This window comes from Geodermatophilus sabuli, from assembly GCF_900215145.1.
Classification (GTDB): Bacteria; Actinomycetota; Actinomycetes; order Mycobacteriales; family Geodermatophilaceae; genus Geodermatophilus; species Geodermatophilus sabuli.
Window position 1 is genome coordinate 1 of the sequence record NZ_OBDO01000013.1, and the last position, 113612, is coordinate 113612.

Consider the following 113612-nt stretch of genomic DNA (forward strand, 5'->3'; position numbering starts at 1 on the left):
TGTGGTCCCTGGGAGTGGGGGGCCGGAGGCCCTCCCGAGCGGGGGCGGGGGTCTGGGGCTCTCCTCAGCGGGGGGACGGCACCTGGCCGCGGTGTGGTCCCTGGGAGTGGGGGGCCGGAGGCCCTCCCGAGCGGGGGCGGGTGTCTGGGGCTCTCCTCAGCGGGGGGACGGCACCTGGCCGCGGTGTCGGCCGGTAGGCCGACAGTGTCGCCGTGTCACAGCGGGGAGTCGTCCGCTCCGCCGGGCGGGACCACCCGCAGCACCCGGTCGTCCTCCTCGACCGGGGTGCCGATGCCGTCGCGGTTGGACGTGGTGATCCACAGCGCGCCGTCGGCGTCGATGACGACGGTGCGCAGCCGGCCGTAGCGCTCGGCGAGGAAGTCGGTCGGCTCGTCCACGGGGGCGCCGCCGCCGTCGAGCTGGACCGCGTGCACGCGCTTCCCGTCGAGGGCGCCGAGGAAGACCGAGCGCCCGGAGACCGCGCAGCCGCCCAGCCCGCCCTCGGGAGCCGGCACCTCGACCACCGGCGCCTGGCTGGCGGGGCCCGGCTGGGGCCAGCCGGCGTCGCTGCCCTCGACGACGCGGTCGAGGGCGTCGGGTCCCTCCACCGCGTCGTCGGTCGCGAACAGCGTCCCGGGGCCGCCGGTGCACAGCGCGGTGACGTTGCCGTGCCCGCTGCTGTACACCGGACCGGCGCCGACCGGCTGGCCGAAGACGTCGACGTGCAGGACCTTGCCGCCCAGCGACGCCGGGTCCTGGGCGAGTGCCGCGTTGCCGGTGTCGCCGGTGCCGACGAAGAGGGTGCCGTCGGCGCCGAACAGCAGCCCGCCGCCGTTGCGGGTCTCGCCGCGGGGCAGGCCGGTGAGCACCGGGTTCGGCGTCCCCCCGAGCGGGAAGCGGACCACCCGGTTGTCGGTGGCGGTGGAGACGTAGGCGTAGAGCAGGCCGTCCTCGCCGAACGTGGGTGACAGCGCCAGGCCCAGCAGGCCGCCGTCCCCCGCCGGGTCGACGCCGGCGACGGTCATCAGCTCCTTCGCGGGGGAGCGGTCGGGGAAGACCTGGAACAGCCGGCCGCTGTCCCGCTCGCCGACGACCGCCGAGCCGTCGGGGAGCACGACGAGCCCCGTCGGCACGGTGAGGCCGGAGGCGACGACGTTCGGGTCGCCGTCTCGCTCGCCGGAGCCCGGATCGGCCGGGTCACCCGGAGCCGGCGGCGTGGACTCCGTGGGCGGTCCGACCTGCGGCGGCGGGTCCTCCGGCAGCGGGCGGAACGGGCCCGCCGGCTCGTAGCCGTCGCCGCCGCACCCGGCCAGGACGACGGTCAGCAACAGGGCCCCGGCCAGCCCCGGCCCCCGTCTCCCGCGCCACCGGCTCACGTTCGCCACAGTACGTGCGCCGAGCGGCCTCGTCGGGGTCCCGTCCCGGGCCCGCGAGGGTGGGCGGGACGGGGTCCTCCTAGTGTCGGTGCACGTGGCTCCCCAGATCACCGGTTCTGCCGTCGTCGGCCCGGACGAGACCCTGCACGTGGTCGTCCCCTCCCGGGCGCTGGCCGCTGCCGTCGAGGCGGTGTCGCCGCGCGTGCGCGCCCACCGGCTGGACCCGGGTGACGTGCCCGCCGGGGAGGCCGCTCAGGCCCAGGTGTGGGTGCCACGCGGAGGCGGGGGAGCGGACCTGGGGCTGGCCGCGGCCCTGCCCCGGCTGCGGCTGGTGCAGTTGCTCAGCGCGGGAGCGGAGAAGTTCGCCGGCCGGCTGCCGGAGGGGGTCGTGCTGTGCAACGCCCGCGGTGCGCACACGCCGTCGACGGCCGAGTGGGTCGTGGCCGCGGTCCTCGCCGCCCAGCGCGGGCTCCCGTACTTCGTCCGCGAGCAGGACGCCGGCCGTTGGTCGCCGGCGGCGTTCGCGTCCCTGGCGGGCTCCCGCGTGCTCGTGGTCGGCGCCGGCGACATCGGTCGGGCCGTGGGGCGGATGCTCGCCGGGTTCGACGTCGAGCTGACCTGTGTGGCCCGCACCGCCCGGGACGGCGTCCACGGCACCGACGAGCTGCCCCGCCTCCTGCCGCAGGCGGACGTCGTGGTGGTGATCGTGCCGGTCACCCCCGAGACCACCGGGCTGGTCGACGCGGGGTTCCTCGCCGCGATGGCCGACGGCGCGCTGCTGGTCAACGCCGCCCGCGGGGTCGTCGTCGACACCGACGCGCTGCTCGCCGAGCTGCGGTCGGGCCGGCTGCGGGCGGCGCTCGACGTCACCGAGCCCGAGCCGCTGCCGGAGGGCCACCCGCTGTGGTCGGCCCCCGGGCTGCTGCTCACCCCGCACGTCGCGGGCAACGTGCCGGAGACCAACGAGCGGGCGGCGGCCGCGGTGGTCGACCAGCTCACCCGCGTGCTCGCCGGGGAACCGCTGGTCAACGTCGTCGGCGCCTACTGAGGCTCAGTCCGCCGGGCCGGGGGAGGGGATCCGGCCACCGGAGACGGCGGCCAGCCGGGGGAGGTCGCGGACCCGCAGCACGGGCAGCCGCACCTCCGTGGCCTCGGTGGTGACCAGCCAGAGGTCGCCGCGCGGGGCGACCCGGATGCCGGCGAGGTGGGACCAGGGCACCCGGCGCCGGCCGATGAGGGAGCGCACGGTGATGGCGTCGTCGTCGACGTCCACGCCGACCGTGAGCACCCAGGCCGCGACGAGCACGGGCACGAGCAGGACGACGAGCGCCCAGGTCGCGGCGGAGGCCAGGGGGATGGCGCAGAGGAGGAGCAGGGCGACCGGGAGCAACGCCGTCCGGCTCATCCGCATGCGGACGGGAGCAGCCACGTCTGCCGAGTCTCCCAGACCGGGTCAGCCGGTCAGCCGCGCCAGCTTGTCTGCCGCGTCACTGCCCTCGGCCGCCGTGTAGACGACCAGCTGCAGCCCGGGGGCGTCGGCGGGGGTGAGCTGGTGGTGCTCCAGCAGCAGCGTCCCGACCTCCGGGTGCTCGAAGCGCCGCTCGCCGGAGCTGAACCGGTCGACGTCGTGGCTGGCCCACCCGGCCCGGAAGTGCGGGCTGGCCGCCTCCAGCCGCGACACCAGGTCGACGACGTCGGGGTCGGCGAGGCGGGGGCCCATCTCGGCACGGAACTGGGTGAGGAAGCGCCGGCTGTCGGTGCTCCAGTCGCCGAGCAGCGCGCGGACCGCGGGGTCGGTGAACACCAGCCACAGGAGGTTCCGGTCGACCGCCGGCGCGGCGGCCACGCCCGGGTAGAGCCGCTCGTAGGCGGCGTTCCAGCCGACGATCGACCAGCTCGCGGTGATGACGTAGGCAGGGGAGGAGCCGAGCGCGTCCACCAGCCGCTGCACGTGGGCGGGCATGCCGTGCGCCGCTGCCTCCGGCGTCGTCCCGGCGTGCCCGGCCAGCCGGAGCACGTACTCGCGCTCGGCCGGCGACATCCGCAGCGTGCGGGCCAGCGCCTCGACCACCTGGCGGGACGGCCGGATCTCGCGGCCCTGCTCCAGCCACGTGTACCAGGTGTGGCTGACCCCGGACAGCAGCGCGACCTCCTCGCGGCGCAGCCCCGGAGTGCGACGGGCGCCCCCGGTGGGCAGCCCGGCCTGGCGGGGGTCGACCTGGCGACGGCGTGAGCGGAGGAACTCGGCCAGCTCACGGCGCGCGGACGGTGGCACGGGCCCTCCGGGACGGTGGTGGTGTCGGTACCAGTATCGACGCTCTCCTTGTCGGTCCGGGCCACCGGCCTACCCTCGGCGGACGTGACCACCGTGGAGGAACCCCGTACGACCACCGCAGACGTCAAGCCCCGCAGCCGTGAGGTGACCGACGGGATCACCAAGGCCCCCGCCCGCGCCATGCTGCGCGCGGTCGGCATGGGTGACGACGACTGGGACAAGCCGCAGATCGGCGTCGCGTCGTCGTGGAACGAGATCACCCCCTGCAACCTCTCCCTGGACCGGCTGGCCAAGCGGGCCAAGGAGGGCGTGCACGCCGCCGGTGGCTACCCGCTGGAGTTCGGCACGATCTCGGTCTCCGACGGCATCTCCATGGGGCACGAGGGCATGCGTGCCTCGCTGGTCTCCCGCGAGGTCATCGCCGACTCGGTGGAGACGGTCATGTTCGCCGAGCGGCTCGACGGCTCGGTCCTGCTGGCCGGCTGCGACAAGTCCCTGCCCGGCATGCTCATGGCCGCCGCCCGGCTCGACCTGGCCAGCGTCTTCCTCTACTCGGGCTCGACGTTGCCCGGGAAGCTCGGCGACCGCGACGACCTCACGATCATCGACGTCTTCGAGGGGGTCGGTGCCTGCGCTCGCGGGCTGATCACCCGCGAGGACCTCGACGCCATCGAGAAGGCCGCCTGCCCCGGCATGGGCTCCTGCGGCGGCATGTACACGGCCAACACCATGGCCAGCGTGGCCGAGGCGTTGGGCATGGCCCTGCCGGGCAGCGCCGCCCCGCCGGCCCCCGACAGCCGCCGCGACGCCTTCGCCGTCGCCTCCGGCGAGGCCGTGGTCAACCTGCTGCGCCATGGCATCACCGCCCGCCAGATCATGACCAGGAAGGCGTTCGAGAACGCCATCACCGTGGTCATGGCGCTCGGCGGCTCGACCAACGCCGTCCTGCACCTGCTCGCCATCGCGCACGAGGCGCAGGTCGAGCTCACCCTCGACGACTTCAACCGGATCGGTGACCGCACGCCGCACCTGGCCGACGTCAAGCCGTTCGGTCGCTTCGTGATGACCGACATCGACCGCGTCGGCGGCGTCCCGGTCGTGTTGCGCGCGCTGCTCGACGCCGGGCTCCTGCACGGCGACGTCCTCACGGTCACCGGTAGGACCATGGCCGAGAACCTCGCGGAGATCGCCCCGCCGGACCTGGACGGCACGATCGTCCACGCGATGGACAACCCGATCCACCGGACCGGCGGGCTGACCATCCTCCGCGGCTCGCTGTCCCCGGAGGGGGCGGTCGTGAAGTCCGCGGGCTTCGACGCCGACGTCTTCGAGGGCACCGCGCGTGTCTTCGACGGTGAGCAGGGCGCGATGGACGCGGTCACCGAGGGCACGCTGAAGGCCGGCGACGTCGTGGTGATCCGCTACGAGGGGCCCAAGGGCGGCCCGGGCATGCGCGAGATGCTCGCCGTCACCGGCGCCATCAAGGGCGCGGGCCTGGGCAAGGACGTCCTGCTGCTGACCGACGGCCGGTTCTCCGGCGGGACGACGGGACTGTGCGTCGGCCACGTCGCGCCCGAGGCCACGGACGGCGGCCCGATCGCCCTCGTCCAGGACGGCGACCCGATCCGGCTGGACCTCGCCGCCCGCACCCTCGACCTGCTGGTGGACGCCGAGGAGCTGGACCGCCGCCGGCAGACGTGGCAGCCGCTGCCCCCGCGCTACACCACCGGCGTCCTCGGGAAGTACGCCAAGCTCGTCGGGTCGGCCGCCCAGGGTGCCATCTGCGGCTGACGGAGGACCCCGTCCTCCTCACCGCTCGCAGGCTCGCGGCGAGCCTCTGGACGGGGCCAGGTGCCATGGGGGACCCCCGCGCAGGACCCCGCCCCTCGCGGGCTCGCGGCGGGGTCCTGCGAGGGGGCCGAGCGGGCCGCGGCGCTCACCCCGAGGGGTGAGCCCCTCCGCGATCCGCTGTGGTGCGCGGCCCGACGTGCCGAGATGCACCGTGTGGACAGGCTGAGGTGGGTGCTCCTGGGGAGTGCCGTGCTCGTGGCGGGCACCTGCGCGGTGTCCGCCGCCACGTCCGGCTCCGGCGTCGCCGGCGACCTCGCGGTCGCCGTGATGGGCGTGGTCGCGGCGGTGGTGATGTGGTGCGCGGGCAGCTCCCGTCAGGGAGGTGCGCGCGGGTGGCGGCTGATCGCGGTCGCCCCGCTGCTGCCGGTCCTCGGCTTCGTCGCGGACGTCGCCCTCGCGCCGGGGGACCCGATGCAGCGGGTGCTGCTGCGCTGGCTCCCGACCGTGCCCGGCTACCTGCTGGTGGCGCTCGGCGCGCTGACCCTGGTCGACCGCGCGCGCCGCCGGCGGGGCCTGCGCTCCGCCGTCGAGGTCGCCCTGTTCGGGACCGCCTGCGTGCTCGTGGTGCAACTGCTCGTGCTCGGCCCGGACCGCAGCTGGCTGGACCTGCGCCCGTCCGAGGCGCTCGTCCTGGTCGCCGCGGTGCTGGTCACCTCCGCCACGGTCACCTCCGCGCTGGTGCTGCTCGGCGTCATCGAGGGCCACCGCCAGCCGATGGCGCTGGCCCTGCTGGCCGGCACGGTCCTGACGACCACCGGCCGGGCGCTGGCCACCTCCGCCCTGCTCTCCGATGCCCCGGCCACCACCGGTCTCAGCCGCTTCCTCGTCGCCGGCGGCCTGGCCCTGTTCGCCGCGGCCGCGCTGGCCGACCCCGGCCCGTGCACCGGGAACGACCGGCCGCTGCCGCGCAGCGGCCGCTCCACGCAGCTCGGGCAGGTGCTGCCGCACCTCGCGATGGTCGTCGCCCTGCTCGGTGCGGCGGGCACCGAGGTGCTCACCGGGCGGATCGACCCGGTCATGGTCACCGGCGTGCTGCTGTGCGCGGTCCTGGCCACCGTGCACCGCTGGGTCACCGCTCGCGACGAGCAGCGCCTCGGGGCCCGGCTGCGCCGCAGCGAGTCCTACTTCCGTTCCCTGGTCGCGTCCAGCGGCGACGCGGTGCTCATCCTCGACGACGACCTGCGGGTCACCTGGGCCTCGCCGACCCTGGGCACGACGCTCGGGGACCCGGCCCGGCCCGTCGTCGGCCGGGACCTGCTCCAGCTGGTGCACCCGGAGGACGCCCTCCCGGTGGCCCGGGCGCTGCACCGGGACGCCGACGGCGCCCGCTCGCGCGAGCCCCTCCCGCTGCGGATGGCGCACGCGGACGGTTCCTGGCGGCACCTGGAGGCCAGCGTCTCCGACATCCGCACCGATGCCGGCGCCGGCGCGGTCGTCCTGCACTGTCGCGACACCACCGAGCGGGTGGAGCGGGAACGCGCCCTGGAGCAGGTCGCGTTCACCGACCCGGTCACCGGGCTGCCCAACCGCGCCGGCTGTGCCCGGGCCGCCGAGGAGGCGCTGGCCCGTGCCGGCACCGCCGGGGCGCCCTTCACCAGCCTGCTGCTGCTCGAGCTCCAGGGCCTCGACGAGGTGCGCGACCACGCCGGAGCCGATGTCCTCAACGCCGTCCTGGTCGAGGTCGGCCGGCGGCTCCGGGCCACCGTCCGCGCCCCCGAGGTCGTGGCCCGGCTAGGCGGCGGCGCCTTCGCCGTCCTCGTGGAGGGGCCGGCGCACGCCGTCGACCAGCTCGCCGACCGCTGCCTGTCGCTGATCGAGCAGCCCGTGGACACCGCGGCGGGCATCTTCGACCTCGCCGCCAGCGTCGGCGTGGTGGAACTGCTCCCCGGAGCGACCGTCCCGGACCTCATGAGCCGGGCCGAGCTGGCCGTCCGCGCCGCGGCCGGGTCCGGCCCGGGGACGGCGGTGCGCTACCGGCCGGCCCTCGGCAACGCCGCGGCCCGGCGGGACCGGCTGCGCGACGACCTGCCCGGCGCCTGGACCCGGGGTGAGTTCGCGGTGCTGTTCCAGCCCGTGGTCTCCCTCGAGGAGCAGCGGGTCACCGGGATCGAGGCGCTCCTGCGCTGGCGCCACCCGGAACTCGGTGAGGTGCCGCCGGCGGAGTTCGTGCCCGTCGCCGAGCGCGCCGGCGTCATGGACGAGCTGCAGCGGTGGGCCCTCGAGCAGGCGGCGCGCGCCGCCGTCACGCTGCCGAGCCCGTGCACGCCGCTGCACCTGGGCGTCAACATCTCCTCCTCCCACGTCGCGGCCCGGACCCTCGTCGGGGACGTCGCCGCCGTGCTGCACGCCACCGGCCTGGCGCCCGAGCGGCTGGTCCTGGAGATCACGGAGGCCACCGTGATGGCCGACGGCGACCACGTGGGCGTCGACATCGAGGCGCTGCGGCTCATGGGCGTGCACGTGGCGCTCGACGACTTCGGGGCCGGCCGCTCCTCGCTGGCCGACCTGACCCGGCTGCCGATCGACGTCCTCAAGCTGGACCGGTCCTTCGTCGCCCGGGTCGACCGCGACCCGAAGAGCCGCGCGCTGTGCGAGTCGGTGGTGACCATCGGGCGGGCCCTCGGCCTCGACGTGGTCGCCGAGGGCGTGGAGACCCCGGCCCAGCTGGGCGCCCTGCGGGGCCTGGGTTGCGGCTTCGCCCAGGGGTTCCTGCTGGCTCGCCCGATGCGCCTGGCCGAGCTCACCGAGCTGCTCTCCGACGGGGCCGGCGTGCTGTGGCCGGGTCTCGTCGGTTCGCGCTGATGGCCGGCGCGCCGGCCGGCCGGCGCGCCTCCGACCGTCGGGGGGGCGGGCGCGCCGCGGGACGCCCCCGCGACCCCTCCGCCGCGCTGGGCCTGCTGGCCGTCCTCGGCGCGGCGCTCGCGGCGGTCGAGACCACGGCGGCGGACGCCGCGCTGTGGGTCGGCCCCGCCCTGCTCGCGGCCGGCTCGTGGGTCACCGCGGTGGTCGTCGCCCGACGCGGAGGCCGGCTGTCCGGGCGCTCCGCCCGCCCGTGGCGGGCGCTGTCCCTGACCGCCGCGCTGCTGGGGCTCGGCCAGGCGGCCAGCGCACTGGCCGGCGTGGGGGTCAACACCAGCGAGGCGGGCTGGCACGACCTGCCCCTGCTCGCCGCCGTGCCCGTGGCGATCGTCGCCGGCGCCCGGCTGCTGCCCGCGGCCGGCGACCGGCTCGTCGGTTCCCGGGCGCTGCTGGACGGCGGGATCGTGCTGGTGGCGGTCAGCCTGCTGGGCGAGGCGCTCCTGGTCGACGTCGCCACCCGCTCCGGCGACGAGGTAGACGCGCTCGTCGCCGTCGGCTACCCGGCCGTGGGTGCGCTGCTGTGCGGCCTCGGGCTGGTCGCGGTGAGCGTGGTGGACGACGCACGGCGCCGGGCGGCCGGCTGGCTGCTGGCGGCCTGCGGAGCGCTCGCCGTCGTGGTGGTCAGTGGCGCCCTCGCGATCAGCGCGCACGACACCGGCCTCGACGTCCTGACCGGCGTGGCGTGGCTGGCGATGCTGGCGGCCGTCATGCGGTCGGTCGACGTCGACCCCGGCCGGGACCGGGAGGACGACGACCCGCCGGCCGGGTTGCCGCTGGCCCCGGTCGTGTTCAGCACCTGCGCGGCCTTCGGCGTCGCGCTGTTCCTCGCGGTCGGGGTCACCGCGGGCCGCACCGTCTCGCCACTGGAGGGCGCGGGCATCACCGTGCTGATGCTGCTGACGTTCGTGCGTTGCCTGCTCTGGGCGGCGGACGGGGAGCGGCTGACCCGCCGCGTCCGCCGCACCGAGGGCTGGCTGCGTGCCCTGCTGGACAGCGGCGAGGCCGTCACCGTCCTGCTCGACCGTGCCGGCCGGGTGGTCTGGGCCACCGGGCCGGTGCGCGACCAGCTGGGCTGGACCCACCGCGACCTCTCCGGCCGCGTGCTGCTCGCCCTCGTGCACGCCGGGGACCGGGAGTTCCTCGCGCGGGTGGCGATCGCCGTGCGCGCGGGGGAGCAGCCGGCCGAGCTGCCCGCGACGGTCCGGCTGGGCACCGCCGACGGCGACTGGCGGACGGTGGAGGTCTCCGGAGCCGCCCGCACCGGCGACGACGGCGGGCTCGTCCTCCACCTGCGGGACGTCACCGCCCGCACCAGCAGCCAGCGCGAGCTCGAGCGCCTGGCCTACACCGACTTCCTCACCGGCCTGCCGAACCGGGCGCGCTTCATCGCCGCGCTGCGCACCGGGCTCGCCGGCCCCGACCCCGGGTGCCTGCTGCTGGTCGACCTCGACGGGTTCAAGGCGGTCAACGACGTCGCGGGGCACGACGCCGGTGACCGGTTGCTGTGCGAGGTCGCCGACCGGCTGCGCGCGGCGGCCCGGGACGGCGACGTCGTGGCGCGGTTGGGCGGTGACGAGTTCGCCGTCCTGGTGCACGGCGGGCGCGAGGAGGCGACGACGCTCGCCGAGCGGCTGGTCGTCCTGCTCGACCGGGACCACCGCCCGCTCACCCCCGCCGGGAGCCCCGACGGCGGCCCGGTGTTCCGGGTGTCGGGCAGCGTGGGCGTCACCGCCCTGCGCCCCGGCGAGGAGCCGGCCGAGGCGGTGCGCCGGGCGGACGTCGCTCTGCGGGCGGCCAAGGCCGCCGGCAAGAACTGCGTCCGCTCCTCGGGTGCGGCCCTGGACCGGGTGGTCGACCGCCGGGCCCGGCTGGCCCGCGACCTGCCGGCGGCGATCGCCGGCGGCCAGCTGTCGGTGGTCTACCAGCCGGTCGTCGGCGTCCCGGAACGTCGCGTGCTGGGCCTGGAAGCCCTCGTCCGGTGGGACCACCCGGAGCTCGGCGCCGTGCCGCCCGAGGAGTTCGTCCCCCTCGCCGAGGACGACGGCCTGGTCGTGCCGTTGCAGCGGTGGGTCCTCGCGGAGGCGACGGCCACGCTGGCCCCGCTGCTGGCCGCCGGCCACGACCTGCAGCTCGGGGTCAACGTCTCGATCCGGCACCTGCAGTCCGGGTGCCTGGCGGCCGACGTGGCGACGGCCCTGGCCGGCTCCGGGGTGCCCCCGCACCGGCTGATGCTCGAGCTCACCGAGTCGGTGCTCATGGGCGCGGGGGAGCGGATGGACGGCGATCTCGCCACGCTGCGGGACCTGGGCTGTGTGCTGTCGCTGGACGACTTCGGCAAGGGCCACTCCAGCCTCGCGCGGCTGGCCCGCCTGCCGGTCCAGGTGCTGAAGATGGACCGGGCGTTCGTGGCCCACATCGAGGCCGACCCGCGCACCGCCGCGCTCGTCGACAGCGTCGTGCAGCTCGGCCGCACGCTGGGCATGGACGTCGTCGCCGAGGGCGTCGAGACCACCGGTCAGCTGGCCGCCCTGCGCAGCCTCGGCTGCCGCTACCTGCAGGGCTTCCTGCTCGGCCGCCCGGTGGCCGCGGGGCAGCTGCCGGCGATGCTGGCCCGGTTCGACCCCGCGGTGCTCGACGCCGTCGAGGTGTCGTCCCACGTCTGAAACCCCGGGATTCCACTGTGTGGGACGGGGTGGTTGACGCGCGGCCACGGCGAGGCGCAGAGTGGGCGGGTGCGCCCAGCCTGCCTGCTCCTCGTAGTCGCCTAGCGCGTCGGTCGCCCGACCGACGCGCTGACCCCTCTGTGCCCGCAGGCACGAGGGGTTTTTCGTTTGCGGGCCCCCTGGACTCCGGACGGTGGCCGGCCCGCGCCGCAGGCACCCGCGGTGCACACCGCACGGCCCCCGAACCGACGCCCCCGACCCGGGGCACTGCCAGGAGACGCCATGAACAGCACCACCCCCGGCGAGTCCGCGACGCGCGAAGCCGCCGCGGCCCTCACCGGCGTCGAGACCACCGCCCGGTCGGTGACAGAGGCCGCCGCCGAGCCGCTCATCGGCTGCACCGGGGCGCAGAGCCTCGTCCGCTCGCTCGAGGCGGTCGGCGTCGAGGTGGTCTTCGGGATCCCCGGCGGGGCGATCCTGCCCGCCTACGACCCGCTGTTCGACTCGCAGGTGCGGCACGTGCTGGTCCGGCACGAGCAGGGTGCGGGCCACGCGGCCACCGGCTACGCGCAGGCCACCGGGCGGGTCGGCGTCTGCATGGCCACCTCCGGGCCCGGCGCGACCAACCTGGTGACGCCGCTGGCCGACGCGTACATGGACTCGGTCCCGATCGTCGCGATCACCGGTCAGGTGCCCAGCAGCGCGATCGGCACCGACGCCTTCCAGGAGGCCGACATCCGCGGCATCACGATGCCGGTCACCAAGCACAACTTCCTGGTCACCGACGCCCGCGAGATCCCGCAGCGGATCGCCGAGGCGTTCCACCTCGCCGCCACCGGCCGACCCGGCCCGGTCCTGGTCGACATCCCCAAGGACGTCCTGCAGGCCACCACCGACTTCTCCTGGCCGCCGCGGCTGGACCTGCCCGGCTACAAGCCGACCACCCGCCCGCACGGCAAGCAGGTGCGCGAGGCTGCCGCGCTCATCGCCGGTGCCCGCCGGCCGGTGCTCTACGTCGGCGGCGGCGTGCTCAAGGCGCAGGCGACCGCCGAGCTGGCCGAGCTGGCCGAGCTCACCGGTGCCCCCGTCGTGACCACCCTGATGGCCCGGGGCGCGTTCCCCGACAGCAACCCGCAGCACCTGGGCATGCCGGGCATGCACGGCACCGTCGCGGCGGTCACCGCGCTGCAGAAGGCCGACGTGCTCGTCGCCCTCGGCGCCCGCTTCGACGACCGGGTCACCGGCCAGCTGTCCTCGTTCGCGCCCGAGGCCCAGGTCGTGCACGCCGACATCGACCCCGCGGAGATCGGCAAGAACCGCCGGGCCGACGTGCCGATCGTCGGCGACGCCCGGGAGACGATCGCCGAGCTGGTCACCGCGCTGCGCGCCGAGCACGAGGCCGGGCGCACCCCGGACCTCGCCGCGTGGTGGACCCAGCTGGACTCGTGGCGGCAGACCTACCCCCTGGGCTACGACTGGCCGGAGGACGGCGCGCTGTCCCCGCAGTACGTGATCGAGCGGCTGGGCGCCATCGCCGGCCCGGACGCGATCTACGCCGCGGGCGTCGGTCAGCACCAGATGTGGGCCGCCCAGTTCATCAAGTACGAGAAGCCCGGCACCTGGCTCAACAGCGGCGGCCTGGGCACGATGGGCTACGCCGTCCCGGCGGCGATGGGCGCCAAGTACGGCCGCCCCGACACCACCGTCTGGGCCATCGACGGCGACGGCTGCTTCCAGATGACCAACCAGGAGCTGGCCACCTGCGCCATCGAGGGCATCCCGATCAAGGTCGCCGTCATCAACAACGGCAACCTCGGCATGGTGCGGCAGTGGCAGACCCTGTTCTACGAGGGCCGCTACTCCAACACGAGGCTGCACGCGCGCAACGCGGACGGCACGCCCAAGCCGGTGCGCATCCCGGACTTCGTCGCGCTGGCCGAGGCGCTTGGTTGCGTGGGCCTGCGCTGCGAGAGCAAGGACGACGTCGACGCGGTGATCGAGAAGGCCATGGCGATCGACGACGCCCCGGTTGTCATCGACTTCGTCGTCGGCTCCGACGCCCAGGTGTGGCCGATGGTGGCCGCGGGTGCCAGCAACGACGACATCATGGCCGCGCGCGGGATCCGCCCGGTCTTCGGCGACGGCCAGGTGTAGCGGCAGGACCCCGTCCCTCTCACCCCTCGCAGGCTCGGGGCGAGCCTCCGGACGGGGCCGCGAACAGCAAGCCCACACGGAGAGGCACCACCCACATGACCCGCCACACCCTGTCGGTCCTGGTCGAGAACAAGTCCGGCGTCCTCGCCCGGGTCTCGGCGCTGTTCAGCCGGCGCGCGTTCAACATCGAGTCGCTGGCCGTCGGGCCGACGGAGAACCCGGACCTGTCCCGGATGACGATCGTGGTCGACGCCGAGACGCAGCCGCTGGAGCAGATCACCAAGCAGCTGAACAAACTCATCGAGGTCATCAAGATCGTCGAGTTGGAGTCGGCCGGCGCCGTCCAGCGGGAGCTGCTGCTGGTCAAGGTCCGCGCCCCCATGGCCGACCGCACCCAGGTGCTGCAGACCGCCGAGCTGTTCCGCGCCCACGTCATCGACGTCAACACCGACACCGTGACCCTGGAGGCCACCGGCACGCCGGAGAAGCTCCAGGCCCTGCTCGCCGTCCTCGCCCCGCTGGGGATCAAGGAGATGGCGCAGTCGGGCACCGTCGCGCTGGGGCGGGGGCCACGGTCGATGTCGGGCGCCGGTACGTTGCGCCCGGTCGAGCGCACCGCCTGAACGAGGGCCCCCTCGCAAGCTCGAGGCGCGCCTCCGGAGAGGGGCCGCCCACGACCTCCGTACCGAACCGAAGGGAACAACCACAGCATGGCCGCCGAGATCTTCTACGACGACGACGCCGACCTGTCGATCATCCAGGGGCGCACCGTCGCCGTCCTGGGCTACGGCAGCCAGGGGCACGCGCACGCGCTGTCGCTGCGCGACTCGGGCGTCGACGTCCGCGTCGGTCTGCCCGAGGGCAGCAAGAGCCGGCCCAAGGCCGAGGCCGAGGGGCTGCGCGTCGTGACGCCGGCCGAGGCCGCCGCCGAGGCCGACCTGATCATGATCCTCGCGCCCGACCACGTGCAGCGGAACCTGTACAAGGAGTCGGTCGAGCCCAACCTGCAGGACGGCGACGCGCTGTTCTTCGGCCACGGCTTCAACATCCGCTTCGGCTACATCAAGCCCCCGGCCGGCGTCGACGTCGCCATGGTCGCCCCCAAGGGTCCGGGTCACCTGGTGCGCCGCGAGTTCGAGAACGGCAAGGGCGTGCCCTGCCTCGTGGCCGTCGAGCAGGACGCCAGCGGCAGCGCCCAGGCCCTGGCGCTGGCCTACGCCAAGGCCATCGGTGGCACCCGCGCCGGCGTCATCAAGACGACCTTCGCCGAGGAGACCGAGACCGACCTGTTCGGCGAGCAGGCCGTGCTCTGCGGCGGCATGTCGGCGCTGGTGGCCGCGGGCTTCGAGACCCTCACCGAGGCCGGCTACCAGCCGGAGATCGCCTACTTCGAGTGCCTGCACGAGCTGAAGCTGATCGTCGACCTCATGTACGAGGGCGGCATCGCCAAGCAGCGCTGGTCGGTCTCCGACACCGCTGAGTACGGCGACTACACCACCGGCCCGAAGATCGTCGACCAGCACGTCAAGGACACGATGAAGGACGTCCTGGCGCGCATCAAGGACGGTTCCTGGGCCGCGGAGTTCATCGCCGACCAGGACGCCGGGGCGCCGGACTTCAAGCGCCGCCGGGCCGAGGCCGAGGCGCACCCGATCGAGGAGACCGGCCGCAGGCTGCGGGGCCTCATGAGCTGGGTGTCGGCGTCCGACGACTACACCGGGACCGCCGCCCGCAACTGACGCGCGACATGACGAGGCCCCCGCTGCCGGTTCGGCAGCGGGGGCCTCTGTCGTCGTCCGTCGGCCGTGCTCACTTCGCGCCGCGGGCGGCGAAGTACTCCCTGGACGATGACTGGAGAAGCAGCAGGACGATCCCGGTGCCGGCGGCGGCGAGCAGGACCGACCAGATGTTGACTGCGCCCTGGGCCAGCGATGTCCCCAGCCCGAGGACGCCCAGGCCACCGGTGAGCGCACCGGCCACGGTGAGCAGTCTGCCGCCGCGACCGGTCACCGCCTTCACTGAACCCCAGACGCAGGCCCCCGCCAGGGCGAGGTAGACGGCCCCGAAAACAGCGCTCACCGGCCCGAGCAGGCGGACGGCGCCCACCAGCACCAAGGCGTTCATCAGCACGAAGAAGCCGACGACGAACCCGACGGCGGCCGCCGCGAGCACCTGGCCCGGGCGCCGCTCCGATGGCACGAACGGCGACGGCCCACCCGCCGCGGCACGGTGCTGGGCGGACTCGGGCTCAGAGCCACTGGGGATGGTCATCGAGGGATCCTCCAGACCGGCTCCGGGGGCTTCCCGCCCCCGGAGCCGCAGGTCAGCGCCCGCGCCGGGCGCGGTGGGCGGCGAAGAAGGACGCCGCCGGCTTCATCGCCAGCAGGACGACGATCGCCAGGGCCGCCAGGAAGAACAGCAGGCTCATGATGATCCCTCCGGCGCCGCTGTTGTCGGCGTCGGCCAGGCTGCTGATGAACGTCAGCGCGGTGAACGCCAGCGCGATGGAGCCGCCCACCAACAGCATCACGCGGCTGCGGCCGGTGAGGGCCCACGCCGCGCCCCAGATCATCACCACGGTCCATGCCAGCGCGGCCAGCCCGAAGACCAGCAGGACGCCACCGATGGCTCCCGCGACCCCCTCGAAGCCGGGGATGTCGTCGAAGTCGTTGGCGCTGCCGCTGGCCGCGGCACCGGCGACGACGGCGAACAGGGTCACGATGACCCCGATCGCGCCGAAGACGAAGCCGAGCACCGCGGCGGTGACGACGCCGCCGGGCTTGGCCGGGACCGCCGACTGCCCGTACTGCCCGTACTGCCCGTACTCGCCGTACTGCTGGGGATGGCCGCCCTGGCCGTACTGCTGCGGGTAGGCCTGGCCCTGGCCGTACGGCGACGGCTGGTACTGCTGGCTCGAGGGCTGACCGTACTGCTGCCCGTAGGGCTGGCCCTGCTGGCCCTGCTGGCCGTAGCCCGGCTGGCCGTACTGCGTGTGCTCCTGCCCGGGCTGCTGGCCCTGCCCGTACTGCGGGGTCTGGCCGTACTGGGGCGAGCCGCCGCTGGTGCCGGGCTCGTTGTCGTGGGTGCTCATGGTCTCCTCCGTCGGCGCCGGCTGTGCCGACTCTGCGCGGTCAGGATGTCGGCGCCTCACACGGTGGGCAAGCACACCCACCCCTCATGCGGGAGGTGTCGCCGTCGCGCGGAGGGGCTGGCCGGGGGAGCGCGGGCCGCCGTCCCTAGGCTGTGGACCCGTGACCACGACCGCGCCCGTCGTCCTGATCGCCGAAGAACTCGCGCCCAGCGTGCTGGATGTGCTCGGGGGGGAGGTCGAGATCCGCCACGTCGACGGCGCCGACCGCGCGGCGCTGCTGCCGGCCCTGGCCGACGCGGCCGCGGTGATGATCCGCAGCGCCACGCAGATCGACGCGGAGGCGCTGGCGGCCGCCCCGGCCCTCAAGGTCGTGGCCCGGGCCGGGATCGGGCTGGACAACGTCGACGTGAACGCGGCCACCGAGCGCGGCGTCATGGTGGTCAACGCCCCGACGTCGAACATCGTCAGCGCCGCGGAGCACGCGGTGGCGCTGCTGCTGGCCGCCGCCCGGCACATCCCGGCCGCGGACGCGTCCCTGCGCGCGGGCACCTGGAAGCGGTCGAGGTTCACCGGCGTCGAGGTCACCGACAAGGTCGTGGGCGTCGTCGGCCTGGGCCGGATCGGCCAGCTGGTCGCCCAGCGGCTGGCCGCGTTCGGCGTCACCCTCATCGCCTACGACCCCTACATCCAGCCGGGCCGGGCGGCGCAGCTCGGCGTCCGGACGGTGTCGCTGGAGGAGCTGCTCCGCGAGGCGGACTTCATCACCATCCACCTCCCGAAGACGCCGGAGACCCTCGGGCTGATCGGGGCCGCGGAGCTGGCCACCACCAAGCGCGGCGTGATCGTCGTCAACGCCGCCCGTGGCGGGCTGGTGGACGAGGCGGCGCTGGCCGACGCGCTGCGCTCGGGTCAGGTCGGCGCGGCGGGGATCGACGTGTACGCCACGGAGCCCTGCACCGACAGCCCGCTGTTCGGGCTGCCCAACACCGTCGTCACCCCGCACCTGGGCGCCTCGACCACCGAGGCGCAGGACAAGGCGGGCACGGCCGTGGCCCACTCGGTGCGGCTGGCCCTGCAGGGCGAGTTCGTGCCCGACGCGGTCAACGTCCAGGCCGGCGGCATCGTCGCCGAGGACGTCCGCCCGGGCCTGCCGCTGGCCGAGAAGCTCGGCCGGGTCTTCACCGCGGTCGCCGGTGGCCTGGCCCAGTCGGTCAACGTCGAGGTCCGCGGCAAGATCGCCGAGTTCGACGTCGCCGTCGTGCAGCTGGCCGTGCTCAGGGGCGTCTTCTCCGACGTCGTCGAGGAGCAGGTCACCTACGTCAACGCCCCGCTGTTCGCCGAGCAGCGCGGCCTGGACGTCGCGATGACCAGCGACGTGGAGAGCCCCGACTACCGCAACCTCATCAGCGTGCGCGGCGCCATGGCCGACGGCACCGAGGTCGCCGTCTCCGGCACCCTGTTCGGCAAGAACCAGGTGCCCAAGCTGGTCGAGGTCGGCGGCTTCGACATGGACCTGGACATGTCGGGCTACCTGCTCTTCTTCGTCTACACCGACCGGCCCGGCGTGGTGGGCGCCGTCGGAGCGGCGCTGGGAGAGGCCGGCATCAACATCGCCGGCGCCCAGGTCAGCCGCACCAACCGCGGCGGCGAGGCGCTGATGGCGGTGATCGTGGACAGCCCGGTGCCCGCGGAGCTGCTCGGCGACATCGCCAGCCGGATCGGTGCACGTGAGGCCCGCTCGGCGGACCTCACCCCGCGCTGACCTAGGGTCTGTTCCCATGCGCCTGGCAGTGATCCCTGGAGACGGCATCGGTCCGGAGGTGGTGGCCGAGGGCCTCAAGGTCCTCCGTGAGGTGGCTCCCGACGTGGAGGGCACCCCCTACGACCTGGGGGCCACCCGGTGGCAGCGGACCGGGGAGCTGCTCCCCGACACGGTGCTCGACGAGCTGCGCCAGCACGACGCGATCCTGCTCGGGGCCGTCGGCGACCCCGGGGTGCCGCCGGGCATCCTCGAGCGCGGCCTGCTGCTGCGGCTGCGCTTCGAGCTCGACCACCACGTGAACCTGCGCCCGGCCAGGCTGTTCGACGGGGTGGCCAGCCCGCTGGCGGCGCCCGGCCCCATCGACATGCTGTGCATCCGCGAGGGCACCGAGGGCCCGTACGTGGGCAACGGCGGGGTCCTGCGCAAGGACACCCCGCAGGAGGTGGCCACCGAGGTCAGCCTCAACACCGCCTTCGGGGTCGAGCGGGTCGTCCGGTACGCCTTCGAGCGCGCTGTCGCGCGACCGCGCAAGCACCTCACCCTCGTCCACAAGACCAACGTGCTCACCCACGCCGGGTCGCTGTGGTCGCGCACGGTGGAGGAGGTCTCCGCGGAGTTCCCGGAGGTCACCGTCGCCTACCAGCACGTCGACGCCGCCTCGATGTTCTTCATCACCGACCCGGGCCGCTACGACGTCATCGTCACCGACAACCTGTTCGGCGACATCGTCACCGACATCGCCGCGGCCGTGACCGGCGGCATCGGGCTGGCCGCGAGCGGCAACCTCGACGCGTCGGGCACCAACCCGAGCATGTTCGAGCCGGTGCACGGCTCGGCGCCGGACATCGCCGGCCAGGGCAAGGCGGACCCGACGGCCACGGTGCTGTCGGTGGGGCTGCTGCTGGAGCACCTGGGCCGCACCGAGCAGGCGAAGAAGGTCAACGCCGCGGTGGCCTTCGACCTGTCCACCCGCGACCCGCAGGCGCAGGTCCGGACCGCGGAGGTCGGCGACCGCCTCGCCGCGCTCGCCAGCGGCTGAACAGGGGCCCCGTCCGCTCCCTCACGCGCCCCGGACCACCGTCGACGGTGGTCCGGGGCGCGTGGCGGTCCGCGGGCCGGGACGCGGACCCGCGTGTGCTTTACTCGACGTGATGCACCGCACCGGCACGATCATCATCGACTAGCGCGCAGTCACCTCCCCGACTGCGCGCAGACCTCCCATACCCGGGAGGTCTTCTTCGTGTTCGGGGTGGTTCACCCTCACCAGGAGCTCCCGTGGCCACCGACTTCCACGTCTTCGACACCACCCTGCGCGACGGCGCCCAGCGCGAGGGCGTCAGCTACTCCGTCGCCGACAAGCTGGCCGTGGCGCGGCTGCTCGACGAGATCGGGGTGGGCTACATCGAGGGCGGGTGGCCCGGCGCCCTCCCCAAGGACACCGAGTTCTTCGCGCGGGCCCGCACCGAGCTCAAGCTGCGCAACGCCGTGCTGGTGGCGTTCGGTGCCACCCGCAAGGCCGGCGTGCGCGTCGAGGACGACCCCCAGGTGCGCGCCCTGCTCGACGCCGAGACGCCGGTCGTCTGCCTGGTCGCGAAGTCCGACGTCCGGCACGTGAGCCAGGCGCTGCGGACGACGCTGGAGGAGAACGTCGCGATGGTGTCCGACACCGTCGCCCACCTCGTCCGGCACGGGCGGCGGGTGTTCCTCGACTGCGAGCACTTCTTCGACGGGTACAAGGCCGACCCGGACTACGGCGTGCGCGTGCTCGAGGCCGCCTTCGCCGCCGGCGCCGAGGTCGGCGTCCTCTGCGACACCAACGGCGGCATGCTGCCCATGGGTGTGGGCCGGGTCGTCGCCGACGTCCGGGCCCGGGTCGGCGGCCGGCTGGGCATCCACTGCCAGGACGACACCGGCTGCGCCGTCGCCAACACCCTCGCCGCGGTCGAGGCCGGCGTCACCCACGTGCAGGGGACGGCGAACGGCTACGGCGAGCGGGCGGGCAACGCCGACACGTTCGCGCTGATCGCCAACCTGGTCACCAAGATGGACCTGCCGGTCGTGCCGCCGGGGTGCCTGGCGGAGCTGCAGCGGGTCAGCCACGCCATCGCGGAGCTGGCCAACATCGCCCCGGACGACCACCAGCCCTTCGTCGGCGCCTCGGCGTTCGCGCACAAGGCCGGGCTGCACGCCAGCGCGATCAAGGTGAGCCCGGAGCTGTACAACCACCTGGAGCCGGCCGTCGTCGGCAACGACATGCGCATCCTGGTCACCGAGATGGCCGGCCGCGCCTCGGTCGAGCTCAAGGGCCGCGAGCTCGGCGTCGACCTCGCGGGTCACGCGGACGCGATCGGCCGGGTCGTCGACCAGGTCAAGGTGCTCGAGGCCGACGGCTGGTCGTTCGAGGCGGCCGACGCCTCCTTCGAACTGCTGCTGCGTGCCCAGCTGCCCGACGCCCCGCCGGCGCTGTTCGAGCTGGAGAGCTACAAGACCTCCGTCGAGCACTGGGGCAACGGTGTCGTGGTCAGCGAGGCTACCGTGAAGGTGCACCTGCCCAACGGCGACGGAACGGCCGAGCGGGTCATCTGCACCGCGGAGGGCAACGGCCCGGTCAACGCGCTGGACAACGCGCTCCGGCAGGCGCTGGTCGGCCGGTACCCGCACCTGGCCGGCGTCTCGCTGGCCGACTACAAGGTGCGCATCCTCGGCTGGAAGGGCGGCACCGGCGCCACCACGCGGGTGCTCATCGACACCACCGACGGCGTGGGGGAGTGGACCACCGTCGGGGTGCACGCCAACATCGTCGAGGCCTCCTGGCACGCGCTGGTCGACGCCCTCACCTACGCCGTCCGCCACCGGTCACCGGTGCCCGCGGCGCACGCCTGATCGTGGCGGAGGCTACGACCGCGGGGAGATCTCACCCATCGGGCCCCAGCCGCTGACGTCGGGCGCGTCGACGTAGATGATCTGCGGCTGCCGGGCGACGAGGTCCGGCGCCTGCTCCACGAACTGCCGGAAGGCGTCGGTGCTCGTGTGCGCGCCGCCGGCCGCGGCGTCCCGGAAGCCCTCGACGCACACCCAGGTGTCGGGCTCCTCGATGCTCCTCGACCACTCGAAGAACAGGCAGCCCTCCTCCGCGTTCACCGCGCGGGCGTACTCGGCGGCCAGCGACGCCCACTCCTCGGCGCGCTCGGGACGGACCGGGAACTTCACGACGATGAGGATCATGTCGGCCTCTCGGGGGTCGGCGGCGGCTCGAGCCGGCGGCGCAGCAGGCAGAACGGGTTGCCCTCGGGATCGGCCAGCACGTGCCAGTTCTCCTCGCCAGTCTGGCCGACGTCGGCGGGGGTCGCCCCGAGGGCCAGCAGCCGATCGAGCTCGGCGTCCTGGTCCCGGTCGCTGGGCGACACGTCGACGTGCAGCCGCGGCTTGCCCGGCGACGGGTCGGCCACCGGGGCGAACACCAGGGTGGGCGCCGGCCCGCCGAAGCCGGTCTCCGGACCGATCTCCACCGCGCCGTCCTCGTCGCGGGACAGCACCCGGTACCCCAGGACCTCCGCCCACCACGCGGCCAGCTCCTCGGGGTCCCGGCAGTCGACGACGAGTTCGCTGAGGCGGCAGGCCATGCGTCGACCGTAGGGGCGAACCGGGGTCGCCGCGGGTCAGTAGCCTCGACCCGTGCGCATCGTCCGCTTCGCCTCGCCCTCGGGCATGTCCTTCGGCGTCCTCGACGGGGACGGCCAGGTCGCCCAGATCGAGGGCCACCCCTTCGGGACCATCTCCTTCACCGGCCAGCGTTTCGCGCAGGCCGACGTCCGGCTGCTGTCGCCGATCCTGCCGAGCAAGGTCGTGTGCGTCGGCAAGAACTACGCCGCGCACGTCCAGGAGATGAAGACGGGGGACGCCCCGGAGGAGCCGCTGCTGTTCCTCAAGCCCTCGACGTCGGTCATCGGCCCCGGTGACGCCATCCGCATCCCGCCGGGCAGCACCAACGTCCACCACGAGGCGGAGCTCGGCGTCGTCATCGGCGCCCGCGGCGCCCGGCACGTCAGCCCGGAGCAGGCGGCGGCCAGCATCTTCGGCTACACGATCGGCAACGACGTCACCGAGCGGGACATGCAGCGCAGCGACGGGCAGTGGACCCGCGCGAAGGGCTTCGACTCCTTCTGCCCGCTGGGCCCGTGGATCGAGACCGACCTGCCCGGCCTGGGCAAGGACCCCGCCGACCTCGAGGTCACCTGCACCGTGGACGGCGAGCTGCGCCAGCAGGGGCGGACCAGCCAGCTGCTGTTCGACGTCCCGACGCTGGTCTCCTACATCTCGCAGGTGATGACCCTGCTGCCCGGCGACGTCGTCCTCACCGGCACGCCGTCGGGTGTGGGGCCGATCCGCCCCGGGCAGCGGGTCGAGGTCACCGTGGAGGGGCTGGGCACGCTGGCCAACACGGTGTCGGGCGCGGACACCGTCTCCACCGCCGGCGGCGCACGGTGACGGCGTCCGGCGGCGTCCGCACCCGGTTCTGCCCGTCGCCGACCGGCACGGTGCACGTCGGTCTGCTGCGGACGGCGCTGTTCAACTGGGCGCACGCCCGGCACACCGGTGGGACGTTCGTCTTCCGCATCGAGGACACCGACGCCGCCCGGGACTCGGAGGAGTCCTACCGGCACCTGCTCGACAGCCTGCGCTGGCTCGGCCTGGACTGGGACGAGGGCCCGGAGGTCGGCGGCCCGCACGGCCCGTACCGGCAGTCGCAGCGCCACGACGTCTACCGGGAGGTCGCCGCGAAGCTGCTGGCGGCCGGGTACGCCTACGAGTCCTTCTCCACCAACGAGGAGGTCGACGCGCGACGCCGGGCTGCCGGGCAGGACCCCAAGCTCGGTTACGACAACGCCGACCGGTTCCTGACCGACGCGCAGAAGGCCGCGTTCCGGGCGGAGGGCCGCGAGCCGGTGCTGCGGCTGAAGATGCCCGACGAGGACCTCGTCTGGACCGACCTGGTGCGCGGCGAGGTGCGCTTCGCCGCCGGGTCGGTCCCGGACTTCGTCATCGTCCGCGGCAACGGCGTGCCGCTCTACCCGTTCGTGAACCCGGTCGACGACGCGCTCATGGGCATCACCGACGTCCTGCGCGGGGAGGACCTGCTGCCCTCCACCCCGCGCCAGCTCGCCCTCTACGCGGCGCTCACCGAGATCGGGGTCGCCTCGGGGACCCCGCGCTTCGGTCACCTCCCGTACGTGACGGGGGAGGGCAGCAAGAAGCTGTCCAAGCGCGACCCGCAGTCCAACGTGGACGTCTACCGGGAGCGCGGCTTCATCCCGGAGGGGTTCGCCAACTACCTGGCGCTGCTGGGCTGGTCCATCGCCGAGGACCGCGACATCTTCTCCATGGCCGAGCTGGTCGAGGCCTTCGACGTGACCCGGGTGAGCGCCAACCCCGCCCGCTTCGACGTGAAGAAGGCCGAGGCGATCAACGCCACGCACCTGCGTGCGCTCCCGGTCGAGGACTTCGTGGGCCGCGTCGTGCCGTTCCTCGCCGGCGCCGGGCTGGTCAGCGACCCGCTGACCGCCGAGCAGGACCGCGTGCTACGGGCGATCGCGCCCATGGCCCAGGAGCGCATGGTCGTGCTCTCCGAGGCGGTCGGCCTGCTGCGGTTCCTGTTCGTCGACGAGGTGGAGCTCGAGCCGGCCGCCGCAGCGAAGCAGCTCGCCGGCCCGGAGGCGGCCGAGGTGCTCGACGCCGCGGCGACCGCGCTGCGGGAGCTGCCCGACTGGACCACGGCCGACATCGAGACCGCGCTGAAGAGTGCCCTCGTGGAGGGACTGGGCCGCAAGCCGCGGCAGGCCTTCGGGCCGGTGCGGGTCGCGGTCAGCGGCCGCACCGTCTCGCCGCCGCTGTACGAGTCGATCGAGCTGCTCGGCCGCGACCGGACCCTGGCCCGCCTCGCGGCGGCCCGAGCCGCCGTCCCCGGCTGATCGTCGCCCCGTGACGGCGTGGGTGCCGCCCGGAGACCCGGGTCCGGTCGACGACGAGCCCTACACCGGGCCGCCGCCGACCGGGCCCTACGGGGCCCCGCCCTACGTGCCGGGTGCGCTGCACGGCGTGCACTCGCTGCCGGCGACGGGTGCGTGGGCCGGTCCGGTGGCCTGGCCGCTGGGCCCGGTGCCGCTGCAGTCCGGGCCGCACTCGGTCCCGCCCCCGGGCGTGCGGCTCGCGCCGCCGCCGGGGACACCGCCGCACGACGTGCCCGTGCCGTTCCTGCACGCCATGCGCGCGCGGGACTGGCGCTGGTGGCGGCCGCTGCTGGGGCTGCTGCTCATCGCCGTCGTCTACACGGTGGCGGCCACGGTGGTGGTCGTCGCCGCGTTCATCACCGGGGCGTTCCCCGACCTGCAGTTGCTCGACCTGGTCGACCCCGGCGTCCTGCTGATCACCAACCTGTCGCTGATCGTCGCGATCCCGATCGTGTGGCTGGCCTGGGTGGCGGCGCACGGCATGGCGAGGGGGTGGTCGTCGTCGGTGCTGGCGCGGCTGCGGTGGCGGCTGTTCCTGCCGTTCACGCTCCTGTCGCTGCCCACCCTCGGCGCCGGGATCCTGCTCACCCTCCTGCTGGGCTTCCTGCTGGAGGACGGCGACGTCACCGGCCCCTCGTCGTCCTACGTGTGGCTGGTCCTGGTGGTGCTGCTCACCACGCCGCTGCAGTCGGCGGCCGAGGAGTACGTGTTCCGGGGCTACCTGAGTCAGGCGATCGCCGGCTGGATCCGCAGCCCGCGGGTCGGTGCGGTCGTCGCCGGGGTGCTCACCGCGGCGTTGTTCTCCGCGGCGCACGCCCCACCGGACGCGTGGACCTTCCTCGACCGGTTCGCGTTCGGCCTCGCCGCCTCCGCGGTCGTCTGGCTGACCGGCGGGCTGGAGGCGGCGATCGTCCTGCACGCGGTCAACAACGTGCTCGTGTTCCTGCTGGTCGGCGGGCTGGGCGACGACGTGACCTCCGACGCGGTGCCGGCCGGCACCGGGGTCCTCGTGGTCGCCGTGGACCTGCTGGCGATGGCGGCCTACGTGGCGCTCGTCGCCCGCTCGCGGGAGCGGCTGCGACCGGAGACGGTCACGGGCGCGGAGGACCTGCGACGACCGTCACCCCGGGGGGTGCCGGAACCGCCCCGGACCATCGGGTATGCTCTTACCCGGCGCCGGGAGGCGCAGCACGGCCCTTGGGGTATGGGGTAATTGGCAGCCCGACGGTTTCTGGTTCCGTTAGTCTAGGTTCGAGTCCTGGTACCCCAGCGAGGAATTCCTGTTCCTCTTGCACCACCGCAGTACCGCACGGCCCCGTCGTCTAGCGGCCCAGGACGCCGCCCTCTCACGGCGGTAGCGAGGGTTCGAATCCCTTCGGGGCTACAGCAGGGGAGAGCCCCCGGCCATCCGGCCGGGGGCTCTCGTCGTTCCTGACCCCGGGTGCGGGGGCCCCTCGTCGGCCCGGATCGGCGGCATGGCAGGATGTCTGCGCGCACACGGCCCCGTCGTCTAGCGGCCCAGGACGCCGCCCTCTCACGGCGGTAGCGAGGGTTCGAATCCCTTCGGGGCTACAGCAGGGGAGAGCCCCCGGCCATCCGGCCGGGGGCTCTCGTCGTCCCGGCACCGGGTGGCCGGCCGATCAGGGGCAGGACTAGCGTCTGGACGCCGCTCACGCACAGTGACGGGCGGCAGGAAGGCGGGAGTGCACGTGATCCGGACGAGTCGTCGGCTGGCCGACGGCCGCGAGGTCCTCTACTTCGACGCGGACGGTACGACGGCCGCGCGGACGGCCGAGGACCCGCGTGACCTCCCACCCGTGAGCACCCGCTCCCAGCTGCGGTGGGACCCGCTGCTCGGTGAGTGGGTGGTGCTCGCCTCGCACCGGCAGACCCGCACCTTCCTGCCGCCGGCCGACCAGTGCCCGCTGTGCCCGACCCGCCCCGGCCGCCCGCCGACGGAGGTGCCCGAGGCCGACTACCAGGTCGTGGTCTTCGAGAACCGCTTCCCGTCGCTGGCGACGGCCGTCGAGCGGGACGTGCCGGCGTCGGCAGCGGGGGCGCCGCTGACCGAGCTGCGGCCGGGTTTCGGCCGCTGCGAGGTGGTCGTCTTCACCAGCGAGCACGACCGCTCGTTCGCGACGCTGGACGCCGCACGGGCCCGGCTGGTCGTCGACGTGTGGGCCGAGCGGACCGCGGAGCTGTCGGGTATCGAGGGCGTGGCGCAGGTCTTCGTCTTCGAGAACTCCGGCGAGGAGATCGGGGTGACGCTGTCCCACCCGCACGGGCAGATCTACGCCTACCCCTTCGTGACGCCACGGGTGGAGAAGGTGCTGGCCTCCGTGGAGCGGCACCGGGTGCAGGCCGGCGGGGGCCTGTTCGCCGACGTCCTGGCCGCCGAGCGCAGCGGACCCCGCGTGGTGGCCGCCAACGAGCACTGGACGGCGTTCGTCCCCGCCGCGGCGCGCTGGCCCTACGAGCTGCAGCTGTTCCCGCACCGGCAGGTCCCCGACCTGCCCGCCCTCGCCGGCGAGGAGCGCGACGCGCTGGCCGAGGTCTACCTCGACGTCCTCGGGCGGTTCGCGCACCGCTTCGACACCCCGATGCCCTACATCGCCTCCTGGAACCAGGCGCCGGTGCACCGCGGCCGCGAGGACTGGTGGCTGCACCTGCAGCTGTTCTCGCTCCGCCGGGCCCCCGGCAAGCTCAAGTACCTCGCCGGCTCGGAGTCGGGGATGGGCGCGTTCATCAGCGACACGACGCCGGAGGACGTGGCCGAGCAGCTGCGGGCCGTGGTCCTCCCGTGAGGCAGGCGGACCGGGCACGCCAGGCCTTCGCGGAGGCGTTCGGCGGGCAGCCCGAGGGGGTGTGGGCCGCCCCGGGCCGGGTCAACGTCATCGGCGAGCACACCGACTACAACGAGGGCTTCGTGCTGCCGGTCGCGCTGCCGCAGACCACCCGCGCCGCCGTCGCCCGGCGCGACGACGGCGTGGTCGCCCTCGTCTCCCTGCAGCACCCGGGGGAGCGGGTCGAGGTCGCCGTCGCCGACCTGGCCCCCGGCCGCCCCGGCGGCTGGGCCGGGTATCCGGCAGGCGTCGTGGACGCGCTGCGCGACCGCGTGCCCGGCGGCCTCAGCGTGCTGGTCGACGGCGACGTCCCGTCCGGCATGGGGCTGTCGTCGTCGGCCGCGCTGTCCTGCTCGGTCGCCCTCGCGCTGCGCGACCTCGCCGCACCGGAGCTGGCCGTCGCCGACCTGGTCGACGTCGCCCGCCGGGCGGAGAACGACTTCGTGGGGGCGCCCACGGGCATCCTCGACCAGTCCGCGTCGCTGCTGTGCACAGCGGGGAACGCGCTGTTCCTCGACACCCGCGACCGCAGCAGCGAGCAGGTCCCGCTGGATCTCACGGCCGCCGGGCTCGAGCTGCTCGTCGTCGACACCGGGACGACGCACGACCACGCCACCGGCGGCTACGGCGACCGGCGCCGCGAGTGCGAGCAGGCCGCCGAGCGGCTCGGGGTGGTGGCGCTGCGCGACGTCCCCGACCTGGCGGGGCTGGCGCCGCTGGACGACGGCACGGCCGAGGGGGCGCTGCTGCTGCGCCGGGCGCGGCACATCGTCACCGAGAACGCGCGGGTGCTCGAGGTGGTGCGCACCCTGCGCGGGGACGACGGGCCGGCGGCGATCGGCCCGGTGCTCACCGCCGGCCACGCCTCGCTGCGTGACGACTTCGAGATCTCCACCGTCGAGCTCGACACCGCCGTCGCCACCGCGCTGGAGGTCGGCGCCGCGGGTGCCCGGATGGTGGGTGGCGGGTTCGGCGGCAGCGCGATCGTGCTGGTGGACGCCGAGCGGACCGCCGCTACGGTGACGGCGATCACCGATCGCTTCGCCGTGGAGGGGTACCGAGCGCCGCGGACCTTCGCCGTCACCCCTGCTCCGGGGGCCCATCGGCTCGGCTGACTGCGAGACCCGGAGGAGGCTCCCCAGCGGGCGGCTACCGGGCGGCGCGGGAGATCGCGCCGGCCGCCTCGAGGACCGCACCGACGATCTCCGGAGCGGGACGCCGGCCCAGCCGCTCCACCGGACCCGAGATGGACACCGCCCCCAGCACCCCGCCGGCGGCGTCACGCACCGGCGCCGACAGCGAGGCCACCCCCGGCTCGCGTTCGGCCACGCTGTGCGCCCACCCCCGCCGGCGGACGTCGAGCAGCGTGCGGGCGGTGAAACTGGACGACGGGAGCAGCGGGGTGACCTCGTCGGCCGGCGCGAAGGCGAGCAGCGCGTGCGCGGCCGAGCCGGCGGTCATCGGCAGCCGCGCCCCGACCGGCACCGTGTCGCGCAGGCCGTGGGCGCGCTCGGCGGCGGCCAGGCACACCCGTGAGGTGCCGTCGCGCACGTAGAACTGGGCGCTCTCCCCGGTGGCGTCGCGCAGCGTCACCAGGTGCCGGCCGGCGACCTCGGCGAGGTCGGCGGTGCCTCGGCCCAGTTCGGCCAGCCCGGGCCCGGGCGCCCACGCCCCGACCGAGGTACGACGCACCAGGCGGTGGCCCTCCAGGGCGACGGCCAGCCGGTGGGCGGTGGCCCGGGGCAGGCCCGTGCGCTCGACCAGCTCGGCGAGGGTCGCGGGCTCCGCCGCGACGGCGCGGAGGATGGCCACTGCTTTGTCGAGCACGGCGACGGGGTTAGGCTGTCCCACAGAGCAATACTTGCATCCCACACCATGAGATGGCCAGCAGGGCGCACCATGGGAGCGAGCCGCGAACCAGGAGGGACCAGCCGTGCCGAAGACCCTGGCGGAGAAGGTCTACGACGCCCACGTCGTGCGCAGTGCCGCGGGCGAGCCGGACCTGCTCTTCATCGACCTGCACCTCGTCCACGAGGTCACCAGCCCTCAGGCCTTCGACGGGCTGCGGGCCGCCGGGCGCACGGTCCGCCGTCCGGACCTCACGATGGCCACCGAGGACCACAACGTCCCGACGCTGGACATCCTCAAGCCGATCGCCGACCCGGTCAGCCGGGCACAGGTGGAGGCGCTGCGCCGCAACGCCGAGGAGTTCGGCATCCGGCTGGCCCCGATGGGCGACCGCGACCAGGGCATCGTGCACGTCATCGGCCCGCAGCTGGGGCTGACCCAGCCCGGCATGACGATCGTCTGCGGCGACAGCCACACCTCCACGCACGGGGCGTTCGGCGCGCTGGCCTTCGGGATCGGCACCAGCGAGGTGGAGCACGTGCTGGCCACCCAGACGCTGCCGCAGTACCGGCCCAAGCAGATGGCGGTCACCGTCGACGGCGAGCTGCCCCCCGGCGTCTCGGCGAAGGACGTCATCCTCGCCGTCATCGCCCAAATCGGCACCGGCGGTGGCCAGGGCCACGTCATCGAGTACCGCGGCAGCGCCATCGAGAAGCTGTCGATGGAGGCCCGGATGACGATCTGCAACATGTCGATCGAGGCCGGCGCCAAGGCTGGTCTGATCGCCCCCGACCAGACCACCTTCGACTTCCTGCGGGGGCGGCCGCACGCCCCGCAGGGTGCCGACTGGGACGCCGCCGTCGAGTACTGGCAGACCCTGCGCACCGACGAGGGCGCCGTCTTCGACCGCGAGGTGCGCATCGACGCGGCGTCGCTGACGCCGTTCGTCACCTGGGGCACCAACCCCGGGCAGGGCCTGCCGATCTCGGCCAGCGTGCCGGACCCGGCCCAGATCGCCGACGAGAACGACCGCCGCGACGCGGAGGGCGCGCTGGCCTACATGGGGCTGACGCCGGGGACGCCGCTGCGCGACATCGAGGTCGACACCGTCTTCCTCGGCTCCTGCACCAACGGCCGGATCGAGGACCTCCGGGTCGCCGCCGAGCTGCTGCGCGGCAAGCACATCGACCCCGACACCCGGATGCTCGTCGTCCCGGGGTCGGTGGGGGTCAAGGCGCAGGCCGAGGCCGAGGGCCTGGACCGGGTGTTCACCGAGGCCGGCGCCGAGTGGCGGGGTGCGGGGTGCTCGATGTGCCTGGGCATGAACCCCGACCAGCTCAAGCCGGGGGAGCGCTCGGCGTCCACCAGCAACCGCAACTTCCAGGGCCGGCAGGGCAAGGGCGGGCGCACCCACCTGGTGAGCCCGGCCGTGGCCGCCGCGACCGCACTGACCGGGAAGTTGACCGCACCCGCCGACCTGGAGCCGGCCGAGCTGACGAGCACTGGAGTCTGACCCCGATGGACGCCTTCACCACCCACACCGGCACCGCCGCCCCGTTGCGGCGGACCAACGTCGACACCGACCAGATCATCCCGGCCGAGTACCTCAAGCGGATCACCCGCACCGGCTTCGAGGACGGCCTGTTCGTCTCCTGGCGCACCAACGAGCCGGACTTCGTGCTCAACCGGCCCGAGTACGCCGACGCGTCGATCCTGGTCGCCGGCCCGGACTTCGGCACCGGCTCCTCCCGGGAGCACGCCGTCTGGGCGCTGATGGACGGCGGCTTCCGGGTGGTCATCAGCTCCCGGTTCGCCGACATCTTCCGCAACAACTCGACCAAGGCCGGGCTGCTCACCGTGCTGCTGCCGCAGGCCGACGTCGAGGCGCTGTGGACGGCGATCGAGGCCGACCCCACCACCGAGGTGACCGTCGACCTGCAGGCCAAGGAGGTCACACACGAGCTCGGCGGCGACGTCGTCAGGATGCCGTTCGACATCGACGACTACACCCGATGGCGGCTGCTGGAGGGCCTCGACGACGTCGGCCTCACCGAGCGGCACCTGGCCGACATCGAGGCCTACGAGGCCACCCGGAAGCCCTGGCTGCCGAAGGCGCTGCCCGCCCTCCCCGCCTGAGCGAGGCACCAGAGGCTCTCCCCACGGTTCCGTCGCTCGATCCGTGGGGAGAGCCTCCTGCGCCTCAGCGGGGGCCGACCGCGCCGCCGTCCTCGGAGTCGGGGTCGAAGTCCCGGTAGTAGTCGGCCGCCAGCTCGCCGGGCCGACCGCCCAGCGCCCACGTGCTGCCCTTCGCCGCCGGCGGGTCCAGCCGCCCGGCGACGCCGGGCCAGCGCACGCCGAGGCTCAGGAGGACCGACGGGATCGCCCCGCCCTGACTGCAGACGACGGTGACGCACGGTTCCCCGCGCGGCGCCAGCAGCCGCTCGACGACCGCCAGCCCGGCCTGCGGATCGGCGGCGAACTCCTCCTCGCCGAGCTCCGGGCAGTCCTCCACCGCGAGGCCCAGGTGCTCGGCCAGCGGCTCCACCGTCTCCCGGCAGCGGGTGCGCCGCGCGCTCAGCACCGCCGTCGGGGCGAACAGCGGCAGCACCTCCGCCAGCCGCCGCGCCTGCCGGCGACCCTTGCTGTCCAACGGCCGCTCGTCGTCGGCCCCGTGCCAGTCGGACTTGTTCCCGGCCCGGCCGTGCCGGACCAGCAGCAGGCTCGGCTCGCGCGGGACGCCGCTGCGGCCGAGGTCGGCCAGGACCGCCCGGTCGGGTTCGTGGCTGACCAGCGCGGCAGCGCCGTCCAGGGACAGCCAGCGCAGTTCGTCGACCTCGTCGTTCGCGCTGAACTCCCCGCCGACCACCCGCATCAGCCAGTAGTCGACCCGCTTGGGGCCCTCGGCGACCTCGTACTCGGTGCGCACGCTGCGCCGTCCGGCGATGACGTCGAGCCCGGTCTCCTCGACCACCTCCCGCACGGCGGCGATCAGCGGGTGTTCCCCGGCGCCCAGCTTGCCCTTGGGCAGCGACCAGTCGTCGTACCGCGGCCGGTGCACCACCGCCGTCTCGATGCCGCCGTCCCCAGCCGTGCGCCACAGCGCGCCGCCCGCGGCGCGGACGACCATCAGGCGTCGCCGTTCGTGTGCGCGACGGTCAGGCGCATGAGCCCGGCCTGGTAGTCCCGGCCCTCCAGCCGGGTCCACGTGGCGTCGGGCGCGAGCTCCCAGCAGCGGACGTCGTCGGCCATCGCCTGGTCGAACACGTTCTCCAGCAGCCGCTGCGCCTGCTCGTCGCACACCTGCAGCAGCACCTCCACGCGGCGGTCGAGGTTGCGGTGCATGAGGTCGGCGCTGCCGATCCACCACTCGCCCTCACCGCCGTTGCGGAAGTTCAAGACCCGCGAGTGCTCGAGGAAGCGGCCGACGATGGAGCGCACCCGGATGTTCTCCGACAGCCCCGGGACGCCCGGGCGCAGCGAGCAGATGCCGCGGATGAACAGCTCCACGGGGACGCCCGCGTCCGAGGCCTCGTAGAGCGCGTCGATGATCCGCTCGTCGACCAGCGAGTTCATCTTGAACCGGATGCCGGCCGGCCGGCCGTCGGCGGCGTTGCGCGCCTCCCGGCGGATCCGTTCGATCAGGCCGTTGCGCACCCCGTGCGGAGCGACCATCAGCCGGCGGTAGGTCGTCTGCCGCGAGTAGCCGGTGAGGGTGTTGAACAGGTCGGTGAGGTCGGCGCCCACCCGTGGGTCGGCGGTCAGGATGCCGAGGTCCTCGTAGGTGCGCGCGGTCTTCGGGTTGTAGTTGCCGGTGCCGATGTGGCAGTACCGGCGGATGACGCCGCCCTCCCGGCGGACGACGAGCGCCGTCTTGCAGTGGGTCTTGAGGCCCACCAGCCCGTAGACGACGTGGCAGCCGGCCCGCTCCAGCGACCGGGCCCAGGTGATGTTGGCCTCCTCGTCGAAACGGGCCTTGACCTCCACCAGGACGACGACCTGCTTGCCGGCCTCGGCGGCCTCGATGAGGGCGGTGACGATGGGGGAGTCGCCGGAGGTGCGGTACAGCGTCTGCTTGATCGCCAGCACGTCCGGGTCCGCGGCGGCCTGCTCGATGAAGCGCTGCACGCTGGTGGCGAACGAGTGGTACGGGTGGTGGACCAGGACGTCGCCCTCGCGCAGCGTGGCGAAGACGCTCTTCGGCGTCTCTCCCTCGGACAGCCGCGGGTGGGTGGCCGGCACGAACGGCTCGTCCTTGAGCTCGGGCCGGTCCAGGTCGTAGAGGGCCCACAGTGCCGCGAGGTCGAGCAGGCCGGGCACCTGGACGACGTCCTCCTTGTCGACCTCCAGCTCGTTGATGAGGACCTGCAGGATCCGCGGGTCCATCGACTCGGCGACCTCCAGGCGCACCGCCGGGCCGAACCGGCGGCGGGCGAGCTCGCGCTCCAGGGCCTGCAGGAGGTCCTCGTCGCGGTCCTCCTCGACCTCGAGGTCGGCGTTGCGGGTGACGCGGAACAGGTGGTGGTCGAGCACGTCGAGGCCCGGGAACAGCTGGGGGAGGTGGGCGGCGATGAGGTCCTCGAGCGGGAGGAAGGTCGCCTCGGCGGCGGTGCCGTGCGCCGCGCCCGTGCCCACCGGCACGAACCGCGGCACGTTGTTGGGCACCTTCAGCCGCGCGAAGCGCGGGGCGCCGGTCTCGGGGTCGCGCACGGAGACGGCGAGGTTGAGCGAGAGACCGCTGATGTAGGGGAACGGGTGGGCCGGGTCGACCGCCAGCGGGGTGAGCACCGGGAAGACCTGGTCGCGGAAGTAGTCGCGCAGGCGGGTGACCTCGGTCTCGGCCAGCTCCCCCCAGTGCACGATCCGGATGCCCGCCTCCTCCAGTCGCGGGGTGATGTCCTTGGTGAAGACGTCGCCGTGCCGGTGGACCAGCTCGCGGGTGCGCGCGGTGACGAGGGCCAGCTGCTCGCGGATGGTCAGCCCGTCGGGCGAGCGGACCGTGAGCCCGGTGCTCTGCCGGCGCTTCAGCCCGGCGATCCGCACCATGTAGAACTCGTCGAGGTTGCCGGCGAAGATCGCCAGGAACTTCACCCGCTCCAGCAGCGGGAGGGAGTCGTCCTCGGCCAGCTCGAGCACCCGGGCGTTGAAGTCCAGCCAGGACAGCTCGCGGTTGAGGAAGCGGTCGGCCGGCAGTGCTGGTCGCGGAGTCGCCACGTGGTCATCGTGCCGCAGTCGGGTGAACAACGGGTGCCGGTCAGCAGGGCAGGAGACCGCCCGCGGCCACCAGCGCCGCGGTGTGTCGGCCGACGCCGAGGGCCACGGCGGCGCGCAGGTCACCGGCCGTGTCGACGTCGCGGGCCAGGCCCGGCCAGGCGCCGGTCAGCCGCACGGCGCCGCCGTCCCGGTGCCGGGCCGCGGACCCGGCGCCGAACGCGGGGGCGAGCTCCACCCCGGCCGCGGTCAGCAGCGTCGTCCCGGTGCCCTGGGCGTCCGGGACGAAGCAGCGCGGCGCCGTCGTCGCGGCGGTGGTCAGCGCGGCGGTGAGCTCCTCGGGCCGCAGCGCCGGCAGGTCGGAGGAGAGCGCGGCGACGGCCACGGCGCCCGTGGCGCGCGCGCCGTGGGCCAGCGCCGGGTTCAGCCCGCGGTCGGGCTCGTCGGGCACGGTGCGGGCGCCCAGGGAGGTGACGACGGCCGCGGCGTCCGGGTCGTCGGTGACCACCAGGACGTCGGAGACCGCGGTCGAGGCGAGCGCGGCCGCGACGGTGTCGGCGAGCAGGGCCAGCACCAGGCGGGCGTGCGCCGTGCCCGGCGGCCCGGCGGGGCCGCCGGTGAGGGGGGTCAGCCGGGTCTTGGCGACGGCCAGCCGCTTCGCCGGGACGACGACCGACCAGGAGGACACGCCCACAATGTGAGCACACCGCGCACGGTGCGGCGGCGGCCCGGCGCGGGCACGGAGGGACCGGCCGCACCCCGGTGGAGCGCGGGAGCGGGTGCAGGCCCGATCATGTACGCGGATCACACCCGTGCGGCAGGAGCGCGGGACCAGCAGGAGGGAGGGCGCGGTGAGCCACGACCGGTTCCCGGAGGCCGGGGTCGCGCGCCGGTCCGGACGAGCGCCGTCCCGGTGGCGGACCCGCAAGCCCCTCCCGCCGGCGTTGTGGTTCTGCGTCGTCGTGGTCTACCCGGTCGCCTCGCTGCTGTTCCGGCTGCGCTACCGGTTCGCCGAGCGCTTCCCGCGGACGGGTCCGGTGATCGTGGTGGCCAACCACATCTCGATCCTCGACCCCCTCGCCTGCGCGCGGCTGGTCTGGGACTGCGGCCGGGTGCCGCACTTCCTGGCGAAGGCGTCGGTGTTCAAGGGGACCGCCGGGCGGATCCTGCGCGCCGCCGGCCAGATCCCGGTGGCGCGCGGCTCGGCGGAGGCGCGCTCGTCGCTGGCGGCGGCGGAGGCCGACCTCGCCGCGGGCAACGTCGTCGTCATCTACCCGGAGGGCTCGGTCACGCGCGATCCGGACTGGTGGCCGATGGAGGCCCGTACCGGGGTCGCCCGGCTGGCGCTGACCACCGACGCCGTCGTGCTCCCGGTCGCGCAGTGGGGCGCGCACCGGCTGCACGACTACCACGCCAAGAAGCTGCACCTGCGGCTGCGGGTGCCGACCGAGTACCTCGTCGGTGAGCCCGTCGACCTCGCCGCGCTGCGGGCGGAGCTGCGCGCCGGCCGTCCGATGACGGCCGAGCTGCTGCGCGAGGTCACCGACCGGATGATGGGCGCCGTGCGCGACCAGCTCGCCGAGGTGCGCGGGGAGCCGGCACCCGCGGTGTTCGCGCCGCACCCCCTGCGCACCCTGCCCGGCGACCTGCCGGGGAGCGCCGCGTGACCGGGTCCGTGCCGGGGCAGCACGGCCCCCGCGCCGCGGTCCTGGGTGCCGGCTCGTGGGGGACCACGTTCGCCAAGGTGCTGGCCGACGCCGGCTGCGCGGTGACGCTGCACGCCCGGCGCCCCGAGCTGGCCCGAGCGATCGGCGAGACCCGGGAGAACCCCGACTACCTGCCCGGCATCGCGCTCCCCGACCGGCTGCGGGCCACGACCGACCCGGCGGAGGCGCTGCGGGACGCGGAGATCGTCGTCCTCGCCGTCCCCTCCCAGTCGCTGCGCGACAACCTCGTCGAGTGGGCGCCGCTGCTGCCGGCCGACGCGGTGCTGCTGTCGCTGATGAAGGGGATCGAGCTCGGCAGCACCAAGCGGATGAGCCAGGTGATCTGCGAGATCACCGGTGCCGGCGCCGAGCGGGTGGCGGCGCTGTCCGGCCCGAACCTGGCGCGGGAGATCGCCGAGGAGCAGCCCGCGGCCACCGTCATCGCCTGCACGGACCAGGACCGGGCGGCGCAGGTGCAGGCCGCCTGCCACACCTCCTACTTCCGGCCCTACACCAACCGCGACCTCGTCGGCTGCGAGCTCGGCGGTGCGGTGAAGAACGTCATCGCGCTGGCCTGTGGCATCACCGAGGGCATGGGGTTCGGGGACAACACCAGGGCCTCGCTGATCACCCGCGGTCTGGCCGAGACCGCCCGGCTCGGCATGGCCCTCGGCGCGGAGCTGACCACCTTCGCCGGGCTGGCCGGCCTGGGCGACCTGGTGGCGACCTGCAGCTCGCCGCTGTCACGCAACCGCACCTTCGGGGAGAAGCTGGGCCGCGGCATGACGCTGGAGGAGGTCCAGCAGACCACCCGGCAGGTCGCCGAGGGCGTCAAGAGCTGCCGGCCGGTGCTCGACCTCGCCAGCGCGCACGGGGTGGACATGCCGCTCACCGAGGCCGTCGTCCGGGTCTGCCACGAGGGCGTCCCGGCGGCGCAGATGGTCAAGGAGATCATGTCCCGAGAGGCCAAGCCCGAGTGAGCGACTCCTCCTGGGGGGACGGCACCCGGTCCGTGCGCGCGGGGGAGCCGGTCCCCGTGCCCGGTGCCCCGCTGCGGCCCTCCCCGGTCTTCGCCGCGCCGTACCACCTGGGCGACCAGCCGCCCCGCGCCGGCGGTGCCGACGCCTACGCCCGCACCGAGCAGCCGACGTTCCGGGTGTTCGAGACGGCGGTCGGCGAGCTGGACGGCGGACGGTGCCTGTCCTTCGCCACCGGCATGGCCGCGATCGGCGCCGCGGTGCTCGCCGTGGCCCGCGCCGGCGACCGCGTCGTGCTGCCCTCGGACGGCTACTACGCGACCCGCATGCTGGCCCGCGAGGAGCTGGAGCGCTTCGGCGTCCGGGTGGAGTACGTGGCCACGCCGGAGATCGAGGGGGTCGCCGCCCGGGGCGACCTCGACGGCGCCCGGCTGGTGCTGCTGGAGACCCCCAGCAACCCGCAGCTGGACGTCTGCGACATCGCCGCCGTCGCCCGCGCCACCCGGGCGGCCGGCGCGGTGCTCGCCGTCGACAACACCACCGCGACGCCGCTGGGGCAGCGGCCCCTGGCGCTCGGCGCCGACCTCACCGTGGGCAGCGACACCAAGGCGCTGACCGGCCACAGCGACCTGCTGCTCGGGCACGTCAGCACCACCGACGACGAGCTGTACGCCCGCATCAAGGCCTTCCGCGACCACACCGGCGGCGTCCCCGGCCCGTTCGAGGCGTGGCTCGGGCACCGCTCGATGAGCACCCTCGACCTGCGCCTGGACCGCCAGGCCCAGACCGCCGCCGCGGTCGCCGACCTCCTCGCGGACGCGCCCGCGGTGTCCGGCGTCCGCTGGCCGTGGCGGCCCGGCGACCCGTCGTACGAGCTCGCCGCCCGGCAGATGCTGCGCCCCAACGGCGTGGTCTCCGCCGAGCTCGCCGACGAGGCCGCCGTCGGCCGGCTGCTGGCGGCCACGCGGCTGTGGACGGCGGCGACCAGCTTCGGCGGGGTGCACAGCACGATCGACCGGCGGGCGCAGTGGGGCGGCGACGCGGTGCCGGCGGGCTTCGTCCGGTTCTCCTGCGGCATCGAGGACACCGACGACCTCGTCGCCGACCTCGCCGCGGCCCTCGACGCGCTGTGACGCCGCGTTCGGCCCGCCGGTGCGCTGGGCACCCGGAGAGCATGTCCGCACCCCTGCCCGTCCCTGCATGAGCCGCACGACCCTCGAGCGCGTCCTCGGCGCGGGCCCGGTGCTGCGGCGCGGCCGGGACACCGACTACCTCGGCCTGGCCTGGCACCCGGGTGAACCCCACCAGGTCCGGCGTGAGCTCGTCGACCGCACCTGGGAGCGCCCGCGGACCGGCGTCCGGCCGGTGGCGTGCCTGGCCCACGTCACCGACATGCAGCTGGCCGACGTCTGCTCCCCGGCCCGGTTCGAGTTCTTCAACGGCCACTTCACCGACCCGCGGATGCGCGCCCTGGTGCCGATGCACCGGCCGCAGGAGGCGATCACCGCGCACGCGATCGACGCGCTGGTCCGCACGCTCAACGGGGTCGCCGGCGGGCCCCGCACGGGGCACCCGGTGCAGGTCGTGGTCACCACAGGCGACGCCATCGACAACGCGCAGTGGAACGAGCTCGAACTGCTGCTGGACATCATGAACGGCGGCGTGGTGTCCCCGGGCGCGGGGCTGACCGCCTACGACGGGGTGCAGGCCTCGGGCTGGCCGCACGACCTGTTCTGGCGGCCCGAGTGCGACGGCGGGGGAGAGCCGGACCTCTACCGGTCCCGGCACGGCTTCCCCGACCGCCCCGGGCTGCTCGCCGCGGCGTTCGCGGCCTTCCGGGCGGAGGGGCTCCGGCTGCCGTGGCTGGCCTGTCACGGCAACCACGAGGCGCTGATCCAGGGCGTCGGGGTGCCCACCCCGGCGCTGCAGGGCCTCCTGCTCGCCGACCGGAAGCCCGTCGAGTTCTCCTCGGACGTGCCGCTGGACGACGCGCTGCGGCTGTTCACCCACTCCTCGGAGGTCTTCACCACCGCCGGCGCCCGCACCGTCACACCGCTGGCCGCCCGGCGGTTCATCGACCGGGCGGACTTCGTCGCCGCCCACCTCGCCGACGGCGGCGAGCCGGCCGGGCACGGGTTCACCGAGGCCAACCTGCGGGACGGAACGGCGTACTACGCCTGGGACGGGCTGCCCGGGATCCGCGTCGTCTGCCTGGACACCACCCGGGTCACCGGCGGTGGCGACGGCTCGATCGACGCCGTCCAGGGCCGCTGGCTGGCCGAGCGGCTGCGCGAGGTCTCCTCCGTCGTCGTCGAGCCCGACGGCACGCGGGTGACGACCGGGAACGACGACCGGCTGGTCGTCGTCATCTCCCACCACGGCTTCTCGACGCTGATGCGCGAGGACCCGCTGCACCCTCGGCGGGGCACGGGGGCGGACGTCCTCGGGGGGTCGGAGCTGGTGGCCCTGCTGCACCGGTTCCCGAACGTGGTGCTGTGGCTCAACGGGCACACCCACGTCAGCGAGGTGCGGCCGTGGGCGCACCCGGAGGAGGCCGGCCGCGGGTTCTGGGAGGTCACCACCTGCGCCGTCGTCGACTGGCCCGGCCAGGCCCGGCTGGTGGAGTTCGTCGACAACGGGGACGGCACGCTGTCGATGGTCTGCACCATGGTCGACCACGACAGCCCCGCCCGGCCGCCGGACCCCCGGGACCCGGCGGCGCGGGAGCCGGCGGCGCTGGCCTCGCTGCACCGGGAGCTGTCGGCCAACGTGCCGTGGGCGGGCCTGTCCGCCGGGCTCGCCGGGCGGCCGCAGGACCGCAACGTGGAACTGGTGCTGCGCTCGCCACTGCGGCGCTGACGCGGGCCGTCAGCCGACGGGTGCCAGGCCCGCCGCGCGGTCGTCGCGGCGCCGGCGGTGGGCCGCCCGCGCGGTCAGCCAGCCGCTCACGGCCACGTAGTAGACGAGGTAGGCCAGCGAGAGGACGACGACCACCGGGTGCGGGTCGGGCACCTGCAGCAGCAGGACGGCGTAGGTGGCCAGCCAGACGGCGGTCAGCGCCAGGCTCAGCCCCTGCAGCGCGGGGGTGCGCGACGGGTACAGGTACCGCACCGGGACGAACACCAGCACCGAGCAGATCACCAGGACCGCGGCGATCGTGGCCGGCCCGAGATCCAGCACGACCGCGTAGAAGGCCACCACGTTCCAGTAGCTGGGGAAGCCCAGGAAGGTGTGGTCGTCGGGCTTCGCGTCGACCCGGCAGAACTGGTAGCTCGACGCCAGCAGCGGCAGCGCGGCGACCACCCACCCGAGGGCCCCGCCGGGCAGCGAGCCGGTGGTCCACAGCAGGACGACGGGCGCGAACGCGTAGGTGAGGTAGTCGACGATGTCGTCCAGCCGCGCCCCGTCGAACCAGGGGATCGTCTCCTTGACCCGCATCCGCCGGGCGAGCATCCCGTCGGTGCCGTCGATGACGAGGGCGGCCAGGCCCAGCCACAGCGCGGTGACGGCGTCGCCGTCGAACGCGGCGAGCACGATGAGCAGGGCCAGCACCGTGCCGCTCGCGGTGTACAGGTGCACGGCGGCGCCGGCCAGGCGCAGTGCCCGCGAGTGCCCACCGTCGCCGGTCGTCGTCCCGCTCGGTTCCCCGCCGGAGGCCGCAGCCACGTTCTCGCCCATCGTGTGTCGAGGCTCCCACACCACCCGCCCCGCAGCGCCGCGGGACGGCGGACGCCGCCGGTCGCCGGGGCGGGCCCGGGCGGCTCCACTAGTGTCGGCCGCGATGAGCGGACAGGCAGGCAAGCTGCGCGTCGGGGTCGTCTTCGGGGGCCGCAGCGCGGAACACCCCATCTCCTGCGTCTCCGCCGGGAGCGCCCTCGCGGCGCTGGACCCCGACCGGTACGAGGTGGTCCCCGTGGGGATCACCCGCGACGGCGGGTGGGTGCTGCCCGACCCGGCGCTGCGGCTGGCGATCGTCGACGGCGTGCTGCCGGAGGTCACCGGCGGGACGGCGGTGACCCTGGTGGGCGACCCCGCCGGCCGGGGCCTGGTGCGACTGGACGGGGCCGGCCCCCGCATCGAGCTCGACGTCGTCTTCCCCGTGCTGCACGGCGCCTACGGCGAGGACGGCACCATCCAGGGGCTGCTGGAGATGAGCGGCCTGCCCTACGTGGGCTCCGGCGTCTTCGCCAGCGCCGCGTCGATGGACAAGGAGTTCACCAAGAAGCTGCTGGCCGCCGCCGGGCTGCCCCAGGGTGACCACGTGGTGCTCCGGGACGCCGCCGGCGCGCTGTCGGCCGATCCGTCCCTGCTCGACGAGGCCGCCCGCGAGCGGCTGGGCCTGCCGGTGTTCGTGAAGCCGTCCCGCGCCGGCTCGAGCATCGGGATCAGCCGGGTCACCGACTGGGCGCAGTTCCCCGAGGCCGTGGCCGCCGCGGCCGCGGTCGACCCCAAGGTGGTCGTGGAGGCCGCCGTCCCCGGCCGGGAGATCGAGTGCGGCGTCCTGGCCGGTCCCGGTGGCGGGCCACCCGAGGCGAGCCTGCCGGCCGAGATCCGGCTGCGGCCGGGCACCGACTGGTACGACTTCACGGCCAAGTACCTGGCCGACGCCGCCGAGTTCGACGTCCCGGCCGGCCTGACGTTGGAGCAGACCCGCGCGGTGCAGGCGGCCGCCTGCCGGGCCTACCTCGCGATGGACTGCCAGGGTCTCGCTCGCGTCGACTTCTTCCTCGGAGCCGGCCCCGACGGCGCCGAGCGGCTGGTCATCAACGAGGTGAACACGATGCCGGGGTTCACCCCGATCTCGATGTTCCCGCGGATGTGGGCGGCGAGCGGCGTGGACTTCGCCGGGCTGGTGGACCGCCTGGTCGAGGCGGCGCTGGCCCCGGCCCGCCCGGCGGTGGTCCCGGCGCTGGACGGCGGCGCGCGGGCGTGACCCTCCCGGTGCCGGCCCGGCTGGGCGGGACGGCGCTGCTGCTGGGGCTGCTGCCCGCGGTCCTCGCCGCCTGCACGACCACCGTCGAGGGCGCGGCCACCGCGGCGCCCGCGGACCCCACCCCGGTCGATCCGGAGGAGCTCGAGGAGCTCGTCGTCGCGGCGGTGCCCTCGGGTCTGCCCCGGGTGCCCGACGAGGACCTCACCCCGCCCGCGGGGGAGAAGTCCGCCGGCGACGTCGCCGCGTACTCCCTCGACCCGGGCCGGGAGGCCGAGGTGCTCGAGGAGTACGGCTACCGCTACGGCTGGGAGCGCTTCTGGAGCGCCGGCTCCGGGCCCGTCACCAGCGTGTTCGTCGACCAGTTCGACTCCCGCGCCGGCGCGGGAGCCTACGCCCGGGACCTCGCGGAGAACGAGGCGGCCCTCTACGGCAGCGTGCTGCGGGAGGACCCTCCCCACCTGCCCGGCGGTTGCCGGCTGCTCACGGTGGAGGAGGCCGACCCGCACACGGGGCTGTCCGGGCCCGCCGCGTTCGCCTGGTGCGGGCACGGGGTGTTCAGCGTCGGGGTGAGTGCGGTGGCGGAGTCGGTCACGGCGGCCTCCGACGAGGTGCACGCCGTGCTGGCGGCACAGCTGGAGCGCCTGCCGCCGTCCTGACCGGTCAGGGCTGGCGGATCGGCAGGGTGTCGCCGATGACCGGGCCCAGGGCGGTGACCGGCGCGCTGTCGGTGTCGGCGCTGACGGTCACCTGCAGGTGCACGGGGCGGTCGACGGCGGTCCAGACGACGGAGTCCGGGTCGCTGGTGTCCACGAACCAGTTCACCCCGTTGATCTGGATCAGCGGGGACGTCGGCTCCAGCCCGGCGGGGCGGTCGACGCCGCACACCAGCACGATCGGGGGCTGGCCCCAGGCGTAGGCGTACGGGGAGTCCGACTGCACCGGCCGGGACGGCTCGCCGGCCAGCTCCAGCGGCAGCGCGGCCATCAGGGCCGGGCAGGACGCGTCGGCCTCCGGCGTCACCGGCGGTACCTCGACCGGCAGGGGCGCCAGGTCGGCGCGGCCCGGCGCCGGGGTGCCCTCGACCTCGGCGACGCCCTGGTCGCCGTCGCCCCCGCTGCCGTCGTCCAGGACGCGGACCAGCACCAGCAGCACGAGGACCAGTGGCACGACCACGGCGGTGACCAGCAGCGCGATCCGCCGCAGCGGGTCGTCGGGGCGGGGCCGGCCCGCGGCGGGGGTCCCCTCGGTCGCCGTCCCTGGCGGAACGGCCTCCGGGGGTGGGGGGTTCTCGGTCAGGGTGCTCAGATGTTGACGACGGGGCAGGTCAGGGTGCGGGTGATCCCGTCGACCGACTGCACGCGCGCCACCACGAGGCGGCCGAGGTCGTCGACGGTCTCGGCCTCGGCGCGCACGATCACGTCGTAGGGGCCCGTGACGTCCTCGGCCTTGGTCACGCCCGAGATCTGGCTGATCGTCGACGCGACCTGGGCGGCCTTGCCGACTTCGGTCTGGATGAGGATGTAGGCGTGGACCACGGGAGACCTTTCCTCGGGCAGCGCTGCCGGTGCGGCGTCCGCACCGGTGGGCGGACAGTTCGGCAACCTACCTCAGCCGTGGGAGGTGACCGGTGACTCGCCCCCGTCCACTGGTGCCCCGGGAGGACCCCGCCGACAGCGTGCGGGTGGTCGGCGAGTTCGGCGTCATCGCCCGCGTGCTCGCCCGCGCCGGGGCGGCGCCGGCCGCCGAGGTCGGCCCCGGGGACGACGCGGCGGTGCTGCGGACCCCGGACGGACGGGTCGTGGCGACCACCGACGTGCTCGTGGAGGGCCGGCACTTCCGCCGGGACTGGTCCTCGGCTGAGGACATCGGGCACAAGGCGGCGGCGGCCAACCTGGCCGACGTCGCGGCGATGGGCGGGGTGACGACCGCGCTGCTGGTCGGGCTGGCCTGCCCCCCGGACACCTCGACCGCGTGGCTGGAGGGGGTCGCCACCGGCCTCGCCGAGGAGTGCGCCCCGCTGGGTGCGGCGGTCGTCGGTGGGGACACCGTCTCGGCCGCCCCGGACAGCGGCGCCGTCGTCCTGTCGGTGACCGCCCTGGGCGACCTCGGGGGACGGGTGCCGGTGCTGCGCTCGGGCGCGCGGCCGGGCGACGTCCTGGCGCTGGCCGGGCGGCTGGGGTGGTCGGCCTGCGGCCTGGCCGTCCTCCGGCGTGGCTTCACCAGCCCGGTGGCGGCGGTGGCCGCCCACCGGCGCCCCGCGCCGCCGTACGCGGCGGGGCCGGCCGCCGCCGACGCCGGCGCGACGGCCATGTGCGACGTCAGCGACGGCCTGCTCGCCGACGCCGGCCACCTGGCGCACGACAGCGGGGTGGTCGTCGACCTGGACCGCACGGCCCTGGTCCAGGCCACGCTGGAACCCCCGGGGCCGCTGCAGCAGGTCGCCGCGGCCCTCGGCGGCGACCCGCTGGCGTGGGTGCTGACCGGCGGGGAGGACCACGCCCTGATCGCCACCTTCCCCCCGGACGCGGCGCTGCCCGACGGCTGGACGACGATCGGCGCGGTGCGGGAGGCGCCGGAGGGCCCGGCCGTGCTGGTCGAGGGCGAGCCGGGGGAGATCGTCGCCGAGGCGCTCGGTGCGGAGGGGACGGGCCATGTCCACTTCCGCTGACCCTGGACCGGTGCGGCTGCGCGCGGTGCCCTACGACCACCCCGTCGCCCGCACGCTCGTCGGCCGCGTCCAGCAGGAGTACGTGGCCCGGTACGGCGGGCCGGACGAGGCCGTGGTGGACCCGGCCGAGTTCCGGCCGCCCGCGGGGCTGTTCCTCGTCGCCGAGGTGGGCGGGGTCCCGGCCGGCTGCGGTGCCTGGCGGGTGCACGCCGACGGCGTCGTCGAGGTCAAGCGGGTGTACGTGGACCCCGCGTTCCGTCGCCGCGGGCTGGCGCAGCTGCTCATGGCGGAGCTCGAGCGCAGCGCGGCGGCCGCCGGTCATCGCGCCGTCGTGCTCAACTCGGGCAACCGGCAGCCCGAGGCACTGGCTCTCTACGCGGCACTGGGGTACACCCCCGTGGCCGGGTACGGCGTCTACGCCGACGCACCCGGGGCGGTGTTCCTGGGCAAGGGACTGACGAGGGCGGACGGGGAGGAACCGGCATGGGCGACGGCGACGCGGGGGTCGTGACGATCTCGGCCTCCTACGGGGCCGGGGGAGCGGACGTGGGGCCGGCCGTGGCGGCCCGCCTGGGACTGGCGTTCCACGACCGCGCCATCCCGGTCCAGGTGGCCGGACGGCTCGGGGTGCCGCTGAGCGACGCGGAGGCCAACGACGAGAAGGTCGCCCGCGGGCTGTGGCGGATCGTCGCCTCGCTGGGCACCATGCCCGACCCGGTCGGCGGCGTCGTGCCGATGACGCCGCAGCCCGACGAGCGGGCCTTCCGTCTACAGACCGAGCGGGTCGTGTGCGAGATCGCCGACGGCCCGGGAGGCGTGGTGCTCGGCCGGGCGGCCGCGCTGGTCCTCCGGGACCGGCCGCGGTCGCTGCACGTGCGGCTGGACGGCCCGCCCGAGCGCCGCCTGGCCGCCGCGGTGGCGCGCAGCGGGCGGCCGGTCGAGGAGGTGAAGCGGGAACTGCAGGCCAACGACGCCGCCCGGGAGGGCTACGTGCGCCACTTCTACCGGTGCGACCCGGCCGCGGCCCGCCTCTACCACCTGGTGGTCGACTCCACCGCGCTGCCGCTGGACACGGTCGTCGACCTCGTCGTCACCGCGGCGCGCGCCCGCGGGGTGTGACGTGCGGGGAGGTCACTGTCGCCGGCGTCGTTCCTACGGCCGGTGACCGGGACCCGGTCGCGGAGTGGGGACGGCACGTGTCCGCGGGTGGACCGGGCGCGGGGCCCGGAGGGTCCCCGACCGGTGCACGGGTGGGGCTCAGCGGTATCGGGGGACGGCACGTGTCCGCGGGTGGACCGGGCGCGGGGCCCGGAGGGTCCCCGACCGGTGCACGGGTGGGGCTCAGCGGTATCGGGGGACGGCACGTGTCCGCGGGTGGACCGGGCGCGGGGCCCGGAGGGTCCCCGACCGGTGCACGGGTGGGGCTCAGCGGTACCGGGGGACGGCACCTGGCCGCGGTGCTGTCCGGAGGACAGCGATGTGCACAGCGAAGAACCCCGGAGGTCGAGGACCTCCGGGGTTCTGCCCGGCCGGAGCCGGGAGGTGGGACCAGCCCGCGGGGATCAGCCGCGGACGACCTTGCCGGCGCGGATGCACGAGGTGCAGGCGTTGATCCGGCGACGGTTGCCGGGGGCGACGAGCGCCCGCACGGACTGGATGTTCGGGTTCCAACGGCGCGGCGTGCGGCGGTGCGAGTGCGACACCGACATACCGAAACCGGGCCCCTTGCCACAGACATCGCACACGGCAGCCACGGCGGATCACTCCCAGGAAGAATCGTTCACAGACGGCGGTGCGCAGGTGCGACCGCATACAGACCGTCCAACAGTCTAGCCGCTCCTCGCCGACATCGTCGCGGGCCCCGGGGGTGACGTCGTCCACCCGGCCGCGGGCAGTCGTTCCCGGTGGTCCCGTCGCCGTCCGTGGGTACCCTCCGCCCGTGCTGCCGGCGCTCGACGACGCCGCGGTCGGACAGTGGTGCCGGGCCGCGGTCTCGGCCCTGTCCGACTCCCGGGGTCGGCTCGACGACCTCAACGTCTTCCCGGTCCCCGACGGGGACACCGGCACCAACCTCCTGCTCACCGCCGAGGCGGCCCTGGCGGCGCTGACCGGCGCCGGCCCGGGCGAGTCCGCGTGGGCGGCGCTGGCCCGCGGCGCGGTGCTGGGCGCCCGCGGCAACTCCGGGACGATCCTCGCCCAGCTCCTCCGCGGCCTCTCCGACCAGCTGGCCGGCGTGGCCCCGGCCGACGGGCCGTCGTTCGCCGCCGCCCTGCAGAAGGCCGCCGACGCCGCCTACGCCGCGGTCGCCGACCCCGAGGAGGGGACCTTCCTCACGGTCGCCCGGGCCGGCGGTGAGGCGGCGGGGACCGCGGTCGCCGCCGGGCGGACCGGGCTGGCCGACGTGGTGCGCGCGGCGGCCGACGGCGCCCGGAAGGCGCTGGAGGCCACGCCGGGCCAGCTCGCCGCGCTCCGGGACGCCGGGGTGGTCGACGCCGGGGGGGCCGGCCTGTGCCTGGTCCTCGACGCCCTGGTCACCACCGTGACCGGGGTCGAGCCGGCCCGCCCGCCGCTGGTCCGCCGTCCCACGCGGCCCCACGAGCACCCCGCGGACCTGCCGCACCAGCCGCCGGCCGGGCCGGGCAGCGAGGTCCAGTACCTGCTGGCCGGCAGCGACGACGCGGCGGTCGCCCGGCTGCGCGACCAGTTGGCCGCGCTCGGCGACAGCCTGGTCGTGGTCGGCGTCGACACCCCCGGTGGCCGGGAGTGGAACGTGCACGTGCACACCTCGGACGTCGGCGCGGCCATCGAGGCCGGCATCGAGGCCGGGCGCCCGTACCGCATCTCGGTCACGCCGCTGGCACCGGTGCGCCCGCCGGCGCCGGCCGCCGGGACGCGCGCGGTCGTGGCGATCGTCCCCGGCGACGGGCTCGCCGGGCTGTTCGCGGGCGAGGGGGCGCGGGTGCTGACCTGCGGCCCGGACGGCGTCACGGAGGACGACGTCCTGGCCGAGGTCGTCGCGTCGGCCGCCGCCTCCGTCGTCGTCCTCCCCAACGCCCCCGCCCTCACCGCGCTGGCCGGTCGCGCCGCCGACCGCGCCCGGGAGGAGGACCGCGACGTCGTCGTGGTGCCCACCCGGTCGCCGGTGCAGGGGCTGGCCGCCCTGGCCGTCGCCGACCCGGGCCGCCGCTTCCACGACGACGTCATCACCATGGCCGAGGCCGCGGCGGCGACCCGCTGGGCCGAGGTCACCCGCGCGGAGCAGGCGGCGCTCACCAGTGCCGGTCCCTGCCGGCCCGGCGACGTCCTCGGGTCCGCGGAGGGCGACGTCGTGCTGGTCGGCGACGACCTCCCCGGGGTCTGCTGCGAGCTGCTGGACCGGATGCTTTCGGCCGGGGGCGAGCTGGTCACGCTGGTCGTCGGCCCCGACGCCGCGCTCGGTGACGCCGTCTGCCGGCACCTCGCCACGGCCCACCCCATGGTCGAGGTCACCCGCTACGACGACGGCCCTGCGCACGTGCCGCTCCAGGTCGGGGTGGAGTGATGGCGGTCGACATGTCGACCCGGCTCGACCGGGTCCTGGGTGCCAAGACGGCCAAGGCCATGGCCGAGCAGTTGTCCCTGCACACCGTCCGCGACCTGCTGCGGCACTACCCGCGGAAGTACGCGCGCCGCGGGGAGATGACCAAGCTGGAGGACCTCCAGGTCGGGGACCGCGTCACCGTCCTCGCCCAGGTGCGCAAGGTGTCCACGCGGAAGATGCGCAACCGGCCCGGCACGCTCACCGAGGTCACCGTCGGCGACGGCGCCAACTCCATGCAGCTGGTCTTCTTCAACCGCAGGCACGCCGACCTGCGCGAGGGCGCCTGGGGGTTGTTCGCCGGCACCGTCGGCGAGTGGCGCAACAGCAAGCAGTTCGCCCACCCCGACTGCCACCTCATGACCGGCGACGACGACGAGGACTGGGCCCGCGCCCTCATCCCGCTGTACCCCGCCTCCAAGGACGTCTCCAGCTGGGTCATCCAGCGGTCGGTGAAGCTGCTGCTCAACCACACCGGCGACCTCGCCGGCCTGGTCGAGGACCCCCTCCCGGAGGAGATCCGCGCCCGGCACGGCCTGTCCGGCCTGCCCGCGGCGCTGCTCGACATCCACCGCCCCACCTCGATGGAGGACGTCGAGCGCGCCGCCCACCGGCTCAAGTGGGACGAGGCGCTCACCCTCCAGCTCACCCTCGCCGCCCGCCGGAGGGCCGCCGCGCTCGAGCCGGGCATCGCCCGCCCGCGACGGGCCGGCGGCCTGCTCGACGCCGTCGACGCCGCGCTGCCCTTCGCGCTCACCGAGGGGCAGCACGAGGTGGGGGAGGAGCTGGCGGCCGAGCTGTCCCGGGAACAGCCGATGCACCGGCTGCTGCAGGGCGAGGTGGGTTCCGGCAAGACCGTCGTCGCGCTGCGCGCCATGGCGCAGGTGGTCGACGCCGGGGGCCAGGCGGCGCTGCTGGCGCCGACGGAGGTGCTGGCCGCCCAGCACGCGCGCAGCATCCGCGCGCTGCTCGGGCCGCTGGGCCGGGCCGGCGAGCTCGACGGCGCCCTCGAGGGCACCCGGGTGGTGCTGCTCACCGGCTCGCAGAAGTCCGCCGTCCGGCGGGAGGCCCGGGCCGCGGTCGCCGACGGCAGCGCCGGCATCGTGGTCGGCACCCACGCGCTGCTGCAGGAGGGCGTGGACTTCGCCGACCTCGGCCTGGTCGTCGTCGACGAGCAGCACCGCTTCGGTGTCGAGCAGCGCGACGCGCTGCGGGCCAAGGGCAACCGGCCGCCGCACGTGTTGGTCATGACCGCCACGCCCATCCCGCGCACCGTCGCGATGACCGTCTACGGCGACCTGGAGACCTCCACGCTGCGCCAGCTGCCCAGCGGCCGCGGCGGGGTGGCCAGCTCCGTGGTGCCGGCCCGGGAGAAGCCGGGCTGGGTCGACCGCGCCTGGGAGCGGATGCGCGAGGAGATCGCCGCCGGCCGGCAGGCCTACGTCGTCTGTCCGCGGATCGGCGAGGACGCCGGCGCCGAGGAGGAGCCGGACGACGACGACGGCGCCCCCGCCGAGGAGGCGGCGGCATCCGACCGCCGGCCGCCGCTGGCCGTGCTCGACGTCGCCGAGGCGCTGCGCGACGGCCCGCTGGCCGGGCTGCGCCTGGAGGTCCTGCACGGCCGGATGACGCCGGAGGACAAGGAGGCGCGGATGCGCGCCTTCGCCGCCGGCGACGTCGACGTGCTGGTGGCCACCACCGTCGTCGAGGTCGGCGTCGACGTACCCAACGCCACGGTGATGGTGGTCATGGACGCCGACCGGTTCGGCGTCAGCCAGCTGCACCAGCTGCGCGGACGCGTCGCCCGCGGCAAGCACCAGGGGCTGTGCCTGCTGGTCAGCGAGGCGTCCACCGCCTCGGCCACCGGTCAGCGGCTGGCCGCGGTCGCCTCCACCTCCGACGGCTTCGAGCTGGCCCGCCTGGACCTCGAGACCCGCCGCGAGGGCGACGTGCTCGGCGCCGCGCAGTCCGGCCGGCGCTCGACGATCAGGATGCTGTCCCTCCTCGAGGACGAGGAGCTCATCGCGGAGGCCCGGGCCGAGGCGACGGCCCTGCTCGCCACCGAGCGCGGCCTGGCCGACCACCCGGGCCTGGCCATGGAGGTCGCGGCCCTGGCGACCGACGAACGCGCCGAGTACCTCGAGAAGGCATGACGCGACTCATCTCCGGCCTGGCCGGCGGACGGCGGCTGAAGGTCCCGCCCGCCGGTGTCCGCCCCACCGGCGACAAGGCCCGGGAGGGGCTGTTCAACAGCCTGGGGACGCTGCTGGACCTCGACGGCGCGACCGTGCTGGACCTCTACGCGGGCTCCGGCGCCCTGGGCCTGGAGGCGCTCAGCCGCGGCGCGGAGACGGTCGTCTTCGTGGAGTCCGGCCCCCGCGTGCTCCCCGTGCTCCGCGCCAACCTGGCCACCGTCGGCCTGCCCGGGGGGCGGGTGGTGGCCGGCTCGGTGCCGACGGTCGTCGCCGGGCCCCCGCCCGCGCGGTTCGACCTCGTCCTCGCCGACCCGCCGTACGCCACGCCGCTGACGGAGGTCCTGGGCGTCCTCGGGGCGCTGGTGACGGGGGGCTGGCTGGCCGAGGACGCCGTGGTCGTGGTCGAGCGCTCCAGCCGCGAGGAGCCCTGGGAGTGGCCGACACCGCTGTACGGAGTGCGCGACCGGCGCTACGGCGAGGCCGTGCTCCGGTACGGTCGCTCTCCGTGAGGCGAGCGGTCTGCCCCGGTTCGTTCGACCCGGTCACCAACGGCCATGTCGACGTCATCACCCGTGCGGCGGCCCTCTACGACGAGCTCGTCGTCGCCGTGCTGGTCAACCCCGGCAAGGCCGGCCTGTTCACCGTCGAGGAGCGCATGGAGCTGCTCCGCGACGCGCTGTCGGGCCTGCCCTCGGTGACCGTCGACAGCTTCCAGGGCCTGCTGGTCGACTACTGCCGCACCAACGGCATCCCGGTCATCGTGAAGGGCCTGCGTGCGGTCAGTGACTTCGAGTACGAGCTGCAGATGGCGCAGATGAACCGCGAGCTGGCCGGCATCGAGACGCTGTTCGTGCCCACCGCCCCGCAGGTCGGGCACCTGTCCTCGAGCCTGGTCAAGCAGATCGCCACCTTCGGCGGGGACGTCTCCAGCCTCGTGCCCGAGGCGGTCCACGAGCGGCTGCTCGCCCACCGGGAGCAGGGCACGTGACCGAGCGTGCGAGGTCACGCAGGAACGCAGCACCGCCGGTCGCAGGTCCGACGAGCACCAGCGAGGAGGACCTGTGACCGAGGTCGTGTACCGGCTCTACGAGACCGTCGACGAGCTGAGCCGCGTCATCGAGAACGCGCGCAACGTCCCCATGTCCGGCGGCTCCTGCATGGTGCCCCGCGACATCCTGCTCGACCTGCTCGACGACCTGCGGGAGAACCTCCCCGACGACGTCCACAAGGCCGGCGCGATCGTCGAGCAGCGCACCGAGATCCTGCAGCAGGCCCAGGCCGAGGCCGAGCGGCTCACCGGGCGCACCCGCAGCGAGAGCGAGCAGGTCGTCGGAGCGGCCCGACGGCAGCGGGAGGAGATCCTCGGCACCGCCCGCCGGCAGCGCGACGAGCTGCTCGCCCAGGCGCAGGGCGAGGCCGAGGACCTGCTGGCCCGGGCCGAGGAGGAGGCCGCGCGCATCGTCGAGGAGGCCCGCGGCCACCACGAGGCGGTGCTGGCCGACGCGCAGGTCCAGCACGCCGAGATCGTGGCCGCCGCGCACGCCGAGCACGAGCGGCTGGTCGGCGAGACCGAGGTCTACCGCGGTGCGGTCGTCCGCGCCGACGAGCTCGGCGCGCAGACCATCGCCGACGTCAACCGGATGCGGGCCGAGGTGGATGAGTACGTCGACACCCGGCTCGCGGACTTCGGCACCACGCTGGAGCGGATGCTGCGCTCGGTCGAGAAGGCCCGCTCCACCCTGCGCGAGCCCTGACGAGGGAGTCACCTCCGGCCCGGTCGGCGTCGTCCGGGCATCGGGTAGTCTGGTCCTCCGGTTCGACCGCCGGAGGTCTCGCACCCCGGCCGGCCTCCTCCCCGCTGCCTACCGTGAGTACTCACATGCCTGCCGTTCAGCCGCCCCGCTCAGGTGCCGCGTCCACCGACGCCCGGCGTCCCGCCGGCAACCCCTGGCGCGTGGAGCTGCGGGAGCTCGGTCGCCGCGCCGGCTCGATGCACGAGCTCGAGCGCACGGTCCCGGCGCCCGCCGACTGGCGGGTCGAGCTGATCGGCGTGCCCGAGGGCGCCCCGGTCAGCCTGCGGCTGCGGCTGGAGTCGGTGATGGAGGGTGTGCTGGTCTCGGGCGAGGTCGAGGCCCCCGTCACCGGCTCGTGCGCGCGCTGCTTGGAGCCGATCGAGGACATCCTCGAGCTGGACGTCCAGGAGCTGTTCGCCTACGAGGGCAGCACCACCGAGGCCACCAGCGAAGAGGACGAGGTCCGACGCGTCGAGGGCGAGGTCATCGACCTCGAGCCGATGGTCCGCGACCTCGTCGTCCTCAGCCTGCCGCTGGCCCCGACCTGCACCGAGGACTGCGCGGGGCTGTGCGTCGACTGCGGGCAGCGTCTGGACGACCTGCCGGCCGACCACACCCACGAGGTGCTCGACCCGCGCTGGGCCGGGCTGGCCCAGCGCTTCGGTGCCTCGCAGACCGATCGTCCCGCCTCCGAACCGGGCACCCCCGGTACGGACAACCCAGAGGAGAACTGACCGTGGCCGTCCCGAAGCGGAAGATGTCCCGCGCCAACACCCGCATGCGTCGCTCGCAGTGGAAGGCGTCCGCTCCCACGCTGTCGCCGTGCCCGAACCGGGCCTGTGGCGAGCTCAAGCCGCCGCACCAGGCCTGCCCGACCTGCGGGCAGTACGAGGGCCGTCAGGTCCTCTCCGTCTGATCCGTCGCGGGTGGATCCAGCCGTGGCGACCTCTGCCACCGGCACCCAGACCGCTGTGGGCGGGACCGCCGGTCGTTCCCCGGCCGGCATGGCCCACGCCGAGCGCTCGGCCGCCTGGCTCCTCGACGCCCTCGACGTCGAGTTGCCCGGCGGCCTGCTGGCGTTGGCGCTGACCCACCGCTCCTACGCCTACGAGCACGGCGGGCTGCCGACCAACGAGCGCCTGGAGTTCCTCGGTGACTCCGTCCTCGGGCTGGTGGTCACCGACGAGCTCTACCGCCGCCACCCGGACCTGCCCGAGGGACGGCTGGCCAAGCTGCGCGCGTCGGTGGTCAACATGACGTCCCTGGCGGGGGTGGCGCGCCGGCTGGGCGCCGGTGGGCTGGGCCCGCATCTCCTGCTCGGCCGCGGGGAGGAGACCACCGGCGGCCGGGAGAAGGACTCCATCCTCGCCGACGCGCTGGAGGCGCTGATCGGAGCGGTGCACGTCGGGCTGGGCCTGGATGCCGCGTCGGTGGTCGTGCACCGGTTGTTCGACCCCCTGCTGGACCAGGCCGCCACCCGCGGTGCCGGCCTGGACTGGAAGACCAGCCTGCAGGAGCTCGGCGCCGCGAGGGGCCTGGGGGCCCCGACCTACCTGGTCGAGGACGAGGGCCCCGACCACGCCAAGACCTTCACCGCCGCCGTCGTCCTCGCCGACACCGTGTACGGCTGGGGAGCCGGCCGCACCAAGAAGGCCGCCGAGCAGGAGGCCGCCGAGACCGCCTACCGGACGCTGTCGGCGACGGAGTCCGCGGCGTCCCCGGACGCCGACGGGAGCTGACCGGCCGTGCCCGAGCTCCCCGAGGTCGAGGTGGTCCGGCGCGGCCTGGAGCAGTGGGTCGCCGGGCGCACCGTGGCCACCGTCGAGGTCCACCACCCGCGCGCCGTCCGCCGCCACCTCGAGGGCACCGAGCACTTCGTGGCCGCGCTGACCGGCCGCACGTTCACCGCCGCCCACCGCCGCGGCAAGTACCTGTGGCTGCCACTGGCCGAGCCCGACGGCGCGCCGTCGGACCGGGCGCTCGTCGCCCACCTGGGCATGAGCGGGCAGCTGCTGGTGGAGAAGCCGTCCGCGCCGGACGAGACGCACCTGCGGGCCCGGTTCACCTTCACCGACGGCGGCCGCGAGCTGCGCTTCGTCGACCAGCGCACGTTCGGGGGTCTGGTCGTCGAGGAGGCGGGGCCGGCAGGAGGGGACGGGGCGGGTGGCGACGCTGCCGGGCTCCCGCCGCGCCTGGCGCACATCGCGATCGACCCGCTCGACGACTCCTTCGACGCCGACGCCTTCAACGCGGCCCTGCGCCGTCGGCACACCGAGGTCAAACGCGCGCTCCTGGACCAGACGCTGATCGGCGGCGTCGGCAACATCTACGCCGACGAGGCGCTGTGGCGGGCGCGGCTGCACGGCAACCGTCCCACCGACAAGCTCACCCGGACGCAGGTGAGCGACCTGCTCGACGGTGTCCGCGACGTGCTGGGGGAGGCCCTCGCCCAGGGCGGCACCTCCTTCGACTCCCTCTACGTCGACGTCAACGGCCAGAGCGGCTACTTCTCGCGGTTCCTCGCCGTCTACGGCCAGGCCGACCGGCCCTGTCCCCGGTGCGGGACGGCGATCGTGCGGGAGTCGTTCATGAACCGGTCCAGCTACAGCTGCCCGCGCTGCCAGCCGCGGCCTCGCTCCTCGCCCACCCGACCCCGCCGCTCATGACGCGTCGCGTGGTCGCCGTCGTGTCCGGCGCGGTGCAGGGCGTCGGCTACCGCTGGTTCGTCCGCAGCCGGGCGGAAACGGCCGGCGTCGCCGGGTCGGCGACCAACCTCGCCGACGGCCGGGTCGAGGTCGTCCTCGAGGGCGACGCCGACGCCGTGGCCGCCGTCCTGGCCGGGCTGGACGGCGCGGACGCCCCCGGCCGCGTCACGGACGTCGACGTCCGGGACGACGCGGCACAGGGGATGACCGGGTTCACCACGGGGTGACGAACGCGACATCCCCCCGACACGATTGGTGTGCAGGGTGGCCGTTGACCTGCGTGTCAGGGCCTGTCACCCTGGGAACACACGGACCGCGCCGACCGTCCGACGGGGCGCAGGTCACTCACTCACGCAGTCGAAAGGCCGCATTCGCCATGGCCAAGGCCCTGTTCGGTCACGTCGTCACCCCCGCTGAGCTCCGAGTAGGCGACGAGAACGCCGTCCTCAGGGCGAAGGTGCGCCGGCTGGAGCAGGAACTGCAGGAACTGCGCGCCCAGCGGGACGCCGCCATCGCCCACGAGCTGCTGAGCATGGCCGGCGACAACGCCGAGCCGGCGCTCGCCTGAACCGCTTCCGCCCCACCGGCACCACCCGCCCCGCCCGCGCCGCGCGTCCCCGGCGCGGGCGCCCGCCGGGCTAGGGTCGTCTCCCCGTGCACCTGTCGAGCCTGACGCTGAAGGGCTTCAAGTCCTTCGCGTCCGCGACGACCCTCCGTCTCGAGCCGGGGATCACCGCCGTCGTCGGCCCCAACGGCTCCGGGAAGTCCAACGTCGTCGACGCGATCGCCTGGGTCCTCGGCGAGCAGGGGGCCAAGAGCCTGCGCGGCGGCAAGATGGAGGACGTCATCTTCGCCGGCACCGCCGGCCGCCCGGCCCTGGGCCGCGCCGAGGTGACCCTGACCATCGACAACGCCGACGGCGCCCTCCCGATCGAGTACACCGAGGTCTCGATCACCCGCCGCATGTACCGCTCCGGTGAGAGCGAGTACGAGATCAACGGCGACAAGGTCCGGCTGCTCGACGTCCAGGAGCTGCTCAGCGACTCCGGCATCGGCCGGGAGATGCACGTCATCGTCGGTCAGGGGCAGCTCGACGCCGTTCTCTCCGGTCGTCCCGAGGACCGGCGCGCCTTCGTCGAGGAGGCCGCCGGCGTCCTCAAGCACCGCAAGCGCAAGGAGAAGGCGCTCCGGAAGCTCGACGCGATGCAGGCCAACCTGGACCGCCTCGGGGACCTCACCGCCGAGCTGCGCCGCCAGCTGAAGCCGCTGGGCCGGCAGGCCGAGGTCGCCCGCCGCGCCGCCGGCGTCCAGGCCGACCTGCGCGACGCCCGGCTGCGGCTGCTCGCCGACGACCTGGTGCAGCTGCGTGACGCCCTGGAGAAGGACGTCGCCGACGAGACGGCCGCCCGGCAGCGCCGCACCGCCGTCGAGGCCGACCTCGCGCGGACCTCGACCCGGGAGGCGGCGCTGGAGGCCGAGCTGGCCGCCAACGCGCCGCTGCTGGGCGGGGCGCAGGACACCTGGTACCGGCTGTCAGCGCTCACCGAGCGCTTCCGCGGCGTCGCCCAGCTGGCCGCGGAGCGGCACCGGCACCTGTCCGCGGCCCTCCCCGCCGCGGCCGGCGGTCGCGACCCCGACCAGTTGGACGCCGAGGCCGACCGGGTCGCGGCCACCGAGACGGAGCTCGCCGCGGGGTTGACGGCCGAGCGCGGCCGGCTGGCCGCCGCCGTCGCCGCCCGCGCCGACGTGGAGTCCGCGCTCGCCGACGCCGAGAAGGCCTGGGTCGCCGCGGCCCGCGCGCTGGCCGACCGGCGCGAGGGCCTGGCCCGGCTGTCCGGCCAGGTCGCCGCCGCGCGCTCCCGCGTGGCGGCGGGGGAGTCGGAGATCGAGCGGCTGGCGCTGGCCGCCGGTGAGGCCGCCGACCGCGCCGAGGTCGCCGCCGAGCGGCTCGCCGAGCGACGCGAGGAGGTGTCCGGCCAGGAGGACTCCGACGTCGAGCTGGTCACCGCGCACCAGGACGCCGTCGCCGCGCACACCGCCGCGGCCGCGGCCGTCACGGAACTGGCCGCCGCCGAGCGTGCCGCCGAGCGCGACCGCGCCTCGTGGCAGGCCCGGCGGGACGCCCTGGCCCTGGGCCTGGCCCCCGCTGACGGCACCGCGGCGGCGCTGGCCGCCGGCCTGCCCGGCGTCCTCGGCCCGGTGGCCGAGCGGATCACCGTCGAGCCCGGTGCGGAGGTGCCGCTGACCGCGGCGCTGGCCGGCCTGGCCGACGCGCTCGTCGTCGACGGCGTCGCCGGGGCCGCGGGCGTGCTGGCCCACCTGCGGGACGTCGACGGCGGCCGGGCGGGGCTGCTCGTCACGGGCGGCCTGCCGCCGCTGCCCCGGGAGGGCTGGCCGGGGCTCCCCGACGGCGTCCGGTGGGCCCTGGACCTGGTGACCGCGCCCGAGGAGCTGCGCCCGGCACTGGCCCGCGCGCTGGACCGGGTCGCCGTCGTCGGGGACCTCGACGCCGCCGTCGCCCTCGTGCGCACCCACCCGCGGGTGCGGGCGGTCACCGCGGACGGCGACGTGGTCGGTGCCGACTGGTCGGTCGGTGGCTCCGCCAACGCGCCCTCCGGCCTGGAGGTGCGCGCCCGGGTCGACGAGGCCGACCGCGAGCTCGCCGCCGCCGCCGCGCGGGCCACGGACCTCGCCGACCGGCTGGCCGCCGTCCGGCAGACCGCCCGGGACCGCTCCGCCGACGTCGACGCCACCCTCGCCGCGCGCCAGGCGGCGGACCGCACCCGCTCGGCGGCCGCCGCCCAGCTGGCCGAGCTCGGTGCCGCCGCCCGCTCCGCCGCCGCGGAGGCCGAGCGCTCCGCCGCCGCCCGGGTGCGCGCCGAGCAGGCCCTCGAGCAGGCACAGGCGACGCTGACGGGGCTGGAGCAGCGGCTGGCCGACGCGGAGGCCGCGCCGGTGGAGGAGGAGCCGGACCCCGCTGTCCGCGACCGGCTGCGGCTGGAGGCCGCGGCCGCCCGGCAGGCCGAGACCGAGGCCCGGCTGGCCGTGCGCACCGCCGAGGAGCGTGCCCGGGCACTCGCCGGCCGCGCCGAGTCGCTGCGCCGGCAGGCCCGCCAGGAACGCGCGGCGCGGGAGCGGGCCGCCGTCGCCCGGGTCGCCCGGGAGCGGGGCGCGCTGGTCGCCGCCCGCGTGCGGACGGGGGCGGACGCCGCGCTCACCGCGCTGGCCACGTCGCTGGCCCGCGCCGCCACCGAGCGCGACGAGCTGGCCCGCGTGCGCACCGCACGGGAGGCCGAGCTGCTCGAGGTGCGGGCGGCGGTGCGGGCGGCCACCGCGGAGCTGGAGCGGCTGACCGACGAGGTGCACCGCGACGAGGTGGCCCGGACCGAGCAGCGGTACCGGATCGAGACGCTGGAGGGCCGCGCCGCCGAGGAGTACGGCGTGGACCTGCCCACCCTGCTGGCCGAGTACGGGCCGGCCGCCCCCGTGCCCCCCACGCCCGCCCAGGTCGCCGCGGCGCAGGCCGCTGGGGAGCCCGAGCCGGAGGCGCAGCCCTACGACCGCGCCGCGCAGGAGCGGCGGGCCGCCAAGGCCGAGCGCGACCTCGCCACGCTGGGGAAGGTCAACCCGCTGGCCCTGGAGGAGTTCGCGGCGCTGGAGGAGCGGCACTCGTTCCTCGCGACCCAGCTCGAGGACCTCAAGGCCACCCGCCGCGACCTGCTCACCGTCGTCCGGGAGGTCGACGAGCGCATCCACACCGTCTTCGCCTCGGCCTTCGCCGACGTGCAGCGGGAGTTCGAGCAGGTCTTCGCCACGCTGTTCCCCGGCGGCTCGGGCCGGCTCACCCTCACCGACCCCGAGGACATGCTCACCACCGGCGTCGAGGTCGAGGCGCGGCCGCCGGGCAAGAAGGTGAAGCGGCTGTCGCTGCTGTCCGGCGGCGAGCGCTCGCTGACCGCTGTCGCGCTGCTGGTGGCGATCTTCCGGGCCCGGCCCTCGCCGTTCTACGTGCTCGACGAGGTCGAGGCGGCGCTGGACGACGTCAACCTGGGCCGGCTGCTGACCCTGGTCGAGCAGCTGCGGTCGACCTCGCAGTTGATCATCATCACGCACCAGAAGCGGACGATGGAGATCGCCGACGCCCTGTACGGCGTGAGCATGCGCGGCGACGGCATCACCGGCGTCATCAGCCAGCGCCTGCGCGAGGCAGAACCGGCCTGAAGGACCCCCTCCTCCCCACCCCTCGCCCGCTCGGGGCGGTGCCCTGGAAGGGGCCGGATCGTGCGGCGGGCTAGACGCCGGAGGGGACCTCGAGGTCGACGACGACCGGGAGGTGGTCCGACGCCCCGGCGCTGTCGAGCACGTGGGCGCCGGCGACCGCGACGCCCGAGGACACCCACACGTGGTCGATCCGCCGGTGCGGACGCCGCGCCGGGTGGGTGTGGCCCTCGTCCTGGCGCCAGAACCGCCACCGGGCCTGGTCGTCGCGGTCGCGGGCCAGCTCCCAGGCGTCGGTGAAGCGCTCGCGCAAGGACCCCAGCTCCGGGGCGTCCGGGGCGGTGTTGAAGTCGCCGACGAGGACGCCGGCGGCCATCGGTTCGGTGTGCAGCTCCGCCAGCAGCGCGGCCTGCGCGGCCCGCTCCTGGTCCGCGCGCGTGGACAGGTGCGTCGTCGTCACCCAGAGCGTGCCGCCGTCGAGCTCCACCATGGTCCGCAGGGCGCTGCGCGGCTCGCCGCTGCCCGGCAGCGGGTGGACGTCGCTGACGAGGATCGGCAGCCGCGACAGCAGGGCGTTGCCGTACTGGCGGCGCTCGCGGTCGTCGCGGCGTGGCTCGTCGATCGCCGGCCCCCACGCCAGCTGCATGTCCAGGGCCCGGGACAGCAGCAGCGCCTGGTCGACGTCCTCGCTGCGGTCGCCGAAGTAGCGGTCGACCTCCTGCAGGCAGACGAGGTCGGCGTCGGCCGCGGCCAGCACCTTCGCCAGGCGCGGCAGGTCGTGCCGGCCGTCGTCGCCCACCCCGTGGTGGGTGTTGAAGGTGACCAGCCGGACGGGGATGGGCGGCTGGTCGGGGCCCGGTGCGGGCTTCGTCCCGGTCGCGTCGGTCACCGCCTCAGCCTGTCACCTCCGCGGCCACGGGGTCGGACAGCGGCAGGTCGGCGACCTCGCGCAGCACGGCCCCGTCCGTGCCTGCGCGCTCGCAGACGAACAACCGGAAGCGCACCTCGCGGCCCTCGAGCACCAGCTCGCCGAGCTGGTTGCCGAAGAACGGGCCGGCCGCCTTCGCCCAGTCCAGCTCGGAGGGGCCCACTCGGGCGAGCCGAGCCATGCCGGTGGTCAGCCGTCGCGCCCAACGGCTCCAGCCCATGCGGAAGCCGATCTTGATCGGGTGCGGTGCCTCGTTGTGCAGCGGGGAGACGGTCAGCTGGTACACCCGGGTGGCGAGCCCGCCAGGTGAGACCAGTTCGGCCGCGTAGGCGTGGTGGACGTCGCCGGAGAGCACGAGTGCGGTCGCCGGCGCCCGGCCGTGCTCACCTCGGGCCAGCGAGACCAGGACCCGGCCCAGGCGCTCGAAGGAGTCGTTGAAGGCGGCCCAGTGCTCGAGGTCGGCGGCCTGGCGCAGCTGCTCCGAGAGCCACCCGATCGGCCCCCCGAGGTGGCGGCCGTTCAGCGTCTCGCTCCACCGCTCGATCTCGTGGATGGCGTGCGGCAACAGCCACGGCAGCGAGGTGCCGAGGACCAGGTGCTCGACCCCCTCGTCGACGGCGCGGCGCAGGGCCGCCTCGACCCAGGCGAACTCGTCGTCGTCGAGCATCCGCCGCTGGTGCTCGTCGAGGACCCGCCCCGCCCGGCTGTCGATCATGACCATCCGGGCGTCGCCCCAGTGCCGCACGTAGCTCCAGCGGACCGAGCGCGGGTCGGCGTCGGCGGCCTCGGCCATGGCCTGCAGCACCGGCTCGGCGTCGTCGGAGTGCTCGCGCACCGCCTGCCACGTGGCGTTCTCCGCCAGCTCCTGGGGGCTGAGGTTGCCCAGGTGCTGGTAGACCCAGTAGCTGACCAGCCCGCCGCAGATCCGGTGCTTCCACCAGTCCTGCCCCGTCACCTTCCGGCGCCAGGCGGCCGAGGTGTTCCAGTCGTCGATCATCTCGTGGTCGTCGAAGATCATCGACGACGGGATCGTCGACAGCAGCCAGCGCACCTGGGGGTCGCTCCAGGACTCCGCGTAGAGGCGGGTGTACTCGTCGAACTCCGCCACCTGGGCGCCGGCCGGCGTGTGCTCGCCACGCCGCAGCGACAGCCACTTCCGCGTCGCCGTCGTCAGCTCGTCGGCGTAGACCTGGTCCCCGAGCAGGACCAGCGCGTCCGGCCACTCGGCCTCCGGCCGCTCGGCCAGCCGGGCGGCGTAGGTGTCCAGCGCGTCGGGCGGGATGCCCTCGGTGAGGTCGACGCTGCTGGGCGTGGCGTAGCGGCAGGAGCCGAACGCGATCCGGAAGGGCCCGGGCCGACCCGGCGTCCGGATGCGGCTCTGCGGGAACGGGGAGGCGGCCTCGGGCCACACGCGCTCGCCGTCGAGGCGGACGTCGTAGGGCGTGGTGCTCCCCGGCTCCAGCCCCTCGACGACGACGAGGGCGAAGTGGTGCCCGCCGACGGTGAAGGTCCGGGCGCTGCGGTCCAGCACCGTCACCTCGCACGGCCGGTCGGTCTCCACCCAGACGGTGGCCGAGACCGGGTCGACGTGCCGCAGGAGTGGACCGAGGAGGAGGACCGGGGACTCCCGGCCGGGCAGCGGCATGCCGACAGAGTGGCCCACCGACCTGGATTCCGCCCATAGCCAGCTGTACGGGGGCTGGGAGACTGACGGCATGGAGTTCGTGCTGATCGCGGTCGCGATCCTCGTCGTCGCGCTGGTCCTCGGGGTCAGCTTGCTCGTCGGCCGCGGCCGCCGCACCACCCGCCTGGACGACGATGCCGTGGCCGGCACGACGCTGACCCGCCCGCGCCCACCAGCGCCCACGGAGGAGGCCCCGCCCTCCGGGGCGACCGCGAGCGGCCTCGGTCTGCCACCGGAGACCGCGGAGGCCCCCGCGCCGACCGCACCGCTGCCGCCGGCCGAGCCCGAGCCGGGCCTGGTCTTCGAGACACCGCCGCCCTCGGCCGGCCGGCTGGTGCGGCTGCGCTCCCGGCTGGCCCGGTCACAGTCCTCGCTGGGGCGCGGCCTGCTGACCGTGCTCGCCCGCGAGCGGCTCACCGAGGACGACTGGGAGGAGGTCGAGGAGACGCTCCTGGCCGCCGACGTCGGCATCGCGGCCACCACGCAGATCGTCGAGCGGCTGCGTACCCAGTCGTTGGTGCTGGCCACCGCCTCCGGCGTGGAGCTGCGCCAGTTGCTGGTCCGCGAGCTGACCGCCGTCCTGGGGCCGGACCTCGACCGCACCCTGGGCGTCGACCGCCGCGAGGGTCGGCCGGGCGTGGTCCTGGTGGTGGGCGTCAACGGCGCCGGCAAGACGACGACCGTCGGCAAGATCGCCCGCGTGCTCGTCGGGGACGGCAGGAGCGTCGTCCTGGGGGCGGCCGACACCTTCCGGGCCGCCGCCGCCGACCAGCTGGAGACGTGGGGCGAGCGGGTCGGCGTCCTCACCGTCCGCGGTCGCGAGGGGGCGGACCCGGCGTCGGTCGCCTTCGAGGCGGTCCGCACCGGCGTCGAGGCCGAGGTGGACACCGTCGTCGTCGACACCGCCGGGCGGCTGCACACCAAGGGCGGCCTCATGGACGAGCTGGGCAAGATCAAGCGGGTCGTGGAGAAGCAGTCGCCGGTCACCGAGGTGCTGCTGGTCCTCGACGCGACGACCGGGCAGAACGGCGTCGTCCAGGCGCGGGTGTTCACCGAGGCGGTGACCGTCACCGGCGTCGTCCTCACCAAGCTCGACGGCACCGCCAAGGGCGGCATCGTCGTCTCGGTGCAGCGGGAGCTCGGCATCCCGGTGAAGCTGGTCGGGCTGGGGGAGGGGGCCGACGACCTCGCGCCCTTCGAGCCGGAGGCCTTCGCCGAGGCCCTGGTCGGCGGCGCCGACTGAGAAAGGACCCCGTCCTCCCCACCCCTCGCAGGCTCGGGGCGGGACCCGGGACGGGGCAGGCGATCACGGGACGTTCGCCGGGTCGAACCCGTAGGGCAGTTCGAGCCGGTGGCGGGCGAGCAGCTCGGTGTCGGCCAGCAGCTCGCGGGTCGGCCCGTCGGCGACCACGATGCCGCCGTCCAGGACCACCGACCGCGGGCACAGCTGCAGGGCGTAGGGCAGGTCGTGGGTGACCATCAGCATGGTCACCGGCAGCGCCTGCAGCACCTCGGCGAGCTCCCGGCGGCCGGCCGGGTCGAGGTTGGACGACGGTTCGTCGAGCACCAGGACCTCCGGGTGCATCGACAGGACGGTGGCCACCGCGACCCGCCGGCGCTGGCCGAAGGACAGGTGGTGCGGCGGGCGGTCGGCGGAGCCGGTCATGCCCACCTGGTCCAGCGCCGCGGCGACCCGGGCGGCGACCTCGGCCTCGGGCAGGCCCAGGTTGCGCGGACCGAAGGCGACGTCCTCGCCGACGGTCGGCATGAACAGCTGGTCGTCGGGGTCCTGGAAGACGATGCCGACCCGCCGCCGCACCTCCTGCAGGTGCGCCCGGTCCACCGGCAGCCCGGCCACCGTCACCGAGCCCCGGCCGGCGCGGAGGATGCCGTTGAGGTGCAGCACCAGCGTGGTCTTGCCCGCGCCGTTGGGCCCGAGCAGCGCCACCCGCTCACCCTGCTCGATGCGCAGGTCGACACCGAAGAGGGCCTGGTGCCCGTCGGGGTAGGCGAAGGCGAGGTCCTCGACCCGCAGGGAGGGCTCCGGGCGCGACGAGCCCGCGGACGAGGGTGGGGCGTTCACCCGAGCAGCAGACCAGACGCCAGGACGGCGCCCGCGGCCAGTGGCAGGGCGAGCGCGGTCAGCCAGGCCTGCGCGGGGACGACGGCGGCCGGGCCGCTGGGCATCCGCCCGGTGTAGCCGCGCGACAGCATCGCCAGGTGCACCCGCTCGCCGCGCTCGTAGGAGCGGATGAACAGCGAGCCGGCCGCGGGGCCGAGCACCCGCAGCGCGCCGACGTGGCGGCCACGGAAGCCGCGTGACTCCCGGGCCACGCGCATGCGCCGCAGCTCACCGCCCACGACGTCGGCGTAGCGGAACATGAACATGAGGATCTGCACGAGCACCGACGGCAGCCGCAGCCGTTCCAGCCCGCGCACCAGCTCCCGCGGCTGCGTGGTGGCGGCCAGCACGGTGGCGGCCAGCACCGACAGGGTCGCCTTGGCCAGCAGGCCGCCGGCGGCGGCCAGCCCGCTCTCGGAGAGGGACAAACCGAGGACGTCGACCCGCGGCCCGCGCGCGACGACCGGCAGCAGCAGCGCGAAGACGACGAACGGCACCTCGACGACCAGCCCGCGCGCCAGCCGTCCGGGCCGCACCCCCGCGACCGCGGCGACGCCGAGCACGAGCGCGAGGTACCCGCCGTAGGCGGCCCACGCCCACGGCGCGTGCACCGGGGTGGCCACCACGACGAGGGCGAACCCGAGGACGGCGACGAGCTTGAGGTGTGGCTCCAGCCGGTGCGCCGGGCTGTCCCCGGCGACGTAGGCGGCGCCCAGGACGCCGCCGTGCCCGGCGCCCACGTCAGTCGCCGGCGCCGGCGGGTTCCCGGCCGCGCCGGCGGACCAGGAGGGTGACGCCACCGGCGAGCAGCAGGGTGACCGCGACACCGAGCACGCCGGCCAGCCCGCCGGAGAGCCGCTCGGACCCGACGCCGGCCACGGCGTAGTCGGCGAGCGGGGAGTCGGCGGCGGCGCCGTCCTCGGCGGTGTGCGCGAACCCGGTCTCCTCGGCGGCCCACTCCAGGCCGTCGGGGGAGCCGCTGGCGTACCAGCTGCCCACCCCGGCGACGAGGAGGGCGACCAGCAGGCCGGCGACCCACAGGCCCCGGCTGCGGCGGGAGGCGCTCATCGGACGCCCACCTCGGCCGGTGCCGACCGGCGGGCGAGGTCGGCCGGCCGGCGCAGCGCGGCCGCGCCGTGCACGAGGTCGGGCCGGACGGCGAGGACCGCGCCGAGCACCGCCACGCTGATCGCCGCCTCACCCAGGCCGATGAGCACGTGGATGCCGCCCATCGCCGTGGCCACCGTGCCGAGCGGGACGTCGGCGACCCCGCCGAGCGCGAACAGGCCCACGAAGGTCAGCGCGGAGGCGGGCACGGAGAGGAAGGCGCCGATGCCGGCCGCCGTCAGCACGCCGGTCCGGGTGCGCGGCAGCACGGCCCGCAGGAGCCGGAAGGCGCCGTAGCCCACGCCGACGGCGACCAGCCCCATGAGCGAGACGTTGGTGCCGAGGGCGGTGAGCCCGCCGTCGGCGAACAGGAGGGCTTGGACGAGCAGGACCACCGTCATGCACAACACCGCCGTCCACGGCCCGACCAGGACGGCGGTGAGCGCGCCGCCGATCAGGTGACCACTGGTGCCCGCACCGACCGGGAAGTTCATCATCTGCACCGCGAAGACGAAGGCGGCGGTGAGGCCGGCCAGGGGAGCGGTGCGCTCGTCGAGCTCGCGGCGCGCGCCGCGCAGGGCCAGCGCCACGGTGCCGGCGGCCACGACGCCGGTGGCCACGGATGTCGGGGCGTCCAGGAACCCGTCGGGAACGTGCACGCTGCCTCCTCGGGGACGTCGTCGGTGCGGGACGCGGCATGCGCCGTCGGCGACCTTATTGCAGGGCCTTCGCAATTGCACACCAGTCGCAACAAGGTCGGTCCCGGTGTGCTCCCGGCCACTCCACGGGGGCCGGCAACACGACTGGAACACCGGGTCCGGACACGCGGACGGGAGTTCACCGTGCGGAAACAGTGGCGCGCACCCAGGTGAAACAGGAGGGCGGCACGGTGAACGCCACGTCGCCCCGCCGGTCCGCCGCCGGGAGCGCCGGCGCCACCAGCCCCGCCCCGGCACACCAGCGTGCCGGGCCGACCCCGCGGCCGATCCGGCCCTCGACCCACCACAGGAGGTTGCCGTGGTCAACACCGGCGACACCGCCTGGATCCTCACCAGCGCGGCGCTCGTGCTGTTGATGACCCCTGGTCTGGCGCTCTTCTACGGCGGCATGGTCCGCGCGAAGAGCGTCCTCAACATGATGATGATGAGCTTTGGGGCCCTGGCCCTGATCGGCGTCCTCTGGGTGCTCTACGGCTACTCGATCGCCTTCGGCAACGACGTCGGCGGGGGCCTGCTGGGCAACCCCACGGAGTTCCTGGGTCTCAACGGGCTGATGGAGGACCTCACCTCCGAGGCCGGCGGCCTGCCCACGATGGCCTTCGTCGGCTTCCAGGCCGTCTTCGCCATCATCACCGTCGCGCTGATCTCCGGCGCCATCGCCGACCGGGCCAAGTTCGGCGCCTGGATGGTCTTCGCCGGCGTCTGGGCCACCGTCGTCTACTTCCCGATCGCCCACTGGGTGTTCGACTTCGACGCCGACGGCCACATCGGCGGCTGGATCGCCAACGACCTGCTGGCCATCGACTTCGCCGGTGGCACCGCGGTGCACATCAACGCCGGTGCGGCGGCGCTGGCGCTCGCGCTCGTGCTCGGCAGGCGGCGCGGGTTCGGCCGTGAGGCGATGCGCCCGCACAACCTGCCGCTGGTGATGCTCGGCGCCGGCCTGCTGTGGTTCGGCTGGTTCGGCTTCAACGCCGGCTCCGCCCTGGCGGCCAACAACTCCGCGGCCGTCGTCTGGGTCAACACCCTGGTGGCCACCTGCGCCGCCATCCTCGGCTGGCTGGCCACCGAGAAGCTGCGCGACGGGCACGCCACGTCGCTGGGCGCCGCCTCCGGCGCCGTCGCCGGCCTGGTCGCGATCACGCCGTCCTGCTCGTCGGTCTCGCCGGTCGGCGCGATCATCGTCGGCCTGCTGGCCGGCGCCGTCTGTGCCCTGGCCGTGGGCCTGAAGTACAAGCTGGGTTACGACGACTCGCTCGACGTCGTCGGCGTGCACCTGGTCGGTGGGCTCTGGGGCACCATCGCGGTCGGCTTCCTCGCCACCGCCGAGGCCCCGGCCGGTGTCGACGGCCTCTTCTACGGCGGCGGGGTCGACCAGCTGTGGCGCCAGGTCGTCGGCGCCCTCGTGGTCATGGTCGTCTCGTTCGGGGCCACCTGGATCATCGGGACGGTCATCCAGAGGACCATGGGCTTCCGCCTCACCGAGGAGGACGAGGTGACCGGCATCGACAACGTCGTGCACGCCGAGTCGGGGTACGACTTCACCTCCCTGGGCAGCGGCGGTTCCACTGCACCACTGGCCGGGCAGGCGCGAGCCGAGGCCCGTAACACGGAAGGAGTCCGGGCGTGAAGCTCGTCACCGCCATCGTCAAGCCGTTCAAGCTGGACGACGTCAAGAACGCCCTCGAGCTGATCGGCATCGCCGGGCTGACCGTCAGCGAGGTCCAGGGCTTCGGCCGCCAGCGCGGCCACACCGAGGTGTACCGGGGCGCGGAGTACCAGGTGGACTTCGTCCCCAAGGTCCGCATCGAGGTCGTCGTCGGCGAGATCGACGCCGCTCGCGTCGTCGACGCGATCGTCGAGGCGGCCTCCACGGGCCAGATCGGCGACGGGAAGGTGTGGGTGACCACGATCGACGAGATCGTCCGGGTCCGCACCGGCGAGCGCGGCGCCGACGCCCTGTAGGGCGCACGGCGGCACGACAGCACGAGGCGTCGGCCGGGGTGGGGGACGATCCGCCACCCCGGCCGACGCCGTTTCTCGGTCAGGACCAACCGGAGGGGGAGACGTGCTCGACACCGGGTCGCTGCCCGCACTGCCGCGGACGCGGCGGGGCGAGGAACTGGACTCCTGGCTGGCCGGGCTGCTGGCCGACGCAGTCGCGGGCACGCCACCGTCCCGGCCGAGGCGCGGCGGGCCGCCCCCGCGGACGGGCACCGAGGGGATCGCCCTGGTCGCAGTCGGCAGTCTCGGCCGCCGAGAGCTGCCGCCGCACGGCGACCTGGACCTCGTGCTGGTCCACGACGGCCGGCCGGAGATCGCCGCCCTCGCCGACGCCGTCTGGTACCCCATCTGGGACGCCGGGCTGCGACTGGACCACTCCGTGCGCACCGTCGCCGAGGCGGTCGGGGTGGCCTCCACCGACGTCAAGGCCGGCCTGGGGCTGCTCGACGCCCGGCTGGTGGCCGGCGACGCCGACCTGGCCGGCGCGCTGCGCACCGCCACCCGGGCCAGCTGGCGCCAGTCGGCGTCCCGGCTGCTGCCCCAGTTGCGGGACCTGCGCCGTGGCCGGGTCCGGCAGGTCGGCGAGCTGGCCTTCCTGCTCGAGCCGGACCTCAAGGAGGCCTACGGCGGGCTGCGCGAGGGCCAGGTGCTGCGCGCGGTGGCCGCCGCCCAGCTGGCCGACGAGCCCACGGCCGAGGCCGAGGCGGCCTACGCGTTCCTGCTCGACGTCCGCGACGAGCTGCGCCGGCGCTCCGGCCGGGCGACCGACGTGCTGGTCCGCCAGGAGCAGCGGCCGGTCGCGGTGGCCCTCGGACTGCCCGACGAGGACGCGCTGCTGCGCGAGGTGAGCCTGGCCGGGCGGCGGCTGGCCTTCGTCGCCGACGAGACCTGGCGGCGGGTGGAGGCGGCCCTCGTGCGCCGTCCCCGCGGCCGCTACCGGCGGGTGCGGCGGGAGCCGCTGGCCGAGGGCGTGGTCCGGCAGGGCGACGAGGTCGTGCTCGCCCGGGACGCCCGGCCCGCCGCGGACCCGGGGCTGGTGCTGCGGGGCGCCGCCGCTGCCGCCCGCGCCGACCTGCTGCTGTCGCCGTACACGCTCAAGGTGCTCGCGGTGCACGCCCCGCCGATGCCCGAGCCGTGGCCGTCGGAGGTGCGCTGGTCGTTCCTGCGGTTGCTGGCCAGCGGCCGCTCGGCGGTCGCGGTGCTCGAGCAGCTGGACCAGGAGGGGCTGCTGTCCCGGCTGCTGCCGGAGTGGGACCGGGTGCGCTCGCTGCCGCAGCGGCACCCCTGGCACCGGTTCACCGTCGACCGGCACCTGGTGGAGGCCGCCGCGGCGGCCTCCGAGCTGACCCACGACGTCGACCGGCCCGATCTGCTCCTCGTCGGTTCGCTGCTGCACGACATCGGCAAGGGCTGGCCGGGCGACCACAGCGTCGTCGGGGCGCCGATCGCGGCGGCCATCGCGACCCGGATGGGCTTCTCCGAGGCCGACGTCGCCACGGTCTCCGCGATGGTGCGCCACCACCTGCTGCTGCCCGACACCGCCACCCGCCGCGACATCGACGACCCCGCGACGATCGATCGGGTGGCGGTGACGATCGACTCCGACCCTGCCCTGCTGCACCTGCTGCACGCCCTGGCGCAGGCCGATGGCGCCGCGACGAGCACCTCGGCCTGGAGCCCGTGGAAGGCCCACCTGGTCGCGGCGCTGGTCGCGCGGGTGCAGGGGCGGCTGACCGGTGCCCCCACCCGGGACCCGGAGCCGGTGCTGCACCCGGTCGAGCCCCAGGTCAGCTCGGCGCCGGTGGACCTGCCCGGCGGCGCGGGGGAAGTGGCCGTGGGGGTCGAGGACGTCGCCGACGGTCAGCAGGTCACGATCGGCGCCTTCGACCGGCCCGGCCTGTTCAGCTCGCTCGCCGGGGTGCTCGCCCTCAACCAGCTCGACGTTCGGGCGGCGAAGGTCAACGTCGTCGACAGCCGGGCCACCGCCGTGTTCGCCGTCCGGCCCCGTTTCGGGCGGGTGCCGGTGCCGACCATCCTCGCCGACGCGGTCCGGGCGGCCCTGGAGGGGACGCTGCCCCTGGCCGACCGGCTGCGGCAGCGGGAGGCCGACTACCGGCAGGACGGCGTCCGGGCAGCCCCGCCGCGGATCTCGTGGCACAACGGGGAGGTGACCGGCGCCGCCACCGGCATCGTGGAGGTGCGGGCCGGCGACCGGGCCGGACTGCTGTACCGGCTCACCGCCGCCCTGGCCGCCGAGGGGCTGGACGTGACGTCGGCCCGCATCGAGACGCTGGGCGCCGACGCCGCGGACCACTTCTACGTCAGCAACTCGTCGGGGGAGCCGATCGACGACGGCCAGCGGGCCCGGGTGGAGGCCGCGCTCGCTGCCGCCGTCCGCGGCGGGGTGGCCGAGCCGGTGCCGGACCGGGGGGACACGCCGGGCTGAGGTCCGTGGTTCTGTCGGTACCCCGTGTCACCGTCGCGGGCGAGCGGGACGGAACGGTCCCACCGACCGTGGAGGGAGTCCGCCGATGAGCAACCGGTCCTTCGAGGTCGCGGCGGCCGAGGGGCGCGTGTGGCGCTGCCCGGCCTGCGGCGACGACCGGGAGTTCGTGCAGCCGCCGTGCGTCGACGGCCACACCGACGACGGCGGGGAGTGCCCGGAGTGGGCCTGCGCCGACTGCGGGGCCGCGATCGTCTCCGGTGCCGGCGTCACCGCGGTGGCCGTGTCCGTGGCCCAGGCCGCCTGAGCGCGGCCCCCTCCAGAGGCTCGAGCCGGGCCTGCGAGGGCTGAGGAAGGAGGTCCTTCCTCCACCGCCCGCGGGCTCGCGCCGGGGAGCGCCCGCTCGTGGCACCGCCCTCGGCGGCGCGCTCGTTAGGCTGGTCCGGAGGTGGCGCGACGGTGCCGGGGTCTCCCGGCACCGGCAGCCGAGCAGCCGGTCGGTCCGACCGGCGGGCCGCGCCCGCGACGTACCCGAGGACGTGCTGTGTTCGAGACCCTCTCCGACCGCCTGGACAAGGTCTTCAGCGGTCTGCGTGGCAAGGGTCGGCTGACCGATGCCGACATCGACGCGACCGCGCGCGAGATCCGCATCGCGCTGCTGGAGGCCGACGTCGCGCTGCCGGTCGTGCGGGCGTTCATCAACGCCGTCAAGGAGCGGGCTCGCGGGTCGGACGTCTCCCAGGCGCTCAACCCCGCCCAGCAGGTCATCAAGATCGTCAACGAGGAGCTCATCGAGATCCTCGGCGGGGAGACCAGGCGGCTGCGCTTCGCCAAGCAGTCGCCGACGGTCATCATGCTCGCCGGCCTGCAGGGTTCCGGTAAGACGACGCTGGCCGGCAAGCTCGGCCGCTGGCTGAAGTCGCAGGGGCACACGCCGCTGCTCGTCGCCGCCGACCTGCAGCGACCCAACGCGGTCAACCAGCTGTCGATCGTCGCCGGCCAGGCCGGCGTGGACGTCTTCGCGCCCGAGCCGGGCAACGGCATCGGCGACCCGATCCGGGTGGCCGCGGACTCCATCGAGCACGCCCGCCGCACGCTGCACGACGTCGTCGTGGTCGACACCGCCGGCCGGCTCGGCATCGACGCGGAGCTGATGGCACAGGCCGCCGGCATCCGCGACGCCGTCCAGCCGGACGAGACGCTGTTCGTCGTCGACGCGATGATCGGTCAGGACGCCGTCACCACGGCCGAGGCCTTCCGCGACGGGGTGGGCTTCTCCGGCGTCGTCCTCACCAAGCTCGACGGCGACGCCCGCGGTGGTGCGGCGCTGTCGGTCCGGTACGTCACAGGTCAGCCGATCATGTTCGCCTCCACCGGCGAGAAGCTGACCGACTTCGACGTCTTCCACCCCGAGCGGATGGCCTCGCGCATCCTCGGCATGGGCGACGTGCTCACCCTCATCGAGCAGGCCGAGCAGGCGTTCGACGCCGAGCAGGCCGAGCGGATGGCCGGCAAGCTCGCCTCGCGCGAGGGCTTCACGCTGGAGGACTTCCTCGAGCAGATGATGGCGATCCGCAAGATGGGCCCGATCGCCAACCTGCTCGGCATGCTCCCCGGTGCCGGGGCGATGAAGGAGCAGCTCGCGCAGGTCGACGACCGTGACCTGGACCGCACCGCGGCGATCATCCGCTCGATGACGCCGGAGGAGCGGGTCAACTCCAAGATCATCAACGCGTCGCGGCGGGTCCGCATCGCCAACGGCTCCGGCGTGACGGTCACCCAGGTCAACCAGCTGCTGGAGCGCTTCGCCCAGGCCCAGAAGATGATGGGGCAGATGGCCGGCAGCATGGGCCTGCCCGGCATGGGGCCCATGTCGAAGAAGGCCCGCGGCCGCCAGATGCAGGCCCAGTCCCGCGGCAAGGGCAAGAAGGGCAAGGGCAAGGGGAAGGGCGGCCCGGCCCGCCGGCCGACGGGCGCTCCCGGCCTGCCGCCCGGCGCCGGCCTCCCCGGCGGGCTGCCCGGTGGTTTCCCGGGCGGGATGCCGTCCCTGCCGCCCGGCCTGGCCAACGGTCAGGGGCTGCCCGACCTCACCAAGCTCAACTTCGACCAGCCCGGGGACGACCGGAAGTGACGCCGGCTCGATGAGTGCGCCGGCCCTGCACCTGTCCGGTGTCGTGCTCCCCGAGGGGGAGCACCGCGACCTGTGGGTGCGCGACGGCCGGATCAGCACCGAGCCGGTGCCAGGCGCCGAGACCGTCTGCCGCGGCGGCTGGCTGCTGCCGGGGCTGGTGGACGCGCACTGCCACGTCGGCATCGGCCGCGGCGGGGTGCTCGTCGAGGACCTCGCCGGGCTGCGCGAGCAGGCGCTGGCCGAGCGGGCGGCGGGCGTGCTGGCGCTGCGCGACTGCGGCTCCCCGGTCGACACCCGGGCCCTGGACGGCGAGCCCGACCTGCCGCACATCGTCCGCGCCGGCCGGCACCTGGCCGCGCCGCGCCGGTACATCCCCGGGCTGGCGATCGAGCTGGCGCCGGAGGACCTCGCCGCCGAGGTGCGGGTGCAGGCCCGCCGCGGCGACGGGTGGGTGAAGCTGGTCGGCGACTGGATCGACCGGGGCGTGGGCGACCTCGCCCCCGAGTGGCCGGCCGACGCGGTCGCCGCCGCGATCGCCGCGGCGCACGAGGAGGGGGCGCGGGTCACCGCGCACACGTTCGGCACCGACGCGCTGCCCGACCTCATCCGGGCCGGCATCGACTGCATCGAGCACGGCACCGGGTTGACCGAGGAGCTCATCGGGGAGATGGCCGCCCGCGGCACCGCCGTCGTCCCGACGCTGGTCAACGTCGAGAACTTCCCGGAGTTCGCCCGGGCGGGGGAGGCCAGGTTCCCCTCGTACGCGAGCACCATGCGGCGGCTGTACGCCTCCTCCGGCGCCGTCGTCCGTGCGGCGTTCGAGGCCGGTGTACCGGTGTTCGCCGGCACCGACGCCGGGGGTGGCATCGAGCACGGCCGGATCGCGGAGGAGGTCCGCGCCCTGGCCGACGCCGGGCTCCCGGCCGAGGCGGCGCTGGCCGCGGCCTCCTGGGCGGCGCGTGACTGGCTGGGGCTGCCGTGCATCGAGGAGGGGGTCCCGGCCGACCTGGTCGTGTACGAGGCCGACCCGCGGGTGGATCTCGACACCCTGGCCCGCCCGCAGCTGGTCCTCCTGCGGGGCAGGGTGGTGTCCTAACCCGGCGGGCCCAGCTCCAGGCCGACCGTCGTGCCCGCGGGGGAGGAGCTCACCCGCATCGCGCCGCCCGAGCCCTCGGCGGTGCGGCGGGCGATGTCCAGACCCAGCCCGGTCGACCCGGCGCCGCTGTGCCCCCGTTCGAGCGCGGACGGTGCCAAGCCCGGGCCGTCGTCGGCGACCGTCACCACCGCGCCGCCGCCGTCCCGCGCGCGGACGGCGACCTCCAGGCCGGTGCCGTCGGGGGTGTGCGCGAAGACGTTGCCGAGCAGCGCGTCGACGGCGGCGCCCAGGTCCGCCGGCGCCACCCGCACGAGCACCGGCTCCGCCGGGAGCCGCACCGCGAGCGGGCGGCGCTCCTCCTCAACCAGCACCGACCAGAACCGCACCCGCTCGCCCACGACGGCCGCGGCGTCGCAGCCCGCGCCCAGGCCCTCCCGCACGGGGCGCCGGGCCTCGGAGATCACCTCGTCGATCCCGCGGGTCAGCGCGTCGACGTCGCCGAGCAGCCGTTCGCGGTCGGCCGGGGGCAACGCCTCGACGTCCAGCCGGAGCGCGGTGAGGGGCGTGCGCAGCCGGTGCGCGAGGTCGGCGGCGGCCTCCCGTTCGGCGACCAGCAGCTCACCGATCCGGCCGGCCAGCCGGTTCACCGCGACCCCGACCTCGCGCACCTCGTCGGGTCCGGCCGGGGTGACGCGGGCCGACAGGTCGCCGCTGCCGAGCCGGTGCGCCGTCGTCGCCAGGTCCGTGACCGGACGGGTGAGCGAGCGGGCCAGCAGGTCGGCGACCACGAGGGCCAGCACCAGCAGGACGACGCCCAGACCGCCCAGCACCAGCCAGGTCCGGGGGACGTCGGCACGCAGCTCGGCCTCCGGGACGAACACCTCGACCACGGCGGTCCCACCCTGCCGGCGCACCGGCTGCAGCAGGTGGACGCCGTCACCGGTCTCGCGCAGCTCGGCGCCCGCCGGTGCCGGGTCGTCGCCCAGCACCCCCTCCGGCCCCACCCAGGTGCCGTCGCTCCAGCGCACCGTCACCGCGCGGCCGTCGGTGACCGCGAGCCCGGCGGCCACCTCCTCGCGCTCGTCGAGACCCACCGCCGGGATGAGCGCCTGCAGCTGGGCCTGAGCGCGGTCCAGGGCCCGCGACTCGGCGGCCCGCGCGACCAGGGCGGCCGCGGGCAGGAGGAACGCCAGGAGGACGACCGACGTCGTCGCCGCCACCAGCAGGGTGATCCGGCGCCTCACGGCTCGGGCTCGGCCAGACGGACACCGACCCCGCGGACGGTCTGCAGCAGGCGCGGCTCGGCTGCGGACTCACCGAGTTTGCGGCGCAGCCACGACAGGTGGACGTCGACGGTCTTGTCCGATCCGCCGTAGGGCAGCTGCCACACCTCGGTGAGCAGCTCCCGCTTGGACACCACGGTGCCGGCGCGGACGGCCAGGTAGGCCAGCAGGTCGAACTCCTTGGGGGCGAGGTCCACCGGTGCGCCGGCGCGCGTGACCCGGCGGCTGCGTGGGTCGACGGTGAGGTCGGCGACCGTCACCGGCTCCGGGCCGGCGTCGGCTCCCGAGGCGCGCCGCAGCACCGCGCGGATGCGAGCCTCGAGCTGGCCGGCGGAGAACGGCTTGACCACGTAGTCGTCGGCGCCGGTGTCCAGGGCGGCCACCACGCTGCCGTCGTCGTCGCGAGCGGTGGCGACGATGACCGGCACGGCGGACACCGCGCGCAGCATGCGCAGCAGCTCACCGCCGTCGAGGTCGGGGAGGCCGAGGTCGAGGACGACGAGGTCAGGGCGCTCGTCGACGGCCAGCTGCAGCCCGGCCAGCGCGGTGGCGGCGGAGGTGACGGCATGACCGCGCTCGCGCAGCGCCCGGATCAGGGCGGTGCGGATCCGCTCGTCGTCCTCCACGACCAGGAGCTGGGCCACGGCGGGACGCTAACGCCCCTCGGGCGGGTTCCGATGCCTCCCCAACCCAGGGGGATGAGATCCGGTGCCGCCCTTGTCACGCTCTTGGGGTGGCCTTAACCGACCCGGCGACAGAGTCCTCGCCATGAAGCGAACTGTGGCATTCGGAGCACTCTGGACCGCGTCGGCGGCTGCGGCCGTCGGGCTGGGCTTCCTCGCCGTCTCCTTCGTGGACGCCGACCGGACACCGCTCACCCAGCCGGTCGCCGCCACCGGGTCGGCGGCGACCACCCCCTCCGCGCCCAGCACGGAGGGCGACACCTCGACCGTCCCGGTCCCCGTCCCCGAACCGCCGGTCACGGCACCGGCGTCCGGGGAGTACGTCACCGTCGGCGGCACGATCTACGCCTCCTGCGAGGGAGGGGTGCTGCAGATCGCCGCCGCGCCGGCCGCGGGGTGGTGGCTCGACGACCAGGACCACGGCGGTGAGGTGGAGTTCGAGAGCCCCAGCCAGAAGGTGGAGGTGCACGTCGGGTGCGCCGACGGCACCCCGTCGTTCTTCGACGAGGGCGTGCGGGCCGACGAGAACAAGCCGGAGGACTCCAGCTCCGCGGCGCCGGCGTCGGTCACCCCCGGCGTCCCTGATCCGGTCATCCCCGGTGCGGGGGTGGACGACTCCGCCGGTCGCGTCGGCGGCGGTCACGGCTCCGACGACCCGCCCGGTGACGACTCCGCCGGTCGCGTCGGCGGCGGTCACGGCTCCGACGACGGCCCCGGAGACGACCGCGGTCGGGGCCGCGGCAGCGACGACTGACCACCCTGCATCCCCCTGGCCCACCGCCGGGCTCGGTCCCCCCGTGCCGAGCCCGGCGGTGCTCTGTTCCCGTCGTCCTCGGGGACGGCTCAACGGGGCCACGGGAGGGCGCCCGGCGGTGGTGGTGGGGGCTCGACACCACTCCGGGAGGGCACCTGGCGGCGGTGCGGGTCGCTGTGAGCGGGGGCCGGAGGCTCCCCGAGCAGGGACGGGTGGTGGGGGCTCGACGGGGCCGCGGGAGGGCGCCTGGCCGCGGTGTCGGCCGGTAGGCCGACAATGTCGGAGTGCTGTTGCGGATGTCCTCCCTGTTCCTGCGCACCCTGCGCGACGACCCGGCCGACGCGGAGGTGCCGAGCCACCGCCTCCTGGTGCGGGCCGGCTACATCCGGCGCGCGGCCCCCGGCGGCTTCACCTGGCTGCCGCTGGGCTACCGGGTCTTCCGCAACGTCGAGCGCGTCGTCCGCGAGGAGATGGACGCGATGGGCGGGCAGGAGGTGCACTTCCCGGCGCTGCTGCCGCGTGAGCCCTACGAGGCCACGGGCCGCTGGACGGAGTACGGCGACAACCTGTTCCGGCTCAAGGACCGCCGCGGCGTCGACCACCTGCTCGGCCCGACGCACGAGGAGATGTTCACGCTCCTGGTGAAGGACCTGTACTCGTCCTACAAGGACCTCCCGCTGTCGCTGTACCAGATCCAGACCAAGTACCGGGACGAGGCGCGGCCGCGGGCGGGGCTGCTGCGCGGCCGCGAGTTCACGATGAAGGACAGCTACTCCTTCGACGTCGACGACGCCGGCCTGGACAAGTCCTACGCCGCCCACCGCGACGCCTACATCAGGATCTTCGACCGGCTGGGGCTGGAGTACGTGATCGTCTCCGCGATGTCGGGGGCGATGGGCGGCTCGAAGAGCGAGGAGTTCCTCCACCCGGCCGAGATCGGTGAGGACACCTTCGTCCGCTCGGCCGGTGGCTACGCCGCCAACGTCGAGGCGGTCTCCACCGTCGTCCCCGACGCCATCCCGCTGGACGGGCTGCCGGCGGCCCACGTCGAGGACACCCCGGACACCCCGACCATCGAGACGCTCGTGGCGGTGGCGCAGCAACTGTTCCCCGACGCCGGGTACACGGCCGCTGCGACGCTGAAGAACGTCGTCGTCACGCTCGTGCACCCCGACGGGACGCGCGAGCCGCTGGTGATCGGCATCCCCGGCGACCGCGAGGTCGACGCCAAGCGGCTCGAGGCGCAGGTCGCCCCGGCCGAGGTGGAGCCGTTCACCGACTTCGAGCGTCACCCGCTGCTGGTCAAGGGCTACATCGGCCCGCAGGTGCTGGGCGCGGACAGCGAGTCCGGCATCCGCTACCTCGTCGACCCGCGCGTGGTCCCGGGCTCCCGCTGGATCACCGGCGCCAACGAGGCCGGCAAGCACGTGTTCGACCTCGTCGCCGGCCGCGACTTCACCTGGGACGGCGTCGTCGAGGCCGCGGAGGTCCTGCCCGGGGATCCCGCACCGGACGGCTCCGGGCCCCTGGAACTGGCCCGCGGCGTGGAGATCGGCCACATCTTCCAGCTCGGCCGCAAGTACGCCGAGGCGCTGGACCTCAAGGTGCTCGACGAGAACGGCAAGCTCGTCACCGTCACGATGGGCTCCTACGGCATCGGCGTCTCCCGGGCGGTGGCCGCGATCGCCGAGTCCACCCACGACGAGCTGGGTCTGGTCTGGCCGCGGGAGATCGCCCCGGCTGACGTGCACGTCGTGGCCACCGGCAAGGACGCCGCGGTGTTCGAGGCGGCCGAGGCACTGGCCACCTCGCTGGTCGAGGCCGGGCTGACCGTGCTCTACGACGACCGGCCGAAGGTGTCACCCGGGGTGAAGTTCAAGGACGCCGAGCTGCTCGGGATGCCGATGATCGTCACCGTCGGACGGGGGCTGGCCGACGGCGTGGTGGAGCTGCGCGACCGGGCGACCGGCGAGCGCGAGGAGGTCCCGGTCGCCGACGCGCCCGCCCGCGTGCTGGCCGCCGTCCGCGCCTGACCGCTCAGCCGCCAGGGGCGCGCGCCCGGTACCGGGACGGCGGCACCCCGTAGGCGGCCCGGAAGGCGCGCGCGAAGACCGAGGGGTCGGCGAAGCCGCAGCGGTGCGCGAGTGCGGTGAGTGACAGCTCCCACGCACCGCTGCGGGCCAGTTCCTCCTGGGCCCGTTCCAGGCGCCGTCGCCGGACGTAACGGGCCACGGTGTCCTGCTGGCCGGCGAACAGGCGGTGCAGTTGACGGACCGAGACGAAGTGGGCCGCCGCGATCGACCGCGGGTCGAGGCCGGGATCGGCCAGGTGCTCCTCCACGTGCGCCCGGACGGCCGCGAGCAGGTCCCGGTCCGATCGCGTCGTCGCGGCCGGCGTCGGCTGCCCGCCGGCGGCCGTGGTGACCAGGCCGAGGAGCTCCCCGGCGAGCCGGTCGCCCGGGTCGGGTCCTCCGGCGTCGTCGCTGCGCACCAGGTCGGTCAGCATGCGGCCGAGCACGCCGGTCAGCCCGTGCCGGCCGTCCAGTCGCCGGGCCGTCAGCGCGTCCGCGGGTGCCGCCGGGTCCGGCCGGCACCACGTGAGGACCAGCAGTGACCAGGCCGGGGACCCGGGCGCGGCCCGCAGCTCCCAGGAGAACGGGCGGTCGGTGACGTAGACGGCGTAGTCGCCGGGGCCCAGCCGGCAGTCGCGCCCGTCCTGCTGCAGCCGGGCCACGCCCTGCTCGACGATCCCCACCTGCACGAAGTGCCGCCGGTCGGTCCGCGCCAGGCCCGCGGTCCGGCGGGCCAGCTGGTCCACCGACCGCACCGACGACAGCTGCAGCGACCCCACGGCCCGGCTGCACACCTCGCCGACGAGGGGGCCGCCGGCGGCGGGGGAGACGTCGAGGTCCACGAAGTGCTCGCCCAGCAGGTCCCGCCAGGACCGGTCCCCGGCGGCACGGGTGGTCGTCGGTGTCGGCATGGGGCCTCGCTGAGGGTCGGCCGCGCGGGCCCGCGCGGCACCGGTGCGGACCGGGCGGGCGACGGTCCGGGGGCGAGGCTGCCACGCCCGGCGGTACGGGGGAAGGAGTGAGAGCGACCGGCCCGCGTCCGGATCCGGCGCTGGACGTCGGGATCCTGGCGCGCAGCGTCGGGTCCGTGCCCCGCCGGCGCGCCACGATCGGCCGACCGGGGCCGGCGCGGACCGGCCCGGCGAGGAGGGCTCCCATGACGCTGACCGACCTGCCCATGCCCGGGACGGCGACGGTGCGCGGCGCCTGCCCGTGCGACTGCCCGGACACCTGCGCGCTGGAGGTGACCGTCGAGGACGGCGTCGCCACGCGGGTGCGGGGCGACCGGTCGCACCCGTTCACCCGCGGCGGGCTCTGCGTGAAGATGAACGACTACGAGCGCACCGTGTACAGCCCCGACCGTGTGCTGTACCCGATGCGGCGGACCGGCCCCAAGGGCAGCGGGCAGTTCGAGCGGATCTCCTGGGACGCCGCGCTGGACGAGATCGCCGCCCGCTTCACCGAGATCGCGGAGACCTTCGGCCCCGAGGCGATCATGCCGGTCAGCTACCTGGGCACGCAGGGCATCCTCAACGGGCTCAACGTCGGCGACCCGTTCTTCAACCGGCTGGGCGCCACGATCAGCGAGCGCACCTACTGCGACTCCGGCTCGTGCACCGCGTACGCGATGACGGTGGGACCGACCGCCGGAGTCGACCCCGAGTCGTTCGTCCACGCCCGCTACATCGTCATCTGGGCGAACAACATGCTCAGCACCAACCTGCACCTGTGGCCGTTCGTGGCCGAGGCGCAGCGCCGGGGCGCCAAGGTCGTCGTCATCGACCCGGTCCGGCACCGGACGGCGCGGCACGCGGACTGGTACATCCCCATCCGGCCCGGCACCGACGGAGCGCTGGCGCTGGCGATGATGCACGTGATCATCGGTGAGGGGCTGACCGACGAGGACTACGTGGCCCGGTACACGGTGGGCGCCGCGGAGCTCGCCGAGCGGGTCCGGCAGTACACGCCGGAGTGGGCCAGCGGAGAGACCGGCATCCCGGCCGACGACATCCGGACGCTGGCCCGCGAGTACGCGGCGGCCAGCCCGTCGGTGATCCGCATCGGGGTGGCCATCGAGCGGCACGCCGGCGGCGGGCAGACCGTGCGCGCGATCTCCTGCCTGCCGGCGCTCACCGGTGCGTGGCGCCGGCCCGGCGGCGGTCTGCTGCAGCTGCCGCTGTGGGCGTTCCCCGTCGACTTCCCGGCCTTCCTCGGCGCGGAGTTCATCCGGCCCGGCACCCGGGTGGTGAACCAGTGGCTGCTCGGCCGCGCGCTGACGGGGAGGCTCGAGCTCGACCCGCCGATCCGGGGGCTGATGGTCTACAACAGCAACCCGGTGGTGGTCTGCCCGGAGCAGGAGGAGATGGTCGCCGGGTTGTCGCGGGAGGACCTCTTCACCGTCGTCAGTGAGCACTTCATGACCGACACCGCCGACTACGCCGACATCGTGCTGCCGGCCACCACCCAGCTCGAACAGCGTGACCTGATGTTCTCGTGGGGCCACTTCTACGTGACCATGAACACCCCGGCGATCGCGCCGCTGGGGGAGGCGGTGCCCAACACCGAGCTGTTCCGCCGCCTGGCCGCCCGGATGGGGTTCACCGAGCCGGTCTTCACCCGCACCGACGAGGAGATGATCGAGGCGGCGTTCGACTGGTCCTCCCCGGTGCTGGAGGGCATCACGCCCGAGACGCTCGAGCGCGACGGCTGGGCCCGGCTGCGGCTGCCCGGCCCGGACGAGTACGCGCCGCACGCCGAGGGTGGCTTCCCGACGCCGTCCGGGAAGGTGGAGTTCCTCTCCTCGGCCGCCGCGGGCGGGAACTTCGTCCTCCCGCTGTTCCGGCAGGGCTCCACCGAGCACCAGTCCGGCGAGCCGGTCGACCCGTTGCCGCACTACGTCCCGCCCCGTGAGGCGCCCGGCACCGGGCCGTTCCCGCTCACCCTGCTGTCACCGAAGTCGCACGCCTACCTCAACTCCAGCTTCGCCGACCGACCGGGGCAGCAGCGGGTGCAGGGCGACGACACCGTCGTCCACATGCACCCGGTCGACGCCGCTGCCCGCGGCCTGGTCGACGGTGCACCGGTCTGCGTCGTGAACGACCGGGGCCGGTTCGCCGCCCGCCTGCAGGTCACCGACGACGTCGCGCCGGGCGTGGTGGTGTCCCCGATGGGCGGCTGGCGCAAGCACGCCGGAGGCGCCACCGTGAACACGTTGAGCCCGTCGGTGTTCGCCGACCTGGGCCGGGCCCCGACGTTCTCCGACAACCTCGTGGAGGTGCGGCCGGCCTGAGCCCGACCGGCCGGGGAGCCGCTCCCGCGCGATCTGGCATGATGGTGGGTCGAACACGGCGGTGGGCGGCCCTCTCACCGTTGCCGGCCGTGTCCAGCCGCACCGCCCCCGGCGTACCCCCACGCGCCGCACGGGCGGGCACACGACCTGCGTTCGAGGAGAACACCACACACCGTGGCCACCAAGATCAAGCTCATGCGCCTGGGCAAGATGCGCGCGCCGTACTACCGCATCGTCGTCGCCGACGCCCGCACCAAGCGGGACGGCCGCTCCATCGAGACGATCGGCAAGTACCACCCGAAGGAGGACCCCTCCTACATCGAGGTCGACTCCGAGCGCGCGCAGTACTGGCTGGGTGTCGGCGCGCAGCCGACCGAGGCCGTCGCCGCCATCTTCCGGGTCACCGGTGACTGGCAGAAGTTCAAGGGCGAGCCGGCTCCGCCGCCCATGAAGGTCGCCGCTCCGAAGCCGGACAAGAAGGCCCTCTACGAGGAGGCCGTCCGCAACGCCGGGGGTGAGGAGTCGGCCGCCGGCGCCACCACGCCGAAGAAGAAGGCCGCGCCCAAGGCCGACGACGCGGCTCCCGCCGCCGAGACGCCCGCCGAGTAAGACGTGCTCGAAGAGGCGCTCGAGCACCTGGTCAAGGGCATCGTCGACCACCCCGAGGACGTCACGGTCGACCTGCTCAGCAACCGTCGCGGCAAGACCCTCGAGGTCCGGGTGCACCCCGACGACCTCGGCAAGGTCATCGGTCGGGGCGGCCGGACCGCCAAGGCGCTGCGCACCGTGATGACCGGCGTCGGGGGGCGCGGCCTGCGGGTCGACGTCGTCGACACCGACGGGCGCTGAGCCCTCTCCCGCGTTGAGCGCAGACGCGAGCAACACCACCGACACCGTGGTGGTCGGCCGGATCGGCCGGCCCCACGGTGTCCGTGGTGAGGTCACCGTCGAGGTCCGCACCGACGACCCCGACCTCCGCTTCGTCCTCGGGGCGGTCCTGCGGACCGACCCCGTCGACCGCGGTCCCGTGACCGTCACCGGACGACGCTGGCACCGCGACGTGCTCCTCCTGCAGTTCGAGGGCCCGGGGGGCCGGGTGGTCGACAGCCGGGAGGCCGCCGAGGAGTACCGCGACACCGAACTGCACGTCCCGATCACCGACCTCCCCGAGCTCGACGACCCGGACGCCTTCTACGACCACCAGCTGGTCGGCCTCTCGGCCCGCCTGCCCGACGGCACCGTGCTCGGCGAGGTGACCGCCGTGCGCCACGAGGGCGCGGACCTGCTCGTCGTCCGCCGGGTCGAGGACGGCGAGCTGCTCATCCCGTTCGTGGCCGCGATCGTGCCCACCGTCGACCTGACCGTGGGCGTCGTCGTGGTGGACCCGCCCGAGGGCCTGCTGGACCTGTGAGCGGACAGGCACACGAGCCGCGCGACGCCTTCCGGGTCGACGTCGTCACGATCTTCCCCGAGTACCTGGCGCCGCTGCGCCAGTCGCTGCTGGGCAAGGCCGCCGAGCGTGGGCTGGTCAGCATCGGCGTGCACGACCTGCGGCAGTGGACCGACGACGTCCACCGCACCGTCGACGACGCCCCCTACGGCGGCGGCCCCGGCATGGTGATGCGCCCCGAGCCGTGGGGGCGCGCGCTGGACGCCGTCCGCCCGCCCGGCACCCGGCTGGTCGTGCCGACCCCCGCCGGGCGCCCCTTCACCCAGGCCACGGCCGCGCAGTGGGCCACCGAGCCCGGCCTGGTCTTCGCCTGTGGCCGCTACGAGGGCATCGACCAGCGCGTCGCCGAGTGGGCCGCGGACGCCGGCCCGGTGTCGGAGGTCTCCATCGGCGACTACGTGCTCGCCGGGGGCGAGTCCGCCGTGCTCGTCATGGTCGAGGCGGTCACCCGCCTGATCCCCGGCGTGGTCGGCAACCGCGAGTCGGTCGAGTACGACTCGCACGCCGACGGCCTGCTCGAGGGGCCGTCCTACACCCGCCCGGCCTCGTGGCGGGGCCACGACGTCCCGCCGGTGCTCCTCTCCGGGGACCACGCCGCGATCGCCCGCTGGCGGCGCGCGGAGTCCCTGCGCCGGACGGCGGCGCGTCGCCCCGACCTGCTGGCCGCCCTGCCCGAGGACGCGCTCGCGCCCGCGGACCGGGCGGCGCTGGAGGGGCCGTGAGCGACCGCCCGTGGGTGCGCCCGACGGCGCGGGCCGTCGTCCTGGACCCCGCCGGTCGGGTGCTGCTGCTCGGTGCCCGGCTCACCGACCCCGCCGTCCCCCCCGGGGACGTGCTGTTCTGGTACACCCCCGGCGGGGGCGTGGAGGACGGCGAGAGCGTGCGCGGGGCCGCCGTCCGCGAGCTCGCCGAGGAGATCGGGCTGGTCGTCGAACCCGGCGACCTGGAGGGCCCGGTGTGGTTCCGGCGACACGTCGGCCCGTTCGCCGGCGTGCAGATCGACTCGCGTGAGACGTTCTTCGTCCTGCGCGACGTCGTCCACGACGTCGACCCCAGCGGGCGCACCGAGTTGGAGCTGCTGGGGGAGGAACCGCACCGGTGGTGGACCGCCGAGGAGGTCGCGGCGAGCCCGGTGCCCATGGCCCCGCGCGAGCTGGCGACCCTGCTCCCGGAGCTGCTGGAGGGGCCGTGGACGGGGCCGCCGCGCTTCGTGGCGTGAAGATGTGGCACAGTAGAGAGCTGCTGCGGACCGTCGGCTACCCGACGGGAGCTCCTCCCGGAGCGCAGCTCCCCGGATCGGACAGCCGGGGCCGCTCGCTGTCCGCACCGTGAACGACGTAACCGCTAGGACAGGACTGCCGCGATGAACACCCTGGACGTACTCGACGCCGACTCGCTGCGCGACGACATCCCCGAGTTCCGCCCGGGCGACACCGTCAAGGTGCACGTGCGCGTCATCGAGGGCAACCGGTCGCGCATCCAGGTCTTCCAGGGTGTGGTCATCCGCCGTCAGGGCGGGGGCATCCGCGAGACCTTCACCGTCCGCAAGGTCAGCTTCGGCGTCGGCGTGGAGCGGACCTTCCCGGTGCACACCCCGGTCGTCGAGAAGATCGAGGTCCTCACCCGCGGTGACGTGCGCCGCGCGAAGCTGTACTACCTCCGCGAGCTGCGCGGCAAGGCCGCCAAGATCAAGGAGAAGCGCGAGACCGTCTCTCGCTGACACGCTCCGGGCCGGGCACCCCGGCCTGACCGCGGCGGGTCTCCCGCGGCCGTACGCTGGCTCCCGATGAGCAGTGACCGGCCCGGGAGGCCCGCCGACGTCGTTCCGGAGGGCGAGGAGCCCCGCGGGGCCGGAGGCGCCGAGGCGGCCGGTGAGGGCCGGCTCGCCGACGACACCCGGCCGGTCGGGCGGGTCTCCGGTCGGCTGCGGCGACGGGACCGCCCGCAGGAACCGAAGAAGGGCTCGCTGCTGCGCGAGCTGCCCGTGCTGCTGCTCGTGGCCTTCGTGCTCGCGCTGCTGGTGAAGACCTTCCTCGTGCAGGCCTTCTTCATCCCCTCGGGGTCGATGGAGCAGACGCTGCACGGGTGTCCCGGCTGCACCGGTGACCGGGTGCTGGTCAACAAGGTGCCCTACTGGTTCGGTGAGCCCGAGCCCGGCGACATCGTCGTCTTCGAGGGCCCCGACACCTGGTCGCCGGAGGTGGACGTCGCCGAGCCGAGCAACTGGCTCACCGGTGCGCTGCTGTGGCTGGGGCGGGCGGTCGGTGTGGCGCCGCCGAGCGAGGACGACTTCGTCAAGCGGGTGATCGCGACCGAGGGCCAGACCGTGCAGTGCTGCGACGCCGAGGGGCGGGTCACCGTCGACGGCGAGCCGCTCGACGAGCCCTACGTCTTCCAGGACTCCCCACCGGAGAGCCGGGCGTTCGGCCCGGTCACCGTGCCGGAGGGCCGGCTGTGGGTCATGGGGGACCACCGATCGGCGTCGGCGGACTCCCGCGTCCACGTCGGGGACCAGTACGCCGGCACCATCGGGGTGGACGACGTCATCGGCAAGGCCGCACTGATCGTCTGGCCCCTGGAGCGGTTCGACACCCTCGACTCACCCGACATCCAGGGCCTCGAGGCCGCGGCGTCCGCCGGGGGCCGTGTGGTGCCGGAGTCCGGGGCGGCCGCGCTGGCCGCTCCCTACGCGCTGGGTCTGGTCGGTGCGGTGCCCCTCACCGCCTGGCGACGACGTCGGCGGCCCCCTCGCGCCCGCCGCGACTGACCCCGCCCACACCCCCGAGACCCGCCCTCCCGAACCCGGGACGGCGGGTCTCGTCGTCCGCGGCGTCCGCTGAATGGCCAGCCGGAATGGCGTCGCCATGTCGACAAGCACTCATCGATTGCCTTTACCGGTGTTATCGGTGTGACGGAGACTGCGCCAAAAACGGCTCCCGAGATTCTGCGGAGAATTCTTCGAAAAGGGTTCAAGCAACGGTCTCACCCGTCCGATGGATGTGGTGAGAGTTCCCGAATGCGTGAAACGGAGTCAGTTGTGTCTGCACCCCTGGGTAGCACCGCCCGCGGCGTCGCCCGCGTGCTCATCCTCGCCGACGCCCCCGTCCTGCGCAGGGGCCTGGTGAGCATGATCAACGAGACCGCCGGCATGCAGTCGGTCGGTACGCCGGGCGAGCTGCGCCGGGCGCTGACCCTCTTCGAGACCGCCCGCCCCGACGCCGTCGTGGTCGAGCTGGGGCAGGGACGTGCCGCCACCCTCAACGCCTGCCGGGACCTGCGCCGCCGGAACCCGCGGGTGACGATCGTCGCCGTCGGCACCTCCGAGGACCCCGCCGTGGTGAACGAGGCGCTCGCCGCCGGCGTCCGCGGCTACCTCATGATCAACACCTCACCGACCCTGCTGGGCTGGGCGATCCTGGCCGCACGCGCCGGCCGCACCGTCGTCGACCCGCAGATCCGCCGCGTCGAGCCCTCCGCCACCCCGGCGGCCAAGCCGTTCACGCCGGAGGTGCCGCTCACCCGGCGCGAGTCCGACGTCCTCGACGAGCTGATCCAGGGCCAGTCCAACCGCCAGATCGGCCGCAACCTGTTCATCAGCGAGGACACCGTCAAGTCACACGTCAAGGCCATCCTGCGCAAGCTGGGTGCCCGGGACCGGGCGCACGCGGTGTCCCTGGTGCTCTCCTCGCGCAACGGCGGGTGCACCTGCGGCGTCCACAGCCTCGCGCCGGCCGCGCCCGCCGAGGTCTGATCCCCGACTCCGGGTCCTCGCCGGCGACGCCTGGCGCGGACACCCGGGAGGCCCGTCCGGACCGTCCGCCTCCTCGGCGGTCCGCCGGGCGCCGACCGGGCCGCCTCGCGGCCCGACCTCCACGGCCGGCCCCCTCTGACCCCGGGGGCCGGCCCGTGGCGTCTCCGAGGCAGCGCGCGGTCGTGTCGCTCCCGCGTCGTACTGTCGGACCGCGATGGTCCTGCGTCCCACCCCCGCCGCCCCCGGCGCGCACGTCCGGAGCGCCGCGCCGGTCGACGACCGCCCCGACGCCCTGTGGGTGATGGAGCGGTCGCTGCGCCGCCGTGGCTTCGCCTCCGTCGCCGGGGCGGACGAGGCCGGTCGCGGGGCCTGCGCCGGGCCGCTGGTCGCCGCCGCGTGCGTGCTCCCACCCGGACGCCGCGGGCGGGTGCCCGGCCTGGCCGACTCCAAGCTCCTCTCGCCGGCGACCCGCGACCGGGTCCACGACGAGATCCTCGACCGCGCCGTCGCGTGGTCCGTCGTCGTCATCCCGGTGGCCGACCTGGACGCCCGGGGCATGCACGTCACCAACATCGAGGCGCTGCGCCGGGCCGTGTGGAACCTCGACCCCGGCGCGGACTACGTGCTGACCGACGGCTTCCCCGTGCCCGGGCTGGCCCGACCGACGCTGGCGGTGTGGAAGGGCGACCGGGTGGCCGCCTGCATCGCGGCGGCGTCGGTGCTGGCGAAGGTCACCCGGGACCGGATCATGCTCGAGCTCCACGAGCGCTGGCCCGAGTACGACTTCGCCGGGCACAAGGGCTACATCACCGACGTGCACAGCGCCGCACTCGACCGTCACGGCCCCTGCCCGGAGCACAGGATGCGCTTCGTGAACGTGGCCCGGGCCAGGGCCGCACACGCCGAGCGGGCATCCCAGCTGACCGGCTCCGCCGCCATGGTCGATGATGGGCCCATGCGCCATGTGTCCGGAGAGCCACGATGAGCACCGAGGACCTGGAGAAGTACGAGACCGAGATGGAGCTGCAGCTCTATCGCGAGTATCGGGACATCGTCCGGCAGTTCACCTACGTGGTGGAGACCGAGCGGCGCTTCTACCTGGCCAACGCCGTCGACCTGCAGGTCCGGGAGGCCGGTGGTGAGGTGTACTTCGAGCTGAAGCTCTCCGACGCCTGGGTCTGGGACATGTACCGACCGGCCCGGTTCGTGCGCAACGTGCGGGTGCTGACGTTCAAGGACGTCAATGTCGAGGAGCTGGACAAGCCCGACCTCGAGCTGCCCGAGGGGCCCCGCCTCACCTGACACCCCTGCAGGCTGCCTGAACACGAGGCCGCGGGGCCGCCGCGCGTCCACAGGGCCGCGGGCTGTCCACAGACCGGCCGCGGCGCTGGAGGACGGCCTCCGCGCGCCGGACGGTCGGCGGGTGCGAACGACATCGGACCTCGGCGCCCACGGCGAGCGCATCGCCGCCGCCTTCCTGACCGACAAGGGCCTGCGGGTCCTCGACCGGAACTGGCGTTGCCGGGACGGCGAGCTCGACATCGTCGCCCGCGAGGGGGACGCGCTCGTCTTCTGCGAGGTGAAGACCCGCCGGGAGGTCGGGTTCGGTCACCCCGTGGAGGCGGTGGGGCCGGTCAAGCAGCGCCGGCTCCGGACCCTCGCCCAGCGCTGGCTGGCCGCGCACGACGAGCACGCGCGCGACCTGCGCTTCGACGTGGTCGGGGTGCTGGTCCGGCCCGAGGGCCCGGCGCTGGTCACGCACCTGCGGGCGGCCTTCTCATGACGCTGGCGCGCACGTGGTCGGTCGGCCTGGCCGGCGTGCACGGGGCCGTGGTCGAGGTGGAGGTCGACATGTCGGCCGGTGTCCCCGGGGTGGTCCTCGTCGGCCTGCCCGACGCCGTGGTGCGCCAGTCGGTCGACCGCGTGCGGGCGGCGGTGGTGAACACCGGCGGGCGGTGGCCGCTGCGCCGGATCACCATCGGCCTGTCCCCGGCGTCGATGCCCAAGCAGGGCAGCGGCTTCGACCTCGCCCTCGCCATGGCGGTGCTCGCCGCCGACGGCGCGGTGCCGGCGGAGGCGGTCGGCCGGCTGGTGCTGCTCGGCGAGCTCGGCCTGGACGGCTCGGTCCGCGCCGTCCGGGGCGTGCTGCCGGCCGTCCTCGCCGCAGCGAGGGCCGGGCACCGGACGGTCGTGGTGCCCACGGGCAACGCCGAGGAGGCCGCCCTGGTCGACGGCGTGGAGGTGCTCGCGGCCGGCACCCTCGCCGAGCTCGTCGCCCACGTGGGAGGCGTCGCCGCGCTGCCCCGCCACACCCGCCGTCCGCTCCCTCCGGCCGCGCCGGGGCCCGACCTCGGGGACGTCGTCGGCCAGACCGTCGGCCGCCGCGCGGTGGAGGTGGCGGCCGCCGGCGGGCACCACCTGTTCCTGACCGGACCGCCGGGCGCGGGGAAGACGATGCTCGCCGAGCGGCTCCCCGGACTGCTGCCGGAGCTGGACGAGCAGGCAGCCCTGGAGGTCACCGCCATCCACTCGGTGGCGGGCACACTGCCACCGGACGCGCCGCTGGTCACCCGGCCGACGTTCGAGGCGCCGCACCACTCGGCGACGATGGCGTCGCTGGTCGGGGGCGGTTCCGGGGTCATCCGGCCGGGAGCGCTGTGCCGGGCCCATCGCGGTGTCCTCTTCCTGGACGAGGCACCGGAGTTCCCGCGGGCCGTGCTGGACACGCTGCGCCAGCCGCTCGAGCGGGGCCAGGTCACCATCTCCCGGGCCAGCGGCGCGGCGACCTTCCCGTGCCGCACGCAGCTGGTGCTCGCCGCCAATCCCTGTCCCTGCGCGAGCGCCGCCGGTGACGCCGCCTGCACGTGCAGCGCCCTGGAGCGCCGGAGGTACCGGTCCCGTCTGTCGGGCCCGCTGCTGGACCGCATCGACCTGCGGGTCGACCTGCCGGCGGTCACCCGCGCGGCGTGGTTGGAGGCCGGTTCGGTGCCGGAGCCGACCGCCGTCGTGGCCGGGCGGGTGCACCAGGCGCGGGCGGCGGCCGCCGCCCGGCTGCACGGCACGGGCCTGACCCTGAACAGCCACGTGCCGGGCCGGCTGCTGCGCGACCGCTGGTCCCCACCGCGCCCGGCGCTGGCCCTGGTCGAGCGGGCGCTGGAACGCGGGGCGCTCTCGGTGCGCGGGTACGACCGGGTGCTGCGGGTGGCCTGGACCCTCGCCGACCTCGCCGGCCGGACGGTGCCCGGCGCGGACGACGTCGCCGAGGCCCTGGGCATGCGGCTGCAGCGGGTGGCGGCATGAGCGCCCTGCCCGAGCTGGACGAGGAGATGGAGCAGGGGCTCCTGGAGTCAGGCGGGACAGGCGGGGGCCCGACCCCGGCCGTGCGGCGGGCCCGGGCCTGGCTCAGCCGCGTGGCGGAGCCGGGGAGCATCCCCTTCTGGCGGTTCGTCGAGGACACCGGGCCGGTGGAGGCGGTGCGCCGGCTGCGCTCCGGGCGCGCGCCCGACGCCGTCCGGTCCCTCGGGGGTGCGCGGGTGGACCAGGACGCGACCGCGGCGGACCTGCTGCGGGCGCAGCGCTGCGGAGCCCGCCTCGTCGTCCCGGAGGACGACGAGTGGCCCGGCCTCCTGCTTCACGCGCTGACCGTGGCCACCAGCGAGGAGCCCGACGACGCTCGCCACCAGTCGCCGCGCACCACCGCCCCGGTCCCGCCGATGGCCCTGTGGGTCCGCGGGCAGGCCCGGCTCGACGAGCTGGTCGACCGGTCGGTGGCGATCGTCGGGTCGCGGGCCTCGACCGCCTACGGCGAGCACGTGGCTGGGGAGCTCGGGCACCAGCTGGGGGAGCGCGGGTGGACGGTCGTCTCCGGCGGCGCCTTCGGGGTCGACGCCGCGGCCCACCGGGGAGCCATGGCCGCCGGAGCGCCGACGATCGCGGTCCTCGCCTGCGGGATCGACCGGGTCTACCCGGCTGCGCACGGTGCCCTGTTCCACCGCATCACGGAGGACGGCCTGCTGGTCAGCGAGTGGCCGCCGGGCGCGGCTCCGCACAGACACCGCTTCCTGGTGCGCAACCGGCTCATCGCCGGGCTCACCCGAGGCACCGTCGTCGTCGAGGCGGCGGCCCGGTCCGGCGCCCAGGCGACCGCGCGGCGGGCCGACCGGCTCGGTCGGCCGGTGATGGTGGTGCCCGGGCCGGTCACCTCGGCGACGTCGGTGGGGTGCCACGAGCTGCTGCGGGACATCGAGCTGGGGGCGGTGCTGGTGGCCGATGCCGGCCACGTGATCGAGGCGGTGGGCCGGTTGGGGGAGGACCTCGCCGACCGGCCCCCGCGGCCGACCGACGCGCGCGACGGGCTGTCGGACGTGGCGGTCCGGGTGCTGGACGCCTGTCCGGTCCGCGCGGGCGTCAGCCCGGAACGGCTGGCCGCGGTCGCCGGCTGCGACGTCCTCGACGTCCTGAGGGTGCTGCCCGCACTGGAACTGGCCGACCTGGTGGAGTGGACCGGCACGGGCTGGCGGCTGGCCCGGCCGGAGCAGCGGGGCGCCCGGTGACGGACCGGGGGAGGAGGCGGAGCGGGGTGCCCGGACCGCGAGGCGGCGCGGCGGCTTGACCCCCGGCGGGCGGCGACGGACGGTTCCGGGGTGACCGCCCGGACCATCGACGCGCGTGCCGCCCTGCCGCCCGCGCTCGCCGAGGCCCTGGCCGGGTACGAGGACCACCTGTGCACGCAGCGGGACCTCTCCGAGCACACCATCCGCGGCTACGTCGGTGACGCTGTCTGGCTGCTGGACCACCTCGCCCGTCGCGGTGGCACCCGCGTCGACGACCTCGACCTCGCCACGCTGCGCAGCTGGCTGGCCCAGGGCCGCACCCGGGGGGCCGGCCGCGCCACGACCGCCCGGCGGGCGGCGGCCGCCCGGTCCTTCACCGGCTGGCTGCGCCGCGCCGGCCTGACCCCGGAGGACGTCGGCCTGCGGCTGGTCAGCCCCAAGGCCCGCCGGACGCTCCCCGACGTGCTGGCGCCCGACCAGGCGCGGACCGTCCTGGAGTCCGCCGAGGGCGCCGAGGAACCGGTCGGGTTGCGGGACGCCCTGGTGGTCGAGCTGCTCTACGCCAGCGGGATCCGGGTCAGCGAGCTGGTCGGGCTGGACGTCGACGACGTCGACCGCGGGCGCCGCCTGCTGCGGGTGCTGGGCAAGGGGCGCAAGGAGCGCAGCGTCCCCTACGGCGTCCCCGCCGAGCGTGCTCTCGACGCCTGGCTCACCCGCGGGCGCCCCGCCCTCGCCACCGCCGAGTCCGGCCCCGCCCTGCTCCTCGGCCGGCGCGGACGGCGGCTGGACCCCCGGGAGGCACGCCGCGTCGTGCACGCCGCCGTGGCCGCGTCCCCGGGCGCGCCCGACATCGGGCCGCACGGCCTGCGGCACTCCGCGGCCACCCACGTGCTCGAGGGCGGTGCGGACCTGCGCTCGGTGCAGGAGCTGCTGGGTCATGCCAGCCTCGCGACCACGCAGATCTACACGCACGTGACGGTCGAGCGCCTGCGTGCCGTCCACGCTCAGGCGCACCCGCGCGCCTGAGCGGAGTGCTCCCCGTGTCTGACACAGTTGTGGTGCGCTCGACCGAGTCGCCCCACACCGCAGTGCCCACCCCGAGGCCGCCGACGGCAGGCCTCCGACCAGTCGGGAGAGCGACCGTGCCCGAGGCCACCGTCCACCGGCGTGACGAGACCCACGGCGACGCCGCCGCAGCGCTGGCCGAGCTGTGGGCGGACTACGTCGCCGACCGCGACCCCGGGCTCCGGGACCGGCTGATCCTGCACTACGCGCCGCTGGTGAAGTACGTCGCCGGCCGCGTGGGCAGCGGCCTGCCCGCGCACGTCGAGCAGGCCGACCTCGTCTCCTACGGGACGTTCGGGCTCATCGACGCGATCACCCGGTACCAGCCGTCCCGCGAGGTGAAGTTCGAGAGCTACGCGATGTCGCGGATCCGTGGCGCGATCATCGACGAGCTGCGCAGCACCGACTGGATCCCGCGCTCGGTGCGGATGAAGGCCCGCCAGTTCGAGCGGACCGTCGCCACCCTCGAGAGCCGGCTGCGGCGCAGCCCGACCGACGAGGAGGTGGCCGCGGAGATGGACATGGACGTCGAGGACGTCCGCAAGTTCCTCGGCCAGCTCTCCCTGGTCAACGTCGTCGCCCTCGACGAGCTGCTCTCCGACGACGAGGGCGGCGCGCCCCGGCTGGTGGACACCCTGCAGGACACCAGCGCCCTGGACCCGCAGGCGATGGCCGAGCACGGGGAGGCCCGCCAGCTGCTGGCCCGCGCGGTCGAGCAGCTGCCCGAGCGCGAGAAGGTCGTCGTCAGCCTCTACTACTTCGAGGGCCTCACCCTCGCCGACATCGGCCGCGTGCTCGGCGTGACCGAGAGCCGGATCTGCCAGCTGCACACCAAGGCCGTCCTGCACCTGCGGACCAAGCTCGCCGACATCGCCTGACGGCACCGCTCAGGCCGTCAGGGGGGCGGCCTCCGGCCGGCGAGCCGCCTGGAACAGCTCGATCAGGTTCCCGTCGGGGTCGGCGAGCAGGACCTGGCGTCCGCCGGGTCCTGCGACCACGTCGCTGCGGAAGGTCAGGCTCTGGTCACGGAGCCGGGCCATCTCGGCGTCGAGGTCCCCGACGACGAGGTGGATGCGGTTGCGGCCCGCGGTCCCTGCATCGGCCGGGGTGGCGCGGGCGCCGGAGCTGGCCGGCCCGGAGAGCAGCAGCCGCAGCGGACCCCGGACCACGTCGGCGAAGGCCGGAGCCGCGCTCGTGTTCAGCCGGAAGCCCAGGTGGCTCGTGTAGAAGTCGATCGCTGCCTGCACGTCGGTGACGAGGTACCGGACGCTCGCGTACTCGTCGGATGCGGTCACGGCTCGTCCTCCTGTCGGTGAGTGGTGGTGTCGATGGCAGCAGTGTGGAGCGCCTCCTCGCGCCGCGACCCCGGTATCGTTGTCCGACATCGGGAACCGACATCGCCGCGCCGACCACCGTGTCGGTGGGGATGGCGGTGACGACCGTCGGTGAGGAGTTCCGCCGTGACCACTCCACCCGGCCTGCCCCGCCGACTGGGCACCGCGGATGCCGTCGTCATCGGTCTGGGGTCGATGCTCGGGGCCGGCGTGTTCACCGCGTTCGCCCCGGCGGCGGAGGCTGCCGGTGCCGGCCTGCTCATCGGACTGGTGGTCGCAGCGGTGGTGGCCTACTGCAACGCGACGGCGTCTGCGCAGTTGGCGGCGCAGTACCCCACCTCCGGGGGCACCTACGTCTACGGGCGGGAACGGCTCGGGGACTGGTGGGGCTTCCTCGCCGGCTGGGGGTTCGTGGTCGGCAAGACGGCGAGCTGTGCGGCGATGGCGCTCACCTTCGCCGCGTACACCGCCCCGGAGGCCTGGCGGCGGCCGGTGGCGGTGGCCGCGGTGATGGGCCTGACCGCGGTCGACCACCGGGGGGTGACCCGCACGGCGGGGCTGACCCGCATCGTGCTCACCGTCGTCCTGGCCGCGCTGGCGGTCGCGGTGACGGCGACGCTGCTCGGTGGTGGGGCCGACATCGACCGGGTGGCGACCTGGACGTCGCCGGACGGCGGTGCCCACGGGGTGCTGCAGTCGGCCGGCCTGCTCTTCTTCGCCTTCGCCGGCTATGCACGGATCGCCACGATGGGCGAGGAGGTCCGCGATCCCGCGCGGACCATCCCGCGCGCGATCTCGGTGGCTCTGGGCATCGTCGTCGTCGTCTACGGGATGGTGGCGGTGACGGTCCTGGCGGCGCTGGGCCCGGAGGGGGTCGCCGGCACGTCCCGGCCGCTCGTCGACGCCGTCGACGGGAGCGGTTGGGGGTGGGCCGCGCCGGTCGTCCGCGTCGGCGCGGCAGCGGCGGCCCTCGGCGCACTGCTCGCGCTCATCGCGGGCGTGGGGCGGACCGCCCTCGCGATGGGCCGCCAGGGGGACCTGCCGGGCTACCTGGCGGCGGTGCACCCCCGCTTCCACGTGCCGCACCGCGCCGGACTCGTCCTGGCCGCGGTCGTGTGCCTGCTGGTGCTGACCGTGGACCTGCGCGGCGCGATCGGCTTCTCCTCCTTCGGTGTGCTGCTCTACTACTGCGTCGCCAACGCGGCCGCGTTCACCCAGGACCGGGAACACCGTCGCTTCCCCCGGGTGCTGCAGGTCATCGGCGGGCTCGGTTGCGTGGTCCTGGTCGCCACCCTGCCGTGGCAGGCCGTGATCGCCGGCGTCACCGTCTTCGCCGTGGGCATCGTCCACCGCGCCACGCGGTTGCGCCTCGCCGCCAGGTGACCTCGCCGGGAGCTCGCGCCGCCCCACCACTGCGTGCCCGCGCCGTCCTAGGCTCGCGGAACCGACATCGGCGTCGTCACTCCACGGCGGGGACAGGAGACGGGCGTGCGCGAGTTCCAGCGGGGTGTGATCCGGGTGCACGTCCTCCACCACGCCGAGGAGGAGGAGATCCACGGCGCCTGGATGACCGAGGAGCTGGCGCGCCACGGCTACCGCATCAGCCCCGGCACGCTCTACCCGACCCTGCACCGGCTGGAGGCCGACGGGCTGCTCACCTCTCGGCAGGTGGTCGTCGACGGCCGGACCCGACGGCTGTACCGCGCCACCGACGCCGGCCGCGCCGCCCTGGCCGAGGACCGGGCCGCCCTGGCCGAGCTGGCCCGCGAGGTGCTCGGGCCGCACCGGTCGCAGTGGCCACGTCACGGGTCGACCCCGGCTGACGACGCCGCTGCGCCCATCGGCAACAGCCGCACCTCCGGCGGGCGCAGCAGCGACAGCGGGTCGAGGTAGGTCTCGCCGCGCCGCAGCCCCCAGTGCAGACACGCGGCGGCCGGGCACCCGGCGTGCCCCTCGGCCAGCGCGCCGATGGGGGAGCCCCGCGGCACGGCCTGACCCGCGCCCACGCCCGGCGTGACCGGCTCGTAGGTGGTGCGCAGGCCCCCGGCGTGGTCGACGCTGACCACCGGCCGGCCGGCCACCGTGCCCGCGAAGGCGACGACGCCGTCGCCGGCGGCCAGCACCGGCACGCCGGGGGAGCCGGCCAGGTCCACGCCGCGGTGGCCGGAGCCGTAGCGGTCCGGCGGCGGGTCGAACGGCCGCGTCACCGCTCCCTCGACCGGCCGCACCCACAGGTGCGCGGGAGCTCGCGGTACCGGCTCGGCGAGAGCGGCCGCCGGGGCCAGCAGCCAGGCGGTGACCAGGAGGACGACGGTCAGGACGCGCACGGGGGCGACCCTGCCGCGGACCGGGGCGGCAACGGGCCGGGATCGCCGGGCTGTGGACAGGCCCGGCGGCTGGGGAGGGCCACCGCGGACGGGGCGTATGCTGCTCGGTGCGACCCGTCTCGTGCGGGTCGACTTCGCGCGTCCTCATCCCCGTCGCCCGACGACGGGGCGGTCGCCACCTCGGTCCCCACGGTCCTCCCGCGGGGTGGTGTGGCGCCCGGACGCCAGGGCGGTGCACCACCCGGTGCCCGCGACAACCGAGGAGCGTGGCCGCCCGGCGGCCGCGCGCACACAGGAAGGCTGCGACCATGGCAGTCGTCAGCATGAAGCAGCTGCTCGACAGCGGCGTGCACTTCGGGCACCAGACCCGTCGCTGGAACCCGAAGATGAAGCGCTTCATCTTCACCGAGCGCAACGGCATCTACATCATCGACCTGCAGCAGACGCTCGGGTACATCGACAACGCCTACGAGTTCGTCAAGCAGACCGTCGCCCACGGCGGCTCGATCCTGTTCATCGGGACCAAGCGCCAGGCGCAGGAGGTCATCGCCGAGCAGGCACAGCGCGTCGGCATGCCCTACGTCAACCAGCGGTGGCTGGGCGGCATGCTCACCAACTTCCAGACCGTGCACAAGCGCCTCCAGCGGCTCAAGGAGCTCGAGGACATGGAGCAGACCGGCGTGCTGGTCAGCCTGTCCAAGAAGGAGCAGCTGGTCCTCAGCCGCGAGAAGGCCAAGCTCGAGCGCAGCCTGGGCGGTATCCGCGACATGCAGAAGGTGCCCAGCGCCGTCTGGATCGTGGACACCAAGAAGGAGCACATCGCCGTCGGTGAGGCCCGCAAGCTGGGCATCCCGGTCGTCGCGATCCTCGACACCAACTGCGACCCCGACGAGGTCGACTACAAGATCCCGGGCAACGACGACGCCATCCGCAGCGCCGCCCTGCTGACCCGTGTGATCGCCGACGCCGTCGCCGAGGGCCTCATGGCCCGCTCGGCCGCGCAGGCCAACGCCGGTCGTGAGGCCGGCGAGCAGCCGGCCATCGGCGGCGACGAGCCGCTGGCCGACTGGGAGCGCGAGCTGCTCACCGGTGGCGACGCCGCCGCGGCTCCGGCCACCGAGGCGCCGGCCACCGAGGCGCCGGCCACCGAGGCGCCGGCCGCCGAGGCCACCCCGCTCCCGGAGACCCCGGCCGAGCGGCCGCAGGTCGCCGCGACCGAGGTCGCCCCCGTCGAGGGCGTCCCCGCCACGGGCGACACCACCACCGGCACCCAGGGCGCCCAGAACGGCTGATCGCGCGGCGCCGTCCCCCGCGAGCAGCGGGGGACGGCGCCCCGGCACGTCCGGGCCCGGTCGCCCGGGTCCTCACCGACTCAGCACACCCCACCCCAGACACGCTCAGCACACCCCACCCCAGACACAGAGGGAAGTGACATGGCTGGCTTCACCGCTGCCGACGTCAAGCGTCTCCGCGACGCCACCGGCGCCGGGATGATGGACTGCAAGAAGGCCCTCACCGAGGCCGACGGCGACTACGAGAAGGCCGTCGAGCTGCTGCGCATCAAGGGCGCGAAGGACGTCGGCAAGCGCCTCGAGCGCTCGACGACCAACGGCGTCGTCGTCAACAAGGACGGCGCGCTGCTCGAGCTCGACTGCGAGACCGACTTCGTCGCCAAGAACGCCGACTTCGTCACGCTGGCCGAGCGGCTGCTCGACGTCGTCCTGGCGCAGAAGCCGGCCGACGTCGAGGCGCTGCTGGCCACCGAGGTCGACGGCCAGACCGTCGCCTCGCTGATCGAGGCCGAGTCGGCCCGCATCGGCGAGAAGCTCGTGATCTCCCGGTTCGCCGTCTTCGAGGGCACCACCGCCACCTACCTGCACAAGCGGGCCACCGACCTGCCGCCGGCCATCGGTGTCGCCGTGCAGTACAGCGGTGGCAGCGAGGACGCCGCGCGCAGCCTGGCGATGCACATCGCCGCCGCCCGCCCGCGGTACCTCACCCGTGACGAGGTCCCGGCGGAGGCCGTCGAGACCGAGCGTCGCGTGGCCGAGCAGACGGCGAAGGAGGAGGGCAAGCCCGAGCAGGCGATCGTGAAGATCGTCGAGGGCCGGGTCAACTCCTACTACAAGGACTTCGTCCTGCTCGAGCAGCCGTCGATCACCGAGCCCAAGCGCACGGTCAAGCAGATCGTCGACGAGGCCGGCCTGACGGTGGAGCGGTTCGTCCGCTTCGAGGTCGGCCAGGCCTGAGGAACGACCCCGCTGCCGGCCCCACCGCTCGCACGCTCGCGGCGGGACCACCACCGGCCCCGTCCCGCATCCCGGGACGGGGCCGGTGGTCTGTCCGGCGTCTGCCGTGGGTACCCGCCCGCGGGGATGTGTCGCGCACCGATGCGGCAGGATCAGGTGAACCGCCACCGAGCGAGGGATGGACCTTGACCGACACCACCACCGCCGCCGTGCCGCTGTCGGCACCCACCGCCTTCCAGCCGGCCGACCGGGCCGGGTACAAGCGGGTCCTGCTCAAGCTGTCGGGCGAGACGTTCGGCGGCGGGAGAGTGGGCGTCGACGCCGACATCGTCCGCGGGATCGCCACGCAGCTGGCCGAGGTCGTGGGCAAGGGCGCCCAGGTCGCCGTCGTCATGGGCGGGGGCAACTTCTTCCGTGGGGCCGAGTTGTCCCAGGCCGGCATGGACCGCACGAAGGCCGACTACATGGGCATGCTCGGCACGGTGATGAACTGCCTGGCCCTGCAGGACTTCTGCGAGAAGGCGGGTCTGGAGACCCGCGTGCAGTCGGCGATCACCATGGGCCAGGTCGCCGAGCCCTACATCCCGCGCAAGGCCATCCGGCACCTGGAGAAGGGCCGCCTGGTCATCTTCGGAGCAGGTGCCGGCATGCCGTACTTCTCCACCGACACGGTGGCCGCCCAGCGGGCCCTGGAGATCGAGTGCCAGGTGCTCCTCATGGGCAAGAACGGTGTGGACGGCGTCTACGACGACGACCCCCGCCACAACCCCGACGCCGTCATGTACGACGACCTGGACTACGCCACCGTGCTGGCCAAGCAGCTCAAGGTGGCCGACGCGACGGCGATCAGCCTCTGCATGGACAACCGGATGCCGATCGTGGTCTTCAACCTGCTGCGCGACGGCAACATCGCCCGCGCCGTGGCAGGTGAGAAGATCGGGACGCTGATCAGCGACCCGGCCTGACCCGGCGGGCGCACCCCGCAGACCCGCGACACCCGCGGCGGAGATCCTCCGCCGCCCCAGGAGGAGAGACCCGTGATCGACGACACCCTGCTCGACGCCGAGGAGCGGATGGACAAGGCCCTGTCGGTCGCGCGGGAGGACCTCGGCTCGGTGCGCACCGGGCGCGCCGCCCCCTCGATGTTCAACAAGATCCTGGTCGACTACTACGGCACCCCCACACCCGTGCCGCAGATGACGTCGATCACGGTGCCCGAGGCGCGCATGGCGGTCATCAAGCCCTACGACAACGGCCAGCTGTCGGCCATCGAGAAGGCCATCCGCGACAGCGACCTCGGGGTCAACCCGACCAACGACGGCCAGATCATCCGCGTGGTGTTCCCGCAGCTGACCGAGGAGCGCCGCCGGGACCTCGTGAAGATGGCCCGGTCCAAGGGCGAGGACGCCAAGGTCGCGATCCGCAACGTGCGGCGCCGGGCCAAGGAGGAGCTGGACCGCATCGCCAAGGACGGCGAGGCCGGCGAGGACGACGTGCGCCGCGCGGAGAAGGAGCTCGACGACCTCACCGCCAAGCACGTCCACGGCATCGACGAGGCGGTCAAGAACAAGGAGACGGAGCTGCTCGAGGTCTGAGCCGCACCGTCGCTCCACCACCCATGACACCCGATCCCGATACCGGGCCGATCCCGCTGGTCGGCCGGCAGCCCGCCCCGCCGTCGTCCCGGCGGGGCGCCGACGTGCGCACGGCCCGGCCGCCGGTGCCCGCGCCGCCCACCGCGGAGCCGGCGGACGACCCGGCCACCGTCGAGGCCCCGGCCGCTGTCGCGCCGGCGACCGGGGAGGCCCCGACCACCGGCGCACCGGCCACGGTCGAGGCGCCGGTGCCCACGTCGACCACCGAGTCGATCGGAGCGGTGCTCGTCCCCGGGGCGAGGAAGTCCGGTCGCGCCGGCCGCGACATGGTCGCGGCCATCGGTGTCGGCGTCGGCCTCGGCGCGGTCATCCTCGTCTCGCTGCTGGTCTACCGTCCGGCGTTCCTGCTGGTCCTCGGGGCGGCGATCCTCGTCGGGATCGTCGAGCTCGGCCGGGCCCTCGAGGCGGGCGGCGCCCGCGCCCCGCTGGCCCCGGTGCTGGTCGGCGCGGTGGCGATGCTGGGCCTGGCCTGGACCCGGGGCACCTCCGGCCTGGTCGTCGGCTTCCTGCTCACCGTGCTGGCGGTCCTGCTGTGGCGGCTCGGTGACGGCCCGGAGGGCTACCTGCGCGACGCCTCGGCCGGCGTCCTCGTGGCGGCGTACGTGCCGCTGCTGGCCGGCTTCGCCGTCCTGCTGCTCGTCCCCGACGACGGCGCGGCCCGGGTGCTGCTGTTCATCGCCACGGTCGTCGGCAACGACGTCGGGGGCTTCGCCGCGGGCGTCCTGTTCGGCAAGCACCCCATGGCGCCGTCGGTCAGCCCGAAGAAGTCGTGGGAGGGCATGGCCGGCTCGGTGCTGGCCTGTGTCCTCATCGCGACCCCGGTCGTCACCCTGGCCCTCGACGCGCCCTGGTGGGGTGGGGTGCTCTTCGGCGCCGCTCTCGCGGTCACCGCGACCATCGGCGACCTGGGGGAGTCCCTGATCAAGCGGGACCTCGGGATCAAGGACATGGGCAACCTGCTGCCCGGCCACGGCGGGATCATGGACCGGCTGGACTCACTGCTGCCCTCGGCGGCCGTCGCGTACCTGCTGCTGGCCTGGGTCGCCCCGGTCTGAGCGCAGGTCAGCGGGTGGCGACGACCTCCCAGACCGACCCGACCACCCGGAAGCCGCGGCAGGCGTACCAGTGCCGCGGCCAGTCCTCCGCGTCCGCCTCCAGCACCACCAGGTCGCAACCGGCCCCGGCGGCCAGGGAGACCAGCCGCGCCAGGACGGCGTCGGCGTGCCCGCGGCCGCGGGCGGCCGGTTCGGTCATCATCGCCTCCACGGCCGCCGTGGCGCCGTCGACCCGGAGCTGACCCGCGGCGACCGGACGCCCCGCCGCGCGGACGGCCACGTCGTGGACGGCGACCACGGTGCCGGTGCGGTGTTCCCGGCCGATCAGCTGGGCCACCACCTCGTCGAGTTCGGGCAGGGGCGGCAGCCCGCGGCGCCAGGAGCGGTCCCACAGCGCGTGCAGCGCCCGCTGGTCGACCACCTCCGCCGCGTCCCCACCGGGCAGCGGCGCCGCCTCGCGGGCCATCACGACCAGTTCGGTGGCCTCCCAGCCGTCCGCGGCCAGCTCGGCGGCGACCGGTCCCGCGCCGGGCCAGCGCAGCGCGGCCGCGGCCACCGGCCAGTCCAGCTCGGCGGCCACGGCGGCCGTCGTCCGGGCGACGGTGGCGGCGTCGACCTGGGTGGTGAGCACGACCGTGTTGTCGTCGCGGGAGTGGGAGAACCGCGGGTCGGCGACCGCCACGCCACCGGGCACGTCCCGGACCTCGGCGGCCCGCCGCACCTGCAGCGACGTCTGCAGCGCCTGCGCCCGGCCGAACGCGTCGTCCGGCGCCGGGAGGACCGGTGGGACGGGCGGCCGCCACGGCACCACCGCGACGACGGCGGACGTGGGCAGTGGGCCGTACAGGTGGGGGAAGCGCAGGTCCGGCGGGTCTTCCGCGGTGCCCGGCTCCCACCGCACCGGGGCCTCCAGCCGGGCGGGGTCGACGACGAGCAGCACGAGGTCGCGACGTCCCGGGAACAGCCGGCCGGCCGGCCGGTGCACGTGCTCGGGAGCGGAGAGGTGCACGAAGCCGGCGTCGGCCAGCGACGGCGGCCGCAGCGCGCCCTCGGTGAGCGCGGCACGCCAGGCGGCCGGCTCCACCAGGTGCACCAGCACCGGCGGCGTCGTCATGCGGCGGCCCCGGGGAGGGGCGGGTCGGGGTCGATGCCGGCCGCGGCGAGGGCCGCCTCGACCTCGTCGCAGACGGTGCGCACGACCTGCACGCGCGCCGACCGCTTGTCGTCGCCGGCGACCACGTGCCAGCGCCCGCCCTCGTGATCGGTGCGGTCGAGCATCTCCTCGACGGCGGCCTCGTAGGCGTCCCGCTTCTCGCGGTTGCGCCAGTCCTCGTCGGTGAGCTTCCACGCGCGGTAGGGGTCCTGGCGTCGGGACTCGAAGCGGCGCAGCTGCTCGTCGGGGGAGACGTGCATCCAGAACTTGACGATGATCATCCCCTCGGCGGCGAGGGTGGTCTCCAGGTCGACGATCTCGGCGTAGGCCCGTTGCCAGGCGTCCTCGGGGGCGAAGCCCTCAACCCGCTCGACGAGCACCCGGCCGTACCAGGTGCGGTCGAGGACGGCCATGCCTCCCCACCCGGGCAGGACCGGCCAGAACCGCCACAGGAAGTGGTGCCGCTTCTCGTCGTGGGTGGGCGCGGCGAACTGGGCGACCCGCACGTGCCGCGGGTCGATCTCCTCGACCAGCCGCTTGATCGCCCCGCCCTTGCCGGAGGCGTCCCAGCCCTCGAACAGCACGCACAGCGGGGGACCGAGCTCGCCGGTGCCGAGCTGCCCGCCGAGGAGCAGACGCAGGTGCACCAGTCGCCGCTGCGCCGCGGCGAGCTGCTTCGTGGCGTCGGACTTGGACAGGCGCGCGTCGAGGTCGATCTCGGACAGACGGCTCATGACGGGAGAGGGTGGCATGACCCAGGCCGGTGTGCGCGGATGAGCAGCACCGATACCCGGAACTGCTCACCGGCGCCCGGCGTCGCCCGACCTCACATCCCGTGCTGGCGGATCCACGCGTGCATGGCGATGCCGGCGGCCACCCCGGCGTTGATCGACCGGGTGGAGCCGAACTGGGCGATCGAGAGGACCCCGTCGGCGGCCTCCCGCGCCTCGTCGGTGAGCCCGCTGCCCTCCTGGCCGAAGACCAGCACGCAGGCGCGAGGGAGGGGCTCGGTCTCCAGTGGCCGGGCGCCGGGCAGGTTGTCGACGGCGAGCAGCGGCAGCCCCTCGGACCGCGCCCAGGCGACCAGCGTGCCGACGTCGGGGTGGTGACGCACGTGCTGGTAGCGGTCGGTGACCATCGCGCCGCGCCGGTTCCAGCGCCGGCGCCCCACCACGTGGACGGCGGAGGCCAGGAACGCGTTGGCGGTGCGCACGACCGTGCCGATGTTGAGGTCGTGCCGCCAGTTCTCGATGGCGACGTGGAACGGGTGCCGGCGGGCGTCGAGGTCGGCGACGATGGCCTCGACGGTCCAGTACCGGTACCGGTCGACGACGTTGCGGCGGTCGCCGGCTGCCAGCAGCTCGGGGTCGTAGCGGGGGTCCTCGGGCCACGTCCCCTCCCACGGGCCGACGCCCACGGTGTCGAGCACGGGCTCGGGGAGGGTGAGATCCCTCTCGGCGTCCGTCACCCGCCGGAGGCTAGTGGGAGCATGGGAGGCGCCATGACTGCCCTGCCCCTGGTCTTCGACGCCCCCCGCCGGGGCAAGCCCCCGCGCCACCTGGCCGACCTCACCCGCGAGGAGGCCCGTGCTGTGGTGGCCGAGCTCGGCCAGCCGGCGTTCCGCGCCGACCAGCTCGCCCGGCACTTCTACCGCGGCGTCACCGACCCGGCGCGGATGACCGACCTGCCGGCCGCCGTCCGCGAGGCGCTGACCGGCGCGCTGCTCCCCGGTCTGCTGACGCCGGTGCGGCACCAGTCCGCCGACGGCGGGCGCACCCGCAAGACGCTGTGGCGGCTGCACGACGGCGCGCTGGTCGAGAGCGTGCTCATGCGCTACCCGGACCGCGCCACGGTGTGCATCTCCAGTCAGGCCGGCTGCGGCATGGCCTGCCCCTTCTGCGCGACCGGGCAGAGCGGCCTGACCCGCAACCTGTCGGCCGCGGAGATCATCGGCCAGGCGGTCGCGGCCGCGGCGGCGATGGCGGACGGGGAGATCCCCGGCGGGCCCGGGCGGCTGTCCAACGTCGTCTTCATGGGCATGGGTGAGCCGCTGGCGAACTACGCGCGCGTCCGCAAGACCCTCGACGCCCTGGTGACACCGACCCCGCACGGGCTGGGTCTGTCCCAGCGGTCGATCACCGTGTCCACGGTCGGCGTGGTCCCGGCGATCCGGCGGCTCACCGACGAGGGCCTCAACGTCACGCTCGCGGTCAGCCTGCACGCGCCCGACGACGAGCTGCGCGACACCCTCGTGCCGATCAACACCCGCTGGAAGGTCGCCGAGGTCGTCGCCGCCGCCGACGCGTACGCCGAGCGCACCGGGCGCCGCTACTCGGTGGAGTACGCCCTCATCCGCGACGTCAACGACCAGCCGGGGCGGGCCGACCTGCTCGGCCGGCTGCTGGCCGGGCGCCGGGCGCACGTCAACCTCATCCCGCTCAACCCGACGCCGGGCAGCCCCTGGGACGCCAGCCCGCTGCCGGCCCAGCGGGAGTTCGTGGCGCGGCTGCGCGCAGGCGGGGTGCCGACGACGGTCCGCGACACCCGCGGTCAGGACATCGACGGCGCCTGCGGTCAGCTGGCCGCGGCCGACCTGGGGCCGCGTCCCGAGGCTCGCCCCGAGCGTGCGAGGGCTGAGGAGGACGGGGTGCTCCTGGGCGTCCCGAGCGTGGCCGTGCCGACGCCGTCCCTCGAGCCGTCGGTGGAGCTGGGCGCCGAGGCGGAGGAGTGAGCGCCGCCGGCGAGTCGCCGGCGGCGGAGGCGCACGAGCACACCCACGCCGACGTCTCCGGTGGGTGGCTGCGGGCCGCCGTCTTCGGGGCCATGGACGGGCTGGTCACCAACACCGCGCTGGTGGCCGGCGTGGGTGGCGGTGGCGCCGCACCGCGGGCGATCGTCCTGTCCGGTGTGGCCAGCCTGGTCGCCGGCGCGATCTCGATGGCGCTGGGCGAGTACACCTCGGTGAAGACGCAGAACGAGCAGCTCGACCTCGAGGTGGCCAAGGAGCGCCGGGAGCTGGAGCGCAACCCGCACGGCGAGCTGGCCGAGCTGGTCGAGATGCTGCGCGTCCGAGGGGTGGACGACGAGCTGGCCCCGGTGGTGGCCCGGCAGCTGTCCCGCGACCCGGACACCGCGCTGCGGCTGCACGTCGTCGCCGAGCTGGGGCTCAACCCCGAGGACAAGCCGTCGCCGGTGACCGCGGCGGTGTCGTCGTTCCTGACGTTCGCCACGGGCGCGGTGGTCCCGCTGCTGCCGTACCTGTTCGGCGCCTCGCTGCTGTGGGTGGCGCTGCTGTGCGGCGGGGTGGGGCTGGCCGCCGCGGGTGCGGTGTCGTCGCGGTTCACGCCGCGGTCCTGGTGGTCGGCCGCGCTGCGGCAGCTGCTGTTCGGCGGGATGGCGGCGGGCATCACCTACCTGATCGGGTTGGCGATCGGCGTCAGCGTCACCTGACACACCGCGACACACGTGCGACGAGGCCCGTCCCCTGAGGGGGAGCGGGCCTCGTCACGGTCAGCGGGTGGTCACTGGCTGCGCCAGGCGTTCTTCCGCCGGAAGTAGTCGTAGACCTTCAGCAGGATCATCAGCGCGATGATGGCGCCGAGCCAGAAGTCCTCGACGCGGCCTTCGTGGTTGCCGACCCAGTAGGCGGCCATGAAGAGGATCGCGATCCAGGAGGCGATCCGGCCGGCCCGGCCGGTCTCGCCGTGCCAGCCCCATTCCTCCGGGCGCTCGTGCTCCACGGGATGGGCGTCGGCACGGACGACGGCCTCCTCGCGACCGGGCTGGTTGACCCGTTCGGTCGCGGGGTGGTCCGTCGCGATCCGCTCGCGGTGGGTCTGCTCGCTCACGCGCTCTCCTCGCTGGCGCTCGACGTCCGCGTTCGCGGCGCGGCTGTGTCCGCGGGCTCACTCGCACGCGTGCCCGCGGACCCATTCTGGCAGGAGCCCGGGGAGGGCACCGCCCGAGGTGGGACGGCGCGCCGCTGGGGAGCTGCGGGCATCGGGGAGGATGGCCCCGTGAGCGGACAGGCGCGTGAGCATCGCAGGGAGCGCCAGCGACCGAGGAGCGGAGCGCGCCGCGGGAGCGAACGGGGGGCACGGTGAGCGAACAGGCGCGTGAGCATCGCAGGGAGCGCCAGCGACCGAGGAGCGGAGCGCGCCGCGGGAGCGAACGGGGGGCACGGTGAGCGGACAGGCGCGTGAGCATCGCAGGGAGCGCCAGCGACCGAGGAGCGGAGCGCGCCGCGGGAGCGAACGGAGGGCACGGTGAGCGACCTGCGCGAGGTGACGGTGCTCGGGTCCACCGGCTCGATCGGCAGGCAGGCGATCGCGGTGGCCGAGCAGAACCCCGACCGGCTGCGGATCACCGCCCTGGCCGCGGGGGGCGGCGACATCGGGCTGCTGGCCGAGCAGGCGCTGTCCCTCGGTGTCCGGACCGTCGCCGTGGCCCGGGCCACCGCGGCGCAGGACCTCCAGCTGGCGTTCTACGCGGCCGCGTCGAAGCGCGGCTGGGCGCAGGGCGAGTACGCCCTGCCGGAGATCCTCGCCGGCCCCCGAGCGGCCGAGGAGCTGGCCACCCGCCCCGCCGACGTCGTCCTCAACGGCATCACCGGCTCGATCGGGCTGGGGCCCACGCTGGCCGCGCTCGGTGCCGGGCGCACCGTCGCCCTGGCGAACAAGGAGTCGCTGGTGGCCGGCGGTGACCTGGTCACCGCGGCGGCCGCGCCCGGGCAGCTGGTGCCGGTCGACTCCGAGCACTCGGCGCTGGCCCAGTGCCTGCGCGGCGGCGCCGGGGGCGAGGTGGCCCGGCTGGTGCTCACCGCCAGCGGCGGGCCCTTCCGCGGCCGCAGCGCCGACGAGCTGGCCGACGTCACCGTCGAGCAGGCGCTGGCCCACCCCACCTGGGCCATGGGGCCGGTGGTGACGATCAACTCCGCCACCCTGGTCAACAAGGGGCTGGAACTCATCGAGGCGCATCTGCTCTTCGGCGTGCCGTACGCCGACATCGACGTCGTGGTGCACCCGCAGTCGATCGTGCACTCGATGGTCACCTTCACCGACGGTGCCACCATCGCCCAGGCCAGCCCGCCGGACATGCGGCTGCCGATCGCCCTGGCGCTCGCCTGGCCCGACCGGCTGCCGCACGTCCAGCCGGCGCTGGACTGGTCCACGGCGAGCACGTGGGAGTTCGTGCCGCTGGACTCCGAGGCGTTCCCCGCCGTCCGGCTGGCGCGATCCGCCGGCGAGACCGGGGGTGTGGCACCGGCGGTGTTCAACGCCGCCAACGAGGAGGCGGTGGCCGCGTTCGTGGCGGGTCGGCTGCCGTTCCGGGGCATCGTCGACCTCGTCGCGCGTACCCTCGACGACGCGCCGGACCTCGGCGCCCCCACCTGCGTCGAGGACGTCCTGGCGGCGGAGAAGTGGGCCCGGGAGCACGCCCGGGGTGTCATCGCCGGAGGCTGAGCTGAGCGGGATCCTCCTGACCGTCCTCGGGATCGTCGCCTTCGCGGTCGGCCTGCTGTTCTCCATCGGCTTCCACGAGGCCGGCCACTTCTACTGGGCCCGGAAGTACGGCATGCGGGTCCCCCAGTTCATGGTCGGCTTCGGGCCGACGGTGTGGTCGCGCACCAAGGGGGAGACCGAGTACGGCATCAAGGCCGTGCCGCTGGGTGGCTACATCCGCATCGTCGGCATGATCCCGCCGGCCGAGGAGGGCGAGAGCAAGCGCGCCACCCGGATGCGCAGCTTCATCGCCGAGGTCCGCGGGCAGGCGCTCAACGACGTCCGGCCCAGCGACGCCGGGCGGGTGTTCTACGCCAAGCCCTGGTGGCAGCGCGTCATCGTGATGTTCGCCGGTCCATTCCACAACCTGGTGCTGGCGGTCCTCTTCTTCGCGATCACGCTGACCGCCGTCGGCACCAGCGTCTTCACCACCACGGTGCGGGACGTGCCCGCGTGCGTGCTGCCGGCCGGGGCCGCCAGCGCCACCGCCGAGGAGCCGTGCTCGGTGCCGATCACGGCCGACGGCCAGCTGTGCGAGGCCGGCGCGGCCGGCTGCGGTCTCCCGCAGCAGAGCCCCGCCGCGGCCGCCGGGCTGCGCCCCGGCGACACGATCGTGGCCATCGGCGGGACGCCGGTGGACCGCACCGCGTACGACAGCTGGACGGCGGTGCAGGAGGCGATCCGCACCAGCCCCGGGGAACCGCTGTCGCTGACCATCGAGCGCGACGGGCAGCAGCGGGACCTCACCGTCACGCCCATCGCCAACACCGTGTACGTCGAGGCCGGCAGCGACGAGACCACCACCGCCGGCTACCTGGGCGTCGCCCCGACGCCAGAGCTGGCCCGCCAGTCGCTGGCCGACCTGCCCGGCTACTTCGGGATGGTCGTCGCGAACTCCGTCGAGCGCCTGGTCGAGATCCCCGAGAAGGTCCCGCAGCTGTTCCGTGCTGCGTTCCTCGGTGAGGAGCGGGACGAGAACGGGCCGATCGGGGTGGTCGGCGTCGGCCGCATCTCCGGCGAGGTGTTCGCCATCCCGGAGTTCACCGGCGCGCAGAAGGTCAGCTTCTTCCTGAGCCTGCTGGCCAGCGTCAACCTGGTGCTGTTCCTGTTCAACCTGCTGCCGATCTACCCGCTCGACGGCGGGCACGTCGCCGGGGCGCTGTACGAGAAGGCGCGCGCGGTCGTCGCCCGGCTGCGCGGGCGTCCCGACCCGGGGCCGTTCGACATCGCCCGGCTGATGCCGGTGGCCTACGTCGTCGCCGGGTTGTTCATCGTGCTGTCCGGGTTGTTGCTCGTCGCCGACATCGTCAACCCGATCACGCTGCAGTAGCCGCGGTCGCCGCCGCCCCGGCAGGGGTCACAGCCGCGGCGGCGGCACCACGGTGCACACCGGGCGATACTGGGTGTCATGGCGACCCCCGTCAGTCTCGGCATGCCCGCTGCGCCCCCGCCCGTCCTGGCCCCGCGCCGGAGGACCCGTCAGCTCGACGTCGGCGGTGTCGGGGTGGGCAGCGACTCCCCGGTCAGCGTGCAGTCGATGACGACGACCAAGACCGCCGACATCAACGCGACCCTCCAGCAGATCGCCGAGCTCACCGCCGCCGGCTGCCAGATCGTGCGGGTCGCGGTCCCCGACACCGACGACGCCGAGGCGCTGCCGGCGATCGCGGCGAAGTCCCAGATCCCGGTGATCGCCGACATCCACTTCCAGCCCCGCTACGTCTTCGCGGCCATCGACGCCGGCTGCGCCGCCGTCCGGGTCAACCCGGGCAACATCAAGAAGTTCGACGACAAGGTCGGTGAGATCGCCAAGGCGGCGGGGGACGCCGGCATCCCGATCCGGATCGGCGTGAACGCCGGTTCCCTCGACAAGCGACTGCTGGCCAAGTACGGCAGGGCGACCCCCGAGGCGCTGGTCGAGTCGGCGCTGTGGGAGTGCTCGCTGTTCGAGGAGCACGGCTTCCGCGACATCAAGATCTCGGTCAAGCACAACGACCCGGTGGTCATGGTGCGGGCCTACGAGCTGCTCGCCGCGCAGTGCGACTACCCGCTGCACCTGGGCGTCACCGAGGCCGGTCCCGCCTTCCAGGGCACGATCAAGTCCGCGGTCGCCTTCGGCGCGTTGCTCTCCCAGGGCATCGGCGACACGATCCGCGTCTCCCTCTCCGCCCCGCCGGTGGAGGAGGTCAAGGTCGGCACCCAGATCCTGGAGTCGCTGAACCTGCGCCAGCGCGGCCTGGAGATCGTCAGCTGCCCCTCCTGCGGCCGCGCCCAGGTCGACGTCTACACCCTCGCCAACGAGGTCACCGCCGGGCTGGAGGGGATGGAGGTGCCGCTGCGGGTGGCCGTCATGGGCTGCGTCGTCAACGGCCCGGGGGAGGCCCGCGAGGCCGACCTCGGCGTCGCGTCCGGCAACGGCAAGGGACAGATCTTCGTGCGGGGCGAGGTGATCAAGACCGTGCCCGAGTCGCAGATCGTCGAGACCCTCATCGAGGAGGCCATGCGCCTGGCCGGTGAGCAGATCGACGCCGGGGCCCCCTCCGGGGCGCCGGTCGTCACCGTCGGCTGATCCGGCCGGTGCTCCGTACGCCGACCGCCCGGGTCCTCGACGAGACCGACGAGCCGGCCGTCCGCCGCCTGCTGGGCACCGATCCCGTGGCTGCCTGCGTGATCGCCGGTCGGGTGGAGGCCGCGGGCACCGCGGCGCGGGCCCTCGGCGCCCCGCTGTGGGGCGTCGGCACGGGCCGTTCCCTCGACGCGATCTGCCTGGCCGGGGCGAACCTCATCCCCTTCGCCGTCCCCGGCAGTGAGCGCACCGCGGCCGCCGCGTTCGCCGAGCGGGCGCGGCGGGCCGGGCGGCGCTGCTCGACCATCGTCGGCCCCGCGGCCGCCGTCGCGCCGCTGTGGGAGCTGCTGGAGCCGTCGTGGGGTCCCGCCCGCGACCACCGTCCCCGCCAGCCGCTGCTGGCCATCGAGGGCCCGCCGGCGGTGGCCCCCGAGCCGCGGGTGCGGCCGGTGCGCCCCGCCGAGCTGGAGGTCCTGATGCCGGCGGCGGTGGCGATGTTCACCGAGGAGGTCGGCGTCAGCCCGTTGCGGGTGGACGGCGGCGCGGGCTACCGCGCACGGGTCGCCGACCTGGTGCGCGCCGGCCAGTCCCTGGCCTGGATCGAGGACGGCGAGGTCCTGTTCAAGGCGGAGATCGGCGCGGTCTCCCGCTCCGTCTGCCAGGTGCAGGGTGTCTGGGTCGCCCCCGCGCACCGTGGCCGGGGCATCGGCACCGCCGGCACCGCGGCCGTCGTCGAGTACGCCCGCGTCGCGATCGCGCCGGTGGTGAGCCTCTACGTCAACGACTTCAACGCACCGGCCCGGGCCTCGTACGCCCGCGTCGGGTTCCGCGAGGTCGGGCGGTTCGCCAGCGTCCTGTTCTGATGGAGGACGACCCTCTCCCCATGCCTCGGAGAAGGACCCCCTGCAGGGGGCTGCCTCCAGGGGATCGGTGATCCCTCTGGAACGCTGTCTCCCCGTGTGCACACGTCGGGGGACGGTCCTGGGAACCACGCTCGTACTGATCGCCGCGCCGGCACTGGCCGCCTGCTCGGGGGACCCGTCCGAGGAGGTGCGCGCCGCGGCGGAGGGGTTCCTCGAGGACTGGGCCGCCGGCGACGTCGAGGCCGCCGCCGCCGCGACCACGGACCCGGAGGCCGCCGGCGCGCTGCTGGACCAGGCGGCCGCCGACCTCCCCGACGCCGCCCTGACACCGGAGCTCGGCACCGTCGCGGTCGAGGACGGCACCGCCACCGTGGCGTGGACCGCCACCTGGGACCTCGCCGCCGCCCCCGAGTGGAGCTACCCGGCCACACTGCAGCTGCGCGCGGCCGAGGAGGGCTGGGACGTCGTCGCCGAGCCGGCCCTCGTGCACCCCGAGCTCGGCGAGGGCCAGCACCTGGTGCTCACCCGCGAGCTGCCCGACCGGGCGGCGATCACCGACGCGACCGGGCAGCCGCTGTTCTCGCCCACCGAGGTGGTCGACGTCGGGGTCGACCCGGCGCAGGTCACCGACCTGCCGGCCCTGGCCCAGGCGCTGTCGGCAGCCACCGGGGTCGCCGCCGAGGAGATCACCGCCGACGTCCAGGCCGCCCCCGCCGGCCAGTTCGTGCCGGTGATCACGCTGCGCCGCCCGGACTTCGAGGCGATCCGCGCCCAGGTGTTCGACCTGCCCGGCGCGGTGTTCCCCACCGGCACCCGTCTGCTCGCCCCCACCTCCCGGTTCGCCGCGGCGCTGCTCGGCCGGGTCGGACCCGCGACGGCCGAGGTGCTGGAGGAGGCGGCCGTGGACGGCCGGCCGGCCTACGCCGCCGGCGACCAGCTGGGCCTCTCCGGCCTGCAGCGGGCCCTGCAGGAGCAGCTGACCGGCACCGCCGGGTTCACGGTCAGCGTGGCCAGCACCGACGGGAGCACCGGCGACACCGGCCGCGAGATCGACGCGGTGGCCCCGGCCCCCGGCGAGCCGGTGCAGACGCCGCTGGTCCCGGCGGTCCAGAACGCCGCGGATGCCGCCGTCGCCGGCCAGCCGCTGCCCGCGCACCTGGTGGTCGTCCGGCCCGGCAGCGGCGAGGTCCTCGCCGTCGCCTCGAACGAGGCCGCCGTCGCCGGCAACGCGCTGGCCGGCCAGTACCCGCCGGGGTCGAGCATGAAGACCATCAGCGCGACCGCCCTGCTGGCCACCGGCACACTGACGCCGCAGACGCCGGTGCCGTGCCCCGGCACGTTCGTCGTCGACGGCCGCGAGTTCGAGAACCAGGACCAGTTCGACCTGGGCACGGTGCCGTTCACCGAGGCGTTCGCGCAGTCCTGCAACACCACCTTCATGCAGCAGGCGCTGCAACTGCCCGACGACGCCCTCGCCGCCGCGGCCGCGACCTACGGGGTGGGCACCGACTGGCAGCTGCCGGTCGACGTGTTCGGGGGCAGCGTCCCCGCCGACAGCACCGGGACGACGAAGGCGGCCAACGCCATCGGCCAGGGGCAGGTGCTGATGAGCCCGGCCCAGATGGCCCTGGTCGCCGCGGGCGTGGCCGGCGGCACCCCGGCGGTGCCGGTGGAGGTCGTCGGTGCCGAGCCCGCGGGGGCGGTGCCGACGGGTCCGGATCCCGCCGTGCTCGACGCGCTCCGGCCGATGATGCGCCAGGTGGTGCTCTCCGGGACGGCCACCGCCCTGGCCGACCGCGGCGAGGTCTACGGGAAGACCGGCACGGCTGAGTACGGCAGCAACACCCCGCCGGACGCCCACGGCTGGTTCATGGGCTACCAGTTGGCCGGCCCGCAGGGCGACCTCGCCTTCGCCGTGCTCGTCGAGGGCGGGCAGTCCAGCAGCCTGGCCGTCGGGGTGACCGACGCCTTCCTCGGCGGGCTGGGGTAGCCCCCGCGGCAGGGCTCATGCGTGGCGGAAGGCGGCCCGCTCGGCGCGCTCGAAGCGGCCGCGCGTCAGGCGGAGCAGCACGCGGAAGGCCCGCCCGCCCTCCCCGAAGGCGGCGTCCACCCGCCCGGCGAGCCGGTCCCGCGCGGCGGCGTCCGGGGCGTACGCCATGGCGGTGAAGCCGGTTGCGCAGGACTCCAGCAGCGGGTCGATCAGCTCGTGCTCGGCCGCCATCGCCTCGAGCGTCGCGCGGGCGGCCGGGTCCCCGGCGGCGTCGACGGAGGCGAGGAGTACCGGCCAGAGGGCGGTGTCCTCGATGGTGTGGTGGTGGTGCAGCACCGAGGCGAAGCGGTGCCAGCGGGCCGACAGGGCCCGCCAGGCCGCGACGTCGTCCAGCGGGGTCCGCCGGACGGCGGTGGCGAAGCGGCCCAGGTCGCGGCGGAAGGCGTGGTGCATCACGTACATGCCGCTCAGGTCGTGCGGGCCCTCGGCCACGGCGGCCTGACCGGGCAGGTGCAGCTGGCGGCGGACGTCGGTGGGCGTGCTCATCGCGGGTCTCTCCCGGGGGCGACGGAGCCGGGCGTCCTCGCTCCGGCGACCGCCACCCTCGGGGCCCGGACTTGCAGGCCGCTTGCAGCCGGCTGGTCGCGCCCGCGGTCAACCCTGGGGCAGCCCGGGGAAGGGCGTGGTGACCGGCGTCCGCACGGCGGCACCGCGCCAGCCCACCGCCCGCACCTCGGCGCCGGCCAGCTCGTCGACGGCCATCCGGCGGACCGTGGACTGCACGGCCTGGTCCAGCACCCGCACCCAGGCCGCCGCGACGCCGTCCTCTAGCACGACCGCCAGCGCCGCGGCGTCCACGGCCGACAGGACCGGGAACGGGAGCGCGTAGCCGGCCTCGGCCGGCACCGGGTCGTCGCCGCGCTGCTGCAGCAGCTCGGCCAGCCGGTCGCGGACGTCGCGGTGGGCGTTCTCGGCCGCGGACACCTGCGGGCGGGAGCCCGCCGTCAGTGCCGCGCCGACCGTGCCGTAGCCCCAGACGGCGGCGTGCTCGGCGGCCAGCGCCTCGCGCAGCGCGG

General features: G+C 74.9%; 109 protein-coding genes and 3 tRNA genes (1 of these 112 running past the window's edge). 80 read left to right on the plus strand and 32 right to left on the minus strand.

What is annotated here, in order from left to right; all coding sequences use genetic code 11:
- Window positions 1-215: 215 nt before the first annotated feature.
- The gene (locus tag CRP39_RS23525) at window positions 216-1376 is read right to left on the minus strand and encodes a PQQ-dependent sugar dehydrogenase (protein WP_097208941.1); all 1161 of its coding nucleotides are present in this window, start codon (window positions 1374-1376) and stop codon (window positions 216-218) included.
- Window positions 1377-1470: 94 nt separating this feature from the next.
- Between CRP39_RS23525 and CRP39_RS23530 the strand changes: the two genes are divergently transcribed.
- A complete protein-coding gene (locus CRP39_RS23530; protein WP_216359897.1) occupies window positions 1471-2424 on the plus strand; it encodes a 2-hydroxyacid dehydrogenase in 954 nt (317 codons plus the stop codon).
- Window positions 2425-2427: 3 nt separating this feature from the next.
- On the opposite strand, the gene CRP39_RS23535 is transcribed toward CRP39_RS23530, so the two are convergent.
- Complete coding sequence (locus CRP39_RS23535; protein ID WP_245854072.1) at window positions 2428-2805, minus strand: PH domain-containing protein; 378 nt, start codon at window positions 2803-2805, stop codon at window positions 2428-2430.
- Between the two features lie 24 nt (window positions 2806-2829).
- Window positions 2830-3651, minus strand: coding sequence for a helix-turn-helix transcriptional regulator (locus tag CRP39_RS23540; protein WP_097208834.1), 822 nt, complete (start codon window positions 3649-3651; stop codon window positions 2830-2832).
- Between the two features lie 84 nt (window positions 3652-3735).
- Here CRP39_RS23540 and ilvD point away from each other — a divergent pair, with 84 nt between their 5' ends.
- The 6 genes from ilvD to ilvC all read left to right on the plus strand — a co-directional run bounded on the left by ilvD (window position 3736) and on the right by ilvC (window position 14917).
- On the plus strand, window positions 3736-5442 hold the full coding sequence (ilvD, locus tag CRP39_RS23545; protein WP_097208835.1) for a dihydroxy-acid dehydratase: 1707 nt from the start codon (window positions 3736-3738) through the stop codon (window positions 5440-5442).
- Window positions 5443-5673: 231 nt separating this feature from the next.
- The gene (locus tag CRP39_RS23550; RefSeq protein ID WP_143426747.1) at window positions 5674-8304 is read left to right on the plus strand and encodes a putative bifunctional diguanylate cyclase/phosphodiesterase; all 2631 of its coding nucleotides are present in this window, start codon (window positions 5674-5676) and stop codon (window positions 8302-8304) included.
- Complete coding sequence (locus tag CRP39_RS28185) at window positions 8304-11024, plus strand: putative bifunctional diguanylate cyclase/phosphodiesterase (protein ID WP_143426748.1); 2721 nt, start codon at window positions 8304-8306, stop codon at window positions 11022-11024. Before CRP39_RS23550 ends, CRP39_RS28185 begins: the two co-directional genes overlap by 1 nt.
- Before the next feature lie 282 nt (window positions 11025-11306).
- The gene (locus CRP39_RS23560; RefSeq protein WP_097208838.1) at window positions 11307-13178 is read left to right on the plus strand and encodes an acetolactate synthase large subunit; all 1872 of its coding nucleotides are present in this window, start codon (window positions 11307-11309) and stop codon (window positions 13176-13178) included.
- Between the two features lie 95 nt (window positions 13179-13273).
- Window positions 13274-13801: an acetolactate synthase small subunit gene (gene ilvN, locus CRP39_RS23565; protein WP_097208839.1), complete on the plus strand. Its 528-nt coding sequence runs from the start codon at window positions 13274-13276 to the stop codon at window positions 13799-13801.
- Window positions 13802-13888: 87 nt separating this feature from the next.
- A complete protein-coding gene (gene ilvC / locus CRP39_RS23570; protein ID WP_097208840.1) occupies window positions 13889-14917 on the plus strand; it encodes a ketol-acid reductoisomerase in 1029 nt (342 codons plus the stop codon).
- 70 nt (window positions 14918-14987) lie between these two features.
- Here ilvC and CRP39_RS23575 read toward each other — a convergent pair whose 3' ends face one another.
- Both CRP39_RS23575 and CRP39_RS23580 read right to left on the minus strand, forming a co-directional pair.
- On the minus strand, window positions 14988-15449 hold the full coding sequence (locus CRP39_RS23575; protein WP_097208841.1) for a hypothetical protein: 462 nt from the start codon (window positions 15447-15449) through the stop codon (window positions 14988-14990).
- A 52-nt stretch (window positions 15450-15501) separates the two neighbouring features.
- Entirely contained in the window at window positions 15502-16269 is a 768-nt protein-coding gene (locus tag CRP39_RS23580) for a hypothetical protein (protein WP_097208842.1), read from the minus strand.
- Between the two features lie 160 nt (window positions 16270-16429).
- On the opposite strand from CRP39_RS23580, the gene serA reads away from it, so the two are divergent.
- The 3 genes from serA (at window position 16430) to cimA (ending at window position 20914) form a co-directional block, all read left to right on the plus strand.
- Window positions 16430-18031, plus strand: a complete 1602-nt coding sequence (gene serA, locus CRP39_RS23585; RefSeq protein ID WP_097208843.1) for a phosphoglycerate dehydrogenase — start codon at window positions 16430-16432, stop codon at window positions 18029-18031.
- Between the two features lie 16 nt (window positions 18032-18047).
- A complete protein-coding gene (locus CRP39_RS23590; RefSeq protein WP_097208844.1) occupies window positions 18048-19070 on the plus strand; it encodes a 3-isopropylmalate dehydrogenase in 1023 nt (340 codons plus the stop codon).
- 236 nt (window positions 19071-19306) lie between these two features.
- The gene (cimA, locus tag CRP39_RS23595; RefSeq protein WP_097208845.1) at window positions 19307-20914 is read left to right on the plus strand and encodes a citramalate synthase; all 1608 of its coding nucleotides are present in this window, start codon (window positions 19307-19309) and stop codon (window positions 20912-20914) included.
- 12 nt (window positions 20915-20926) lie between these two features.
- On the opposite strand, the gene CRP39_RS23600 is transcribed toward cimA, so the two are convergent.
- Both CRP39_RS23600 and CRP39_RS23605 read right to left on the minus strand, forming a co-directional pair.
- The gene (locus CRP39_RS23600) at window positions 20927-21241 is read right to left on the minus strand and encodes a putative quinol monooxygenase (protein ID WP_245854073.1); all 315 of its coding nucleotides are present in this window, start codon (window positions 21239-21241) and stop codon (window positions 20927-20929) included.
- A gap of 11 nt (window positions 21242-21252) precedes the next feature.
- Window positions 21253-21654, minus strand: a complete 402-nt coding sequence (locus CRP39_RS23605; RefSeq protein WP_097208847.1) for a VOC family protein — start codon at window positions 21652-21654, stop codon at window positions 21253-21255.
- A gap of 52 nt (window positions 21655-21706) precedes the next feature.
- On the opposite strand from CRP39_RS23605, the gene CRP39_RS23610 reads away from it, so the two are divergent.
- The 8 genes from CRP39_RS23610 (at window position 21707) to galK (ending at window position 27997) form a co-directional block, all read left to right on the plus strand.
- On the plus strand, window positions 21707-22519 hold the full coding sequence (locus CRP39_RS23610; RefSeq protein ID WP_097208848.1) for a fumarylacetoacetate hydrolase family protein: 813 nt from the start codon (window positions 21707-21709) through the stop codon (window positions 22517-22519).
- Complete coding sequence (gene gltX / locus CRP39_RS23615; RefSeq protein ID WP_097208849.1) at window positions 22516-24000, plus strand: glutamate--tRNA ligase; 1485 nt, start codon at window positions 22516-22518, stop codon at window positions 23998-24000. The genes CRP39_RS23610 and gltX overlap by 4 nt, the downstream gene beginning before the upstream one ends.
- 10 nt (window positions 24001-24010) lie before the next feature.
- On the plus strand, window positions 24011-25252 hold the full coding sequence (locus tag CRP39_RS23620; RefSeq protein ID WP_097208850.1) for a CPBP family intramembrane glutamic endopeptidase: 1242 nt from the start codon (window positions 24011-24013) through the stop codon (window positions 25250-25252).
- A tRNA-Gln gene (locus tag CRP39_RS23625) sits at window positions 25238-25309 on the plus strand. The genes CRP39_RS23620 and CRP39_RS23625 overlap by 15 nt, the downstream gene beginning before the upstream one ends.
- A gap of 41 nt (window positions 25310-25350) precedes the next feature.
- Window positions 25351-25423, plus strand: a tRNA-Glu gene (locus CRP39_RS23630).
- 115 nt (window positions 25424-25538) lie between these two features.
- Window positions 25539-25611, plus strand: a tRNA-Glu gene (locus CRP39_RS23635).
- 137 nt (window positions 25612-25748) lie between these two features.
- Window positions 25749-26843, plus strand: coding sequence for a galactose-1-phosphate uridylyltransferase (gene galT / locus CRP39_RS23640; protein WP_097208943.1), 1095 nt, complete (start codon window positions 25749-25751; stop codon window positions 26841-26843).
- Window positions 26840-27997, plus strand: coding sequence for a galactokinase (galK, locus tag CRP39_RS23645; RefSeq protein WP_097208851.1), 1158 nt, complete (start codon window positions 26840-26842; stop codon window positions 27995-27997). The genes galT and galK overlap by 4 nt, the downstream gene beginning before the upstream one ends.
- Before the next feature lie 34 nt (window positions 27998-28031).
- Here the strand turns inward: galK and CRP39_RS23650 are convergent, their stop codons facing one another.
- Complete coding sequence (locus CRP39_RS23650) at window positions 28032-28709, minus strand: IclR family transcriptional regulator (RefSeq protein ID WP_245854074.1); 678 nt, start codon at window positions 28707-28709, stop codon at window positions 28032-28034.
- Window positions 28710-28815: 106 nt separating this feature from the next.
- On the opposite strand from CRP39_RS23650, the gene leuC reads away from it, so the two are divergent.
- Both leuC and leuD read left to right on the plus strand, forming a co-directional pair.
- Window positions 28816-30243, plus strand: a complete 1428-nt coding sequence (leuC, locus tag CRP39_RS23655; RefSeq protein WP_097208853.1) for a 3-isopropylmalate dehydratase large subunit — start codon at window positions 28816-28818, stop codon at window positions 30241-30243.
- A 5-nt stretch (window positions 30244-30248) separates the two neighbouring features.
- Complete coding sequence (gene leuD / locus CRP39_RS23660) at window positions 30249-30866, plus strand: 3-isopropylmalate dehydratase small subunit (RefSeq protein ID WP_097208854.1); 618 nt, start codon at window positions 30249-30251, stop codon at window positions 30864-30866.
- Window positions 30867-30930: 64 nt separating this feature from the next.
- Here leuD and CRP39_RS23665 read toward each other — a convergent pair whose 3' ends face one another.
- From CRP39_RS23665 to cofC, 3 genes are read right to left on the minus strand one after another with little or no spacing between them, the layout of a single operon-like run.
- Window positions 30931-31857 (minus strand): NUDIX hydrolase, encoded by a 927-nt coding sequence (locus CRP39_RS23665; RefSeq protein ID WP_101811080.1) that lies wholly within the window; start codon window positions 31855-31857, stop codon window positions 30931-30933.
- Complete coding sequence (locus CRP39_RS23670; protein ID WP_245854075.1) at window positions 31857-33941, minus strand: RNA degradosome polyphosphate kinase; 2085 nt, start codon at window positions 33939-33941, stop codon at window positions 31857-31859. The genes CRP39_RS23665 and CRP39_RS23670 overlap by 1 nt, the downstream gene beginning before the upstream one ends.
- Window positions 33942-33981: 40 nt before the next feature.
- On the minus strand, window positions 33982-34626 hold the full coding sequence (gene cofC, locus CRP39_RS23675) for a 2-phospho-L-lactate guanylyltransferase (protein WP_245854076.1): 645 nt from the start codon (window positions 34624-34626) through the stop codon (window positions 33982-33984).
- A gap of 163 nt (window positions 34627-34789) precedes the next feature.
- Between cofC and CRP39_RS23680 the strand changes: the two genes are divergently transcribed.
- From CRP39_RS23680 to CRP39_RS23695, 4 genes are all read left to right on the plus strand, one after another.
- Entirely contained in the window at window positions 34790-35605 is an 816-nt protein-coding gene (locus CRP39_RS23680; protein ID WP_097208856.1) for a lysophospholipid acyltransferase family protein, read from the plus strand.
- Window positions 35602-36624, plus strand: a complete 1023-nt coding sequence (locus CRP39_RS23685) for an NAD(P)H-dependent glycerol-3-phosphate dehydrogenase (protein ID WP_245854077.1) — start codon at window positions 35602-35604, stop codon at window positions 36622-36624. Before CRP39_RS23680 ends, CRP39_RS23685 begins: the two co-directional genes overlap by 4 nt.
- A complete protein-coding gene (locus tag CRP39_RS23690) occupies window positions 36621-37754 on the plus strand; it encodes a cystathionine gamma-lyase (protein ID WP_097208857.1) in 1134 nt (377 codons plus the stop codon). Before CRP39_RS23685 ends, CRP39_RS23690 begins: the two co-directional genes overlap by 4 nt.
- Window positions 37755-37821: 67 nt before the next feature.
- On the plus strand, window positions 37822-39480 hold the full coding sequence (locus tag CRP39_RS23695; protein ID WP_097208858.1) for a TIGR03767 family metallophosphoesterase: 1659 nt from the start codon (window positions 37822-37824) through the stop codon (window positions 39478-39480).
- A gap of 9 nt (window positions 39481-39489) precedes the next feature.
- On the opposite strand, the gene CRP39_RS23700 is transcribed toward CRP39_RS23695, so the two are convergent.
- Complete coding sequence (locus CRP39_RS23700; protein ID WP_097208859.1) at window positions 39490-40299, minus strand: CDP-alcohol phosphatidyltransferase family protein; 810 nt, start codon at window positions 40297-40299, stop codon at window positions 39490-39492.
- 103 nt (window positions 40300-40402) lie between these two features.
- Here CRP39_RS23700 and CRP39_RS23705 point away from each other — a divergent pair, with 103 nt between their 5' ends.
- Both CRP39_RS23705 and CRP39_RS23710 read left to right on the plus strand, forming a co-directional pair.
- Entirely contained in the window at window positions 40403-41554 is a 1152-nt protein-coding gene (locus CRP39_RS23705) for a D-alanine--D-alanine ligase family protein (RefSeq protein WP_097208946.1), read from the plus strand.
- Window positions 41551-42210, plus strand: a complete 660-nt coding sequence (locus tag CRP39_RS23710; RefSeq protein ID WP_097208860.1) for a hypothetical protein — start codon at window positions 41551-41553, stop codon at window positions 42208-42210. The genes CRP39_RS23705 and CRP39_RS23710 overlap by 4 nt, the downstream gene beginning before the upstream one ends.
- Before the next feature lie 4 nt (window positions 42211-42214).
- Here CRP39_RS23710 and CRP39_RS28190 read toward each other — a convergent pair whose 3' ends face one another.
- A complete protein-coding gene (locus CRP39_RS28190; RefSeq protein WP_281253804.1) occupies window positions 42215-42721 on the minus strand; it encodes a DUF3515 domain-containing protein in 507 nt (168 codons plus the stop codon).
- 134 nt (window positions 42722-42855) lie between these two features.
- The gene (locus CRP39_RS23720) at window positions 42856-43089 is read right to left on the minus strand and encodes an Lrp/AsnC ligand binding domain-containing protein (RefSeq protein ID WP_097208862.1); all 234 of its coding nucleotides are present in this window, start codon (window positions 43087-43089) and stop codon (window positions 42856-42858) included.
- Between the two features lie 92 nt (window positions 43090-43181).
- Between CRP39_RS23720 and CRP39_RS23725 the strand changes: the two genes are divergently transcribed.
- From CRP39_RS23725 to CRP39_RS23735, 3 genes are read left to right on the plus strand one after another with little or no spacing between them, the layout of a single operon-like run.
- The gene (locus CRP39_RS23725) at window positions 43182-44222 is read left to right on the plus strand and encodes a thiamine-phosphate kinase (RefSeq protein WP_097208863.1); all 1041 of its coding nucleotides are present in this window, start codon (window positions 43182-43184) and stop codon (window positions 44220-44222) included.
- Window positions 44206-44733, plus strand: coding sequence for a GNAT family N-acetyltransferase (locus tag CRP39_RS23730; RefSeq protein WP_097208864.1), 528 nt, complete (start codon window positions 44206-44208; stop codon window positions 44731-44733). The genes CRP39_RS23725 and CRP39_RS23730 overlap by 17 nt, the downstream gene beginning before the upstream one ends.
- Entirely contained in the window at window positions 44706-45341 is a 636-nt protein-coding gene (locus CRP39_RS23735; RefSeq protein ID WP_097208865.1) for a cytidylate kinase-like family protein, read from the plus strand. The genes CRP39_RS23730 and CRP39_RS23735 overlap by 28 nt, the downstream gene beginning before the upstream one ends.
- A gap of 443 nt (window positions 45342-45784) precedes the next feature.
- Here the strand turns inward: CRP39_RS23735 and rpmB are convergent, their stop codons facing one another.
- Window positions 45785-45976 (minus strand): 50S ribosomal protein L28, encoded by a 192-nt coding sequence (gene rpmB / locus CRP39_RS23740; RefSeq protein ID WP_097208866.1) that lies wholly within the window; start codon window positions 45974-45976, stop codon window positions 45785-45787.
- 185 nt (window positions 45977-46161) lie between these two features.
- Here rpmB and CRP39_RS23745 point away from each other — a divergent pair, with 185 nt between their 5' ends.
- The 12 genes from CRP39_RS23745 to smc all read left to right on the plus strand — a co-directional run bounded on the left by CRP39_RS23745 (window position 46162) and on the right by smc (window position 58713).
- On the plus strand, window positions 46162-47763 hold the full coding sequence (locus CRP39_RS23745; RefSeq protein WP_097208867.1) for a DAK2 domain-containing protein: 1602 nt from the start codon (window positions 46162-46164) through the stop codon (window positions 47761-47763).
- Window positions 47763-49952, plus strand: a complete 2190-nt coding sequence (recG, locus tag CRP39_RS23750) for an ATP-dependent DNA helicase RecG (protein WP_097208868.1) — start codon at window positions 47763-47765, stop codon at window positions 49950-49952. Before CRP39_RS23745 ends, recG begins: the two co-directional genes overlap by 1 nt.
- Window positions 49949-50503 (plus strand): 16S rRNA (guanine(966)-N(2))-methyltransferase RsmD, encoded by a 555-nt coding sequence (gene rsmD / locus CRP39_RS23755; protein WP_097208869.1) that lies wholly within the window; start codon window positions 49949-49951, stop codon window positions 50501-50503. The genes recG and rsmD overlap by 4 nt, the downstream gene beginning before the upstream one ends.
- Window positions 50500-50982, plus strand: a complete 483-nt coding sequence (coaD, locus tag CRP39_RS23760; protein ID WP_097208870.1) for a pantetheine-phosphate adenylyltransferase — start codon at window positions 50500-50502, stop codon at window positions 50980-50982. The genes rsmD and coaD overlap by 4 nt, the downstream gene beginning before the upstream one ends.
- A 73-nt stretch (window positions 50983-51055) precedes the next feature.
- Entirely contained in the window at window positions 51056-51748 is a 693-nt protein-coding gene (locus CRP39_RS23765) for a hypothetical protein (RefSeq protein WP_097208871.1), read from the plus strand.
- A gap of 125 nt (window positions 51749-51873) precedes the next feature.
- Window positions 51874-52521 (plus strand): YceD family protein, encoded by a 648-nt coding sequence (locus CRP39_RS23770; RefSeq protein ID WP_097208872.1) that lies wholly within the window; start codon window positions 51874-51876, stop codon window positions 52519-52521.
- 2 nt (window positions 52522-52523) lie between these two features.
- Entirely contained in the window at window positions 52524-52703 is a 180-nt protein-coding gene (gene rpmF, locus CRP39_RS23775) for a 50S ribosomal protein L32 (protein WP_097208873.1), read from the plus strand.
- 22 nt (window positions 52704-52725) lie between these two features.
- The gene (gene rnc / locus CRP39_RS23780) at window positions 52726-53526 is read left to right on the plus strand and encodes a ribonuclease III (protein ID WP_245854079.1); all 801 of its coding nucleotides are present in this window, start codon (window positions 52726-52728) and stop codon (window positions 53524-53526) included.
- Window positions 53527-53532: 6 nt separating this feature from the next.
- Entirely contained in the window at window positions 53533-54453 is a 921-nt protein-coding gene (gene mutM, locus CRP39_RS23785) for a bifunctional DNA-formamidopyrimidine glycosylase/DNA-(apurinic or apyrimidinic site) lyase (protein WP_097208874.1), read from the plus strand.
- A complete protein-coding gene (locus tag CRP39_RS23790; RefSeq protein ID WP_097208875.1) occupies window positions 54450-54719 on the plus strand; it encodes an acylphosphatase in 270 nt (89 codons plus the stop codon). The genes mutM and CRP39_RS23790 overlap by 4 nt, the downstream gene beginning before the upstream one ends.
- 149 nt (window positions 54720-54868) lie before the next feature.
- Complete coding sequence (locus CRP39_RS23795) at window positions 54869-55060, plus strand: hypothetical protein (RefSeq protein WP_097208876.1); 192 nt, start codon at window positions 54869-54871, stop codon at window positions 55058-55060.
- A gap of 86 nt (window positions 55061-55146) precedes the next feature.
- Window positions 55147-58713, plus strand: a complete 3567-nt coding sequence (gene smc, locus CRP39_RS23800; RefSeq protein WP_097208877.1) for a chromosome segregation protein SMC — start codon at window positions 55147-55149, stop codon at window positions 58711-58713.
- Window positions 58714-58783: 70 nt separating this feature from the next.
- Here the strand turns inward: smc and CRP39_RS23805 are convergent, their stop codons facing one another.
- Window positions 58784-59599: an endonuclease/exonuclease/phosphatase family protein gene (locus CRP39_RS23805; RefSeq protein WP_097208878.1), complete on the minus strand. Its 816-nt coding sequence runs from the start codon at window positions 59597-59599 to the stop codon at window positions 58784-58786.
- A 4-nt stretch (window positions 59600-59603) separates the two neighbouring features.
- Entirely contained in the window at window positions 59604-61283 is a 1680-nt protein-coding gene (locus tag CRP39_RS23810) for an alkaline phosphatase D family protein (RefSeq protein WP_097208879.1), read from the minus strand.
- A 70-nt stretch (window positions 61284-61353) separates the two neighbouring features.
- On the opposite strand from CRP39_RS23810, the gene ftsY reads away from it, so the two are divergent.
- Window positions 61354-62565, plus strand: coding sequence for a signal recognition particle-docking protein FtsY (gene ftsY, locus CRP39_RS23815; RefSeq protein WP_097208880.1), 1212 nt, complete (start codon window positions 61354-61356; stop codon window positions 62563-62565).
- Between the two features lie 63 nt (window positions 62566-62628).
- Here ftsY and CRP39_RS23820 read toward each other — a convergent pair whose 3' ends face one another.
- The 4 genes from CRP39_RS23820 to CRP39_RS23830 are packed head-to-tail and all read right to left on the minus strand — an operon-like array spanning window position 62629 to window position 65210.
- A complete protein-coding gene (locus CRP39_RS23820) occupies window positions 62629-63405 on the minus strand; it encodes an energy-coupling factor ABC transporter ATP-binding protein (protein ID WP_172442607.1) in 777 nt (258 codons plus the stop codon).
- Window positions 63402-64184 carry a cobalt ECF transporter T component CbiQ gene (cbiQ, locus tag CRP39_RS23825; protein ID WP_097208949.1) on the minus strand — a complete coding sequence of 261 codons (783 nt, stop codon included), beginning with the start codon at window positions 64182-64184 and terminating at the stop codon, window positions 63402-63404. Before cbiQ ends, CRP39_RS23820 begins: the two co-directional genes overlap by 4 nt.
- Before the next feature lies 1 nt (window position 64185).
- Window positions 64186-64512, minus strand: a complete 327-nt coding sequence (locus tag CRP39_RS27085) for a PDGLE domain-containing protein (protein WP_172442608.1) — start codon at window positions 64510-64512, stop codon at window positions 64186-64188.
- On the minus strand, window positions 64509-65210 hold the full coding sequence (locus tag CRP39_RS23830; RefSeq protein WP_172442609.1) for an energy-coupling factor ABC transporter permease: 702 nt from the start codon (window positions 65208-65210) through the stop codon (window positions 64509-64511). The genes CRP39_RS27085 and CRP39_RS23830 overlap by 4 nt, the downstream gene beginning before the upstream one ends.
- Window positions 65211-65568: 358 nt before the next feature.
- On the opposite strand from CRP39_RS23830, the gene CRP39_RS23835 reads away from it, so the two are divergent.
- The 6 genes from CRP39_RS23835 to CRP39_RS23860 all read left to right on the plus strand — a co-directional run bounded on the left by CRP39_RS23835 (window position 65569) and on the right by CRP39_RS23860 (window position 72944).
- On the plus strand, window positions 65569-66900 hold the full coding sequence (locus CRP39_RS23835; RefSeq protein ID WP_097208881.1) for an ammonium transporter: 1332 nt from the start codon (window positions 65569-65571) through the stop codon (window positions 66898-66900).
- Window positions 66897-67235 (plus strand): P-II family nitrogen regulator, encoded by a 339-nt coding sequence (locus CRP39_RS23840; protein WP_097208882.1) that lies wholly within the window; start codon window positions 66897-66899, stop codon window positions 67233-67235. The genes CRP39_RS23835 and CRP39_RS23840 overlap by 4 nt, the downstream gene beginning before the upstream one ends.
- A 103-nt stretch (window positions 67236-67338) precedes the next feature.
- Window positions 67339-69720 carry a [protein-PII] uridylyltransferase gene (locus CRP39_RS23845; protein WP_097208883.1) on the plus strand — a complete coding sequence of 794 codons (2382 nt, stop codon included), beginning with the start codon at window positions 67339-67341 and terminating at the stop codon, window positions 69718-69720.
- 85 nt (window positions 69721-69805) lie between these two features.
- Entirely contained in the window at window positions 69806-70024 is a 219-nt protein-coding gene (locus CRP39_RS23850; protein ID WP_097208884.1) for a hypothetical protein, read from the plus strand.
- A 237-nt stretch (window positions 70025-70261) separates the two neighbouring features.
- On the plus strand, window positions 70262-71848 hold the full coding sequence (gene ffh / locus CRP39_RS23855) for a signal recognition particle protein (RefSeq protein WP_097208885.1): 1587 nt from the start codon (window positions 70262-70264) through the stop codon (window positions 71846-71848).
- A 10-nt stretch (window positions 71849-71858) separates the two neighbouring features.
- Window positions 71859-72944 carry an amidohydrolase family protein gene (locus CRP39_RS23860; protein ID WP_097208886.1) on the plus strand — a complete coding sequence of 362 codons (1086 nt, stop codon included), beginning with the start codon at window positions 71859-71861 and terminating at the stop codon, window positions 72942-72944.
- Here the strand turns inward: CRP39_RS23860 and CRP39_RS23865 are convergent.
- Both CRP39_RS23865 and CRP39_RS23870 read right to left on the minus strand, forming a co-directional pair.
- Window positions 72941-74188, minus strand: a complete 1248-nt coding sequence (locus tag CRP39_RS23865; protein WP_097208887.1) for a sensor histidine kinase — start codon at window positions 74186-74188, stop codon at window positions 72941-72943. The genes CRP39_RS23860 and CRP39_RS23865 overlap by 4 nt on opposite strands.
- Window positions 74185-74871 (minus strand): response regulator transcription factor, encoded by a 687-nt coding sequence (locus CRP39_RS23870; RefSeq protein ID WP_097208888.1) that lies wholly within the window; start codon window positions 74869-74871, stop codon window positions 74185-74187. The genes CRP39_RS23865 and CRP39_RS23870 overlap by 4 nt, the downstream gene beginning before the upstream one ends.
- A gap of 124 nt (window positions 74872-74995) precedes the next feature.
- Between CRP39_RS23870 and CRP39_RS23875 the strand changes: the two genes are divergently transcribed.
- Together CRP39_RS23875 and CRP39_RS23880 are read left to right on the plus strand one after the other, a co-directional pair.
- Window positions 74996-75664 carry a hypothetical protein gene (locus tag CRP39_RS23875; protein ID WP_143426749.1) on the plus strand — a complete coding sequence of 223 codons (669 nt, stop codon included), beginning with the start codon at window positions 74996-74998 and terminating at the stop codon, window positions 75662-75664.
- Between the two features lie 284 nt (window positions 75665-75948).
- Window positions 75949-77697, plus strand: coding sequence for a proline--tRNA ligase (locus CRP39_RS23880; RefSeq protein ID WP_097208890.1), 1749 nt, complete (start codon window positions 75949-75951; stop codon window positions 77695-77697).
- A gap of 4 nt (window positions 77698-77701) precedes the next feature.
- Here the strand turns inward: CRP39_RS23880 and CRP39_RS23885 are convergent, their stop codons facing one another.
- Window positions 77702-78646 carry a helix-turn-helix domain-containing protein gene (locus CRP39_RS23885; RefSeq protein ID WP_097208891.1) on the minus strand — a complete coding sequence of 315 codons (945 nt, stop codon included), beginning with the start codon at window positions 78644-78646 and terminating at the stop codon, window positions 77702-77704.
- Between the two features lie 245 nt (window positions 78647-78891).
- Here CRP39_RS23885 and CRP39_RS23890 point away from each other — a divergent pair, with 245 nt between their 5' ends.
- The 16 genes from CRP39_RS23890 (at window position 78892) to whiG (ending at window position 92721) form a co-directional block, all read left to right on the plus strand.
- The gene (locus CRP39_RS23890; protein WP_097208892.1) at window positions 78892-81024 is read left to right on the plus strand and encodes a molybdopterin-containing oxidoreductase family protein; all 2133 of its coding nucleotides are present in this window, start codon (window positions 78892-78894) and stop codon (window positions 81022-81024) included.
- A gap of 174 nt (window positions 81025-81198) precedes the next feature.
- Window positions 81199-81633 (plus strand): 30S ribosomal protein S16, encoded by a 435-nt coding sequence (rpsP, locus tag CRP39_RS23895; RefSeq protein WP_097208893.1) that lies wholly within the window; start codon window positions 81199-81201, stop codon window positions 81631-81633.
- A 3-nt stretch (window positions 81634-81636) separates the two neighbouring features.
- Window positions 81637-81873 carry an RNA-binding protein gene (locus CRP39_RS23900; protein ID WP_012949998.1) on the plus strand — a complete coding sequence of 79 codons (237 nt, stop codon included), beginning with the start codon at window positions 81637-81639 and terminating at the stop codon, window positions 81871-81873.
- 13 nt (window positions 81874-81886) lie between these two features.
- Window positions 81887-82435, plus strand: coding sequence for a ribosome maturation factor RimM (rimM, locus tag CRP39_RS23905; protein WP_216359898.1), 549 nt, complete (start codon window positions 81887-81889; stop codon window positions 82433-82435).
- The gene (gene trmD / locus CRP39_RS23910; RefSeq protein ID WP_097208894.1) at window positions 82432-83196 is read left to right on the plus strand and encodes a tRNA (guanosine(37)-N1)-methyltransferase TrmD; all 765 of its coding nucleotides are present in this window, start codon (window positions 82432-82434) and stop codon (window positions 83194-83196) included. The genes rimM and trmD overlap by 4 nt, the downstream gene beginning before the upstream one ends.
- Entirely contained in the window at window positions 83193-83693 is a 501-nt protein-coding gene (locus tag CRP39_RS23915; RefSeq protein WP_097208895.1) for an NUDIX hydrolase, read from the plus strand. The genes trmD and CRP39_RS23915 overlap by 4 nt, the downstream gene beginning before the upstream one ends.
- 144 nt (window positions 83694-83837) lie before the next feature.
- Window positions 83838-84194 (plus strand): 50S ribosomal protein L19, encoded by a 357-nt coding sequence (rplS, locus tag CRP39_RS23920; protein WP_012949994.1) that lies wholly within the window; start codon window positions 83838-83840, stop codon window positions 84192-84194.
- 66 nt (window positions 84195-84260) lie between these two features.
- Complete coding sequence (gene lepB, locus CRP39_RS23925; RefSeq protein ID WP_097208896.1) at window positions 84261-85241, plus strand: signal peptidase I; 981 nt, start codon at window positions 84261-84263, stop codon at window positions 85239-85241.
- 270 nt (window positions 85242-85511) lie between these two features.
- Window positions 85512-86225 carry a LuxR C-terminal-related transcriptional regulator gene (locus CRP39_RS23930; RefSeq protein ID WP_097208897.1) on the plus strand — a complete coding sequence of 238 codons (714 nt, stop codon included), beginning with the start codon at window positions 85512-85514 and terminating at the stop codon, window positions 86223-86225.
- 214 nt (window positions 86226-86439) lie between these two features.
- Window positions 86440-87210 carry a ribonuclease HII gene (locus CRP39_RS23935; RefSeq protein WP_097208898.1) on the plus strand — a complete coding sequence of 257 codons (771 nt, stop codon included), beginning with the start codon at window positions 86440-86442 and terminating at the stop codon, window positions 87208-87210.
- Complete coding sequence (locus CRP39_RS23940; protein ID WP_097208899.1) at window positions 87207-87527, plus strand: DUF2469 domain-containing protein; 321 nt, start codon at window positions 87207-87209, stop codon at window positions 87525-87527. Before CRP39_RS23935 ends, CRP39_RS23940 begins: the two co-directional genes overlap by 4 nt.
- 121 nt (window positions 87528-87648) lie before the next feature.
- Window positions 87649-88008, plus strand: coding sequence for a YraN family protein (locus CRP39_RS23945; protein WP_097208900.1), 360 nt, complete (start codon window positions 87649-87651; stop codon window positions 88006-88008).
- On the plus strand, window positions 88005-89525 hold the full coding sequence (locus CRP39_RS23950) for a YifB family Mg chelatase-like AAA ATPase (RefSeq protein ID WP_097208901.1): 1521 nt from the start codon (window positions 88005-88007) through the stop codon (window positions 89523-89525). The genes CRP39_RS23945 and CRP39_RS23950 overlap by 4 nt, the downstream gene beginning before the upstream one ends.
- A complete protein-coding gene (gene dprA / locus CRP39_RS23955; protein WP_097208902.1) occupies window positions 89522-90778 on the plus strand; it encodes a DNA-processing protein DprA in 1257 nt (418 codons plus the stop codon). The genes CRP39_RS23950 and dprA overlap by 4 nt, the downstream gene beginning before the upstream one ends.
- A 90-nt stretch (window positions 90779-90868) precedes the next feature.
- Complete coding sequence (locus CRP39_RS23960) at window positions 90869-91804, plus strand: tyrosine recombinase XerC (protein ID WP_097208903.1); 936 nt, start codon at window positions 90869-90871, stop codon at window positions 91802-91804.
- A 116-nt stretch (window positions 91805-91920) separates the two neighbouring features.
- Complete coding sequence (whiG, locus tag CRP39_RS23965) at window positions 91921-92721, plus strand: RNA polymerase sigma factor WhiG (RefSeq protein ID WP_097208904.1); 801 nt, start codon at window positions 91921-91923, stop codon at window positions 92719-92721.
- 9 nt (window positions 92722-92730) lie between these two features.
- Here the strand turns inward: whiG and CRP39_RS23970 are convergent, their stop codons facing one another.
- Entirely contained in the window at window positions 92731-93138 is a 408-nt protein-coding gene (locus CRP39_RS23970) for a VOC family protein (protein ID WP_172442610.1), read from the minus strand.
- 165 nt (window positions 93139-93303) lie between these two features.
- Here CRP39_RS23970 and CRP39_RS23975 point away from each other — a divergent pair, with 165 nt between their 5' ends.
- Both CRP39_RS23975 and CRP39_RS23980 read left to right on the plus strand, forming a co-directional pair.
- Window positions 93304-94560 carry an APC family permease gene (locus CRP39_RS23975; RefSeq protein WP_097208906.1) on the plus strand — a complete coding sequence of 419 codons (1257 nt, stop codon included), beginning with the start codon at window positions 93304-93306 and terminating at the stop codon, window positions 94558-94560.
- A gap of 105 nt (window positions 94561-94665) precedes the next feature.
- Window positions 94666-95070 (plus strand): Rv3488 family transcriptional regulator, encoded by a 405-nt coding sequence (locus CRP39_RS23980; RefSeq protein ID WP_097208907.1) that lies wholly within the window; start codon window positions 94666-94668, stop codon window positions 95068-95070.
- Here CRP39_RS23980 and CRP39_RS23985 read toward each other — a convergent pair.
- Window positions 94980-95504, minus strand: coding sequence for a M23 family metallopeptidase (locus CRP39_RS23985; RefSeq protein WP_245854080.1), 525 nt, complete (start codon window positions 95502-95504; stop codon window positions 94980-94982). The two genes, CRP39_RS23980 and CRP39_RS23985, sit on opposite strands and share 91 nt — an antisense overlap.
- A 308-nt stretch (window positions 95505-95812) precedes the next feature.
- Here CRP39_RS23985 and rpsB point away from each other — a divergent pair, with 308 nt between their 5' ends.
- From rpsB to CRP39_RS24010, 5 genes are all read left to right on the plus strand, one after another.
- On the plus strand, window positions 95813-96796 hold the full coding sequence (rpsB, locus tag CRP39_RS23990; protein ID WP_097208909.1) for a 30S ribosomal protein S2: 984 nt from the start codon (window positions 95813-95815) through the stop codon (window positions 96794-96796).
- 141 nt (window positions 96797-96937) lie between these two features.
- Entirely contained in the window at window positions 96938-97753 is an 816-nt protein-coding gene (gene tsf / locus CRP39_RS23995) for a translation elongation factor Ts (protein WP_097208910.1), read from the plus strand.
- Window positions 97754-97938: 185 nt separating this feature from the next.
- Entirely contained in the window at window positions 97939-98718 is a 780-nt protein-coding gene (gene pyrH, locus CRP39_RS24000; protein WP_260180482.1) for a UMP kinase, read from the plus strand.
- 72 nt (window positions 98719-98790) lie between these two features.
- Window positions 98791-99348, plus strand: a complete 558-nt coding sequence (gene frr, locus CRP39_RS24005) for a ribosome recycling factor (RefSeq protein WP_097208911.1) — start codon at window positions 98791-98793, stop codon at window positions 99346-99348.
- 23 nt (window positions 99349-99371) lie between these two features.
- Window positions 99372-100463, plus strand: coding sequence for a phosphatidate cytidylyltransferase (locus CRP39_RS24010; RefSeq protein ID WP_097208912.1), 1092 nt, complete (start codon window positions 99372-99374; stop codon window positions 100461-100463).
- 7 nt (window positions 100464-100470) lie between these two features.
- Here the strand turns inward: CRP39_RS24010 and CRP39_RS24015 are convergent, their stop codons facing one another.
- From CRP39_RS24015 to CRP39_RS24025, 3 genes are all read right to left on the minus strand, one after another.
- On the minus strand, window positions 100471-101577 hold the full coding sequence (locus CRP39_RS24015; RefSeq protein ID WP_097208913.1) for a GNAT family N-acetyltransferase: 1107 nt from the start codon (window positions 101575-101577) through the stop codon (window positions 100471-100473).
- On the minus strand, window positions 101574-102350 hold the full coding sequence (locus tag CRP39_RS24020) for a polyphosphate kinase 2 family protein (protein WP_097208914.1): 777 nt from the start codon (window positions 102348-102350) through the stop codon (window positions 101574-101576). Before CRP39_RS24020 ends, CRP39_RS24015 begins: the two co-directional genes overlap by 4 nt.
- Before the next feature lie 92 nt (window positions 102351-102442).
- On the minus strand, window positions 102443-103084 hold the full coding sequence (locus CRP39_RS24025) for a TrmH family RNA methyltransferase (RefSeq protein WP_097208915.1): 642 nt from the start codon (window positions 103082-103084) through the stop codon (window positions 102443-102445).
- Between the two features lie 33 nt (window positions 103085-103117).
- Between CRP39_RS24025 and rlmN the strand changes: the two genes are divergently transcribed.
- Both rlmN and CRP39_RS24035 read left to right on the plus strand, forming a co-directional pair.
- Window positions 103118-104347, plus strand: coding sequence for a dual-specificity RNA methyltransferase RlmN (gene rlmN / locus CRP39_RS24030; RefSeq protein ID WP_097208916.1), 1230 nt, complete (start codon window positions 103118-103120; stop codon window positions 104345-104347).
- Window positions 104344-105066, plus strand: a complete 723-nt coding sequence (locus CRP39_RS24035; RefSeq protein WP_097208917.1) for a VIT1/CCC1 transporter family protein — start codon at window positions 104344-104346, stop codon at window positions 105064-105066. Before rlmN ends, CRP39_RS24035 begins: the two co-directional genes overlap by 4 nt.
- A 71-nt stretch (window positions 105067-105137) precedes the next feature.
- On the opposite strand, the gene CRP39_RS24040 is transcribed toward CRP39_RS24035, so the two are convergent.
- The gene (locus tag CRP39_RS24040) at window positions 105138-105464 is read right to left on the minus strand and encodes a DUF2631 domain-containing protein (RefSeq protein ID WP_097208918.1); all 327 of its coding nucleotides are present in this window, start codon (window positions 105462-105464) and stop codon (window positions 105138-105140) included.
- 417 nt (window positions 105465-105881) lie between these two features.
- Here CRP39_RS24040 and dxr point away from each other — a divergent pair, with 417 nt between their 5' ends.
- The 5 genes from dxr (at window position 105882) to CRP39_RS24065 (ending at window position 112536) form a co-directional block, all read left to right on the plus strand.
- Window positions 105882-107078 (plus strand): 1-deoxy-D-xylulose-5-phosphate reductoisomerase, encoded by a 1197-nt coding sequence (gene dxr, locus CRP39_RS24045; protein ID WP_097208919.1) that lies wholly within the window; start codon window positions 105882-105884, stop codon window positions 107076-107078.
- Window positions 107059-108447 (plus strand): M50 family metallopeptidase, encoded by a 1389-nt coding sequence (locus CRP39_RS24050; protein WP_245854081.1) that lies wholly within the window; start codon window positions 107059-107061, stop codon window positions 108445-108447. The genes dxr and CRP39_RS24050 overlap by 20 nt, the downstream gene beginning before the upstream one ends.
- 78 nt (window positions 108448-108525) lie before the next feature.
- Window positions 108526-109686, plus strand: a complete 1161-nt coding sequence (gene ispG / locus CRP39_RS24055; protein WP_097208920.1) for a flavodoxin-dependent (E)-4-hydroxy-3-methylbut-2-enyl-diphosphate synthase — start codon at window positions 108526-108528, stop codon at window positions 109684-109686.
- Window positions 109687-109694: 8 nt separating this feature from the next.
- Complete coding sequence (locus CRP39_RS24060; RefSeq protein ID WP_216359900.1) at window positions 109695-110546, plus strand: GNAT family N-acetyltransferase; 852 nt, start codon at window positions 109695-109697, stop codon at window positions 110544-110546.
- Window positions 110547-110640: 94 nt separating this feature from the next.
- A complete protein-coding gene (locus CRP39_RS24065) occupies window positions 110641-112536 on the plus strand; it encodes a penicillin-binding transpeptidase domain-containing protein (protein WP_097208922.1) in 1896 nt (631 codons plus the stop codon).
- Window positions 112537-112551: 15 nt separating this feature from the next.
- On the opposite strand, the gene CRP39_RS24070 is transcribed toward CRP39_RS24065, so the two are convergent.
- Window positions 112552-113082 carry a hemerythrin domain-containing protein gene (locus CRP39_RS24070; protein WP_097208923.1) on the minus strand — a complete coding sequence of 177 codons (531 nt, stop codon included), beginning with the start codon at window positions 113080-113082 and terminating at the stop codon, window positions 112552-112554.
- Between the two features lie 108 nt (window positions 113083-113190).
- A protein-coding gene (locus CRP39_RS24075) for a ferritin-like domain-containing protein (RefSeq protein ID WP_097208924.1) crosses the window boundary here: on the minus strand, window positions 113191-113612 show its 3' portion. It continues 40 nt past the right edge of the window; the window shows 422 of its 462 coding nt (coding positions 41-462); its start codon lies beyond the right edge, outside the window; it ends in the stop codon at window positions 113191-113193.

What these genes read in the sequence shown, in the direction of transcription:
- CRP39_RS28185 (WP_143426748.1), top strand. Translation starts at nt 8,304, where the DNA reads ATGGCCGGCGCGCCGGCCGGCCGGCGCGCCTCCGACCGTCGGGGGGGC.
- CRP39_RS23560 (WP_097208838.1), top strand. Translation starts at nt 11,307, where the DNA reads ATGAACAGCACCACCCCCGGCGAGTCCGCGACGCGCGAAGCCGCCGCG.
- ilvN (WP_097208839.1), top strand. Translation starts at nt 13,274, where the DNA reads ATGACCCGCCACACCCTGTCGGTCCTGGTCGAGAACAAGTCCGGCGTC.
- ilvC (WP_097208840.1), top strand. Translation starts at nt 13,889, where the DNA reads ATGGCCGCCGAGATCTTCTACGACGACGACGCCGACCTGTCGATCATC.
- CRP39_RS23575 (WP_097208841.1), bottom strand. Translation starts at nt 15,449, where the DNA reads ATGACCATCCCCAGTGGCTCTGAGCCCGAGTCCGCCCAGCACCGTGCC.
- CRP39_RS23580 (WP_097208842.1), bottom strand. Translation starts at nt 16,269, where the DNA reads ATGAGCACCCACGACAACGAGCCCGGCACCAGCGGCGGCTCGCCCCAG.
- CRP39_RS23590 (WP_097208844.1), top strand. Translation starts at nt 18,048, where the DNA reads ATGCGCCTGGCAGTGATCCCTGGAGACGGCATCGGTCCGGAGGTGGTG.
- CRP39_RS23605 (WP_097208847.1), bottom strand. Translation starts at nt 21,654, where the DNA reads ATGGCCTGCCGCCTCAGCGAACTCGTCGTCGACTGCCGGGACCCCGAG.
- leuD (WP_097208854.1), top strand. Translation starts at nt 30,249, where the DNA reads ATGGACGCCTTCACCACCCACACCGGCACCGCCGCCCCGTTGCGGCGG.
- CRP39_RS23665 (WP_101811080.1), bottom strand. Translation starts at nt 31,857, where the DNA reads ATGGTCGTCCGCGCCGCGGGCGGCGCGCTGTGGCGCACGGCTGGGGAC.
- CRP39_RS23695 (WP_097208858.1), top strand. Translation starts at nt 37,822, where the DNA reads ATGAGCCGCACGACCCTCGAGCGCGTCCTCGGCGCGGGCCCGGTGCTG.
- CRP39_RS23700 (WP_097208859.1), bottom strand. Translation starts at nt 40,299, where the DNA reads ATGGGCGAGAACGTGGCTGCGGCCTCCGGCGGGGAACCGAGCGGGACG.
- CRP39_RS23705 (WP_097208946.1), top strand. Translation starts at nt 40,403, where the DNA reads ATGAGCGGACAGGCAGGCAAGCTGCGCGTCGGGGTCGTCTTCGGGGGC.
- CRP39_RS23730 (WP_097208864.1), top strand. Translation starts at nt 44,206, where the DNA reads ATGTCCACTTCCGCTGACCCTGGACCGGTGCGGCTGCGCGCGGTGCCC.
- CRP39_RS23735 (WP_097208865.1), top strand. Translation starts at nt 44,706, where the DNA reads ATGGGCGACGGCGACGCGGGGGTCGTGACGATCTCGGCCTCCTACGGG.
- recG (WP_097208868.1), top strand. Translation starts at nt 47,763, where the DNA reads ATGGCGGTCGACATGTCGACCCGGCTCGACCGGGTCCTGGGTGCCAAG.
- rsmD (WP_097208869.1), top strand. Translation starts at nt 49,949, where the DNA reads ATGACGCGACTCATCTCCGGCCTGGCCGGCGGACGGCGGCTGAAGGTC.
- CRP39_RS23770 (WP_097208872.1), top strand. Translation starts at nt 51,874, where the DNA reads ATGCCTGCCGTTCAGCCGCCCCGCTCAGGTGCCGCGTCCACCGACGCC.
- CRP39_RS23790 (WP_097208875.1), top strand. Translation starts at nt 54,450, where the DNA reads ATGACGCGTCGCGTGGTCGCCGTCGTGTCCGGCGCGGTGCAGGGCGTC.
- CRP39_RS23795 (WP_097208876.1), top strand. Translation starts at nt 54,869, where the DNA reads ATGGCCAAGGCCCTGTTCGGTCACGTCGTCACCCCCGCTGAGCTCCGA.
- CRP39_RS23810 (WP_097208879.1), bottom strand. Translation starts at nt 61,283, where the DNA reads ATGCCGCTGCCCGGCCGGGAGTCCCCGGTCCTCCTCCTCGGTCCACTC.
- ftsY (WP_097208880.1), top strand. Translation starts at nt 61,354, where the DNA reads ATGGAGTTCGTGCTGATCGCGGTCGCGATCCTCGTCGTCGCGCTGGTC.
- CRP39_RS27085 (WP_172442608.1), bottom strand. Translation starts at nt 64,512, where the DNA reads ATGAGCGCCTCCCGCCGCAGCCGGGGCCTGTGGGTCGCCGGCCTGCTG.
- CRP39_RS23850 (WP_097208884.1), top strand. Translation starts at nt 69,806, where the DNA reads ATGAGCAACCGGTCCTTCGAGGTCGCGGCGGCCGAGGGGCGCGTGTGG.
- CRP39_RS23860 (WP_097208886.1), top strand. Translation starts at nt 71,859, where the DNA reads ATGAGTGCGCCGGCCCTGCACCTGTCCGGTGTCGTGCTCCCCGAGGGG.
- CRP39_RS23875 (WP_143426749.1), top strand. Translation starts at nt 74,996, where the DNA reads ATGAAGCGAACTGTGGCATTCGGAGCACTCTGGACCGCGTCGGCGGCT.
- CRP39_RS23885 (WP_097208891.1), bottom strand. Translation starts at nt 78,646, where the DNA reads ATGCCGACACCGACGACCACCCGTGCCGCCGGGGACCGGTCCTGGCGG.
- CRP39_RS23890 (WP_097208892.1), top strand. Translation starts at nt 78,892, where the DNA reads ATGACGCTGACCGACCTGCCCATGCCCGGGACGGCGACGGTGCGCGGC.
- rplS (WP_012949994.1), top strand. Translation starts at nt 83,838, where the DNA reads ATGAACACCCTGGACGTACTCGACGCCGACTCGCTGCGCGACGACATC.
- lepB (WP_097208896.1), top strand. Translation starts at nt 84,261, where the DNA reads ATGAGCAGTGACCGGCCCGGGAGGCCCGCCGACGTCGTTCCGGAGGGC.
- CRP39_RS23935 (WP_097208898.1), top strand. Translation starts at nt 86,440, where the DNA reads ATGGTCCTGCGTCCCACCCCCGCCGCCCCCGGCGCGCACGTCCGGAGC.
- CRP39_RS23940 (WP_097208899.1), top strand. Translation starts at nt 87,207, where the DNA reads ATGAGCACCGAGGACCTGGAGAAGTACGAGACCGAGATGGAGCTGCAG.
- CRP39_RS23950 (WP_097208901.1), top strand. Translation starts at nt 88,005, where the DNA reads ATGACGCTGGCGCGCACGTGGTCGGTCGGCCTGGCCGGCGTGCACGGG.
- dprA (WP_097208902.1), top strand. Translation starts at nt 89,522, where the DNA reads ATGAGCGCCCTGCCCGAGCTGGACGAGGAGATGGAGCAGGGGCTCCTG.
- rpsB (WP_097208909.1), top strand. Translation starts at nt 95,813, where the DNA reads ATGGCAGTCGTCAGCATGAAGCAGCTGCTCGACAGCGGCGTGCACTTC.
- tsf (WP_097208910.1), top strand. Translation starts at nt 96,938, where the DNA reads ATGGCTGGCTTCACCGCTGCCGACGTCAAGCGTCTCCGCGACGCCACC.
- CRP39_RS24010 (WP_097208912.1), top strand. Translation starts at nt 99,372, where the DNA reads ATGACACCCGATCCCGATACCGGGCCGATCCCGCTGGTCGGCCGGCAG.
- CRP39_RS24015 (WP_097208913.1), bottom strand. Translation starts at nt 101,577, where the DNA reads ATGACGACGCCGCCGGTGCTGGTGCACCTGGTGGAGCCGGCCGCCTGG.
- CRP39_RS24020 (WP_097208914.1), bottom strand. Translation starts at nt 102,350, where the DNA reads ATGAGCCGTCTGTCCGAGATCGACCTCGACGCGCGCCTGTCCAAGTCC.
- rlmN (WP_097208916.1), top strand. Translation starts at nt 103,118, where the DNA reads ATGACTGCCCTGCCCCTGGTCTTCGACGCCCCCCGCCGGGGCAAGCCC.
- ispG (WP_097208920.1), top strand. Translation starts at nt 108,526, where the DNA reads ATGGCGACCCCCGTCAGTCTCGGCATGCCCGCTGCGCCCCCGCCCGTC.
- CRP39_RS24070 (WP_097208923.1), bottom strand. Translation starts at nt 113,082, where the DNA reads ATGAGCACGCCCACCGACGTCCGCCGCCAGCTGCACCTGCCCGGTCAG.